Source organism: Yoonia sp. SS1-5 (assembly GCF_038443705.2).
Taxonomy (GTDB): Bacteria; Pseudomonadota; Alphaproteobacteria; order Rhodobacterales; family Rhodobacteraceae; genus Yoonia; species Yoonia rhodophyticola.
Map to the genome: position 1 here is coordinate 3,380,932 of NZ_CP151767.2, position 113,435 is coordinate 3,494,366.

The 113,435-nt window shown below is 58.3% G+C and carries 114 protein-coding genes (1 of these 114 running past the window's edge); 55 read left to right on the top strand and 59 right to left on the bottom strand.

What is annotated here, in order from left to right:
- Positions 1 to 1,007: the 3' portion of a glutathione S-transferase family protein gene (locus AABB31_RS18040; RefSeq protein WP_373635112.1), read on the top strand. The gene continues 28 nt to the left of window position 1, outside the view; 1,007 of the gene's 1,035 nt are visible here — the last part of the coding sequence; its start codon lies off the left edge, out of view; its stop codon occupies positions 1,005 to 1,007.
- Positions 1,008 to 1,911: 904 nt separating this feature from the next.
- Here the strand turns inward: AABB31_RS18040 and AABB31_RS18045 are convergent.
- From AABB31_RS18045 to AABB31_RS18090, 10 genes are all read right to left on the bottom strand, one after another.
- Positions 1,912 to 2,304 carry a hypothetical protein gene (locus tag AABB31_RS18045; RefSeq protein ID WP_342076823.1) on the bottom strand — a complete coding sequence of 131 codons (393 nt, stop codon included), beginning with the start codon at positions 2,302 to 2,304 and terminating at the stop codon, positions 1,912 to 1,914.
- Between the two features lie 51 nt (positions 2,305 to 2,355).
- Complete coding sequence (locus AABB31_RS18050) at positions 2,356 to 3,174, bottom strand: bifunctional allantoicase/(S)-ureidoglycine aminohydrolase (protein ID WP_342076822.1); 819 nt, start codon at positions 3,172 to 3,174, stop codon at positions 2,356 to 2,358.
- Positions 3,175 to 3,237: 63 nt separating this feature from the next.
- Positions 3,238 to 4,374, bottom strand: coding sequence for a DUF1501 domain-containing protein (locus AABB31_RS18055; protein ID WP_342076821.1), 1,137 nt, complete (start codon positions 4,372 to 4,374; stop codon positions 3,238 to 3,240).
- 3 nt (positions 4,375 to 4,377) lie between these two features.
- Positions 4,378 to 6,012 (bottom strand): DUF1800 domain-containing protein, encoded by a 1,635-nt coding sequence (locus tag AABB31_RS18060; RefSeq protein WP_342076820.1) that lies wholly within the window; start codon positions 6,010 to 6,012, stop codon positions 4,378 to 4,380.
- A gap of 79 nt (positions 6,013 to 6,091) precedes the next feature.
- Positions 6,092 to 6,850, bottom strand: coding sequence for a 5-oxoprolinase subunit PxpA (locus tag AABB31_RS18065; RefSeq protein ID WP_342076819.1), 759 nt, complete (start codon positions 6,848 to 6,850; stop codon positions 6,092 to 6,094).
- Positions 6,851 to 6,852: 2 nt separating this feature from the next.
- Positions 6,853 to 7,872, bottom strand: a complete 1,020-nt coding sequence (locus AABB31_RS18070) for a biotin-dependent carboxyltransferase family protein (RefSeq protein WP_342076818.1) — start codon at positions 7,870 to 7,872, stop codon at positions 6,853 to 6,855.
- Complete coding sequence (locus tag AABB31_RS18075) at positions 7,872 to 8,603, bottom strand: carboxyltransferase domain-containing protein (RefSeq protein ID WP_342076817.1); 732 nt, start codon at positions 8,601 to 8,603, stop codon at positions 7,872 to 7,874. The genes AABB31_RS18070 and AABB31_RS18075 overlap by 1 nt, the downstream gene beginning before the upstream one ends.
- A gap of 10 nt (positions 8,604 to 8,613) precedes the next feature.
- Positions 8,614 to 9,018 (bottom strand): rhodanese-like domain-containing protein, encoded by a 405-nt coding sequence (locus AABB31_RS18080; protein WP_342076816.1) that lies wholly within the window; start codon positions 9,016 to 9,018, stop codon positions 8,614 to 8,616.
- An 81-nt stretch (positions 9,019 to 9,099) separates the two neighbouring features.
- Positions 9,100 to 9,906 (bottom strand): N-acyl homoserine lactonase family protein, encoded by an 807-nt coding sequence (locus tag AABB31_RS18085; RefSeq protein ID WP_342076815.1) that lies wholly within the window; start codon positions 9,904 to 9,906, stop codon positions 9,100 to 9,102.
- Positions 9,903 to 10,193, bottom strand: a complete 291-nt coding sequence (locus tag AABB31_RS18090; RefSeq protein ID WP_342076814.1) for a putative quinol monooxygenase — start codon at positions 10,191 to 10,193, stop codon at positions 9,903 to 9,905. The genes AABB31_RS18085 and AABB31_RS18090 overlap by 4 nt, the downstream gene beginning before the upstream one ends.
- Before the next feature lie 344 nt (positions 10,194 to 10,537).
- On the opposite strand from AABB31_RS18090, the gene AABB31_RS18095 reads away from it, so the two are divergent.
- Together AABB31_RS18095 and AABB31_RS18100 are read left to right on the top strand one after the other, a co-directional pair.
- Complete coding sequence (locus tag AABB31_RS18095) at positions 10,538 to 11,584, top strand: Gfo/Idh/MocA family oxidoreductase (RefSeq protein WP_342076813.1); 1,047 nt, start codon at positions 10,538 to 10,540, stop codon at positions 11,582 to 11,584.
- Complete coding sequence (locus AABB31_RS18100) at positions 11,553 to 12,230, top strand: GntR family transcriptional regulator (RefSeq protein ID WP_342076812.1); 678 nt, start codon at positions 11,553 to 11,555, stop codon at positions 12,228 to 12,230. Before AABB31_RS18095 ends, AABB31_RS18100 begins: the two co-directional genes overlap by 32 nt.
- A gap of 2 nt (positions 12,231 to 12,232) precedes the next feature.
- Here AABB31_RS18100 and AABB31_RS18105 read toward each other — a convergent pair whose 3' ends face one another.
- The 3 genes from AABB31_RS18105 to AABB31_RS18115 form a co-directional block, all read right to left on the bottom strand.
- Positions 12,233 to 12,427: a hypothetical protein gene (locus AABB31_RS18105; protein ID WP_342076811.1), complete on the bottom strand. Its 195-nt coding sequence runs from the start codon at positions 12,425 to 12,427 to the stop codon at positions 12,233 to 12,235.
- Between the two features lie 191 nt (positions 12,428 to 12,618).
- Complete coding sequence (ettA, locus tag AABB31_RS18110; RefSeq protein WP_342076810.1) at positions 12,619 to 14,274, bottom strand: energy-dependent translational throttle protein EttA; 1,656 nt, start codon at positions 14,272 to 14,274, stop codon at positions 12,619 to 12,621.
- 14 nt (positions 14,275 to 14,288) lie between these two features.
- Positions 14,289 to 16,181, bottom strand: coding sequence for an EAL domain-containing protein (locus AABB31_RS18115; protein WP_342076809.1), 1,893 nt, complete (start codon positions 16,179 to 16,181; stop codon positions 14,289 to 14,291).
- A 423-nt stretch (positions 16,182 to 16,604) separates the two neighbouring features.
- Here AABB31_RS18115 and AABB31_RS18120 point away from each other — a divergent pair, with 423 nt between their 5' ends.
- Both AABB31_RS18120 and AABB31_RS18125 read left to right on the top strand, forming a co-directional pair.
- Positions 16,605 to 17,045: a universal stress protein gene (locus AABB31_RS18120; protein ID WP_342076808.1), complete on the top strand. Its 441-nt coding sequence runs from the start codon at positions 16,605 to 16,607 to the stop codon at positions 17,043 to 17,045.
- Positions 17,046 to 17,056: 11 nt separating this feature from the next.
- Entirely contained in the window at positions 17,057 to 18,598 is a 1,542-nt protein-coding gene (locus AABB31_RS18125) for an alanine/glycine:cation symporter family protein (RefSeq protein ID WP_342076807.1), read from the top strand.
- Positions 18,599 to 18,673: 75 nt separating this feature from the next.
- Here AABB31_RS18125 and AABB31_RS18130 read toward each other — a convergent pair whose 3' ends face one another.
- Both AABB31_RS18130 and AABB31_RS18135 read right to left on the bottom strand, forming a co-directional pair.
- Positions 18,674 to 19,612, bottom strand: coding sequence for a type IV pili methyl-accepting chemotaxis transducer N-terminal domain-containing protein (locus AABB31_RS18130; RefSeq protein WP_342076806.1), 939 nt, complete (start codon positions 19,610 to 19,612; stop codon positions 18,674 to 18,676).
- A 155-nt stretch (positions 19,613 to 19,767) separates the two neighbouring features.
- The gene (locus AABB31_RS18135; protein ID WP_373635113.1) at positions 19,768 to 21,360 is read right to left on the bottom strand and encodes a substrate-binding domain-containing protein; all 1,593 of its coding nucleotides are present in this window, start codon (positions 21,358 to 21,360) and stop codon (positions 19,768 to 19,770) included.
- 853 nt (positions 21,361 to 22,213) lie between these two features.
- Between AABB31_RS18135 and AABB31_RS18140 the strand changes: the two genes are divergently transcribed.
- Positions 22,214 to 23,143, top strand: a complete 930-nt coding sequence (locus AABB31_RS18140) for an alpha/beta fold hydrolase (protein WP_342076804.1) — start codon at positions 22,214 to 22,216, stop codon at positions 23,141 to 23,143.
- Positions 23,144 to 23,197: 54 nt separating this feature from the next.
- Here the strand turns inward: AABB31_RS18140 and xdhC are convergent, their stop codons facing one another.
- The 5 genes from xdhC to dnaE all read right to left on the bottom strand — a co-directional run bounded on the left by xdhC (position 23,198) and on the right by dnaE (position 32,004).
- On the bottom strand, positions 23,198 to 23,938 hold the full coding sequence (gene xdhC / locus AABB31_RS18145; protein ID WP_342076803.1) for a xanthine dehydrogenase accessory protein XdhC: 741 nt from the start codon (positions 23,936 to 23,938) through the stop codon (positions 23,198 to 23,200).
- Complete coding sequence (xdhB, locus tag AABB31_RS18150; RefSeq protein WP_373635114.1) at positions 23,935 to 26,256, bottom strand: xanthine dehydrogenase molybdopterin binding subunit; 2,322 nt, start codon at positions 26,254 to 26,256, stop codon at positions 23,935 to 23,937. Before xdhB ends, xdhC begins: the two co-directional genes overlap by 4 nt.
- Entirely contained in the window at positions 26,253 to 27,608 is a 1,356-nt protein-coding gene (gene xdhA / locus AABB31_RS18155; protein ID WP_342076802.1) for a xanthine dehydrogenase small subunit, read from the bottom strand. Before xdhA ends, xdhB begins: the two co-directional genes overlap by 4 nt.
- Positions 27,609 to 27,787: 179 nt before the next feature.
- Entirely contained in the window at positions 27,788 to 28,408 is a 621-nt protein-coding gene (locus tag AABB31_RS18160) for a hypothetical protein (RefSeq protein ID WP_342076801.1), read from the bottom strand.
- Between the two features lie 80 nt (positions 28,409 to 28,488).
- On the bottom strand, positions 28,489 to 32,004 hold the full coding sequence (dnaE, locus tag AABB31_RS18165) for a DNA polymerase III subunit alpha (protein WP_342076800.1): 3,516 nt from the start codon (positions 32,002 to 32,004) through the stop codon (positions 28,489 to 28,491).
- Between the two features lie 107 nt (positions 32,005 to 32,111).
- On the opposite strand from dnaE, the gene AABB31_RS18170 reads away from it, so the two are divergent.
- Positions 32,112 to 33,005, top strand: a complete 894-nt coding sequence (locus tag AABB31_RS18170; RefSeq protein WP_373635115.1) for a glycoside hydrolase family 5 protein — start codon at positions 32,112 to 32,114, stop codon at positions 33,003 to 33,005.
- Between the two features lie 36 nt (positions 33,006 to 33,041).
- A complete protein-coding gene (locus AABB31_RS18175) occupies positions 33,042 to 33,335 on the top strand; it encodes a metalloregulator ArsR/SmtB family transcription factor (protein WP_342076799.1) in 294 nt (97 codons plus the stop codon).
- Positions 33,336 to 33,337: 2 nt separating this feature from the next.
- Here AABB31_RS18175 and uxuA read toward each other — a convergent pair whose 3' ends face one another.
- The 8 genes from uxuA to AABB31_RS18215 all read right to left on the bottom strand — a co-directional run bounded on the left by uxuA (position 33,338) and on the right by AABB31_RS18215 (position 42,304).
- Positions 33,338 to 34,519 carry a mannonate dehydratase gene (gene uxuA / locus AABB31_RS18180; RefSeq protein WP_342076798.1) on the bottom strand — a complete coding sequence of 394 codons (1,182 nt, stop codon included), beginning with the start codon at positions 34,517 to 34,519 and terminating at the stop codon, positions 33,338 to 33,340.
- On the bottom strand, positions 34,519 to 35,607 hold the full coding sequence (locus AABB31_RS18185; protein ID WP_342076797.1) for a sn-glycerol-3-phosphate ABC transporter ATP-binding protein UgpC: 1,089 nt from the start codon (positions 35,605 to 35,607) through the stop codon (positions 34,519 to 34,521). The genes uxuA and AABB31_RS18185 overlap by 1 nt, the downstream gene beginning before the upstream one ends.
- Positions 35,608 to 35,616: 9 nt before the next feature.
- On the bottom strand, positions 35,617 to 36,660 hold the full coding sequence (locus AABB31_RS18190) for a carbohydrate ABC transporter permease (protein ID WP_342076796.1): 1,044 nt from the start codon (positions 36,658 to 36,660) through the stop codon (positions 35,617 to 35,619).
- Positions 36,661 to 36,801: 141 nt separating this feature from the next.
- Positions 36,802 to 37,770, bottom strand: coding sequence for a sugar ABC transporter permease (locus tag AABB31_RS18195; protein ID WP_342076795.1), 969 nt, complete (start codon positions 37,768 to 37,770; stop codon positions 36,802 to 36,804).
- Between the two features lie 57 nt (positions 37,771 to 37,827).
- The gene (locus AABB31_RS18200; protein ID WP_342076794.1) at positions 37,828 to 39,102 is read right to left on the bottom strand and encodes an ABC transporter substrate-binding protein; all 1,275 of its coding nucleotides are present in this window, start codon (positions 39,100 to 39,102) and stop codon (positions 37,828 to 37,830) included.
- Positions 39,103 to 39,156: 54 nt separating this feature from the next.
- On the bottom strand, positions 39,157 to 40,242 hold the full coding sequence (locus tag AABB31_RS18205; protein ID WP_342076793.1) for a Gfo/Idh/MocA family oxidoreductase: 1,086 nt from the start codon (positions 40,240 to 40,242) through the stop codon (positions 39,157 to 39,159).
- A complete protein-coding gene (locus AABB31_RS18210) occupies positions 40,239 to 41,240 on the bottom strand; it encodes a Gfo/Idh/MocA family protein (protein WP_373635116.1) in 1,002 nt (333 codons plus the stop codon). The genes AABB31_RS18205 and AABB31_RS18210 overlap by 4 nt, the downstream gene beginning before the upstream one ends.
- 2 nt (positions 41,241 to 41,242) lie before the next feature.
- The gene (locus tag AABB31_RS18215) at positions 41,243 to 42,304 is read right to left on the bottom strand and encodes a Gfo/Idh/MocA family oxidoreductase (RefSeq protein WP_342076790.1); all 1,062 of its coding nucleotides are present in this window, start codon (positions 42,302 to 42,304) and stop codon (positions 41,243 to 41,245) included.
- A 93-nt stretch (positions 42,305 to 42,397) separates the two neighbouring features.
- Here AABB31_RS18215 and AABB31_RS18220 point away from each other — a divergent pair, with 93 nt between their 5' ends.
- The 3 genes from AABB31_RS18220 to AABB31_RS18230 are packed head-to-tail and all read left to right on the top strand — an operon-like array spanning position 42,398 to position 45,741.
- A complete protein-coding gene (locus AABB31_RS18220; protein WP_342076789.1) occupies positions 42,398 to 43,114 on the top strand; it encodes a GntR family transcriptional regulator in 717 nt (238 codons plus the stop codon).
- On the top strand, positions 43,111 to 44,475 hold the full coding sequence (gene uxaC / locus AABB31_RS18225) for a glucuronate isomerase (protein WP_342076788.1): 1,365 nt from the start codon (positions 43,111 to 43,113) through the stop codon (positions 44,473 to 44,475). The genes AABB31_RS18220 and uxaC overlap by 4 nt, the downstream gene beginning before the upstream one ends.
- 3 nt (positions 44,476 to 44,478) lie before the next feature.
- Entirely contained in the window at positions 44,479 to 45,741 is a 1,263-nt protein-coding gene (locus tag AABB31_RS18230; protein ID WP_342076787.1) for a mannitol dehydrogenase family protein, read from the top strand.
- Positions 45,742 to 45,751: 10 nt separating this feature from the next.
- Here AABB31_RS18230 and AABB31_RS18235 read toward each other — a convergent pair whose 3' ends face one another.
- Entirely contained in the window at positions 45,752 to 47,353 is a 1,602-nt protein-coding gene (locus tag AABB31_RS18235) for a choline dehydrogenase (RefSeq protein ID WP_342076786.1), read from the bottom strand.
- Between the two features lie 101 nt (positions 47,354 to 47,454).
- Here AABB31_RS18235 and AABB31_RS18240 point away from each other — a divergent pair, with 101 nt between their 5' ends.
- From AABB31_RS18240 to AABB31_RS18255, 4 genes are all read left to right on the top strand, one after another.
- Positions 47,455 to 48,687 (top strand): TRAP transporter substrate-binding protein, encoded by a 1,233-nt coding sequence (locus AABB31_RS18240; RefSeq protein ID WP_342076785.1) that lies wholly within the window; start codon positions 47,455 to 47,457, stop codon positions 48,685 to 48,687.
- Between the two features lie 101 nt (positions 48,688 to 48,788).
- The gene (locus AABB31_RS18245) at positions 48,789 to 49,457 is read left to right on the top strand and encodes a TRAP transporter small permease (protein ID WP_373635117.1); all 669 of its coding nucleotides are present in this window, start codon (positions 48,789 to 48,791) and stop codon (positions 49,455 to 49,457) included.
- A complete protein-coding gene (locus AABB31_RS18250; protein WP_342076783.1) occupies positions 49,458 to 50,828 on the top strand; it encodes a TRAP transporter large permease in 1,371 nt (456 codons plus the stop codon).
- A gap of 9 nt (positions 50,829 to 50,837) precedes the next feature.
- The gene (locus tag AABB31_RS18255) at positions 50,838 to 51,617 is read left to right on the top strand and encodes an IclR family transcriptional regulator (protein WP_342076782.1); all 780 of its coding nucleotides are present in this window, start codon (positions 50,838 to 50,840) and stop codon (positions 51,615 to 51,617) included.
- 25 nt (positions 51,618 to 51,642) lie between these two features.
- On the opposite strand, the gene AABB31_RS18260 is transcribed toward AABB31_RS18255, so the two are convergent.
- Positions 51,643 to 52,467 carry a universal stress protein gene (locus AABB31_RS18260; protein WP_342076781.1) on the bottom strand — a complete coding sequence of 275 codons (825 nt, stop codon included), beginning with the start codon at positions 52,465 to 52,467 and terminating at the stop codon, positions 51,643 to 51,645.
- 262 nt (positions 52,468 to 52,729) lie between these two features.
- Between AABB31_RS18260 and AABB31_RS18265 the strand changes: the two genes are divergently transcribed.
- From AABB31_RS18265 to AABB31_RS18285, 5 genes are all read left to right on the top strand, one after another.
- Positions 52,730 to 53,014, top strand: a complete 285-nt coding sequence (locus AABB31_RS18265) for a co-chaperone GroES (RefSeq protein WP_342076780.1) — start codon at positions 52,730 to 52,732, stop codon at positions 53,012 to 53,014.
- Between the two features lie 48 nt (positions 53,015 to 53,062).
- Positions 53,063 to 54,709, top strand: coding sequence for a chaperonin GroEL (gene groL / locus AABB31_RS18270; RefSeq protein ID WP_342076779.1), 1,647 nt, complete (start codon positions 53,063 to 53,065; stop codon positions 54,707 to 54,709).
- 199 nt (positions 54,710 to 54,908) lie between these two features.
- Positions 54,909 to 55,391, top strand: a complete 483-nt coding sequence (locus AABB31_RS18275) for an N-acetyltransferase (protein WP_342078945.1) — start codon at positions 54,909 to 54,911, stop codon at positions 55,389 to 55,391.
- Between the two features lie 3 nt (positions 55,392 to 55,394).
- Complete coding sequence (locus tag AABB31_RS18280) at positions 55,395 to 56,243, top strand: DMT family transporter (protein ID WP_342076777.1); 849 nt, start codon at positions 55,395 to 55,397, stop codon at positions 56,241 to 56,243.
- Positions 56,244 to 56,285: 42 nt separating this feature from the next.
- Positions 56,286 to 57,008 (top strand): alpha/beta fold hydrolase, encoded by a 723-nt coding sequence (locus AABB31_RS18285; protein WP_342076776.1) that lies wholly within the window; start codon positions 56,286 to 56,288, stop codon positions 57,006 to 57,008.
- A gap of 6 nt (positions 57,009 to 57,014) precedes the next feature.
- Here AABB31_RS18285 and AABB31_RS18290 read toward each other — a convergent pair whose 3' ends face one another.
- From AABB31_RS18290 to AABB31_RS18300, 3 genes are all read right to left on the bottom strand, one after another.
- Entirely contained in the window at positions 57,015 to 58,085 is a 1,071-nt protein-coding gene (locus tag AABB31_RS18290; protein WP_342076775.1) for a 5-(carboxyamino)imidazole ribonucleotide synthase, read from the bottom strand.
- Entirely contained in the window at positions 58,078 to 58,566 is a 489-nt protein-coding gene (purE, locus tag AABB31_RS18295) for a 5-(carboxyamino)imidazole ribonucleotide mutase (protein WP_342076774.1), read from the bottom strand. The genes AABB31_RS18290 and purE overlap by 8 nt, the downstream gene beginning before the upstream one ends.
- 91 nt (positions 58,567 to 58,657) lie before the next feature.
- Positions 58,658 to 58,876, bottom strand: coding sequence for a DUF465 domain-containing protein (locus AABB31_RS18300; protein WP_342076773.1), 219 nt, complete (start codon positions 58,874 to 58,876; stop codon positions 58,658 to 58,660).
- 168 nt (positions 58,877 to 59,044) lie between these two features.
- Here AABB31_RS18300 and AABB31_RS18305 point away from each other — a divergent pair, with 168 nt between their 5' ends.
- Positions 59,045 to 59,458 carry an Hsp20 family protein gene (locus tag AABB31_RS18305; RefSeq protein WP_342076772.1) on the top strand — a complete coding sequence of 138 codons (414 nt, stop codon included), beginning with the start codon at positions 59,045 to 59,047 and terminating at the stop codon, positions 59,456 to 59,458.
- Between the two features lie 3 nt (positions 59,459 to 59,461).
- On the top strand, positions 59,462 to 59,686 hold the full coding sequence (locus AABB31_RS18310) for a DUF1150 family protein (protein ID WP_342076771.1): 225 nt from the start codon (positions 59,462 to 59,464) through the stop codon (positions 59,684 to 59,686).
- Positions 59,687 to 59,695: 9 nt separating this feature from the next.
- Here the strand turns inward: AABB31_RS18310 and AABB31_RS18315 are convergent, their stop codons facing one another.
- The gene (locus tag AABB31_RS18315) at positions 59,696 to 60,193 is read right to left on the bottom strand and encodes an RES family NAD+ phosphorylase (protein ID WP_342076770.1); all 498 of its coding nucleotides are present in this window, start codon (positions 60,191 to 60,193) and stop codon (positions 59,696 to 59,698) included.
- Between the two features lie 67 nt (positions 60,194 to 60,260).
- Between AABB31_RS18315 and AABB31_RS18320 the strand changes: the two genes are divergently transcribed.
- A complete protein-coding gene (locus AABB31_RS18320; RefSeq protein WP_342076769.1) occupies positions 60,261 to 60,638 on the top strand; it encodes a hypothetical protein in 378 nt (125 codons plus the stop codon).
- Between the two features lie 86 nt (positions 60,639 to 60,724).
- Positions 60,725 to 61,494 (top strand): IS5 family transposase gene (locus tag AABB31_RS18325; RefSeq protein ID WP_373635118.1). Its coding sequence is split into 2 segments (ribosomal slippage): positions 60,725 to 61,036 and positions 61,039 to 61,494, totalling 768 coding nucleotides; the frame shifts between segments, so codons are not numbered across the junction.
- 5 nt (positions 61,495 to 61,499) lie between these two features.
- Here the strand turns inward: AABB31_RS18325 and trxB are convergent.
- Positions 61,500 to 62,444, bottom strand: a complete 945-nt coding sequence (gene trxB / locus AABB31_RS18330) for a thioredoxin-disulfide reductase (protein ID WP_373635120.1) — start codon at positions 62,442 to 62,444, stop codon at positions 61,500 to 61,502.
- A 161-nt stretch (positions 62,445 to 62,605) separates the two neighbouring features.
- Here trxB and AABB31_RS18335 point away from each other — a divergent pair, with 161 nt between their 5' ends.
- Entirely contained in the window at positions 62,606 to 63,106 is a 501-nt protein-coding gene (locus AABB31_RS18335; protein ID WP_342076768.1) for an Lrp/AsnC family transcriptional regulator, read from the top strand.
- Between the two features lie 78 nt (positions 63,107 to 63,184).
- The gene (locus AABB31_RS18340) at positions 63,185 to 64,414 is read left to right on the top strand and encodes an MFS transporter (RefSeq protein ID WP_342076767.1); all 1,230 of its coding nucleotides are present in this window, start codon (positions 63,185 to 63,187) and stop codon (positions 64,412 to 64,414) included.
- A 107-nt stretch (positions 64,415 to 64,521) separates the two neighbouring features.
- Here AABB31_RS18340 and AABB31_RS18345 read toward each other — a convergent pair whose 3' ends face one another.
- A complete protein-coding gene (locus AABB31_RS18345; RefSeq protein WP_342076766.1) occupies positions 64,522 to 64,977 on the bottom strand; it encodes an ABZJ_00895 family protein in 456 nt (151 codons plus the stop codon).
- 92 nt (positions 64,978 to 65,069) lie between these two features.
- Here AABB31_RS18345 and msrA point away from each other — a divergent pair, with 92 nt between their 5' ends.
- From msrA to AABB31_RS18370, 5 genes are all read left to right on the top strand, one after another.
- Positions 65,070 to 65,720 carry a peptide-methionine (S)-S-oxide reductase MsrA gene (gene msrA, locus AABB31_RS18350; RefSeq protein WP_342076765.1) on the top strand — a complete coding sequence of 217 codons (651 nt, stop codon included), beginning with the start codon at positions 65,070 to 65,072 and terminating at the stop codon, positions 65,718 to 65,720.
- Between the two features lie 34 nt (positions 65,721 to 65,754).
- Positions 65,755 to 66,486 carry an SGNH/GDSL hydrolase family protein gene (locus AABB31_RS18355; protein ID WP_342076764.1) on the top strand — a complete coding sequence of 244 codons (732 nt, stop codon included), beginning with the start codon at positions 65,755 to 65,757 and terminating at the stop codon, positions 66,484 to 66,486.
- Between the two features lie 29 nt (positions 66,487 to 66,515).
- Positions 66,516 to 67,385 (top strand): 50S ribosomal protein L11 methyltransferase, encoded by an 870-nt coding sequence (locus AABB31_RS18360; RefSeq protein ID WP_342076763.1) that lies wholly within the window; start codon positions 66,516 to 66,518, stop codon positions 67,383 to 67,385.
- A gap of 107 nt (positions 67,386 to 67,492) precedes the next feature.
- Positions 67,493 to 67,837, top strand: a complete 345-nt coding sequence (locus tag AABB31_RS18365; RefSeq protein ID WP_342076762.1) for a hypothetical protein — start codon at positions 67,493 to 67,495, stop codon at positions 67,835 to 67,837.
- 20 nt (positions 67,838 to 67,857) lie between these two features.
- Entirely contained in the window at positions 67,858 to 68,016 is a 159-nt protein-coding gene (locus AABB31_RS18370) for a hypothetical protein (protein ID WP_342076761.1), read from the top strand.
- On the opposite strand, the gene AABB31_RS18375 is transcribed toward AABB31_RS18370, so the two are convergent.
- Positions 68,013 to 68,222 carry a DUF1127 domain-containing protein gene (locus tag AABB31_RS18375; protein WP_342076760.1) on the bottom strand — a complete coding sequence of 70 codons (210 nt, stop codon included), beginning with the start codon at positions 68,220 to 68,222 and terminating at the stop codon, positions 68,013 to 68,015. The genes AABB31_RS18370 and AABB31_RS18375 overlap by 4 nt on opposite strands.
- A gap of 310 nt (positions 68,223 to 68,532) precedes the next feature.
- Between AABB31_RS18375 and ruvC the strand changes: the two genes are divergently transcribed.
- The 18 genes from ruvC (at position 68,533) to AABB31_RS18465 (ending at position 84,946) form a co-directional block, all read left to right on the top strand.
- Complete coding sequence (ruvC, locus tag AABB31_RS18380) at positions 68,533 to 69,039, top strand: crossover junction endodeoxyribonuclease RuvC (protein ID WP_342076759.1); 507 nt, start codon at positions 68,533 to 68,535, stop codon at positions 69,037 to 69,039.
- On the top strand, positions 69,036 to 69,695 hold the full coding sequence (gene ruvA / locus AABB31_RS18385; protein ID WP_373635121.1) for a Holliday junction branch migration protein RuvA: 660 nt from the start codon (positions 69,036 to 69,038) through the stop codon (positions 69,693 to 69,695). Before ruvC ends, ruvA begins: the two co-directional genes overlap by 4 nt.
- A gap of 9 nt (positions 69,696 to 69,704) precedes the next feature.
- Complete coding sequence (ruvB, locus tag AABB31_RS18390; RefSeq protein WP_373635122.1) at positions 69,705 to 70,724, top strand: Holliday junction branch migration DNA helicase RuvB; 1,020 nt, start codon at positions 69,705 to 69,707, stop codon at positions 70,722 to 70,724.
- A 56-nt stretch (positions 70,725 to 70,780) separates the two neighbouring features.
- Positions 70,781 to 71,407 (top strand): hypothetical protein, encoded by a 627-nt coding sequence (locus AABB31_RS18395; protein ID WP_342076758.1) that lies wholly within the window; start codon positions 70,781 to 70,783, stop codon positions 71,405 to 71,407.
- Positions 71,400 to 71,630 (top strand): hypothetical protein, encoded by a 231-nt coding sequence (locus tag AABB31_RS18400; protein WP_342076757.1) that lies wholly within the window; start codon positions 71,400 to 71,402, stop codon positions 71,628 to 71,630. The genes AABB31_RS18395 and AABB31_RS18400 overlap by 8 nt, the downstream gene beginning before the upstream one ends.
- Positions 71,627 to 72,013, top strand: a complete 387-nt coding sequence (ybgC, locus tag AABB31_RS18405) for a tol-pal system-associated acyl-CoA thioesterase (protein ID WP_342076756.1) — start codon at positions 71,627 to 71,629, stop codon at positions 72,011 to 72,013. The genes AABB31_RS18400 and ybgC overlap by 4 nt, the downstream gene beginning before the upstream one ends.
- A gap of 110 nt (positions 72,014 to 72,123) precedes the next feature.
- Positions 72,124 to 72,801, top strand: a complete 678-nt coding sequence (gene tolQ, locus AABB31_RS18410; protein WP_342076755.1) for a protein TolQ — start codon at positions 72,124 to 72,126, stop codon at positions 72,799 to 72,801.
- 1 nt (position 72,802) lies between these two features.
- On the top strand, positions 72,803 to 73,270 hold the full coding sequence (gene tolR, locus AABB31_RS18415) for a protein TolR (RefSeq protein ID WP_342076754.1): 468 nt from the start codon (positions 72,803 to 72,805) through the stop codon (positions 73,268 to 73,270).
- 3 nt (positions 73,271 to 73,273) lie between these two features.
- Positions 73,274 to 74,392 (top strand): energy transducer TonB, encoded by a 1,119-nt coding sequence (locus AABB31_RS18420; protein ID WP_373635123.1) that lies wholly within the window; start codon positions 73,274 to 73,276, stop codon positions 74,390 to 74,392.
- 105 nt (positions 74,393 to 74,497) lie between these two features.
- Positions 74,498 to 75,823, top strand: coding sequence for a Tol-Pal system beta propeller repeat protein TolB (tolB, locus tag AABB31_RS18425; RefSeq protein ID WP_342076751.1), 1,326 nt, complete (start codon positions 74,498 to 74,500; stop codon positions 75,821 to 75,823).
- A gap of 66 nt (positions 75,824 to 75,889) precedes the next feature.
- Positions 75,890 to 76,423: a peptidoglycan-associated lipoprotein Pal gene (gene pal, locus AABB31_RS18430; protein ID WP_342076750.1), complete on the top strand. Its 534-nt coding sequence runs from the start codon at positions 75,890 to 75,892 to the stop codon at positions 76,421 to 76,423.
- A 19-nt stretch (positions 76,424 to 76,442) separates the two neighbouring features.
- A complete protein-coding gene (ybgF, locus tag AABB31_RS18435; protein ID WP_342076749.1) occupies positions 76,443 to 77,264 on the top strand; it encodes a tol-pal system protein YbgF in 822 nt (273 codons plus the stop codon).
- The gene (gene tilS, locus AABB31_RS18440; protein ID WP_342076748.1) at positions 77,255 to 78,526 is read left to right on the top strand and encodes a tRNA lysidine(34) synthetase TilS; all 1,272 of its coding nucleotides are present in this window, start codon (positions 77,255 to 77,257) and stop codon (positions 78,524 to 78,526) included. Before ybgF ends, tilS begins: the two co-directional genes overlap by 10 nt.
- Before the next feature lie 85 nt (positions 78,527 to 78,611).
- Positions 78,612 to 80,528 (top strand): ATP-dependent zinc metalloprotease FtsH, encoded by a 1,917-nt coding sequence (gene ftsH / locus AABB31_RS18445; RefSeq protein WP_342076747.1) that lies wholly within the window; start codon positions 78,612 to 78,614, stop codon positions 80,526 to 80,528.
- A 230-nt stretch (positions 80,529 to 80,758) separates the two neighbouring features.
- A complete protein-coding gene (locus AABB31_RS18450) occupies positions 80,759 to 81,337 on the top strand; it encodes an MOSC domain-containing protein (RefSeq protein ID WP_342076746.1) in 579 nt (192 codons plus the stop codon).
- 145 nt (positions 81,338 to 81,482) lie between these two features.
- Entirely contained in the window at positions 81,483 to 83,159 is a 1,677-nt protein-coding gene (locus AABB31_RS18455) for a formate--tetrahydrofolate ligase (protein WP_342076745.1), read from the top strand.
- A 79-nt stretch (positions 83,160 to 83,238) separates the two neighbouring features.
- Positions 83,239 to 84,132, top strand: a complete 894-nt coding sequence (gene folD, locus AABB31_RS18460; RefSeq protein ID WP_342076744.1) for a bifunctional methylenetetrahydrofolate dehydrogenase/methenyltetrahydrofolate cyclohydrolase FolD — start codon at positions 83,239 to 83,241, stop codon at positions 84,130 to 84,132.
- A 79-nt stretch (positions 84,133 to 84,211) separates the two neighbouring features.
- Positions 84,212 to 84,946 (top strand): LytTR family DNA-binding domain-containing protein, encoded by a 735-nt coding sequence (locus AABB31_RS18465; protein ID WP_342076743.1) that lies wholly within the window; start codon positions 84,212 to 84,214, stop codon positions 84,944 to 84,946.
- Here AABB31_RS18465 and pdeM read toward each other — a convergent pair.
- Both pdeM and AABB31_RS18475 read right to left on the bottom strand, forming a co-directional pair.
- Entirely contained in the window at positions 84,900 to 85,583 is a 684-nt protein-coding gene (pdeM, locus tag AABB31_RS18470) for a ligase-associated DNA damage response endonuclease PdeM (RefSeq protein ID WP_373635126.1), read from the bottom strand. The two genes, AABB31_RS18465 and pdeM, sit on opposite strands and share 47 nt — an antisense overlap.
- Before the next feature lie 38 nt (positions 85,584 to 85,621).
- Positions 85,622 to 88,027 carry a ligase-associated DNA damage response DEXH box helicase gene (locus tag AABB31_RS18475; protein WP_373635127.1) on the bottom strand — a complete coding sequence of 802 codons (2,406 nt, stop codon included), beginning with the start codon at positions 88,025 to 88,027 and terminating at the stop codon, positions 85,622 to 85,624.
- 96 nt (positions 88,028 to 88,123) lie between these two features.
- Here AABB31_RS18475 and AABB31_RS18480 point away from each other — a divergent pair, with 96 nt between their 5' ends.
- A complete protein-coding gene (locus tag AABB31_RS18480) occupies positions 88,124 to 89,086 on the top strand; it encodes a glycosyltransferase family 2 protein (protein ID WP_342076742.1) in 963 nt (320 codons plus the stop codon).
- A complete protein-coding gene (locus AABB31_RS18485; protein ID WP_342076741.1) occupies positions 89,079 to 89,681 on the top strand; it encodes a hypothetical protein in 603 nt (200 codons plus the stop codon). The genes AABB31_RS18480 and AABB31_RS18485 overlap by 8 nt, the downstream gene beginning before the upstream one ends.
- Before the next feature lie 36 nt (positions 89,682 to 89,717).
- On the opposite strand, the gene AABB31_RS18490 is transcribed toward AABB31_RS18485, so the two are convergent.
- From AABB31_RS18490 to AABB31_RS18550, 13 genes are all read right to left on the bottom strand, one after another.
- Positions 89,718 to 91,028 carry an ATPase gene (locus tag AABB31_RS18490; protein ID WP_342076740.1) on the bottom strand — a complete coding sequence of 437 codons (1,311 nt, stop codon included), beginning with the start codon at positions 91,026 to 91,028 and terminating at the stop codon, positions 89,718 to 89,720.
- 128 nt (positions 91,029 to 91,156) lie between these two features.
- Positions 91,157 to 91,648, bottom strand: a complete 492-nt coding sequence (locus AABB31_RS18495) for a prepilin peptidase (protein WP_342076739.1) — start codon at positions 91,646 to 91,648, stop codon at positions 91,157 to 91,159.
- 3 nt (positions 91,649 to 91,651) lie between these two features.
- Positions 91,652 to 92,506, bottom strand: coding sequence for a tetratricopeptide repeat protein (locus tag AABB31_RS18500; protein WP_373635128.1), 855 nt, complete (start codon positions 92,504 to 92,506; stop codon positions 91,652 to 91,654).
- A gap of 28 nt (positions 92,507 to 92,534) precedes the next feature.
- Positions 92,535 to 93,095: a tetratricopeptide repeat protein gene (locus tag AABB31_RS18505; RefSeq protein WP_373635129.1), complete on the bottom strand. Its 561-nt coding sequence runs from the start codon at positions 93,093 to 93,095 to the stop codon at positions 92,535 to 92,537.
- Positions 93,096 to 93,102: 7 nt separating this feature from the next.
- Entirely contained in the window at positions 93,103 to 94,080 is a 978-nt protein-coding gene (locus AABB31_RS18510; RefSeq protein ID WP_342076738.1) for a type II secretion system F family protein, read from the bottom strand.
- A 4-nt stretch (positions 94,081 to 94,084) separates the two neighbouring features.
- Complete coding sequence (locus AABB31_RS18515) at positions 94,085 to 95,050, bottom strand: type II secretion system F family protein (RefSeq protein ID WP_342076737.1); 966 nt, start codon at positions 95,048 to 95,050, stop codon at positions 94,085 to 94,087.
- A gap of 5 nt (positions 95,051 to 95,055) precedes the next feature.
- Complete coding sequence (locus tag AABB31_RS18520; RefSeq protein ID WP_342076736.1) at positions 95,056 to 96,513, bottom strand: CpaF family protein; 1,458 nt, start codon at positions 96,511 to 96,513, stop codon at positions 95,056 to 95,058.
- Between the two features lie 11 nt (positions 96,514 to 96,524).
- On the bottom strand, positions 96,525 to 97,769 hold the full coding sequence (locus tag AABB31_RS18525) for an AAA family ATPase (protein WP_342076735.1): 1,245 nt from the start codon (positions 97,767 to 97,769) through the stop codon (positions 96,525 to 96,527).
- 243 nt (positions 97,770 to 98,012) lie between these two features.
- Positions 98,013 to 98,669 (bottom strand): OmpA family protein, encoded by a 657-nt coding sequence (locus AABB31_RS18530; RefSeq protein ID WP_342076734.1) that lies wholly within the window; start codon positions 98,667 to 98,669, stop codon positions 98,013 to 98,015.
- Between the two features lie 16 nt (positions 98,670 to 98,685).
- The gene (locus AABB31_RS18535; protein ID WP_342076733.1) at positions 98,686 to 100,116 is read right to left on the bottom strand and encodes a type II and III secretion system protein family protein; all 1,431 of its coding nucleotides are present in this window, start codon (positions 100,114 to 100,116) and stop codon (positions 98,686 to 98,688) included.
- Between the two features lie 233 nt (positions 100,117 to 100,349).
- Entirely contained in the window at positions 100,350 to 101,198 is an 849-nt protein-coding gene (gene cpaB, locus AABB31_RS18540; RefSeq protein WP_342076732.1) for a Flp pilus assembly protein CpaB, read from the bottom strand.
- Positions 101,199 to 101,472: 274 nt separating this feature from the next.
- Entirely contained in the window at positions 101,473 to 101,661 is a 189-nt protein-coding gene (locus AABB31_RS18545; RefSeq protein WP_342076731.1) for a hypothetical protein, read from the bottom strand.
- 181 nt (positions 101,662 to 101,842) lie between these two features.
- On the bottom strand, positions 101,843 to 102,031 hold the full coding sequence (locus AABB31_RS18550) for a hypothetical protein (protein ID WP_342076730.1): 189 nt from the start codon (positions 102,029 to 102,031) through the stop codon (positions 101,843 to 101,845).
- 350 nt (positions 102,032 to 102,381) lie between these two features.
- Between AABB31_RS18550 and AABB31_RS18555 the strand changes: the two genes are divergently transcribed.
- Positions 102,382 to 103,221 carry a lytic transglycosylase domain-containing protein gene (locus AABB31_RS18555; protein WP_373635131.1) on the top strand — a complete coding sequence of 280 codons (840 nt, stop codon included), beginning with the start codon at positions 102,382 to 102,384 and terminating at the stop codon, positions 103,219 to 103,221.
- Between the two features lie 355 nt (positions 103,222 to 103,576).
- Here the strand turns inward: AABB31_RS18555 and AABB31_RS18560 are convergent, their stop codons facing one another.
- The 3 genes from AABB31_RS18560 to AABB31_RS18570 all read right to left on the bottom strand — a co-directional run bounded on the left by AABB31_RS18560 (position 103,577) and on the right by AABB31_RS18570 (position 105,435).
- The gene (locus AABB31_RS18560; protein WP_342076729.1) at positions 103,577 to 104,200 is read right to left on the bottom strand and encodes a 3-oxoacid CoA-transferase subunit B; all 624 of its coding nucleotides are present in this window, start codon (positions 104,198 to 104,200) and stop codon (positions 103,577 to 103,579) included.
- Positions 104,200 to 104,904, bottom strand: a complete 705-nt coding sequence (locus AABB31_RS18565) for a CoA transferase subunit A (RefSeq protein ID WP_342076728.1) — start codon at positions 104,902 to 104,904, stop codon at positions 104,200 to 104,202. The genes AABB31_RS18560 and AABB31_RS18565 overlap by 1 nt, the downstream gene beginning before the upstream one ends.
- A 105-nt stretch (positions 104,905 to 105,009) precedes the next feature.
- A complete protein-coding gene (locus tag AABB31_RS18570) occupies positions 105,010 to 105,435 on the bottom strand; it encodes a VOC family protein (RefSeq protein ID WP_342076727.1) in 426 nt (141 codons plus the stop codon).
- Positions 105,436 to 105,542: 107 nt separating this feature from the next.
- Here AABB31_RS18570 and AABB31_RS18575 point away from each other — a divergent pair, with 107 nt between their 5' ends.
- The gene (locus AABB31_RS18575) at positions 105,543 to 106,070 is read left to right on the top strand and encodes a helix-turn-helix domain-containing protein (RefSeq protein ID WP_342076726.1); all 528 of its coding nucleotides are present in this window, start codon (positions 105,543 to 105,545) and stop codon (positions 106,068 to 106,070) included.
- On the opposite strand, the gene topA is transcribed toward AABB31_RS18575, so the two are convergent.
- Positions 106,067 to 108,676 carry a type I DNA topoisomerase gene (gene topA / locus AABB31_RS18580; RefSeq protein WP_373635132.1) on the bottom strand — a complete coding sequence of 870 codons (2,610 nt, stop codon included), beginning with the start codon at positions 108,674 to 108,676 and terminating at the stop codon, positions 106,067 to 106,069. The genes AABB31_RS18575 and topA overlap by 4 nt on opposite strands.
- Positions 108,677 to 108,853: 177 nt before the next feature.
- Positions 108,854 to 109,987: a DNA-processing protein DprA gene (dprA, locus tag AABB31_RS18585; RefSeq protein ID WP_373635134.1), complete on the bottom strand. Its 1,134-nt coding sequence runs from the start codon at positions 109,985 to 109,987 to the stop codon at positions 108,854 to 108,856.
- 338 nt (positions 109,988 to 110,325) lie between these two features.
- On the opposite strand from dprA, the gene serB reads away from it, so the two are divergent.
- Positions 110,326 to 111,204: a phosphoserine phosphatase SerB gene (gene serB / locus AABB31_RS18590; protein ID WP_342076724.1), complete on the top strand. Its 879-nt coding sequence runs from the start codon at positions 110,326 to 110,328 to the stop codon at positions 111,202 to 111,204.
- A gap of 48 nt (positions 111,205 to 111,252) precedes the next feature.
- The gene (locus tag AABB31_RS18595; RefSeq protein WP_342076723.1) at positions 111,253 to 112,383 is read left to right on the top strand and encodes a PLP-dependent transferase; all 1,131 of its coding nucleotides are present in this window, start codon (positions 111,253 to 111,255) and stop codon (positions 112,381 to 112,383) included.
- 70 nt (positions 112,384 to 112,453) lie between these two features.
- Here the strand turns inward: AABB31_RS18595 and AABB31_RS18600 are convergent, their stop codons facing one another.
- On the bottom strand, positions 112,454 to 112,825 hold the full coding sequence (locus AABB31_RS18600; protein ID WP_342076722.1) for a rhodanese-like domain-containing protein: 372 nt from the start codon (positions 112,823 to 112,825) through the stop codon (positions 112,454 to 112,456).
- Positions 112,826 to 112,923: 98 nt separating this feature from the next.
- Complete coding sequence (locus AABB31_RS18605) at positions 112,924 to 113,211, bottom strand: VOC family protein (RefSeq protein ID WP_342078943.1); 288 nt, start codon at positions 113,209 to 113,211, stop codon at positions 112,924 to 112,926.
- Positions 113,212 to 113,435: the final 224 nt, after the last annotated feature.

Consider the following 113,435-nt stretch of genomic DNA (forward strand, 5'->3'; position numbering starts at 1 on the left):
TCCGCGAACTTACGCAGGCCGCAATTGGTGTGATCGAAGCGCCCGGGCGCGCGACGGTGATCAGCGCCGAAAACCCCCTGCCGGCCGTCGCGCGGGACGCCACTTCGGACGCGCCACCGTTTGAGCTTTTTCATTTCGGGTTCTCAATTTGCTCGCACAAAGTTCGCGCCGTTCTGTCCGAGTTAGGATTGGAGTTCGGCTCAAATCAGTTCGCCGGTCCAACGAAATACGAAAACTACACGCCCGAATATGTGCGGCTACGACTCCAATCCGATGTCGCAAAAACTTCGAAATTCGTCAGTGGCTTTTCCGGCGCGTCCTCGGTTGACGATGATGGGTTCGATCCTTTGGTCGTGCCCACGCTAGTTGACAATCAAGCAGGAAAGGTGCTGGCGGATTCGAAGCTGATCTGCCTGTACCTCGTGAACACTTATGGCGGCGGCCATGATCTGTTGCCCGATGATCTGAAAGACAGAATTCTGCAGGAAATGGACGTCGTTGACCAAACCCCGCACGTCGCACTGCTTTACGGTGCCGACCCAGAGGGCGATACGCGTCCCACCGACATTCAATCTAGAATGCCGGGCATCCATCAAATCAAGTTCGAAAGCATCAAGGGCCATATGTCGTCGGTTCAAGGGGATGCCAACTTGATGGCGGCCTACAAAGCCAAACTGGAAAAAGAAAAGAACGCAGAGGCGTTCGTCGTGGATGGCACGGCCATGCAAGACGCAACCCAACTGGCCGAGCGCCTGATTGCAGACCTGGAAACGACGCTGCAAGCCTCAACAGGTACATGGTTGTTTGACGACCGCTTTACCTTGGCCGATCTGGTTTGGGGCGTCAGTCTGCTGCGTCTTGACTACCTTGGAAAAAGCCAGTTTTGGGACGGCGACACGCCGCGCCCGAACGTCAAGGCCTACTATCAAAGACTCGCAGCGCGCCCCTGCCTGATCAATGCGATTGTCGATTGGCCCGGGTCACGCAAACGGCTCCAAACCTCGTAGCGAACTGTCGCGTGCTGACGAGTGGCGACAGAGGCTCCAAAAGTAGTCCTGGAACCCACGCTGACCTGAGCATCTTGCGCGCCTGTCGAGACCGGCACCATACCTATCGGGGCCTCCGGTAGCTCTATGGTGCAAGTCGGGGCGGACAATCGTGAAGCCGCCCGAAGGTGACTGCTGCGCTTCCTGTTCATACGCAACAGTGCTTTATCCACCCGTGGAAAAATGCAAATCTGTTGCGCATCGCGGCAGTCCGATCACGTTGTAGAAAAAGTGCGGTCTCGGTTCGGGTCAAATCGACATGCACGAATGACCGGCTTGGCGTGTGCTACCCCGCCAATTAACGACCAGGAACCATTCCGATCGGTGGCACATCCGTGTTTTCCTCAGCCTTAAAGACCCGGCCATTTGAAAGCCGTGCCCGAGCAGGTTCGATAATTTTGTCATCAATTGCACCAGGTAATTGACTACAATATATCCACGTTTCCCACGTCTCGTCCGGCTTAAGTCGTTTTGGCAGCGGTCGTTCCGCGGGGAGGGCAGCGACTGGCGGAGTTGTCTCAAACCAGACATGAGTTAGCTCTATCTCTTTGTCTTGGGACAGATTTGTTACATTGAGAAAAAACGCAAGCTTAGTATCACCAGCAAATTGTGCTGTATGAACCGTGAACCGAACGCGACGCCGGTTAAGATATTCAGGAGCAATTAGGTCAATGGTAGTCTTGATAACATTCCACAAGAGAGACATATCAAAATTTCCCCGGATTTGACGCGTCTACTAGACAAAAGCTACTGTGTACCTTCGCGTATTAGCAAGCCAAATTAAGTGATTGGCGACGGAAGCAGACGCTTGGCATAACCGTGCGAGAGGCAGAAAAGTCCCGCAGAGCGGGCCTAGCAACACCCCTCAACCCGCCCGTAACGACCGCAAAAACAACCCGATCCCGCCGACAAGCAGAACGAGGATGACGATCAGCTCAAAGGCGCTCATCCGGGCCAGTTGTAGTTCCATATTGGCGATCACCCCGAAAACCAGGGCAACAAGCGACCCGCAAGCAAGCAGCCAGCCCAGCCAGTTGCGGGAATTATAAAAGACCATCCCAACCCCGAACATGAACGGGATCAGGATGATGCCGCTGGTGATCGGCATGCCGCCAATATTGAACGCCACGCTGCCCAGCCCGAAATTCGGCCGTACGATAATGCCGTTCAGCAGCAGGTAACCGCCGCCAATCATCATGATTAGCCCGATCAGAAAACTGCCGGTTCCACCGTCACTGCCACCTGCGCCACGTGCCATATGGGTCCCTGCCTTTCCTCGTCTCATTGTTTGAAACCGCAATGGGGTTTCCTACAGCGCCATATGGCGGTTCACATCTTTATAAAGCAAGTAGCGAAATGGGCCCGGGCCCCCTGCGTAACAGGCCTGCGGGCAGAACGCGCGCAGCCACATGAAATCGCCGGCCTCGACCTCGACCCAGTCCTGATTAAGGCGGTAGACGGCCTTGCCTTCCAGCACGTAAAGCCCGTGTTCCATCACATGTGTTTCTGCAAAGGGGATCACGCCGCCGGGCTGCAGTGTGACGATATTGACATGCATGTCATGGCGCATATCCGACGGGTCAACAAAACGGGTCGTGGCCCAGGCACCATTGGTATCGGGCATCGCGATTGTCGTGGCACTTGCCTCGTCTGTGACAAAGCTCTCTGGCGCCTCGATCCCTGTAACGGCCTGATACTTCTTGCGGATCCAATGAAAGCTCGCATTGGCGTTGCCATTGTTAAGAAGCTGCCACGCGGCGCCCGGCGCAAGATAGGCGTAGCCGCCCGCATTCATCTGATGGTCTTGGCCATCAAGTGTCAGGGTCACTGTTCCGGACACCACAAACAGCACCGCCTCGGCCCCGGTTTCGGTCTCGGGGCTTGTGCTGCCGCCGCCGGGCGCGACCTCGACCACATATTGGCTGAATGTTTCGGCAAACCCCGATAACGGCCGGGCCAGCACCCATGCCCGTGTCTTTGTCCAGAACGGAAGGTTGCTGGTGACGATGTCGGTCATCACCCGCTTGGGAATGACGGCGTAAGCGGTGGTAAAGACTGCACGATCCGTCAGTAACTGGGTCTGCGGGGGCAGGCCGCCTTTGGGGGTGTAATAGGTCGAATGCGACATCTGCGGCTCCGGCTCTGGTCGGGGTATTAGACCTCAGCCGCAGGGTATTGGAAAGGGTGCAGTTCAGGCAAAAAGCCCAAGCGGGTCGTCCGCGAAATCAGGAAAGATTGGCGACAGGTCAGGTGTTTTCATATGCGTGCGCAGCACTTCTGCCAGAACCTGCCGGTAATCTGTTGTGATCGCCAGATCCGCGCCCTGGGCGAGGGCCTCATTCTGCAGACCTGGCCAGGCGCCCAGCATCTGGCCGCCTTTGACGTTGCCGCCAACGATCATCATCGCATTGCCATAGCCATGATCGGTGCCGCCTGCCGTATTGCTGCGCAATCGTCTGCCGAATTCGCTCATCACGACAACGGTAACATGTTCGCGCCGGTCCCCAAGGTCCCGCCAGAAGGCCATCAACGCCTGCGACAGGTGCCGGGTTCGTTTCGCGAAATCCCCCGCCTGATTGATGTGAGTGTCCCAGCCGCCGTAGTCCGCCGTTGCGATACGCAAGCCCAGATCAAGTTTCAGCGCATGTGCGATGGTCTGCAGGGATTGCGCCAGCGGGCCCTTTGGGTATTTCACATCGGGCCTGTAGTTGGGGCGCTCGCCCGTATCAGGATCCGTCAGACGATCTGACAAAAGCCCGGAAAGGCCGACAAGTTTGCTGATCTGCGGCCCGATCAACGGATGCGCGGCAAAGCCATCCATCATGCTTTGCCCGATCATATGTGACAGCTCGTGCCCCGCCGGCAGGATCAGATCATCCAAGGCGCCGGCAACAGGAACCCCACCGCCACCCCGCAGACTTTCCGGCGCGCTGTCGCCGACCGCAAGGGCGGGCAAGGGGCCATCAGGTTCTTGATTTGCCAGCCAGCGCCCAAGCCAGCCGCCGGTTGTTGATACCGCGCTGGCGCGTTCCATCTTGTCCTCGGCGTCAAAATGGCTGCGGGTGCCGTCGGTCAGCCCCGCTGCATGCACGACCGCAAGCTCGCCAGCGCCGAAGAGTTCCGACAGCCCCTTGGCTTGCGGGTGAAACCGGAAATCGACATCTGCGGCCTGATCCTGCAGCACAAAACCGGCCTTGTCCCCCTTGCGGGCTACCCGCAGATCGGGTGCGCGGGCGGCGATAAGGTCTGTATCCGCACTGGGGCAGATCAAATGCAGCCCGTCCGCACCACCGCGCAGGAAGATCACAACAAGGACAGGTTCTGTCATGGCTTACCTCAACACGAATTGCGGGTGCAGGGCGGCGGCGGCATGGACCACAGATGCAACCCAGACCCGCCCGTCGCGATCATCAGGCAGCGTTTCTACCCCAAGCGTGGCCAAGGCCTGTGATACGGTGCCTTCGGGCACGCCGAACCGGTTTTCGGTGCGCTGCGCGAGGGATTGAAGGGATGTGACCTCGCGCAGTGCGCCGCTACCCGGCATTTGCGCGCCCATCCAACCTTCATGCGCATAAAGTGCCAAACCGATCAGGCCCTGCAGCGTGCGGGTATTTGCCCAATCGGCCGTATGATCAGGATGGCCAGTGGGCGGTTTGACTGCATGCTGTGTCCAGCCCGCCCGGCCAAGGTGCCAGTCGAAATCCAGTGTCGGCGCATGGACATGCGCACCGCTGGCCCGGTAAATCCCTGCCAGATACTCAAACGGACGGCGCAATTTTGAGGGCGGCGTTTGTTGGAATTCATCATGCAACACGATCGTTCGCAGCACATGGGCGATCTGATCGGGGTCATCCACAAGCGCATGAAACCGGGCCGCGACCGCCGCGTGATAGTCGGCAGATGGGCTTTCGATGCCAAGGCGCAACAGCAATTTGCCCGCCACGTGATGTGCCGTTGCCGGATGGGCCGCCAACATGTCCAAAACCTGCTCCCCATCAGCAAGTGGCGCGCGATTGGGCGGAAACTCAACGCTAAGCACCCGCTTTTGGTAGGGGTCATGCCATCGTTCCACATAGTGGAATGCGCCGGTCAGGGGGGCATGGATGCCTTTGCCATTGCCACGACCGTCCCCGATGCTCCACCCTGTGAATGCGCGTGCGACTTCGTAGACGTCCTGATCAATGTAGCCGGTCGCCTTGCCGTCGGTCGCGCCGGGCACCTGACGCCAGTCGTCGTAGATATCGTTGAAGTAATGTTTGACACCCAAAGTATGCAGTTCCAGCAATTCGCGGGCAAAATTCTCGTTTGCGGGGCTGGCCCGACTGGCATCATTGTTCAGATAGCTGAGCATTGCGGGTGCCGTTGCGACGTCGCCTAGCATCATCCGGAAATTGCCAAACGCATGACCCCGTAACATGCGGTCATAGGCCGGGAAGAACACGGCAGTCGGTCCATCCTTGTAGGCGTTTACGCTGAAATGTTCGTGCCAGAAGGCTGTCATCAGTTCGCGCAGTTGTGCGTCGGCATTGACGGCCCGGATCAGTGATGCGGCTTTGACCTCATCTGCGGGACGGATCCGCTCGGCAAATGAAACCGGTTGCTCAAAGTCCAGAAGCGGCATCAGGCTGGCGGTGTCCGCGTTGAGGGTATTGAGGTGGCGCATCTCGTCCAGCCCATCCCACGCAGCGCCGGTGTCGTTGCTGCCCGGTCCGTAAGCGATTTGCAGCTTGGCTTGCGACAGCAGGCGATCAAGTGCGGGGTCTGTGGCGGGCTTTGCCAGTTCCGCATCCAGCCAGTCAGACAAGCCCTGGCGTTCCAGATCGGTCCGGTTTTGTGGTGTTGCCCCGAATGTCAGCCGGTTCAGGATCACAAGGCCAGGACTGACCTGCGCCGCCTCTGCCCGCGCCGCGCCGAGCAACAGAAGCGAGAGCAAACCCTTGTGCAGATCTCGTCGCGAGATGTCCATGCGCATATCGTCGGTGACTGCACCGCAATCGCCAAGCCCTAATTCAGCGCGGGCATCTTGTCGGCAATGGTTTTCCTATTCAGAGCGGGGCAAGTTCCACGCCCGCTGCTGTCAGGTGCTGTCTGATTTCGCGTGCCATCGCCACAGCGTCAGGCGTGTCCCCATGCAAGCAGATCGTATCAATGCGACAGGGGATGTGTTTGCCGCTTTCGGCAATGATGGCCCCCGCATCCAGCATGCCCAAGATACGTTTCGCCGCCGTTTGCGCATCATGCAACACGGCCCCGGGTTTGCGCCTGTCGACCAGTGTCGCGTCGTCCTCATAAGCGCGGTCGGCAAAGATTTCCCCCGCCCAGTTGCAGCCCAGTTCGCGCACGGTGCTTTCCATGGCCGTGGCCGCCAGCACCATGATCACAATGTCAGGATCGACATCAAGTGCCGCCTGATAACAGACCCGTGCCAGTTCCGCATCCTCGGAGGCCATGTTCGCAAGCGCGCCATGCAGTTTCAGATGCCGTACCCGGCCACCGGCGCGGCGCGCCATCGCCTGTGCCGCCCCCAGCTGATAGGCGACGGCGTTGGCCAGTTCCTCATGTGCGATTGGCAGGCGCCGCCGCCCGAACCCCTTCAGGTCTGCAAAGCCGGGATGCGCGCCGATGCCGACGCCCTTTTCATGTGCAATCTGCATTGTACGGGCCATGACGTCAGGGTCGCCCGCATGAAACCCGCAGGCGATATTGGCCGACGTCACGATATCGAGCAATGCGGCGTCATCACCCATTTGCCATGGGCCAAAGCCCTCGCCCATATCGGAATTCAGATCGACACTGCGCGTCATTGTCAGGACCTTTCAATATCGTCGCCGGATGTGACCCCGCTGATCAGTTGATACCCAAGCAGATCGGGAATGTCATGCGGATCACGGTGGACCGGACGGCAGGCCTCGGACATCTGTCGGTAAAGCTGCGGATCAGAGATATATGTTGCCTCGGCCTCCGCCATGCTGAGCCAGGTGAATGTCAGCTGCGTGCCGGGGGCGGCTTGCGCGACCTTGGGCAGATCAGCTGGGATGACCGTGCCGATCCGGGGGTAGCCGCCAATGGTCTGGCATTCGGCAAGCAGTACATATGGCACGCCATCACCGGTCATTTGCACATCACCGGGCAAGATAAGGTCCGACACGATATTCAGCGCCCCGGCCATGGCAAAGCCTGCCCCTTCATGGTCCAGCCGGACCCCTTGCCGGTTCCCGCGCGGACTGCGTTCAAAGGATGTCTCCGCAAAAGTGGCGCGTATGGCTGCGGCAAAGTCGTCCGTCTGCGGGCCGGGCATGATCCGGATCGGCCCGCCGCCCAGCCTGTCACCCGGTTCCAGTGCATGTGGACCTGACAAGGGGGCCGGATCCTTGCCCAACGGGATGACGTCGCCTTGCACCAGCGCGCGCCCGATCCCCGCCGTCAGATGGGTCGCGCGGCTGTCAAGCGCGGGTGGCGTGTCGATCCCGCCTGCAAAGGCAAGGTAGCCATACACCCCGCGCAGCGCCCCGCCGATTGTCAGCATCTCGCCCTTGCGCAGCAATCTGGTCTGATTGGGCGGAACGGGAGAGTCGTCAATCGTGGCCTGCATGCGCGCGCCGGTCAGTGTGATACGGGTATCGGCGGTGACGCTGAACGTCCCGCCAAATCCCATCATCTCAAGCACTGCGGCGCCAAGGCCGGTGTTCAGCAACGCATATGCCTCGATCAATGCGTGCCTGTCGGTGGCGCCGCCGCAGGGCAAACCCTGGGCGGTCCATCCCGGGCGCCCCAGATCCTGGATCGTGACGCCCGGCCCGACCTTATGAACGTGCAGCGCTGTCATCAGGTCACATGCTCGCAGGTCGCGCCACCGTCCGGATCGCCGGTGGCCTGCAGCGACGTCAGCTCCGTATCGGTGATCTGGTGAAAGGAGACCGCGTCGCCGGGCGCAAAGGCAAATGGTTCCGCAGCGTCGGGGCGGTAGACCTGAAACGCCGTTTGACCGATATGGCGCCAGCCGGTTGGGGCATCCGCGGCAAAGATGATCAACTGGCGCACCGCCACGACCAGCGCGCCGGGCGGAACGCGCGCCGTCAATGCGGTCTGGCGCGGAATGTCCCAATGTGATGGCAGCATGCCCAGATAAGGTTGCCCCGGCGCAAATCCGATTGCGATCACCCGGGGCCGTGCGGCAGTAATCTGTGCCGCGGCTTCCGATGTGGTCAGGCCCGCGAGGGCGGCGGCCTCGGCCAGTTGCGGGGCGTGTGCTGGCGCAAAGGACACCGGAATATGCCAGATGCGCCGGGGGCCGGCATCGGTCACTTTCAGCTTTGCCACAATCTTAGCCAGGGCATCGGTCACTGCGTGCCGATTGGTTTTTTCAGGATCAAACCCGACCCGAACGGATGTGAGGGATGATGCGATTTCGGCCGTGCCGGGCAGGTCTGCGGCCATGACCGCATCACGAAATGCAAGCGCCTGCGCATTTGTTTCGGCTGTCAGTTCGCGGGAAAACCGCACCAGAATGCCGTCAATGCCCAAGGGCAGAAATGCGGGACTGGTTTCCTCAGACATCGAGCACGGGTCAGCTATCCTTGGGGGTGGCAGCGGTTATGGGGCCGTCATGCTTGGCCCAACTGGAAAACCCGTCTTTGAGATGTGCAGCCGGAAATCCCATATCGTTCAACGTCGCAACCGTCAGGGCAGATCGCCAACAGGAGGCGCAGTGAAAGATAAAGCGTTTATCCTGCGCAAAGATATCCTTGAAATAGGGGCTGTCCGGATCGACCCAGAATTCGACCATCCCGCGCGGGCAATGAAAACTGCCGGGGATCGCGCCGCTGCGCTGCCGCTCGCGGATATCGCGTAGATCGACAAAGACCACGTCCGGCGCATCCAGCATCGCAATTGCGTCGACAGTGTCGATCTCTTCAATCCGGGCGCGCGCATCCGCCACCATCTGCGCGGCCGATTTCGTAAGCGTCGGCATTTGGCCCCATCCTTTGTCACGTGCACCCCGATGTTGACCACAGCACCAACAAGAATGTCCAGATCAGCATTGCAGTAGGGGCTAGCCCTTTGCGCCGGGTACAGGTTTCTCTGGCCCCAAATCAAGGCGGGTGATGTGGTCCGCAATGCCTGTCGGGTAGATCGCGCGCACCAGCGGATCATGCCCCGGGACAATCAGTTCGGGGGTTGAGGCCAGTTCGCGCAGCACATCAAACCCATCCAGCATGTCTTGCAAATCGACAACGATCGGAAAGGGTTTGCGGGCAAAGACATTCTCGTAATAATGGGCGGCGTCCGAGGCGAGGACCAGCCAGCCGGCCTGCGTGCGCACGCGAACGGCTTGTAACCCGCGCGAATGGCCACCAATGCAGTGGACGGTGATGCCATCTGCGATCTGGCCAACCCCGTCATGAAAAACCAATTTGCCGCTGTAAAGGCGTTTCACCGCCTCGCAGACATGGTCAGCGGTGAACGGCATGCGCAACGTGTCGTGACACATGCACGGGCCTGTTGCAAAAGCCATTTCTGCCGCTTGCATATGAAGCGTGGCGTTGGGGAAAAGATGCAAACCACCTGCGTGGTCATAATGCAGATGTGTGACGATCACCCGGTCGATATCCGCGGGGCCAAGGCCGAACGGGGCAAGGGCCGCGGCAGGATGCAGCCGTATGGGACGACCGCGCGCCTGCGCTTCGGCATCGTCATAGCCCGTATCAACCAGGATCGTCTGATCGCCCGAGCGCAGCAGCCACATGAAATAATCCATCGGGTGCGGGGCATCGTGATTGTCGTCAAAGATAAAACTGTCGCCGCGGTGACGCGCATTGCGGTCGGCGTATTTTATGGCATGCACCTCCCAGATGCTCATGCGTGGACGGTGTCCCAGGTCACAACGGTCTTGTCGGCAACCATGGGTGCGGTCGCTGCGTCGAATGCGAGAAAATGTTGGGTGTTCAAATGCGCATCAAAACCGGCCTGATCCGAATAAAGCTCGTACAGAAAGACGCAATCAGGGTCCTTGCTGTCAGTCGAGACATCAAAACGGTGGCAATTCAACTCTGCCTCGCGCGATGCCTTGGCGTTTTCGGTCATCAGGGGCATGAACGCATCTTTCATCCCCGGTTTCAGACGAAGCACAACACATACTGCGAACATCCATTTCCCCTTGTATTCCTGTCGGTCGACGGCCGCCAGGCCGCCGTCTGGTACATCAATCTTGTGCTGACCAGCATTCGTGCTGGCCCCGAAACCCCGAAATCCTGCATAGTGCCACAGTGGCTGTCTGCCCCCGATTGCTAGCAAGTCACTGCGCAAGGCCGCAACATTTTTCGCCTGTTGCAAGTCATTACGTATTAGATAATGTATGCATTAATTGAAATTGCAAGTGGTGAACGTAACATGGGATGGCATTTCCAGATCGCGGTGTTTGAGGGTAACGCAAACGCCATGGCGCCCCATTGGCTGGGTAAATGGCGCGGGAATAGCGCGGCTGTGGCCCGATGACGTTGCGGGTCGGTTGCGCCGGGGCAGGGTATTTCAGCCAGTTCCACATTGGCAGTTGGCAGCGCATGTCGCGCGCAGAGATCGTCGGGGTCTGTGACTTTGATCGTGACAAGGCGGCTGTGACATCGGCGCCCGCCTTTCGGACCGTTGACGAGATGCTTGCCAAAACGCGTCCTGACATACTTGATATCATCCTGCCGCCGGCCGGACATGCGGGCGCAATTCGGGCAGGGTTGGCTGCCGGTGTCGGGGCGATCATCTGTCAAAAGCCGTTCTGCCGGGACCTGAAAGAAGCCGCCGAAATGGTTGGACTGGCTGCATCTGCAGGTGTCCCGTTGATCATCCATGAGAACTTCAGGTTCCAGCCGTGGTTCCGGGCGATCAAGCAAGAACTGGATAGCGGGTCACTGGGCGATGTGCTTCAGGTCACGTTCCGGCTGCGACCGGGCGACGGGCAGGGGCCGCGAGCCTATCTTGACCGTCAGCCGAGCTTTCAAAAAATGCGGCGTTTTCTGATCCATGAAACCGGTGTGCATTATATTGATGTCTTCCGGTATCTTTTGGGGGATGCATCGCATGTCTATGCCGATCTGCGTCAGATCAATCCGGCTATCGCGGGCGAGGATGCGGGCTATGTAATATTTGACCATCCGCTTGGAACAAAGGCGCTATTGGATGGCAATCGGCTGGCTGATCACAGCGCTGACAACACCAGACGCACGATGGGCGAGGGGTTGATCGAAGGCAGCAAAGGCACCCTGACACTGGCCGGCGATGGCGCGGTCACGCTGCGCCCCTTTGGCACGCAGACGCATAGGCAATTGCTGGGCCCGGACCCGCATGATGGTTTTGGTGGGGACTGCACACATGCCTTGCAATTGCATGTCGTTTCAGGCCTTCTTGACGATACACCGCTGGAAAACCTGGCGTCCGATTATCTTGGCGTCATCCAAACCGAAGAGGCGATCTACAGGTCCAGCGAAACGCAGCGCAAGGTTGAGGTCAAAGCCCATGGTCAGCGGTTCCTCCAAACCCAAAAGTAACTCCGCGATTGCGGTCGAGGAGTTGCGAAAACTGATCTTTACCGGCGAGTTACCGGCAGGCTCGGATCATTTGGAAAGTGAACTTGCGATGCGGCTGGGCATGTCGCGAACCCCGGTGCGCGAGGCTGCGCTGACCCTCGAGGGGCAGGGCCTTCTGGAAGTCAGGGCGCGCAAAGGCGTTCGCATACGGCCCATATCGGTCAAGGATATGGTCGAAATCTATGACGTGCTGACAGAGCTGGAAAGTCTGGCTGCCGCGGATGCAGCCCGGCAAGATCTGCCTGCGTCGGATCTGAAAGAACTATCCCAGACAATTGCCGATATGCAGGCCGCGCTGGCGAATGAAGATCGCGAAGCCTGGGCATTGGCGGATGACAGATTTCATGCAGAGCTGGTGCGGCTTGGCGGGAATTCCAGGGTTATCTCGATTGTCGGGCGCATGGTCGATCAGGTGCGCCGGGCAAAGGCTGTCACCTTGCAAATGCGTCCATTGCCGACCCAATCCAATGCGGATCACGAGGCGGTGCTGCAGGCGATCCGCGTCGGGGACGCGGAAAAGGCGCGCCAAATCCACCGGGCGCACCGCGAGGGCGCAAAACACGTGCTGATCACACTACTGCGCCAGCACAGCCTGCACATGCTTTGATATTATTTGAAGAGGTTTGCGTTGCCGTCCCGGATCGCAGGCACGAATGATGACAGATAGATCATCGCCATGATCGCAAATCCGGTGGATACGTACATCTCAAGGATCATGCGAAACGGCTCGCCCGAGACAATAATGGACAGCATTGCGCCGATCAGCGCAACAAGACTTCCAAATATGATCGCAACGAGTGCCAAGACGGTGTCCCTTCCCAATGTTACCCAGCATCTAACCTGCGAATTGAGGCGGAAATGTGAGCAAATCGCGCAGAATTCTCGCAGATTTGATAAATACCCGTTCATATAACGGGGAAAAAACGGCGCCCGGCATCATTCTTGAGCATCTGGCGCGCGAATGACCGCACGCCAGACAGGTCACGACAATTTTTCTAGCGGACGAATTTCTTGTGCTTCATCCGTTTGGGCTCTAACGCGTCGGCGCCCAGTCTTGCCTTCTTGTCGTCTTCGTAGTCGGTAAAGGCCCCCTGGAACCATTCGACATGGGCGTCACCTTCGAAGGCAAGAATATGGGTACAGATCCGGTCCAGGAAAAAGCGGTCGTGGCTGATGACCACGGCGCAGCCTGCAAAACTGACCAGAGCATCTTCAAGCGCGCGCAGCGTTTCGACGTCCAGATCATTGGTCGGCTCATCCAACAGCAGCACATTGCCACCGGATTTCAGAAGCTTGGCCATATGAACGCGATTGCGCTCACCCCCTGATAGCAGACCAACCTTCTTTTGCTGGTCGCCCCCTTTGAAGTTGAAGGCCGAACAATAGGCGCGCGAATTCATGCTGGCATCGCCAAGTTCGATGATCTCGGCCCCACCGCTGATTTCTTCCCAAACAGTGGTTTCGGGGTTCAGGGCGTCGCGGGACTGATCCACATAGGACAGGTTGACTGTATCGCCAAACGTAACGGTGCCCTCATCGGGGTCATTCTGCCCAGTCAGCATGGAAAACAGCGTTGATTTACCCGCGCCGTTCGGCCCGATCACACCAACAATGCCGCCCGGCGGCAGATCAAAGCTGAGGTTCTCGATCAAAAGCTTGTCGCCCATCGCCTTTTTCAGCCCTTCGACCTCGATCACCTTAGAGCCGAGCCGGGGCCCATTGGGGATGATGATCTGCGCGCGGCCCATCTTTTCGCGCTCGGACTGATTGGCAAGGTCGTTATAGGCGCTGATACGGGCCTTGGATTTGGCCTGCCGGGCCTTTGCGCCCTGCCGCATCCACTCCAATTCGCGGGCGAGTGTGCGCTGCTTGGATTTGTCTTCCTTGGCTTCGCGTTCCAGCCGCTTGGCCTTTGCCTCTAGCCAGCTAGAGTAGTTCCCCTCATGCGGGATGCCCGACCCACGGTCGAGCTCCAAGATCCAGCCGGTGATCGCATCAAGGAAGTAGCGGTCATGGGTGACAATCAGGATTGTCCCTTTGTACTCAATCAGGTGCTGTTGCAGCCATGCGATTGTTTCCGCGTCCAAGTGGTTGGTCGGTTCGTCAAGCAACAGCATGTCGGGGGCATCCAGCAGCAACTGGCACAAGGCAACACGCCGCTTTTCACCGCCAGACAGTGTGGTGACATCCGCGTCGTCAGGGGGGCAGCGCAATGCCTCCATACTGATGTCAATCTGGGCGTCGAGATCCCACAGGTTCTGGCTGTCGATCTGATCCTGAAGCTGGGCCATTTCGTCGGCCGTTTCTTCGGAATAATTCATCGCCACTTCGTTGTAGCGATCAAGGATAGCCTTCTTGTCGGCAACGCCGAGCATGACGTTCTCGCGGACGCTCAGGTTTGGATCAAGCTCTGGCTCTTGGGGCAGATAGCCGACGCGGGCGCCCTCGGCGGCCCAGGCTTCGCCGGCAAAGTCCTTGTCCTGGCCGGCCATGATCCGCATCAGCGTCGATTTACCGGTGCCGTTCACCCCGACAACGCCGATTTTGACCCCTGGCAGGAAGTTCAGGCGAATATTTTCAAAGACTTTTTTCCCGCCCGGATAGGTCTTGGACACGCCGTCCATGAAATAGACGAACTGATTGGCAGCCATGATTGCACGCTCCGCTATGCTATGAGTTGGCCCTTAGATAGCGGGGCGTTCAGGCGGGCGCAATCATGGTTGGCGTCCAGCCATGGGATAACCTGATCCATCTCGACGGGCGGCGAAAGCCAATGACCCTGCACGGCATCAGCGCCCATTGTTTGCAGCTTCAACGCCTGTGCATGTGTTTCGATGCCTTCGATAATAACTTTCAGATGTAGCTCTTGGCACAGATTGACCAACGCGAGCATGATCCGCTCGGTCGCGTGATCGGTCAGCAGGTCTGCTGTCAATGATCGGTCGATTTTGACGCCGTCGATGGACAATTTGGGAATATGTGCAAGACCGGCATGGCCGCTGCCGAAATCGTCCAGGAACGCGGCATATCCGGCGGCATGCAGATCGTGAAGGGCACGCACGAAAGGGGTATCGCCATGCCTGCTCTGGAACACGACCGTTTCCAGCACCTCAATAACGATTTCGCGCGGGGCCACCCCTTGGTCGCGCGCGGTTTTGGTCAGGCGGTCCTGAAATTGCGGATGAGACAAGGCATCGGATGAGGCATTGAACCCGACGCGCATGTCCCTATAGCCGGTTTGGTTAAGGCGTGATTTCATTTTGCACGCCGCATCCATGGCCAGGAAATCGACATCGGCCATCATGCCGACGGATCGGGCGACGGCAAGAAAGTCGGTTGGTCGCAGCAGGCCCCGCACCGGGTGATTCCAGCGCGCCAGCGTTTCCAGCCCGTGAACTTTACCGGAAAGAAGCTCAACAATTGGCTGAAAATGGAATGTCAGTTGCCCGCGCTGAATTGCATGTCTGAAATCGGCGGCAAGTTCGGTTTGATCCGTATGCCGGGCATGTAGTTTCTGGTTATAGGCTGCGACGCGGCCCCGACCGGACCGCTTGACATCATAAAGTGCGAAATCGGCCTGTATCAGCATGTCATCGGCCGATTTGGTCGCTATACTGGACAATGCCGCCCCGACACTGATTGCGATGCTCAACTCCTGATCTTGCCACAGGACGGGCGGGCGCATGACCCGGACCAGCGCATTGCCGATTGCCTTGACATCGTCGAGCGTCTCAAGCCCGGGGCAGACCACCACAAATTCGTCGCCGCCGACGCGGGCCAATAGATCCTCCTTGCGTATCTCTTTTCGGACCCGCGCTGCCACAGCCCTCAGCACGGCGTCACCCGCCGCATGGCCGTGGGTGTCGTTGATTTGCTTGAATTTATCGAGGTCCAGATGCAGAAACCCCACCTGCCTGCCGGTCGCGCGGGCCTGTTCCAGTGCCGCATCCATAAACCGTTTCAGTTCGGCCCGGTTCGCGGCTGATGTGAGATCGTCATAGGCCGCTTTGTAGCGCAGCTTTTCTGCCGCGGCGTTCAGTTCCTCTTCGCGCGCAACCTCCAGCGTGACATCGCGGCAGACCAGTACGGCAAAAGGCACGTTATCGTCGTCATAATAAAAGCTTGTCTTGACATGGACCATGATTTTAGCGCCGTCACCGCGGACATTTTCGCGGATCACATTGGTTTCATGGTCGAAATCCGCCGGATTATAGCGGAAGTTGGCGATTTCCTCGGGGCTGGGGCGCTGATCTTCGGGAAATGCATAAGACAGTGGGCTTTGGCCAATAACTTCGTCACGGGTCCGCTTCATAATCTCCAGATATGCCGGATTGGCCCACACGACGATGCCATCTAACGTTTTGATGAGCAGGCCGACATCCGCGCGATCGGCGCAAATCCGATGAAACAGCGCCTCGCGTGCGGTGTCGTGGGGCGACGGTTGATGCCGCTTGGGCCGCAGCACGGCAAAACCGGCCGGAAAGCGCAGGCGCATAATAGCAAACGCAACCGCGATCACGGCGACACCCAAAGTCAAATATAGAAAATAGTCTGCCACTTTCTCCTTACCCCGAAAGGGTTCATGTCGGTCCTCAGTCTACATTGCTTGGCTTGTCGGAATGTTTAACCGGTGCGGCCATTTGAGACTTATTTCGCTAAAATTCGCAAAGATTTTCCGCACGCATAACGTGTGTGGGTGGAATTTGATTGCGAAATTAACACGAAGCTCAACTTTGGCGCGTGCTTCTACCCTGATACTATGACAGTCCAAATATAGCGTTTTTGCAAAATACATAGACGATTTACCCAAATACTGCGCCCCCCATCAGGCAAAAGAACGGAAATTGTGCCGGTTCCAAGTTTCTTTTTGATGTTGGGAAAGTTGGCGTATGGTGATCGTTAACGCGCCCGCAGAAGTCGCGTCACCATAGGGACGTGCTGTCCCGCTTCAAATATTCGAAACAACAACAGGGACATGACTATGACCAAGACAACCTATGTCGTCGGACTTGACGGCTCTGCGGCGGGGGGCCGTGCGCTTGCCTTCGCCAAGGAGCGGGCAAGTGCCGCGGGCGATTGCAATATCGTTCTGTGTTACGTGATCGAATGGTCGCCGTTCAGTTTCCAGACCGCCGAAGAAAACGAAAAACGCCACAAACGGCGCGAGGAAGAGATATCGACTGCACATGACCGGGTCATCGACCCTGCGGTCGCCGAGACCAAGGCAGCCGGCTTTGAGGTCGAAGGCGTGGTCAAACATGGCGACGTGTCGGAGATTCTGGACGCGCTCGCCAAGGCGCGTGGCGCTGCGCAAATCATCGTCGGGCGTGTTGGCGCGCGGGGCCTGAAAGAGCGTGTCTTTGGCGGTGTCACCGGGCGACTGGTCGCATCGGCGTCCGTTCCAGTGACAATCATTCCGTGAAGGGGAAGACAATGAAAACGTTATTGCCTGCAGCCCTTTTGGCTGTTTTGTCGCCTGTCGCCGCTGCCGCGCAGGAGATGTCATTTGACGACAAGGTCAACGAGGCCTTCGCCAGTTCAACCGGATGGTTTGTCAGCCTGATCTTTGCCCCATTGCCGGGGACCAGTTTCCCGTGGATCGTGATGTGGCTGGTCATTGGCGCGTCAGTTTTCACACTCTATTTCGGCCTGATCCAGTTGCGCGCATTCGGACACGCGATTTCGCTGGTCAAGGGGGACTATTCCGATCCCAACGACGCGGGTGAAGTCAGTCACTTTCAGGCTCTCGCCACCGCATTGTCGGGGACCGTCGGGCTGGGGAATATCGCGGGTGTGGCCGTTGCCGTTGGTATTGGCGGGCCCGGGGCCACATTCTGGATGATCTTTGCGGGCCTCTTGGGGATGGCATCAAAATTCACCGAATGCACATTGGGTGTGAAATACCGGAACGAGTATGATGACGGGACCGTCTCGGGCGGTCCGATGTACTATATGACCAAGGGGTTCAAGGAACGCGGATTGCCCGGTGGCAGTGTGCTTGCGGTCCTCTTTGCGATCTTCTGTATTCTGGGCGCGCTGGGCGGCGGGAACATGTTCCAGGCCAATCAGGCGCATGCGCAGATTTCGGGAATTGTCGGGGACTACCCAGGCTGGATCACCGGTGCGGTCTTTGCGGTCATCGTGTTTCTGGTCATTGTCGGGGGGATCAAATCCATCGCCAATGTCACCGAAAAGGTCGTGCCATTTATGGGCGTGATGTATGTGGTGGTCGCGCTGATCATCCTGCTGGTAAACTATGACAAGATCGGCTGGGCCTTTGGGCAGATCTGGGCTGGCGCATTCACCGGTCTTGGTGTTGCTGGCGGTTTCGTGGGGGCGCTGATCCAGGGCTTCAAGCGGGCGGCGTTTTCGAACGAAGCCGGTGTCGGGTCGGCGGCCATCGCACACTCTGCCGTGCGAACCAAAGAGCCAATCACCGAAGGCGTTGTGTCATTGCTGGAGCCGTTCATTGACACGGTTGTGATCTGCACAATGACGGCGCTGGTCATCACGATTTCCGGCGTGTTGGTCATCAATCCGGAAACCGGTCTGTATGTGCTGAACGAGGCGGGCACATCAATCCAGACCGCGGACGGATCATCAGGTGTGCAATTGACATCGGCGGCCTTTGCCACCGGGTTCAGCTGGTTCCCTTATGTTCTGGCGATTGCGGTGATCCTGTTTGCCTTCTCGACGATGATCAGTTGGTCCTATTACGGCCTGAAGGCCTGGACCTTTCTGGTCGGCGAAGGTTTTGTGAAGGAGCTGATTTTCAAACTGATCTTCTGCTTGTTTATCGTGGTAGGTGCTGCGGCCCAGCTGGGGGCGGTGATCGACTTCTCTGACGCGATGATCTTTGCGATGGCGGTAGTGAACATCACTGCGCTTTATATGCTGATGCCAATCGTCAAGCGCGAGATGAACAGCTATTTTGCGCGGCTGAAGTCAGGCGAAATCGTCAAGCACAAGCACTGATCCGACCAACAAGAAGGGGCGCGCCAATCCGTTGGCGCGCCCCTTTTCTTTGCTGATGTCGCCGCCGGGGCAGTATCAGATATTCAGCTTGGAGGCTTCGGAATACATGACCACAACAGTGTTCATGTCACCTGTCATGGCGTTTGACTTGTTGAACATGTCCGCCCGGGTGCCTTCGTCAAGGGCGTCGCCTGCCAGTACCTTGGCAACGATGGGCTGCAACTCTGCCCAGTCATCAACCACAACCGCAATCGCATCTGCAATTTCGGCTGTCGGCGGGGCCTTGATCCCGGCCGCCGGCATGCCGGTGACAAGCGCGTCGAGTGTGCTGGAAAAGGTGGCTGCAGCCTCGGTCAATTCTGTCGCGGCGGCATCGACGTTGACGCCCGATGAAATCAGGCAGACATTCTTTGATATCCGCTGGGCCAGCATACGCTGCCTGCCGGCAAGGTCGATGGTCAACGCATCAATCTGAAGCAATGCCGTAGGGTCGGCATATTGTCCCGAGATTTCGCTGACCAGCAATTGCGCAATCCGCAGCACCTCGGCGCTTTGCGCGCTCATCGCCGCGATTTGATCATTTGTGCCGCCATCCGTCAGAATGGTCTTTGCGGCCTCGAACATCGGCAGCCACTCTTCATGCAGTTTGCGAATGCCGACCAATGTCTTGCGGCGTTCTTCGGCGCCGATGATGCCCAGGGTTTCGTCACCGAATTCCAGGGCGGTGACGATTTTCTCGAATTCCTCGGCGGCAGACGTCAGCATGGCACTGCTGCTCGCCGGGTCAATGCCCGCAGCCAGATTGCAGGCCGCAGCGGGAACGCGCTGGCTGAGCATGCGCAGTTTGCCGGACAGGTCGATACGCTGACTGGCGCCGACATCTTCGAGGAACTGTACTTGCAGCACCTCGTCCTGGGTCAGATCGTCCGCATGGGCGGGGCCGGTCATTGCGGCACAAAGGCCGGTGATGGCAAGCAGTTTCGCCAGTAAGGCTGTTAGAAAAGGGGTATTCATTACTGTCTCCCTTGATCGGGTAAAAACAAACATAGAACCCAGCGCAGGCTGAACAGAGACATGCAGCCCGCCGTCAAACCGGGTGTCGAGGGTCGTTCAGGGCAAGATGGCCCTTGCATAGTGGGGGCGGGCGCATGCATGCGCCCGCAATCCAATCAGCCTTGGCTTGCCTGGATCCACACCTCGACCCGGCGGTTGATCGCGCGACCATTCTCTGTGCTGTTACAGGCAACGGGGGCGATTTCACCAAATCCGGCAGTGGCCATTTCGACACCGCCAAGGCGGTCGCCTGCAAAATCCTGCAATGTCCGCATGACCTGATCGGCCCGCGATACGGAAAGATCGCGGTTGCTGTCGAATGCGCCCACGTCATCGGTAAAGCCGACGAACATGATTTTCGTACCTTCCGGCTGCTGCTCAAGATAGTTGGCGAGACGTTCCAGGTTCAACAGACCGCGTGGATCAAGACGCTGCGAGCCGGTGCGGAAACGGAAAGTCGATGACAGGCGATCAAAGTCGATCATCTGCGCCATCATTTCGCGCATAAAGCCACCCTCATAGGGGTCAGCGTCCGGGTTCAGCAGCTGCTTGCCGCGCGCGCCTTCCAATGACATTGCGCGACGGTCGATGCCAAGATCAATAAACCCGGCCTTTGCAATCACCTCGTCCGCTTCCGCGGACAGGGCGTAGTCGATGAAATCCTGCGCAGTTTCGCTGGTATTATCCTCGCGGTTATACAGGTACAGGAAACGCTGCAGCGGATACTCTTCCGTCCGGGCCGAGAACGCATCGGGACGGGTGGTCAAACCACATTCGTTCACCAAGGTGACCGGTTGCGCGCCGCGCTGGAAGGCGTAGCCGACAAAACCGATTGCGTTTTCGTCATTGTTGACCATCGCAGCCATGTCGTTGTTGCTGTCCGCGATCTGGATATTGGCCGGTGGCGTTGGTGTTTCATCGCCAAACAGGCGGCTTTCGAACACACCGCGTGTACCGGACCCTTCCGGGCGGCCATAGACGTTGATTGGCGCATCATTCCCGCCAACCTCGGACCAGTTGGTGATTTCACTGTTGTAAATCCCGCGCAACTGTTCGGTTGTCAGGGAATTGACCTCGTTAGCCGGGTTCGTGATGACGACAAGGCTGTCAACGGCGATGATATGTTCCTGCGCAGGATCAATCATGTTGCCGGCGCCGTTGTCGCGCAGCGCGCGTGCTTCGTCAGGGCGGATGCGGCGTGATGCCATGCCGATTTCGGCTGACTTGCTAAGCAGCGTGCGGAACGCATCGCTGGACCCGGTAGATGTCACAAGGTAGCTACCCATCGGGTCGCCAAACCCCTCATCGCCGATCAGTTCGGCAAGGATTTCACCATCATTGTCGGTTGCGGTGACGGTTGCTTCGGCGCCAAGAAAGGCCGCGTAGCCCGACAGCAGCAGCGGCATGACGCCTTCACCCACCGTGTCAGACCCGGCGAATTGCAGATCCGCATCCACGACATTGAATTCGGGGCAGCTTTCGCCCTCGCAGCGGACGCGCGCGGCGGAAATGCGCAGGTCACCAAGGCCGGTTCTGATAACGTAATTATTGTCTACAAATTCGACGAATTCGCCAACAAGGTTGACCGTTCCGTCTTCTGATTTGAGCGTTACTTCCCCAGCGCCAACCGCTGCCGGGGCGATCAGCGCGGCAGCAAGTGCCACAGCCGAAACCAGGTTGCGATGTTTCTCGACGACCTCAAAAGCCATTTATCTCTCCATTACTCTTCATACCGCGGGGTCAGCCCCGTTCGGCTTGGAATTCACCGTTGTGCAATTTGGCAGGTGCAGACCCAACTCATTACTCTTCTCAACCTGCCTCATATTTGTGCAAGAATTGAGGCGTGGGCGCCATTCAAAGGCTGTCACAATTATTTCAGTCATCTGTGGATCCGTGAATCACTCAACCCAACTTGTCATAAATTCGTAACATTGGACCCCAAATCGGCCAACGGCCAATCCGTCAATCAACGTATTCTCCCTAAAACCATGCAGCGCGGCGGAACGGAAGCGCATAGGCATTGAAGCCTTGTGGTCATACCAAAGTCATTGACCTTAACCGCTTTTACGCGCGTAAATTAAGTTGAGGTAAGCGCCGAGATCGCAACAAAAATACAACATTTCATCGGGATTGTTGCCCGAATGTGGCTTTATCTTGGCGATGTGATCGCGTTGTTGCCGCCCCGCCCGGTGCATTTGTCGAATCGTGTTGTATTACAATGCAAAATCGCGTTGCCGTCCTTCGGAACTCTTGGGTTGCTGGTTGGTGCGTCGCGCACCTTTTCCCATATGGCATTCCCTTCTTTCGGCTGTCCACCGACAGCATGCACCTTACCTGACGGTGTAGTTGAGGGGGCTTACAGCTTGGTTAACGGGGATGAGAGCCGTCGAGATTGCCATGGCCCACCGCGCGTTGGTTCGAGGATGCTTCGCCGGCACAAGACCCTGGTTCGGTTCAACAATGGAACCAGCCCCGAAAGATAGCTTATCCCTATAAGTACGTACTATATTGACAAGTGCGGAATTTCTGATCAGCGTGGTGGCATACTGGAGGGGGGATCCAATGGAACGGCGTTCATTTCTTAAACTGGCGGGTGTCGCAACGGCGGCATCGGTGACAACAACGGCTGCAAAAGCGCAAGATCAGGGCAAGACAGCTTTCGTCCTGGTCCATGGCTCGTGGCACGGCGGGTGGTGTTGGGATCTGGTATCGCAGCATCTGAACGCCGCGGGTCACATCACGGTTGCAATAGATTTGCCGGGATCGGGGCTGACGGCCGGGATACCCCAAAGCTTTACAAATCGCCCACTGGATCCGGCGGCTTTCGCGACAGAGGCGTCAACGCAAGCGCCAATTGGTATCGCGGCCTATGCAGATGCAGTTATCGCGGGGGCCGATCGGGCCGTTGCGATGGGGGCCACCAATGTTGTGGCGGTCGGGCATTCGATGGGCGGGGTGCCGATCAGCTTTGCTGCTGCGAAGGCGCCCGAGAAGTTTCAGGCGCTGCACTATCTGGCGGCCCTGACGCCGGTGGGCGAGAAGCCGGCAGGCGCCTATATCGGCCTTCAGGCGCAGCAGGAAAAAAGCAAGATCAACAGTATCGTTTTGGCAGACCCGGCCGTGATCGGTGCGATCCGGGTCGACCCCCGTTCGACCGATCCGGCCTATCTGGCCAATTTCAAAGAAGCATTGGCCGCCGATGTTGATGACATGCTGTTGGCATCCGTGATGCATCTGCTGACGCCGGATGCACCCGCGGCGATGTACGGCGAGGTTGCGGCCTTTCCCGAGGCTTTTGGGAATATTCGCAAGACCTTCATTCGTTGTCTGAACGACAACACCGTGGTGCCCGAGACCTGCAAGGCCATTGCTGACGACATGAACGCAACCTGGCCGGGCTCGCCAACCAAACTGGTTGATCTGGAATCGTCCCATGCCCCGATGTTTTCGCAGCGGCAGAAATTGGCCGAACTGCTGATGGAGAACGCCTGAGCCACGCCATGTGATCGAGCCGATGGATATGTCCGTAGCGGTGCGATCCAGTGGTTAGGCTGTCTGATCTTTGGCCTGCGGGTGATGCCCGGCAATCATCGTCACCGCCACGCCCAGCGCCAGTGCGGCGGGATCCTTGCCCAAGGCGGGGTCACCTATGGGGCAGGCAATGCGCGCGATTTGCGCGGGCGCGTGCCCCAAGGCCGCCAGGCGCGACTGAAATCGTGCCCATTTGGTCGCCGATCCGATTAGTCCCGCACTGCCAAAGGGCCGGGACAAAATGGCGTGGCACAGGGCAAGGTCGATCTCGTGGCTATAGGTCAGGATCAGGTGTTCGGCACAGTCCGGCGCATGCGGCACGACCCGTGCCGGATCGGTCGCGACAAGCGTGGTGACGCTGGTTTGCGGGAACCTGTCGGCATGGGTGTCGACCCATGTGATGTCAAAACCCGGCAGCGGGTCCATGACATGGACCAGCGCCCGGCCCACATGGCCGGCCCCGTAGATCCAGACAGGCCGTTTGGGTTGCGCCTCAATCGCCTGTCCCAGCTCCCAGCGCAGGCTGACGGACCCGCCGCAGCATTGCCCAAGCGCGGGGCCAAGTGGAATTGTCTGTTGGTGTGCGCTGCGTCCCTCGCGCAGCATCGCCCGCGCCTCGCCAATGGCCTGCCATTCCAGTTGGCCGCCGCCAATGGTGCCTGCCGTCCGGTCTGGCCAGACCATCATCTGCGTCCCGGCATCCCGTGGGGCAGAGCCCGCGGTGCGGGTTATGGTGATGCGGATCACTTCGCTCATCCGCGGGCCCGTCCGATGGCGCGCAGAACCTCTTCGGCGGTGGCGGGCGCCTGCAGGTCCGGATAATGCGGCCCGCATGCGCTGACCGCATCTGACAAGGCAAGAAAGGCTGAAATGCCCAGCATGAAGGGCGGCTCGCCCACGGCCTTGGACCGATAGATGGTCTGTGCCGGATTGGGCGTATCCCAGAGGGCCACGTTGAAAATATCTGGCCGGTCAGAGCAGGCGGGGATTTTGTAGGTGGCCGGTGCGTGGGTGCGCAAACGGCCCTGAGCGTCCCAGACCAGCTCCTCGGTCGTCAGCCAGCCCGCGCCTTGCACATACCCCCCCTCAATCTGGCCAATATCGAGTGCGGGGTTCAGTGATGAACCGGCATCGTGCAGAATGTCCGTGCGCAAGATCCGGTTTTCGCCGGTCAGCGTGTCAATCACCACCTCGGTCACGGCGACCCCTTGCGCGAAATAGAAGAATGGCGTGCCCCGGCCCTTGATCCGATCCCAGTTCAGCCCGGGCGTCTTGTAAAATCCTGTGGCCGACAGGCTGACCCGGTTTTGATAGGCCGTCTGGGCCGCTTCGGCAAAGCTGATCGTCTTGGTCCCGATGTGGACCTGCCCATCCGCAAAGCGAATGTTTTCGGTCGCGGTCTGGTGCAATTTGCCCAGACATTCCGCGATCCGGTCCTTGATGATGTCGCATGCATTTGCGACGGCCATGCCGTTCAGATCGGACCCGGACGAGGCCGCAGTCGCGGACGTGTTCGGAACCTTGCCGGTATCGGTGGCCGTGATCTTGATCGCACTGGTGTCGATGCCAAACCGGTGCGCTGCCACCTGTGCGACTTTCTGAAACAGGCCTTGGCCCATTTCGGTCCCGCCATGGTTCATATGGACGGACCCATCCTGATAGACATGCACCAGCGCGCCGGCCTGATTGAGATGGGTGAGGGTGAATGAAATCCCGAACTTGACCGGGCTGAGCGCGATCCCCTTTTTCAGGATGGTCTGGCTGTCATTCCACGCGCGGATTGCAGCGCGCCGATTGTCGTAGTCGCAGGTTTCAAGCAGCGATGCCGTCATCTCGTTCAGAACGAAGTCGGTGACCGCCATTGCGTAGGGGGTTGTCTGTCGCACAGATGGGTCAAGACCCATCTTACGGCCTTGCGCCTGCGCCGTGGGCATTGGCGCATAATAATTGGCTTGCCGCACGGATGCCGGATCGCGCCCCAGTGCGGCCGCGACGTGATCCATCACCCGTTCGATCCCCAGCACCCCTTGCGGTCCCCCAAACCCCCGATAGGCGGTCGCCGATTGCGTATTGGTTTTCAGCCGATGCGATGTAATCCGTGCATGGGGCAGGTGATAGGCATTGTCGGCATGCAGCATGGCCCGGTCCGCCACGGGCAGCGACAAATCCATGGCCCAGCCGCAGCGGGTGAACTGGACAAAGTCAACACCCGCAAGCACGCCCTGATCATCAAAACCCGCCGTGTAAGTGATGCGGAAATCATGCCGCTTGCCCGTGATGATCATGTCATCATCCCGGTCATAGCGCATCTTGCAGGGCTGGTCGGTCGCCGCTGCCGCAATCGCTGCCGCAACGGCCAGCGCATTCCCCTGGCTTTCCTTGCCGCCAAACCCGCCGCCCATGCGCCTGACCTCGCATCGCACCGCGTGCATGGACATCCCAAGTGCCTCTGCCACCTTATGCTGGATCTCGGTCGGGTGCTGGGTGGAGCTATGCACAAGCATATCGCCCCCTTCCTGCGGCAGCGCGAGCGCGGCTTGTCCTTCGAGGTAGAAATGTTCCTGCCCGCCCATGTCGATCTGTCCGCTGATCCGGTGGGGAGCTTGCGCGATCGCATCATCCACGTCGCCCTTGGTCCAGATGCGTGGTCCATCCTCGAACCGGCTATCGGCGGCCAGGGCGGCCTCGATTGTCAGTACGGGCGTTTCCTTGGCATAGGTGATGTTGGCCAGGCGGGCTGCCTTGCGGGCGTTCAGATGGGTGTCGGCCACAACAAGAAAGACCGGCTGGCCCAGGTAATGGACCTGACCCATGGCCAGTAGTGGTTCGTCATGGGCCGAAGGTGACACATCATTGGCAAATGGCAGATCATCGGCAGTCATCACCATGCGGACCCCAGGCGCAGACCGAACGGCTGCCAGATCACAATCGGTGATCGCCCCCCGTGCAACCTCCGAGAGGCCGAACGCCAGATGCAGCGTGCCTTGCGGGGTCGGGATATCATCCACATAGCGGGCCGTGCCCGTGACGTGCAGGGCGGCTGCATCATGAGGCAGGGATTTCGCGACGCTCATGACGACACCGCCAGGACATTTGTTTCAATCCCGTTCAACGCCGCGAAATAACGGCGCAGAAGGTTTTGTGCGATGTCCATGCGGTAGCTGGCAGATGCGCGCATATCCGACAGCGGTGTGAAGTCATCCGCAAAGCTTGCACAGGCCGCATCAATCACGGTTTGGGTCCATGGCTGCCCGATCAGGGCGGCCTCAACCGCGCTGGCCCGTTTGGGGATGCCTGCCATTCCGCCAAATGCAATGCGGGCTGCGGCGATGTCGCCGTCCTTGATCGCTATATTGAAGCAGCCGCAAACGGCCGAGATGTCCTGATCGAAACGCTTCGAGATCTTGTAGCAGCGCAATGCAGGTGCTGCCTTTGGGATTGTCACACCGGTGACCAGCTCGCCTGCGGCACGGTCCTGTTTGCCATAGTCGAGGAAGAAGTCGGCGATGGGCAAATCGCGCGTCTTGCTGCCATGGCGCAGATGCAATGTGGCATCAAGAGCGATCAGTGCCGGTGGATTGTCCCCGATGGGCGAGCCGTTTGCGATATTCCCGCCAATTGTCGCAGCGTTGCGCACTTGTTCAGACCCGTAGCGGCGGATCATCGCAGCGTATGAGGGATGGGCGGTTTGCACAGCCGCCAGTACGTCGGCCATTGTGGCCATGGCGCCGATATGGATATGGTCCGCGGCTACTGTGATCTTGCGCAATTCCTCGCATCGGTTCAGGAAGGCCATATCGGGCAGATCGCGCAACTGCTTGGTCACCCACAGGCCGACATCTGTTGCACCAGCGACCAAGGTTGCATCGGGGTGGGCGGCATACCATTGCGCCAATGCATCCAGGGTCTCGGGCGCAAAGGGCGTGGCCGAAACCTCGGGCAGCGGGTCATGCAGCCAGGCGGGGACGGGTGCAGCTGCGGCGGCGTCGGCGGCTTTGATGATCGGGGCGTAGCCCGTACAGCGGCACAGATTGCCCGCAAGCACATCGTCATGATCCGTGCGGCCTTGCATATGGGCCACGGTCATCGACGCGACGATCCCGGGCGTGCAGAACCCGCATTGGGATCCGTGATGTGTGATCATCGCCTCTTGCACCGGATGCAAGCTGCCATCGGGGCCGCTGATCCCTTCGACTGTCCGGACAGACTTGCCATGCAGCTGGGGCAGAAAGAGGATACAGGCGTTCAGTGCCTTGGGGCCGTCGGCATCGGACACCATGACGGTGCACGCGCCACAGTCACCTTCGTTGCAGCCTTCCTTGGTTGCGCATAGCTTGCGATCTTCGCGCAGCCAGTCCAGCAAGGTATATGTGGATGGGGCCGTCACGGTCACGGCATCTCCGTTCAAAACGAAGCTGACTTCCATCTGTAAAACCTGCCGCTTTACCCGGTTCGCCAAAGATATCAGGCTGCGTCGATGCGGCGTAGACGCAGGCAGACCATGGCCACATGGAACCGGGACCAGCCCCGATTTGCAAGCCTATTATGTAGAGAGCGGGTCAACAAAGCGGCCAGTGGCGCCGAAAGAGGCAACAGGATCGGGCGTTAGCGCCCGTTGACATCCTTGGCGACAACCTCGCCCCGATGCAGCAACACGTCCGACCAGTTGGCGTTATTCCCAAAGCTTTCATAGACGGTCACAAAGGCCGTAGTCTTTGCCAGCCGGTCAATCCGGCGACCGCAGGGCTGCAACCGGGCAACCCGGCAGAAAGAGCCTTTGATCACTTCATAGGCTTCATCGGTGATTGTGTAGGGCTGTTTGAGGCCGACATCTGCATATCGCACCATTTCATGCGTGCCGACATCACCGGTGATGACCAGCGCGCCTGAGAACTGGCGGGCGCATCCGTCCCGGAACCCGGTGATAAAATGGGTGCGCAAACCGGTGCTATTCGGTGCGGTGTCATAGATTGTGTAGCCGGATGCATCTGTCACGGATTTGCCCATGTCACGCCGGCTGACGGTGCAATTGCGGGCGATGCGGCCATAGGGGACAACCTGATCGGCGGTGACCTCAACATCAACTTCGCGGTTTTGCGTCCCGATAAACCCCAGTGACGCCGGGCCGCCCCCCTCGACATCGCCGATAAGGTCCAGATCGGAAAACGGGTCCCCGCATCCGATCAAGAAAACAGAACCCAAAAGAATGAGCGCAGTTCGCACCATGTAAGCGGAGACCCCCGTCAAAGATAAACGGGTCCTTAACTAATTTTGGCCGGCCCGTCCAGATGGGGCCGGTGCGGGGGTCAGGCATCTTCGACTTCGATGACGCCCCCAAGGCTGCGCAATGCCCCTTTGATTTGGGGGTTGACCGGGAACATATCGCCCAGATCCAGTTCAACCTCACCGGGTAGCGAGCTGTCCATCAGGCAGAACAGGATGGGGCCGCGCCCGGCGCGCACGCCGTCGCGATCAGCGTTCTGCAGGATGCTCGCGACCGAGCCGATCACCTGCGGATCATCAATAAATACGCGCAACCCCGCGCTGCCCGCATCTGCAACGGCAAGATCAATCGGGGACACAGATCGCCCGAGCAATTTCAGCTGATCGGCCTCCATCGTGGCCTCGCATTGCAGGACAACCTGCGACCCGCTTTCGAGATACTCGCGCGATTTCTCTAGCGTGTCAGAGAACATCGTCACTTCGTACTGGCCGGTCGGGTCGGATAATTGCACAAAGGCAAACCGGTTCCCGCGCGCGGATTTCCGCTCTTGCCGGCCAGAAACGGTGCCGGCCATTTTCACGATTGCCGCGCCTTTCTCGGCGCGGGCGGTCACCTCATCAAGTGTCAGGATCTGCTTGCGTTTCAGCGCACCCATATAGTCATCCAGCGGATGGCCCGACAGGTAGAACCCGATGGCTTTGAATTCCTCGGCCAATCGCTCGGCCGGTAGCCAATCTTCCCCGCCGGACAGACGGGGTTCGGGCAGATCGTCGCCGGCTTCCCCGAACAGGGATACCTGATTGGATGATTTCTGATCGTGGATGGCGGCGGAATAGGCGGTCAGCGCGTCAAGGCTCAGCATGACGCGTCGCCGGTTGGGGTCCAACACATCAAAGGCACCCGCACGTGCCAGCATCTCGAGCGGGCGTTTACCCACCCGTTTGAGATCAACCCGGCGGGCCACATCAAACAGGTTCACGAATGGCTTGGGGTCGGATGCATCGGTGCCATCGCGGGCCTCGACAATCAGCTTCATCGCCTCGACGCCCACATTCTTCAGCGCGCCCAGCGCATAGACCAGCTTGCCCTCATGGACATCAAAGGTGGCCATGGATCGGTTCACGCAAGGCGGGGTGTAATCCAGCCCGAGGCCTTTCTTGACCTCCTGAAAATACACACCCAGCTTGTCTGTCAGGTGAATATCGCAATTCATCACGCCAGCCATGAACTCGACCGGGTGATTGGCTTTAAGCCATGCAGTTTGGTAGCTGACAACTGCATAGGCCGCCGCGTGGGATTTGTTGAACCCGTAATTGGCAAACTTCTCCAGAAGGTCGAAAACCTCGGTCGCCTTTTTCTTGTCGACGCCGTTCTTCTTGGCGCCCTCTTCGAATTTCGGACGCTCGGCGTCCATCGCCTCTTTGATCTTTTTACCCATCGCCCGGCGCAGCAGGTCCGCACCGCCAAGCGAATATCCGGCCATTACCTGCGCGATCTGCATCACCTGTTCCTGATAGACGATGATGCCTTGGGTTTCCTCGAGGATGTAGTCGATTGACGGGTGGATTGATTCCAGCTCCTTTTGCCCGTTCTTGACCTCGCAATAGGTGGGGATGTTTTCCATCGGGCCGGGCCGATAGAGCGCCACAAGGGCCACGATGTCTTCGATGCAGGTGGGCTTCATGCGCTTGAGCGCATCCATCATGCCAGAGCTTTCCACCTGGAACACAGCCACCGTCCTGGCCGATGAATAAAGCGCATAGGATTTTTCATCATCCAGCGGGATTGCACCGATATCGTGTTCAAATCCCGCCGGGCAATCGTAAAGGATCGTGCCGTCAGCCGCCATGTTCAACGGGCGGCCCGCCTGCCGGATCAGGTTTACCGCATTCTGGATCACGGTCAGGGTTTTCAGTCCGAGGAAGTCGAATTTCACCAGCCCGGCCTGTTCGACCCATTTCATGTTGAACTGGGTGGCCGGCATGTCCGAGCGCGGATCTTGATAGAGCGGGACCAGCGCGTCCAGCGGACGATCCCCGATCACCACACCGGCTGCGTGGGTGGATGCGTTGCGCAACAGGCCTTCAACCTGTTGGGCATAGGTCAACAGACGATCCACGACCTCTTCATTCTTGGCTTCTTCGCGCAGACGCGGCTCGTCCGCCAGCGCCTTTTCGATGCTGACCGGTTTGACCCCTTCGACCGGGATCATCTTGGACAGACGATCCACCTGACCATAGGGCATCTGCAACACGCGGCCCACATCGCGCACGGCAGCCTTCGACAGCAATGCGCCAAAGGTGATGATCTGGCCCACCTTGTCGCGCCCGTATTTTTCCTGAACGTAACGGATCACTTCCTCGCGCCGGTCCATGCAGAAGTCGATATCGAAATCGGGCATGGACACCCGTTCGGGGTTCAGAAACCGTTCAAACAGCAGCGAATACCGCAGCGGATCCAGATCGGTGATCAGCAACGCGTAAGCAACAAGCGACCCCGCCCCTGACCCGCGACCGGGGCCAACCGGGATATCCTGATCCTTGGCCCATTTGATAAAGTCGGCAACGATCAGAAAATAGCCGGGAAAGCCCATGCCCTCGATAATGCCAAGCTCGAATTCCAGTCGTTTTTCATAGTCCTCGACCGGTGCTGCATGGGGGATGATGGCAAGGCGGGCCTTCAGCCCCTCTTGGGCCTGCCGGCGCAGTTCGGCGACCTCGTCATCGGCGAATTTGGGCAGGATCGGATCGCGGGTATATGTCTTGAATGCGCAGCGCTTTGCGATTTCAACCGTATTTTCAATCGCTTCGGGAAGGTCAGCGAAAAGGGTGACCATCTCTTGCGGCGATTTGAGATAGTGTTGTGGCGTCAGGCGCCGCCGCGGTTCCTGCTGATCGACATAGGCGCCCTCGGCGATGCAGATCAGGGCATCATGGGCCTCGTACAGTTCGGATTTCGGAAAGTAGACATCGTTGGTCGCAACCAGCGGCAGGTTCTTTGCATAGGCCATTTCGATATGGCCACGCTCTGACAGGGCCTCGGCCTCGGGCAGGCCATCGCCGGGATGGCGTTGCAGTTCGACATATAACCTGTCGGGATAGATCAGCGCCAACCGGTCCATCAGTAACTCGGCCTTGGGTCGCTGGCCCTGCCGCAAAAGGCGGCCCACCGGCCCATCCGGCCCGCCGGTCAGACAGATCAGCCCGGCGTGATGGCTAGCCAGCTCGTCCAGGTTGACTTGGGGCAACTGCCCCTGCGCGTCGAGATAGGCGCAAGAGTTCAATTTCATCAGGTTTTCGTAGCCGGTCTCGTTCTGGGCCAGCAAAACAATCGGGGCCGGGTCATCGGGTCTGCGCCCGGGTTCGGGATCAATATAGGTGACGTCAATCTGACAGCCGATGATTGGCTGGATCCCGGCCTTTGATGCCCCTTCGGAAAATTCCAGGGCGCAGAACATGTTATTGCTGTCAGTGACGGCGACGGCGGGCATGTCCATGGCCGCCGCCATGCCCGGTAGTTTCTTGACCGGAATGGCCCCCTCAAGCAAAGAGTATTCGGTGTGCACGCGCAGGTGAATGAATCGGGGATCGCTGGTCATCTTTTCAGGGTATCTGAAGTGTGACAGGGTACAAGCCGACATCGGACAGAAAGGGTGTCTTGGTGAGACGATTTGCAGCTTTTCTAACGCTTCTTGGAACCCCGGTTTTGGGCGACGATTTTCCGGTTCAGCGTTGCGTCAATCTTGATCAGGCCCTTGAGGCCCCGCGCGAGGGGGACTGGGGCTATACAATCGCGCGTGGCGATATCGCATGGATTGCGGCACAGGGGTTTGACACGGTCCGGTTGCCGGTCAGATTTCACGCTTATTGGGATGACGGCCTTGATCCGGCGATCCTCGCGCGCGTGGATGAGGTGATCGGGTGGGCCATGGAAGATGGGCTGCAAGTGATCCTTGATCTGCACCATTTTGAGCCCCTGATGGATGATCCATCGACATATGGCCCCACATTTCAGGCGATCTGGACCGTTTTGTCAGATCACTACGCGGGGTACGACGATGCACTGATCTTCGAGCTGCTGAACGAGCCATCCAAAGAGCTGGATACGGCGGGGGCTGTCACCCTGTTCGAGGCCGTTTGGCCGGATATTCGCGCCGACCACCCCGACCGCTGGATCGTGATCGAAGGCGGCTGGTGGTCACATCATAACCAATTGCCCGATCTGCCACTGTTTGACGCGCGGACCGCATTGTCGTTTCACTATTACGGCCCTTGGGAGTTTACCCATCAGCAGGCCACATGGCTGGATAATCCACCGCCGCCCGCATCCTGGGGCAGTCGTGCGGACTGGAACACATTGCGGCGCGATTTTGCGGATGCCGCGGGCCGCGATGCGCCGCTGTTTCTGGGGGAGTTCGGCGTGACCGAGCAAACCGCGCCCGATGAACGGGCCGAATGGATCGGGGCGGTGCGCGAAACTGCGGAAACACATGGAATAGGGTGGTGTCATTGGGGCTTTGCCGGCGGGTTCAAGTTATTCGATCCCGCGACGCAGGATTGGGTGCCCGGTATGTCACCGGCGCTTCTTGGCCAACCCTGATTGACGGGCCTGCCCGGGCCAGAGATATTGCGCGCAATGACATCCAAACTCGATACATTCTTCGGCGCAATGGCCGACCCCACCCGCCGCGCGGTGATCGAAACGCTTGCCCGTGGTCCGGCCAGTGTCAGCACCTTGCATGCGCCGCATGCCATGGCCCTGCCCACATTCATGCGCCATCTGAAAGTGCTGGAAGAAACGGGCATCGTGCGATCTGTCAAAAAGGGCCGGGTGCGGACCTGTCATATTGACCCCGCACCGCTGGTCGAGGTCCAAGGCTGGCTGGCCTGGCAGCGCGAAATCTGGGAACACCGGTCCGACAGGGGCTAGGATCAGGACAGTGCTGCCATGATCCCGCGAAGTTCGGCCAAGCCACGCATCCGCCCGATCAGCGGGTAACCCGGCATGCCGTCTCTGGTCAGATCATCCAGCAATTCATGCCCATGATCAGGCCGCATCGGGATGGTGGCGTCGTGGCGGCCCTGCGCCCAACGTTCAACCTCTTCATCCAGCAGCGCCTTGATGACGCGTACCATGTCGGTATCCCCTTCCAGATGCGCATCTTCGAAAAAACTGTATTTGCCTGCGATGGCGTTGCCCTGCCGGGTGGTGTTGCGCAGGTGAACAAAGTGGATGCGATGCCCCCAATCGCGGATGAACCGCACAAAATCCACGCCTTCTGCGACGCCCATTGACCCGGTGCATAGGGTGATCCCGCTGGCCGGGCTGTCAACAGCGCGCATGACCTGCGCGTAATCGCCGGGTGTGGACATGATCCGGGGCAGCCCCATCAGCGAAAATGGCGGGTCATCAGGATGACAGCACAGGCGCAAACCAAGCGCCTCTGCTGTGGGGGTCACGGCCTGAAGAAAGGCAATCAGGTTCGCGCGCAGCTGGTCGGCATTGATGCCCGCGTAGCGATGCAAAAGCTGCCGGATATCGTCCAGCCCCCAATTGTCATTGGCACCGGGCAGTCCGGCCACGATATTATGTTGCAACTGGCGGCGCGCGTTGTCATCCATGCTGGCAAACCGCTGCGCTGCCTTCTGCGCAAAGTCAGCGGGATAATCTGCATCGGCCCCTTTGCGTTCGAGGATACAGATGTCGAAGACAGCGAAATCCAGCAGGTCAAACCGCATCGCCGTGCCGCCATGCGGCAGCGGCCATCGCAGTGCGGTGCGCGTCCAGTCCAGAACCGGCATGAAATTGTAGCAGATGACCTGCAATCCGGCCGCTGCCAGGTTTTCGAGGCTTTCGATATAGTTGGCGATATGGGTGTCCCAGTCGGGTCCGCGCGTTTTGATGGTTTCTGATACGGGCAGGCTTTCAACCACTTCCCATTCCAGACCCGCCACCCGGATTTCCGATTGCCGTCTGGCGATGTCTTCGACGGGCCAGACAGCCCCCGTCGGCACATGATGCAGCGCCGAGACGACCCCTTCGACCCCAACCTGCGGCAAGGCCGTGATCGGGATCGTATCGGCAGGGCCGAACCAGCGCCACGTCTGTCGCATCAGTTGCCGGTCCGCAGCGTTTTGCCACCGGCAGTGTCAAACACATGCAAATGGTCGCGGTCGATCTTGATCCCGATTTCGGTGTCGTGGGCGATATCAATCTGCCCGCTCAGATGGACAGTGATGGCGGCATCCTTGTGGGTCTTGGCGTAAACAAAGCTTTCGCCGCCAAGCTGTTCTGTGTCGCGGACTTTCACATGGAAATCGGCATCCTCGTCAACTGACAAGTGATTGGGGCGAAATCCGATGGTGATCTGCGCGCCCTCGGTCACGTTGAAATCGGACCGGGCAAAGCTGATCCGCTCATCGGTGTCGGCAATGAAATCGAAGCCACCATCCGTCACAGCAGCGACGCGTCCTTCGACAAAGTTCATCCGGGGCGATCCGATGAACCCGGCCACAAAGATGTTGTTGGGATTGTTATAGATATCCAGCGGGCGGCCAAACTGTTCAACCTCGCCCAGACGCAGCACGGCGATCTTGTCGGCCATGGTCATGGCTTCGACCTGATCGTGGGTCACATAAATCATCGTGTTTTGCAGGCGGCGATGCAGCGCCGCAATCTCGCCCCGCATATCAACGCGCAGTTCAGCGTCGAGGTTGGACAGCGGTTCGTCGAACAGGAATATGGTCGGTTCGCGCACAACAGCGCGGCCAATAGCGACGCGTTGCCGCTGGCCACCGGACAGGGCCTTGGGCTTGCGATCCAGCAGCTGTTCGATCTGCAGCATCTTGGCGACTTCATCGACTTTGGATGCGATGTCCGCCTTGGGCGTGCGCATGTTTTCCAGCCCGAAGGTCAGGTTCTGGCGCACCGACATATGCGGGTAAAGCGCATAGGACTGGAACACCATTGCCAAGCCCCGGTCGGCGGCAGGCACATCGTTGACCACGTGGCCACCGATGGAAATGGTGCCACCCGTGATGCTTTCCAAGCCTGAAATCATCCGCAACAGCGTGGACTTCCCACAGCCTGACGGGCCCACAAAGACGCAGAAATCGCCCTGCTCGATCTCCATGTCGATGCCTTTGATGACCTCCAGATCGCCATAGGCCTTTTTCACTTGGTTCAGCACGAGTTCAGACATGGGGTATTCCTATTTCCCGCCGGTCGAGGCGATGCCGGTGGCGATATATTTCTGCAAAAAGACGAACACACAGGCGATGGGCAACAGCACCAGCATGGTCATGGCCAACAGGTTGGACCATTGGGTGTTCAATTCGCCCTGGAACGAATTCAGCGCCAGTTGCAGGGTGAAGTTATCCGTGCTCGACAGCACGATCAGCGGCCACAGGAAATCATTCCAGCGCCACATGATCGCAAGGATCGCCAGCACCGCAATCGCAGGTGCGGATAGAGGCACGATAATCCGCCAGAAGATCTTCCACTCGGACGCCTTGTCCATACGGGCTGCGTCCAAAATCTCATCCGGGATCGTCAGCATATATTGGCGCAGCAGGAACACACCCGTCGGCGTGGCGGCCCCGGGGATGATCACGCCCCACAGGCTGTCGGCCATGTTCAGTTCCTTGGTGATCAGGAACAGCGGTACCAGTACAACTGTCTGCGGGATCATCAGCGTGCCGATCACCAGCCCCAGCACGACCATCCGCCCCTTGAACTGGTATTTCGACAGGGCAAAGGCGGCCATGGAATTCACCGTCAGCATGATGATCGTGGCGATTGAGGTGATGAAGACGGAGTTCCAGAAGAACTTGAGGAAATTAAACCGCTCAAACAGTTCTTTGTAGTTATCTGTCGCCAGCGCAAAGCGTTCAATCGCCTCGCGGTCGTCGATGTTCACGTTCAGCCGCTCGCCGGGATTGGCGGGGTCCACCATCTGCGCATTTAGACCAATGCGCCGGATCTGGGCAAGCGTTTGCCCGGCATAATCGCCGCCCGTGATGTTATAAAGGGGCAGGGGGTCGTCATAACCGTCGACGACCACTGTTTCTTGCGCCATGGGCAGGATGCGGGGCGGGAAACGTTCCAGCTCTGCATCGGTCTTGAACGATGATAGGCCCAGCCAGATGACGGGCAGGAACATCAGCAACACGCCCAGGAACAGGTAGCCATAGGTCAGCCAATCGGTCCAATGCAGCTTGCTCTTGCCGCGGGTGCGGGTAAGGAACGACATCATGATGTGACCTCGCAATTAAGCGCAGAGGGCAGTGCCCGAACCGAGGGGCAGGAAGCAAAGCGCCCGCCCCGTGGGGGCGGTTCGGGCGCTGCCCGGCCTGTCAGCCGGGCGGACGAGGTGTTCAAGACGCCGTACATCAGATCATCCATCGACATTCTTTCTGTTGATCCACAGTTGGATCACCGTCAGCACGACCAGCACAAACGCCAGCATCAGGGAGGCCGCCGCAGCAGGGCCAAACAGCCGGGGCGCGCCGGCAAACCCGGTCTCGTACACGTACTGAATGATCATCGTGGTCGCAGACCCCGGACCACCGCCGGTAAAGGCGTAGACCTCTTCAAACGTCTGCACGCCCTTGATCGTGGCCAGCACCAGCACCACCAACATCGTGGGCATCAGCAAGGGCAGGGTGATCCGACGGAATGCCCGCCAGGGCGATGCGCGATCCATCTTGGCGGCCTCGTACACATCGCGTGGGATGGCTTGCAGGCCCGCCAGCAGGATCAGCGTGTAGAACCCCATATGGGCCCAGATCGACAGGAATACGGACCAGCCAAAGGCCCAGTTGCGGTCCAGCAGCCAATTGAAAGTCTGCCAGCCCATGCCGTCGATCCACGCATTCAACACGCCTTCGCGCTGTAAGATCCACTTCCAGATCAGGGCAACAACTACGGGGGACAACAGGACGGGGAAAAAGAAAACGGACCGGAAAAAGCCACGTGCGCGGATATCGCGGTTCAGGATCAGGGCGGTGATCAGGGCGAAGGTGACCATCAACCCAACCTGCAGGGTGGTGAACCAGACTGTGTTCCAGACGGCCCGCCAGAACAGATCATCCTTGCAGGAATTAGGGTCCAGATAGCTGTCGCAATCCATCAGATTGGTAAAGTTCTGCGCGCCCACATAGGGACGGTCGGCCAGCAGAATGCCATCGGATCCGGTCAGCGCATAGGCGACATTCACGAGGATCGGCAGAAAGGCGAAAAGGCCAAATAAAACAAGGTTGGGGAAGAGAAACAGCCAGGCGGGGTTCTTGAGCCGCAGCTTGTCTTGCAAGAACTTCATCGGCGCCTCGATCAGGCGCATGACCGGTTCCAGGATCATCAACATCGGCGCGTCCCCCCCACGGAAAGCGGGCCCGCCAGCGTACTGGCAGGCCCGCAGGTCTTAGTTGGCTTCGGCGAGCGCCGTCACCAGATCTTCTTCGGCACGCGCCATTGCATCTTCGACGGACAATTCGCCGACGATGGCCTGGGTCACACGCTCGACCGTGATGTTAAACATCGCGCGGTTGTTCTTGTAACCTTGGTACTGGAAGGCAACCGGGGATACTTTGGCCACCTGACCGGCCCATGCGTTCAGCGCATTGGCGGCACCCTCGGATGCCCCGGCATATTCAACGCCAGCACCTGCCACACCAAGGTGGGCGGGGATGTTTTTGGTCTTGGCTGTCATCTCGGCATAGTTTTCTTCCTGTGCCAGATAGTCGATGGCCTTGGCGACAAGTTCAGGATGCTCTGTGTCGCTGAACCCGACGATGCCAGCACCGCCCGGCATGCCGGAACAACCGCCTGTGCCGCATGGGGATCCCACAACAACCCAGTCAAATGCATCACCGATATTGTCGTCCATCTTGGCGACCTGCCAACTACCGGAATAGTAATACACCAACTGGCCGTTGATGAATTCCTGTGCCGCATCCTGATAGGACGATCCACCAGCACCGGCCCAGACGTCACGCGCCATGGTGCCGTCATTGTGCCAATCAACGAACTTCTGGACGTAAGCGGTAAAGCCGTCATCGACCAGCTTACCTTCGCCATTTTCGTCAAACAGCATCGCGCCATATGAAATCGCAGGGCCCGCGATGCGGTGGCCGGACCGGTCCATCGCCATCGGGAAATCCGTGCCTGTGGCTTCGGCCACGGCGCGGGTCGCTTCGGCCCAATCATCCCATGTGGCATCTTCGCCGGGGACATCGACACCGGCCTGATCAAACAGGGTCTTGTTGATGTAGGCGCCGGTGATGGTCAGCTGCGAATGCAGGCCGTAGATGCCGTTGTCATCAGGGCCCTTGCGATACCAATCAAGTGTGCCGCCAAAGCTGTCTTCCCAATAGGACGCATCCACATAAGGCGACAGATCAAGGTAATATTCGCTTAACCCGCCAAGGTCGGTGACTTTCGCCATGTCAGGGCCGGTGCCTGCAGCAAGCTGCACGGGCAGGCTTTCCAGAATGGCCTTGTAGGGCACTTCGTCGACCACAACGGTCACGCCTTCATTCTCGGCCTCAAACCGGTCAAAGATTTCGCGGGCCGTTGCGCATTCGGTCCCGTCGGACGAGCACATGTAAGTGATTTCTTGCGCCGCAACACCAACAGCAAACAGGCTAAAGCCTGCGGATGCCATCGCCGTTGTCAGCATTTTTGTTGTGAAAGACATTTGTTCCTCCCAGTTGTCTTTTCGGATTCTTAGCCGAATTGTATCATGATTGATCTACTCTAAAAATCCAGTCTTTTCGGGTAGCCAACCATTATAAAGTGCAGCATTTGCACCCAGTGGCAGGTCGATCATGCGTCCGTTGCGGGCGGATTCATAGATCGCACTGACCAATTCCAGTGACCGGCGGCCATCCATTGCCACCACCGCATCTGTGCCGTTGTTTTGTAACGCCTGTGCAAGGGCCGCGAAAAACCCAACAAAACCCAGCGGCGGGGCGGGTTGACCTGCCAGAAATGCGTCAAGCGCGGCCTGATCGCGATTGCGGGTCGTAAAGGTCCATGTGCCAGCCGCAGGCGTATAGGGCAAAAGATCGCTTTCAGCCGTCAGGTTTTCAAAACAGAACCGGAACCGGCTGGTGTCATTGGCCGCACCCAGGGTGATCGAACTGGTGGCCAGCGCACCTGATTCCATCTCGAAACTGATGGCGGCGCAGTCTTCGACCTCAATCTTGTTCACGCGGGTCGCAGTAAAGGCCGACAAGCGTTTGATCGGCCCAAGGATCGCGCAGAGCAGATCATGGTTGTGGATCGCATGGCCCAGCACGGCCCCGCCTTGTTCACCCTGCCACGTGCCGCGCCACGGATTGTCGTAATAATCCGCATCACGCCGCCAATGTGTCTCGATGCTTGCCACCAGTGGCTTGCCCGCAAAACCCGCATCAATCAGCGCGCGCAGCTTTGCGATTTCAGGCCCATAGCGATACTGAAACACCGGCGTCAAAACGCGCCCCGCGGCCTCTGCCGCTGCAATCAGCGCATCAGCATCGCGCAGCGAACTGACCAATGGTTTTTCACAAACGACATGTTTTCCGGCTTGCAACGCCGTCATCGAAATATCGAAATGCAGATGCGGGGGCAGGCAGATGTCGATCAGGTCGATGTCATCGCGCGCAAGCACCGCATCAAAATCCGACGTGACATGGGTCACCGCTGGATCGGCGCGTTCATTGACAATCACCTCAGCCGCGCGGGCCGCATCCAGATCACATAGAACAGGCACCACATAATCATCGGGCAGCTGCAGATAGGCGCGCAAGTGTTCGCGCCCGATCCCGGCACCAATGATGGCAACGCGGATCACGCCTCTGCCATCGCTTGCGCGTGCAAAGCCAGTTCCATGACCTTGAAGCAATGGGCCTGCGACATCGCCGTTTCCGTCCGGTCGCGGATGTCGGCGGCCAGCCGGGCGAAATAGGGATAGCCCGCATAAGACGCATCAATATATTCGCAGCGGGTCCCATTGACGAGGTACAGGTGATCTGTCCCGTCATTCCGGGCCACATCCACATATTTGCGCAACTCGATATACCCGTCTGTCCCCAGAATGGTCAGCCGCCCGTCGCCCCAAGTGGGCAGGGCATCCGGGTTGTACCAATCCACGCGGATATAGCCGTGGCCCTGATCGCTTTTTAGCGACAACTCTCCAAAATCCTGCAGCCCGGGATCGTCCGGGTTGGCGTAATTGGCAACATTGGCCATCGTGACCTTGGCATCACTCGATCCGGTAAAGAACAGGAACTGATCAATCTGGTGCGAGGCGATATCGGTCAAAACCCCCCCATATTTCTCACGCTCAAAGAACCAACCGGGGCGGGTCGGGCGGTTCAACCGATGCGGCCCCATACCCATGGTCTGGATCACGCGACCAATGGCGCCGGCCTGCACCAGTTCGGCGGCCTTTGTCACGCAAGCGACCTCGAACCGTTCAGAGAAATTCACAGACCAGATGCGGCCTGTTTTGGCCACGCAGGCCTTGATCGCATCCAGTTGCGCCATGGTTGTGCAGCCGGGCTTGTCTGTCATGACATCCTTGCCGTGTTCCATCGCCTCAATCGCGAGGGCGGCGCGATCAGCAGGGATCGCTGCGATCAGGATCAGATCAATGCTGTCATCTTCCATCAGTGCCGCACGGTCCGCCATGCGTGGCACACCGGGAAAGCGTTTATCGAACCCATCCAGCGTGCCGGGATCGCCATCGGTCCAGTAGCCCGCGAACTCTGCGCCCACCTCTATCATGCGGCCTGCCATGCCATAGATATGGCGGTGATCAAGGCCGATGGCGGCAAAGCGTAACGTCATAATCAGACCTTCACATCAGGCACAGAAACGGCCCGTTTTTCGTTTGAGGATTGGACGATAGCGCCAATCAGCGCGTGCACCTGCAAGGCCGCGCGACCCGGGACAAGCGGTGGGGTGTCCTGCACCATGCTGTCGGCGAAATCCTCGATCACGTCGCGGTGCCATTCATGGGTGAACGCCATAGGGTCTGCCCCGCCGCCCGTTGCGGCAGTTTCGCCGGTAATATCGGTGCGTCCGTCGCGCCAGATGACCCGCAATTCGCCGGATTGCAGGCGCGCGACGCAATGACTGAAATGCAAGGTGATGCTTTCGGCATCCCCGGGGTAGCTCGCAGTCGAGGCGATCAGTGACCCTGCTGCCCCGTTTTTGAACCGAAAGGCGGCGGTCACATAATCCTCAGCTTCCATTTGGTGCAAATGGGTGGAATGCGCCATCGCCTGCACCGCGTCTACTGGTCCGGCAAGCGACAGCAATAGATCAAGCGAATGGATGGCCTGGCTGATCAGGACGCCACCGCCATCGCGCGCATAGCTCCCCCGGCCCGGCTCATCATAATAGGATTGGTCCCGCCACCAAGGAACAAAAACCTCTGCCATGGCCAGATTACCGGTGGTCCCGCCGCTGATCAGGTCCGCCAATGCCCTGCTGGCCTGCCGGACCCGATGCTGGAAGACAACGCCAAGCGTCACATTTGCCTTTTCACATGTTGTGACAAGCTGTGTGGCTGCGGGCAGGTCCCGTTCGACCGGTTTTTCAAGCAGGATGGATTTTCCGGCCACCGCCAGCGCCTCGACAATGGGCAGACGGGCGTTGGGCGGGGTCAGCACGATGACCCAATGGATATCAGGATCGGCGCAGATCGCCTGCAGGCTGGAATAAGCGGCGACAGAATAGCCGCACCGTTGGGTCGCGTCCCGGGCAAAAGCTTCGGTGGCATCTGGCCGCCTGCTGTATACGGCCCGCAGCCGCAGCTTATGGCCCAGATCGGCCAGCGCCATGACATGCGTGCGTGCAACCATCCCGGCCCCGATAATCGCAACATTGCGCTGGTATCCGTCCGGCATCCTGACGTCCTGTATGACCTGTATACAGGATGACTATTGCAATGTAGAACACGCGGGACAAGCTGAAATTCGCGGCAGGGGCGCATAAGGCAAATGGAGCAAAGGTCCATTGGGCAATTCTTTGACACGGCAACGCCGCGTCCGGTTGAACTGGACCGCAGCGTGGGGGTTCAAATCTTTGAGGCGCTCAAACTCGCGATCCTGCGGATGGAGATCGCGCCCGGCGCGCTGATTTCCGAGACCGAAGTCGGCCGGCTGTTTGCAGCCAGCCGGACACCTGTACGCGAGGCCCTGGCGCAGCTTCGTGCGGCGGGGTTGGTTGTGACGCAGGTCGGGCGCGGCAATTTCGCGACCAAGCTAAGCCAACAGCGGATCAAAGAGGCGCAGTTTATCCGCGAGGCGCTGGAGTTGGGCAATGTTGCGGCCTTGTGCCAGAACGGATTGGACCCGACCCACCGTGCCGCATTGCAACATAACCTCGAGACGCAGAAAAACTGTATGACTGCGGGGGACAAGTTGGGTTTTCAAGCCGTGGATGACCAGTTTCACATGATCCTTGCGCAGGCCACTGGCCATCCTCGGATGGCGCACATCCTTGAGCGTGAAAAGATGGCGCTGGACCGCCTGCGCGTCTTGTCCCTGGATGTTGCCGACCAAATGGGCCAACTGCATGCCGAACATCTTGCGATATTTCAGGCCATTGATGCAGGGGAAGACGCATCCGCCCGACGCAGGATGGAGACGCACTTGCGATCGGTGCTGACAACATTGGCAGATGTCGCAGACCGTCATGAGGAGTATTTTGCGTGAATGACCAATCCCTCAATGGTATTGCAGGCCTCATTTACGACGGCATTCGGCAACTGCCGATTGTGTCCCCGCATGGCCATTGCGACCCGCAATGGTTTGCCGATGACACCCGCTTTCCGGATCCGGCCGCACTGCTGATCCAGCCCGATCATTACGTGTTCCGAATGCTCTACAGCCGTGGCGTCACGCTTGAGGAACTGGGGATCGGCGCGGCCAAAGACCCCCGTGACGTATTCCGCACCTTTGCTGCCCATTGGCATCTCTTTCTGGGGACCCCCAGCCGACGGTGGCTGGAATATTCCTTTCGAGAGGTGTTTGGCTTGGATGTGCCGCTATCCGTTGAAACCAGTGATCTCTATTTCGATGAGATTGCCTTGCGTCTGCGGCAGGACAGTTTTCGCCCGCGCGCCTTGTTTGATCGGTTTGGCATCGCGGTTCTGGCGACGACCGATGGGGCGCTGGATGATCTTGCCGCCCACGGGAAAATTGATGCAGCAGACTGGGGTGGGCGTATCATTCCAACATTTCGCCCCGACAGTATCATCAACCCGCACCATCCGCATTTTGCAGATGACATGACCGCCCTTGCCACACTGACCGGCACAGATTGCGCGCAGTTTCCGGAATATCTGGATGCGATCCGCCAGCGCCGCGCTTTTTTCAAGCAGATGGGCGCCACCGCAACGGATCACGGGGTCACGGATTTGCAAACAGCATGGCTGGACGCGGACACCCTGCAAGACCTTCTGACCCGCGCGCTTGCAGGTGAGTTGAGCGGCTTGGAAGCCGCCCGGTTTGAAGGGCATATGTTGACCGAAATGGCGCAAATGTCGGTTGAGGATGGTCTGGTCATGCAGCTGCATGTTGGATCACGCCGATCGACCAATCGGGCGCTGTTTGCGGCGCACGGGCCTGATATGGGCGCTGATATTCCGCAGCCCGTGAATTGGGTGACGGGGCTTGATGCGTTGTTGAACCGGGTGGGGAATAACCCGGCGCTTGAATTGATCCTGTTTACGCTGGACGAAACGACATATGCGCGCGAACTGGCGCCGATGGCAGGGCATTGGCCAGCACTGCGGCTGGGACCGCCCTGGTGGTTTCATGACAGCGAGAACGGGATTGCCCGCTATCTTGATCAGGTGGTGGAAACCGCAGGCTACTGGAACCTGGCAGGCTTTAACGATGATACGCGGGCGTTCACATCCATCCCGGCCCGGCACGATTTGTGGCGGCGTGGCGTGGCGGTGCATTTGGGTCAGCAGGTCGCGCGCGGCCGGATGGGCCGGTCGGATGCTGCGGATATGGCCAAGCTTCTGGCCCATGATCTGGCGCTGGAAAGCTATCGGCTGGGGGGATAGGGGATGCCAAGGATCCTCCATTTCGGTATCGGGAATTTTCACCGCGCGCATCAGGCGGCCTATATTCAGGTCGCCGATCCGGCATGGCGGATCACAGGCGTGTCGCTGCGCCATGCCACGATCAGGGATGCGCTGGCGTCGCAGGGTTTCGGCTACACATTGGTCATCAGGGATGCCGACGCCGCGCGCTATGAACGGATGGCGGTGCATGATGAGGTCTTGGTGGGGCCAGAGGATGGCGCAGCCATTCTGGATCGGATTGCCGACCCCGATGTGAAAATGATCACCCTGACCGTGACCGAAAAAGGCTATCACCTTGGTGCAGATGGCAGGTTGAACAAGACCGCCCCTTTGATCGCGCATGACCTTGCCGCGCAACTGCCATCAACGGCGATCGGGTTTCTGGCGCGTGGGCTGCGGCGCCGGGCGGACGAATGCGGCCCGCCGGTGAATATCGTGAGTTGCGACAACCTGCCGGACAACGGGCGCAAGCTGGCGCAAGCCATTGTTGCGTTCAGCGAATGGGCCGGGTTGGATCTGGCATCTTATCTGGACGCGCATGTTCGCTTTCCGAACACGATGGTGGATCGGATCGTTCCGGCAACAACCGATGCGCTGCGGGCGGAGGTTGCGGATGCCACCGGGCTGATGGACGCGCATCCGGTGGCAACCGAGGCGTTTTCCGAATGGTATATCGCGGACACAATGCTGTCGCCGATACCTGATCTGGGTGGTGTGGGTGTCCGGATCGTGGCCGATGTCGCGCCGTTTGAATTGCGCAAATTGCGGATGCTGAACGGGGCGCATTCGCTGCTGGCCTATGCGGGGGTGCTGGCCGGCCACGATTATGTGCATCAGGCGATCCGTGATGCGCAATTGCGCGATCAGGTCGCGGCATTCTGGGAAGAGGCCGCAAGCACGTTACCTGCAGCAAGCCGAGATGGTGCGGATGATTATGCGCAGGCGTTGCTTGCCCGCTTTGCCAATCCCGGCCTTCGGCACGAATTGCGACAGATTGCGATGGATGGATCGCTGAAATTGCCCATTCGCATCGCACCGGTTATCGCGGCCAGACAAGCACGCGGTCAGACTGCCCCCGCCGCCGAGGGGGCGAGGCATGCCTGGGCCAGCTTTGTGGCGGCCGCCCTACGCAGCGGGACCGCCATTGATGATCCGCGCGCCGACATCTTTGCCGAGCTCGGCAAAACCCATCGCGGTGATGAACCCGCCCTGATTTCAGCCCTGCTGGACCAGATTTCAGGTTAGGGTCCTGACCCTAGGCCTTGCCCAAGATCAGGTCCGACGCCTTTTCGCCAATCATGATGGCCGGCGCATTGGTGTTACCCGAGACGATCTCGGGCATGATCGAACAATCGGCCACGCGTAACCCGGCAATCCCGTGCACCCGCAACTGATCATCGACCACCGCATCTTTTCCCTGACCCATCTTGCAGGTGCCCGTCGGGTGATAGATCGACGCGGTGTTGCTGCGCGCCCAGTCAAGGGTTGCATCGTAGTCGTCGATGTCCAGATCCTTGTGCGGCCGGAATTCCTCGGAGATTTTTGAGGTCAGCGGGGCGTGCCGGGCGATGCGCCGGGCGATATTGACCCCCTCGACAATTGTCCGACAGTCGGTTTCGGTCGACAGGTAGTTGGGGATGATTTTGGGATAGGTCCGCGGCTCGGCGCTTTGCAACCTGATCTCGCCCCTGCTTTCCGGGCGCAACTGGCAGACGGACATGGTGAATGCCGAAAACTTGTCAGCCCCCTTGCCGGGATTTTCCGCAGAGAGCGGTTGCACATGGAACTGGATATCGGGTGTTTCCAGATCGTCGCGTGTTTTCATGAACCCGGTGGCAAGGCTCGCCGCCATTGTCATGGGTCCTGCACGGAACATCAGGTATTTCAGCCCGATCTTGGCCTGCCCAAGAAGCGAACTGACCTCATCATTCAATGTGGGTTCATTGCATTTGTAAACCAGCCGCGCCTGAAGATGGTCCTGCATATTCCGCCCGACACCTGCAAGGTGCTCGACGACCTCAATGCCATGATCACCAAGATGATCCGCATCACCGATACCCGACAACATCAGGATCTGGGGAGAGTTGATCGCCCCGCCCGACAGCACAATTTCACGCCGTGCGGTCACCGTTTGCTGGTTGCCTGCGCGGTCCGTGTAGGTGACGCCAGTGGCATGTTTGTCCTTGATGATAACCTTTTCGACCTGTGCATGGGTGATGATTTGCAGGTTTTCACGGGATTTCACGGGATTAAGGTAAGCGACAGCCGCGCTGCAACGCCGTCCGTTGCGCGATGTCAGCTGGAAAAATCCCACACCTTCCTGTTCGGCCCCGTTATAGTCGGGGTTGAATTTATAGCCGGCGGCCTGCGCGGCCGCGACCCAGGCATCAGTGATCGGACGTTGAATGCGCATATTCGAGACCGAGAGCGGGCCTTCATTGCCGTGATATTCGTCCGCGCCGCGTTCGTTATTCTCGGCCCTTTTGAACAAGGGCAGCACATCTTCCCAGCCCCAGCCCTGATTGCCCATTTGCCGCCACCGGTTGTAATCCTGCGGCTGTCCACGGACATAAAGCAGCCCGTTCAGCGAGGATGAACCGCCCAGAACCTTGCCGCGGGGCCATTCAATGGACCGGCCATTCAACCCTGGGTCTGATTCTGTTTTGTAGCACCAGTCCACCTTTGGGTTGTGTATGGTTTTGAAATATCCGACCGGAATATGTATCCACGGGTTGATGTCGCGCCCGCCGGCTTCCAGCAAAATGACCTTATTATTTGGGTCTGCGCTCAATCGGTTGGCCAAAACACAACCTGCTGATCCCGCGCCGACAACTATATAGTCAGCTTCCACTTCCATATCCCCCGCTTATGTGAAAAAAATTCTAGGCAGAACGGTTTTACTATACTAGTGTTTTTTGGAACGAAAAGTCTCAATAATTGACAACATGGGAGAGAGTCATGGGAGTTGGAGATAAACTGAAGCACATTTCACGGAGGGACCTGTTCAAAGTTGCAGGGACTTACGGGATGAGCTCCACGCTGATGGCGGCTGGTACTTTTGGCGGGGCGATGAGCCTTGCGAACCTGGCGTCGGCAGCAGAATCCACCTACGAACGCCGCTTTTCGAAGCCGGCAAAATTCAACCTTAAGTTTGGTGCCTCGGGCTTCAACGCGCGGAACCTTCTGATCGAGCGTGCAGGCGCGCTTGAATTCGCACGCGACCTGGAAAGCCGGACTGACGGCGAGATTCGGATCGAATTTATCGGCGACAACCAAATCTGTGGTCAGCTGTCTTGTGTGGAAAAAACGCAGCAGGGTATCGTTGATATCTATGCAGCCTCCACCCAGAACTCTGCCGGTGGTGCGCCATATCTGAACGTGCTGGACTATGCCTACATGTTCCCAAGCCGTGCGGCGCAGTATCACTTCCTGTATTCGCCGGAATCGCAGCGCATCCTGCGTGATCCGCTTGAGGCCCGTCATGGCCTGAAGTTCCTGTTCAGCCACTGCGAATTGCGCGGCATCCAGCTGGGCCTTGGCTGGGAAGATCGTGAAACAGTGACCAGCATCGAACAGCTGTTTGGCACCAAGAACCGCGTGACGGGCACACAGCTGGGCCGTATCGCGATGGAAGCGCTGAACCTGAACCCGGTTCCTGTGGCATGGGAAGAAACACTTGATGGTCTCAAGCAGGGCCTGATTGATGGTGCGGAAACATGGGCATCTGCCGTGGCTTACGCGAACATGTCGCCCGTTGTGTCGCAATCTGTTGATCTGCGCTTCTTCTGCGGAACAGAGCATACGTCGATGTCTGCATCTGTCTTCGACAGCCTGGACGGCTACCTGCAGGATGCGGTCATGGAATCTTCCTATCTTGCGCAGGTGCATGTGCAGGCCGCCAACGAAGCGGCGCTGGTCAAGACCGTGGGTCACTCTGATCCGCAGCTTCCGGGCACGATCTTTGCTGAAAACAATGTGCGCAACGCATTCCTGGCCGATGATCAGATCAAGATGGCCGAAGAAATGTGCTCGCCCGAGTTTCAGCCGCAGCTCTGGGAAGAGTGGCGCGAGCGGATCAACGGCTGGGCCGGTGGCATCGACACATATCAGGACATCTACAATGTTGCGCGGGAAATCCCGGTCGACACATTGCCAGAGAATGTCGAGCCACGCCGCTGGTGGCGTAGCTAAGCCTGCCTGCAGGTCAAGAAAATCAGGTCAGCCCCGGCAAAAGGGGCTGACTTCGAACAAAGAATTAAGCCGGCACAACCGGCCTGATATGGGGGGAGGCCATGTCAATGTTCAGCGACATCGGCGCTATTCTATCTGCATTCGCATCTCAGGACTCTTTTGAAATTCGGAATGCCTTGCGAAGCGAGGCCGCATGGATCGTCGGCGCAATTGCCACGATCCTTGGGGGCCTGTTTTTTCTGTTTCTGTACAGATTTGTTCCATTGCTGGAGCGGCATCTGGAAAAAACCATCATGGTCTGGAGCTATCTGGCCATCGCCTTCATCATCTTTTGGGGGGTGATTGACCGTTTCGTGTTCAACAACCAGCAGCCATGGTCGACGACCATCCCGCCGCTGCTGTTCATGATCATGGCGTGGTATGGCGCATCGTATAATGTCCGCCTGCGCACGCATCTGAGTTTCAGCGAATTCCGGACGGCCTTGCCGCGCACCGGGCAATTGTTTTGCCTTTGCGTTGACGCGGTCCTGTGGTTTGGCCTTGCGGTCATCGTTGTCACGACAACCAGCCGATTGACGGCGCTGTCTGCGTCCAACTTCCAGATCGTGCTGGGGACGGATGACACGATGCAGTGGTGGTTCCTTGCGGCTGCACCGGTTGCCTTTTTGATGCTGACCGGGCGGGTGTTCGAAAACCTCGTGGATGATTTCCGGAACTACCGCAATGGCGACCCGCTTATCGAACAAGCGGTAATCGGGGGGGATACTTAAATGACCGATGGATCCTGGGTCACGATCATCTCGCTTGGGGTGACGTTTCTATTCATGATGGGTGTGCCCGTTCTGCTGATCATTGCCTATTGGGTGATCGGCTGTTCCTTTGTGCTGGGGCTGACGCTCGACAATATGGGGGCGGAACTGTTGAACGTGTTCAACAAGGGTTTCGCGCTGCTGGCCATGCCGCTCTTTATCCTGACCGGCGACCTGATCAACAAGTCCGGTATCGCCCGAAGGCTTTCGGATTTTGCCTATTCCTGTCTAGGCTGGCTTAGGGGCGGGTTGGCGATGGCGTCGCTGGGCGCCTGCGGCCTGTTTGCGGCGATTTCGGGGTCGAACTCGGCGACGACCGCGACAATCGGCTCGATGCTGCATCCGGAGATGGTCAAAGGTGGCTATGACGAACGCTTCTCGGCGGCCACGGCTGCTGCGGGTGGTACAGTCGGGATCATCATTCCGCCGTCGATTATCTTCATCGTCTACGGCTTTTTGATGAACCTGCCGATTTCGGATCTGTTCATTGCGGGGATCATCCCGGGGACGTTGATGGTTGTGGGCATGCAATTGGCCTGCTGGATCATCTGTACCTTGAACGGCTGGGGCTACCTGATCCCGCTGCAACTGAACCGGGTGCTGAAGACTGCGTTTGGTGCATGGCTTGGGTTCCTCGCGATTGGTCTGGTTCTCTGGGGGATTTACACCGGCAAGTTCTCACCAACCGAAGCGGCAGGCGTCACGGTGGGCTTTTGTATCGCTGCGGGTTTGATCAGCTATCCGCTGAACAAGATGATGGGCACCCATAAGGGTGATGATCGCGAAGTGACGGAAAAAGGCTGGGCCGAGATGTTCGTGGTCGAAGGGTTCACCATTCCCGAGATTCCGTCCATCGTTGTCCGCTCTGCACAGATCACCGGTATTCTGGCACCTCTGATTGCGATTTCTGTTGTGATGCAACAGATCCTGTCGCTGCTGGGTGCCCAGCAGGTGATCGGCGATTTCGTGACCTCCATGGGCGGGCCCTATGCGGTTCTGTTCACGGCCATGGCGATTGTCTTTATCGCGGGCATGGTGCTGGAAAGTCTGCCGGTGACGATCATTCTGGCGCCGATCCTGGCCCCGATTGTGACCTCGCCGGCCATTGGGGTTGATCCGGTTCACTTCTCGGTCATCTTCCTGGTGGGGGCATCAATCGGGTTCATCACGCCGCCTTACGGTCTGAACCTGTATGTTGCGTCCGGGGTGACGGGCGTGCCCTATTTCCGGCTGCTGCGTTACACGGTGCCTTATCTCGCGGCATTGTTTGCGGTCTGGATTTTTGTGGCCTTGGTTCCCGACACGGCGTTGCTGTTGCTGCCAAACAGATGATGCGATGCCATGACTGAACTGGGCGCCGGCGAAACACCGGGTCAAATTCCGACGAATATGCGGCTGCTGCTGCTGTTGGAACATGTGGCCCGCGCCGGCGTCCCGGTTACCCCTGCATCGGTCAATGATGCGTTGGGGTTACCTAAACCCACGATACACCGGCTATTTGCAACCGCCGAGGCCGAGGGTTTTCTACAACGCGATATTGATGGCCGCTCATACAGCCCGGGACGGCGGATGCGTATTCTGGCGATCAATACCCTGTCGGCCGAGCGCGTGCGCACCGTCAGGGTTGCGATCCTCAAATCGCTTGCCGAGAAAGTTGGCGAAACCTGCAATATCGCCATCCCCGAACGCGAGGGGATGTACTATCTTGACCGGGTGGAGACCCATTGGCCGCTCCGCATTCAATTGCCCATTGGAACCGAGGTCCCGTTTCATTGCACGGCGAGCGGCAAGATGTATCTGTCCACCCTGCGTCCCGACTATCTGGAACGGTTTCTCAAGAATTACACACTGACCCCGATGACCGACCAGACGGTCACGGATAGTGCCGAACTTACGGCCCTGCTGGATAAGGCCCGTGCCGAAGGGTTTGCGACGGATAACGAGGAATTCATGGACGGTATGATTGCGATTGCTGTTCCCATCCTTGATGACCGGGGGCGGATGCTGTCGACACTGTCCATCCATGCGCCGACCCAGCGACGTAATCTCGACGATATGCTGGGACATCTCGACAACCTGAAAATGGCGGCTGCCGAGCTTGGCGTGATCGTCGGCCGCTAGGGCCGTGGCAGACCCTTCGCGGTGTCTAGCGCGACATGAACATCGGTATGTCTGCACTTTCCAACAGCTTTCGGGTTGCCCCGCCAAATACCGCTTCGCGCAGGCGCGAGTGGCCGTAGGCACCCGCCACCAAAAGATCGGCGCCGCTGTCGTGTGCATGCATCAGCAGGGTTTGCCCTGCCCCCTGATCTGACATTGGCAGCAACGACAAATCGGCCGCGATCTTGTGGCGGCGCAGATAGGTCAGCAGCGGGTCTGGCGTGTCGCCGTCGGCATCGTTTGCGACAACCTTGCAGATATCGACATGGCTTGCCTGTCGGCACAGCGGACTTGCCGCCCGGATGGCTGACAATGCTTCGGCCCCGCCGTTCCAGCCCAGTGCAATCCGGTCCATTTTCACGGTCGTCGCCGCGCCCCTGGGGATCATCAAAACCGGGCGTTCCGCGTCGAACAGCGCTGCCTCTACCAATGCAGCCACGTTGTCAGAGCCCTGATAGGGCCGGGGCAGAAGCACCAGGTCACAGAACCTTAAATTGCGGCCCAGATAATTCTGTATGGCGGAATGCGGCAGCGTCGCCTGATGCAGGTGCCAGCGGAGGTTTTCAGATTTCAAACGCGCGCTGATCTCGGCCTTCTGGGCGGCAGCGCGTTCTTTGCCGTCACCGGCCTGTTCCGCGATCATGACCGCCGATGCGCCCATGTAATAGTGCGGGCTATCAAGATATGTCAGCGTCAGCCCGTATATTTCGAGGTCTGCATCCCATTCCTTTGCGAATGCGATTGCGGCCTCGAATGCCGCGTTCTGGTCGCTGTCTGCGTTCAAGACAGTTGCGATGGTCTGATATCCCATGTGTCACCTTTATGATTGCGGTGGGTCGGCGTGTCGGTGCGCGCCGGACACCCAAAACCTAGCATCCTGCGCGGGCGCGGGCCTTGATCCAGGTCAATGATGGTGGCTGCATCCGGCCGCGCAAACTACTTGGAAATTTTCTGCAAAAAGACCGGGGGCGGGCTGTTGACTCGGCCCGGCGTGATCCCTAACTACGCTGCGTTATCACTCGACACGGTTGAGTGCTAACATTGGGAGAAACATGAACTGGAGAAGTTCTGAAATGGCATTTACACCACTTCACGACCGCGTACTGGTTCGTCGCATCGAAAGCGACGAAAAAACGACTGGCGGCTTGATCATTCCTGACAGCGCCAAGGAAAAGCCTGCTGAGGGCGAGATCGTCAGCGTTGGCGAAGGCGCGCGCAAAGACAGCGGTGAGCTGATCGCGATGTCTGTCAAAGCAGGCGACAAGGTGCTGTTTGGCAAATGGTCCGGCACTGAAGTCAAGATCGACGGCGAAGAGCTGCTGATCATGAAAGAAAGCGACATTCTCGGCATCATGTAAGCCGACCAGTCGTAATCATTCACAAATCTATTCAAGGAGCACATGAAAATGGCTGCTAAGGACGTCAAATTCGACACAGATGCACGCAATCGCATGCTGAAAGGTGTCAACACCCTCGCCAATGCGGTGAAGGTTACGCTGGGCCCAAAGGGTCGCAACGTTGTTCTGGATAAATCCTTCGGCGCACCGCGCATCACGAAGGACGGTGTATCTGTTGCCAAGGAAATCGAACTGGAAGACAAGTTCGAAAACATGGGCGCGCAGATGGTCAAGGAAGTTGCTTCCCGGACCAATGACGAAGCCGGTGACGGGACCACAACCGCCACAGTTCTGGCGCAGGCGATTGTTAAGGAAGGCATGAAATCTGTTGCCGCTGGCATGAACCCAATGGACCTCAAGCGCGGTATTGATCTGGCAACAACCAAAGTTGTCGAAGCGATCAAAGGCGCGGCCCGCCCCGTATCCGACAGCGACGAAGTTGCACAGGTTGGTACAATCTCTGCCAATGGTGAAGCCGAAATCGGCCGTCAGATCGCAGACGCGATGCAGAAGGTTGGCAACGAAGGCGTCATCACTGTTGAAGAAAACAAGGGTCTGGAAACAGAAACCGATGTTGTCGAAGGCATGCAGTTCGACCGCGGTTACCTGTCGCCTTACTTTGTCACTAACCCTGACAAGATGACAACCGAGCTGGAAGACGCGATCATCCTGCTGCACGAAAAGAAGCTGTCTTCTTTGCAGCCCATGGTTCCACTGCTGGAATCAGTGATCCAGTCGGGCAAGCCTCTTTTGATCATCGCGGAAGATGTTGAAGGCGAAGCACTCGCAACGCTGGTTGTCAACAAACTGCGCGGCGGTCTGAAAATCGCGGCTGTGAAGGCACCAGGTTTCGGCGACCGCCGGAAAGCCATGCTGCAGGACATCGCGATCCTGACAGGTGGTCAGGTGATCTCCGAAGACCTCGGCATGAAGCTGGAAAACGTCACCATCGACATGCTGGGCTCTGCCAAGCGTGTTGCGATCACCAAAGACGAAACAACCATCGTTGACGGTGCCGGTGACAAAGCCGAGATCGAGGCACGTGTTGCCCAGATCCGTGGCCAGATCGAAGAAACCACATCCGACTACGACCGCGAAAAACTGCAAGAACGTGTGGCCAAGCTGGCTGGCGGTGTTGCCGTGATCCGCGTCGGCGGTATGTCCGAAGTGGAAGTGAAAGAGCGCAAAGACCGCGTTGACGATGCATTGAACGCGACACGTGCCGCTGTTCAGGAAGGTATCGTTGTTGGCGGTGGTGTCGCGCTCGTTCAGGCTGGCAAGGTACTTGACGGTCTGGAAGGCGCAAACGCTGACCAGAACGTGGGTATCACGATCATCCGCAAGGCGCTGGAAGCACCTTTGCGTCAGATCGCCGAAAACTCTGGTGTTGACGGTTCTGTTGTTGCCGGCAAGATCCGCGAAAGCAGCGACAAGGCCTTCGGGTTTAACGCGCAGACCGAAGAATATGGCGACATGTTCAAGTTTGGCGTCATTGACCCAGCCAAAGTTGTGCGCACAGCACTGCAAGACGCAGCCTCTGTTGCTGGTCTGCTGATCACAACCGAAGCAATGGTTGCTGACAAGCCGGCCAAAGAAGGCGCTGCACCTGCTGGTGGCGGCATGCCCGACATGGGCGGCATGGGCGGCATGATGTAAGATTGCAGATCCAAACGGATTTGCGCTTACAACAGACTGTCTGACACAGACATGATCAAGGCGGTCCCATCCGGGGCCGCCTTTTTCGTTGCCGGTGATCAACCGGTCCTCACAATATTGCGTCATGCCCGATGGCTGCTTGCATCATTGGCCAAGCTTGCACCTTATGTGATCAACAAGATGGGAGAGTGATGTGGTGATGGGTCCTGATTTCGCACGCGACATGCGCGCAGGCGAGGAACCCGCGGTCGAGGCGCTGCTTGGGCAGGCTTTCCCCACCGCGGAAGAGGCCAAACTGGTGGCCAGGCTACGCAAGACCAAATCCATCGCCGGTGAAACCGTGCTGCCATGGGATGGCGCGATTGTCGGCTATTTTGCCCTGTCCCATATGCGCAAGCCAAAGGGCTGGCTTTGCCTCGCGCCGGTTGCCATCAGACCGGATTTGCAAGGGCGCGGCTACGGAAAGCGCATGATCGGGCTGCTGACGGAATGGGCGCGCCTTACGCAGACGCCTGTCGTGGTTTTGGGGGCCCCGGCCTTTTATGAAACCGCCGGTTTTGCCCGGGACAAGGCCGCATCGCTGATCAGCCCCTACCCGATCGCAAACACGATGCTGGCGGGGCTGGATGCACCCGCCAAGTCCCAGGAGTTGATCTATCCGGCTGCGTTTGAGGGGCTTTGACAGATGCACCTGTTCTTACTTGTGGCGCTGACCATGACCGCCTTTGCGGCCAATTCGATCCTGAACCGGGTGGGTGTTGCGATCTTTGGCATGGACCCGATGGATTTTGCCGCAGTCCGTGTGGTGGCAGGTGCGGCGATGTTGTGGCTGCTTGTTGCGCTGCGAAAGGCACCGCGTCCGGCCGTGCTGACGCCGGCGCGATTGGCCGGGGCCTGCGCGCTTGGTGCCTATATGGTCGGATTTTCATGGGCTTACATCACGCTTGATGCGGGGTTGGGCGCGCTGATCCTGTTCGGGGTGCTGCAAGTGGTCGTCTTCGGCTGGGCCGTGTGGGAGGGGCAGGCCATTCCACCCATGCGCTGGATCGGGGCGGGCATCGCGCTGGCTGGGCTATGCGTGTTGCTCTGGCCCGCCGGGCAGGCAACGGTGCCCTTTGTCGGCGCGCTGGCCATGGTGCTCGCGGGCGTCAGCTGGGCGATCTACACGTTGTTGGGGCGGGCATCGCCTGATGCACTGGGCGCGACCGCAAGCAACTTTCTACTATGCGTCCCGCTGGCCGGCCTTGCCATGCTGGTCGCTGGTCAGGGCAATCTGCCTTTGGCAGGGACCCTGACGGCGATCACCGCCGGGGCGATCACGTCGGGTCTGGGGTATGCGTTGTGGTATCGGGTCCTGCCGCAATTGCCCACAACTGTCGCGGGGATCGCGCAACTGAGCGTGCCGGTGATTGCGGTGGCCGCCGGGGTATTGATATTGGGCGAACCGCTCACCTGGCGCCTGATCATCGCGGGGGGGCTGGTTCTTGGGGGGATCGCGCTATCTTTGACGGTACGTTCCGCGGCGCGCCGATGATTAATCGCTTTGTCTGGTGTGCAGCAATGCTAGGATAGGATCATGCGGCAGACCCTCGCCATATTTCTTGCGTTTTTCGGGACCAGCGCCAGCGCGCTGGAATGCGTTGTCTTACTGCATGGCCTGGCCCGGACCGAGATTTCCTTTGCCCCCATGGAGCTGGTGCTGGAAGAGGAAGGCTACAAGGTTATCAACCGTGGCTACCCGTCGACCGAAGCCCCGATAGAGACCCTGATCGAGGAACATGTCTCCGAGGATGTCGCGGCCTGCGGGCATGTGCCTGTACACTTTGTCACCCATTCGATGGGCGGTATTCTGGCGCGGGCCTGGTTGACCAAGTACCGCCCCGCGATCATGGGACGTGTCGTGATGCTTGGGCCGCCTAATGCGGGCTCGGAACTTGTTGATATCTTTGGAGATTACGAGCCGTTCCAATGGGTGAACGGACCCGCAGGCCTGCAATTGGGAACCGAAGACAGCAGCCTGCCCAATCAGCTGGGCCTGCCTGAATACGAGGTTGGGGTCATCGCCGGAAACCGAACGCTGAACCCGGTCTACTCGGCCCTGATCGAGGGGCCGGATGACGGCAAGGTTTCGGTTGAATCGACCATGCTGGAAGGGATGACGGATCATATCGAATTACCGGTGACCCACACTTTCATGATGAACAACCCGCTGGTCATTCAAGAGGTGATCGCCTTTCTGCGTGAGGGCGCATTTGATCAGGATCTCAGCCTGACAGATGTCATCTTTGGCACCGAATAGTGCCACCTAGCCGGCTTTGATGATCCTGTTCACATGGCCCATCTTGCGGCCTGGTTTCACGTCAGTCTTGCCATAAAGATGGATCGCCGCATCAGTGCCCGCCAATTGCGGGACGCGGTCCATATCGGATCCGATCAGGTTTTCCATCACCACATCCGCATGTCTGCTGCCATCCCCAAGCGGCCAACCGGCCACCGCGCGGATATGCTGTTCGAACTGGCATATGGTACAGCCATTTTGGGTCCAGTGACCAGAATTATGGACCCGTGGTGCAATCTCGTTCACGATCAGGGCTTGCGGTGTCACAAACAGTTCGACCCCCATAACACCCACATAATCAAGGGCGTTCAGGATCTTGGCCGCGATCAACACTGCATCGGTGCGCTGACCCGAATTCAGCTTTGCAGGAACCGTCGTGGTCCGCAGAATGCCATCGGCATGCACATTCTCGCCCGGGTCATAGCAGGCAACAGCGCCGTCAGCCCCGCGCGCGCCGATTACGGATACTTCGTGGCTGAAGGGAACAAAACCTTCCAGAATGGCGGGCGCCCCGCCCATTGCGGCAAGGGCGTCGGCTGCCGCATCGCGCCCGTTAATCCGGGCCTGTCCCTTGCCGTCATAGCCCATGCGCCGGGTCTTCAGGATCGCCGGCGTTCCGATTTTATCAAGGGCGCTTGTGAGCGAGCCCATATCGGTAATGTCGGCATAGGGCGCGGTTTGCAGCCCAAGCGACTGCAGAAAGTCCTTTTCGGTCAACCGGTCCTGGCTGGTGGCCAATGCCTGCCTGCCCGGTCTGATCGGGGCCAGTGTTTCCAGAAGATCAAGCGCGCTGGTCGGGATATTCTCGAATTCATAGGTGATGACATCGACGGACTTGCCAAAAGCTGTCAGGGCGTCTGCATCGTCATAGCTGGCCGTTGTCAGCTGGTGCGCCACATCCGCTGCGGGTGGCGCGGCACCGGGTTCGAAAATATGCGTGCGCAGCCCCAAACGGGCGGCTGCAACCGATAACATGCGCCCCAGTTGACCACCGCCCAGAATACCGATGGTTGCGCCTGTCTGCAGCGGATCAGTCATCGGTCGGGGCATCCGCGATTGCGGCTGACAAATCGGCGCGCCATTGGTCAAGTCGGCCGGCCAGTTCTTGATCTTGCAGGGCCAATATTCCGGCCGCCATCAGGCCCGCATTGCTTGCGCCTGCTGATCCGATGGCCATTGTTGCCACGGGAAAACCCTTGGGCATCTGCACAATGGAATAAAGGCTGTCCACGCCTGACAGCGCCTTGGTCTGGACCGGGACACCAATCACCGGGACGCGGGTTTTAGAGGCCATCATGCCGGGCAAATGCGCCGCCCCACCGGCGCCCGCAATAATCACCTGCAAGCCGCGATCAACAGCGGACTTGCCATAATCCCAAAGCCGGTCGGGCGTGCGATGCGCCGAGACGATCTTGGCCTCATAGGGGATGCCAAGCTGATCGAGAATATCTGCGGCCTCGCGCATTGTTGGCCAGTCAGATTGGCTTCCCATGATGATGCCAACCAAAATTCGGGTCATGGCGCGTCGTCCCTGCAGTCAAAATGAGCCGGCACTATAGCCGCGACGCTGCGGGCTGCAACGGCAATAGTCGCCCCGTCAGGTCAACCGCTTAGGCAATGATGTCAGGCAGCAACCGATCTTCGAGCGAGACGATCTGATCTTTCAGCGCCAGTTTCTGTTTTTTGAGACGTTTGAGCGTCAGCATATCCGCATTTGCACGGTCCTGCAGTGCATCAATGGCGTCATCAAGGTCGCGATGTTCGCGCTTGAGGACTTCCAGTTTGACCCGCAGGACGTCATTCTGTTCCATTCTTGTCGATTTATTCATCGGAAAAGAGACCCGTTGGTGCTGTCCATCATCACTAAGATAGGGGTTTAGATCGAAACTTCCTAATACTTCCTCTTGATCGGCGCCCTGAAATTCCCATATTTTCAGCAGCGGTCGCCGAAATCGGGGCCACATCAGACAGTCGCTTGAAGATAAAGGGCATGTCCTATGACAAAACTGGCTTTGGGAACGCATCCGTTCCTGTTGGGTTTCGAACAGCTGGAACGGCTGGTCGAACGGACCGCGAAAAGCGGGAATGACGGCTACCCACCTTACAATATCGAACAGACATCGGAAAATTCCTACCGGATCACGCTGGCCGTGGCCGGCTTCGCCGAGGATGATTTGGCAATTACGGTCGAAGATAACTCTTTGGTCATTCGTGGGCGGCAAAGTGATGATGCGGAGGGACGTGTGTTTCTGCATCGCGGTATTGCCGCGCGGCAGTTTCAGCGATCATTCGTGCTCGCCGACGGGGTCGATGTCGGCGAAGCGGTGATTGAGAACGGATTGTTGCACGTCGATTTGAACCGTGCAGTGCCGGAACGCGTTATACAGACGATCAACATTCGGAAAGGGTAGACCATGAATACGAAGTTTGACCTTAAGACGATCGCTCAGGACATTGTCTATGTGAAACCCGTCGCCGTGGCTGACCTGCCCGATGACATGCAGGCACAGGCTGGCCCGCTGGAAATCCTCTTTGCGGTCCATAATGCACAAGGTGAGCAGTTGGCCCTTGTCGCCAATCGCAGGCTTGCGTTCCACCTTGCCCGCGAAAATGACATGCGGCCTGTGACTGTCCACTAACCGCAAATGTCACGGTTGCGCCGGTTTCCAGCTCACCGGCGCACCATGTTGCCGTACCTGCGCGCCATCCCCCCTGTTCCATCGAAACAAGACAAGATGCCAGCGGCTTGGCACGCTGCGCGATGCGTAAATCATCCCATCTGCCCCGGACCCTCGCACCGCATCGGATACTTTCCAACTTGTCGCGGGTTCGCCGCGCGCCCGCTGATCGGCCCATGGACAGCTTGGCCATGCCGGATCAATCCCCAGACGGCGCGTCGTCGCGTCGTCGCGCAGGTCGATGATCCGATCTGATCTGATATCCAGCGCCACAAGAACACGCGGCGGATCATCCGCGCGCAGGTAGATATCAATCGCCACAGCGGCGCTTTGAGGCGAGGGCGATGCATAGAGCGCAGGCTGGCCGTCATGGTGAAACCGGCCCTCGGGGTGAATGGCCCCGTTCAGCACGCCATCGGCAAGACCAGCAAATGCGATCCGGTAGAACATATCTGATATGCTGATCATCTGGTTGAGCCGGTCCCGAGAAATTGTTAGCTGCGCGCGGCGAAAACCCCAACACGCGGAGACAAAAATGAAAAGGCATCTTGTTACCGCGCTTGCGTTTGCGGGCCTCGCTGCCTGTGCCGTCGATCCGCAGGCGGTCACCGAACGGCGCGCTGATCTGATGGAACGCCTATTCCCTGATCCCACTGACCGCGAGGGCCTGTATCTGGTGTTCCCGATCCGGACCGGTGGCCTGAACCGCACATTGCTGATCACCCATTATGTTGACACGGTCAGCCGCGAGGAGGTTCTACGCCGCGTCGCGCGCTACTGCGCCGGTCTTGGATCTGCAGAACTTACAGGCGAGGCGCGGTTGGTCAAAGACCTTGGCCCGCGCAAGTTTAGTCAGCCGGGGGGCGGGACACGCACCGGCTTTCGTGGCCGCTATACATGCGTGTCTGCCTAGGGTCCTGACCCTAGGTCACATACCCATAAAAGTCTTGCATTGATTTTTGTGCTCTGACTCACTGCATGAAAGAGCAGGAGGCGAGCATGGCGCGTTTTGATTTGACTGATTTCGAGTGGTCGGTGATCGAACCTTTGTTGCCGACGAAGGTACGCGGGGTGAAACGACGCGATGACCGACAGGTGCTAAATGGCATCTTCTGGCGGCTGCGCACTGGCGCGCCCTGGGCTGACATTCCGGCGCGCTACGGCCCCTATACGACCTGCGTGAACCGCTTCAACCGATGGCGGCGTGCAGGCCATTGGGCGCGTATACTTGGAGCTATATCAGAGGCTTATGAAGGCGACGTCCAGATGATAGACTCCTCTTCGATCCGGGTTCACCAGCAGGGCGCCAACGGGGCCAAAAAGGGGGGCGATCCGATTGCATGGGTCGCTCGCGGGGCGGGTTGACCACAAAGATACACGCCTTGGTCGATGCGGTTGGTCGCCCCATCAGACTGATGTTGAGCGCGGGACAAGCCTATGATGGTCATGCTGCGATGGACCTGCTCGACGCGCTGCCGCCAGCCTGTAAGGTCCTGGCCGACCGCGCCTATGACAGCAACGCAATCCGCGCCATGATCGCGGCACAGAAGGCTGCCGCTGTGATCCCATCAATGCCGCATCGTAATCCGGTCATCCCGTATGACGCCGAGTACTACAAAGAGCGCAATTGGGTCGAGCGTTTCTTCAACAAATTGAAGAACTTCAGAGCGGTAGCCACACGTTACGATAAACGCGACGACAATTTCCTCGCCTCCGTACAACTCGCTTCAATCCGCATCTGGTTGCGAAGTTATGAGTCGGTGGCCTAGGCTGATCAGTCCTCGCGCTCGGCCAGAAACTTTTCGGCATCCAGCGCGGCCATGCATCCCATGCCTGCGGATGTCACCGCCTGGCGGTATATGTGGTCGGTCAAATCGCCGGCCGCAAAGACACCCGGGATCGCCGTGCGTGTGCTGCCCGGCGCAACCGTCACATAGCCGCCGCTATGGGTTTCCAGCTGATCCTTGACCAGTTCCGAGGCAGGCGCATGCCCGATTGCCACAAAGACGCCCTTGCACGGAATTTCGGTGATCTCGCCTGTCTTGGTATGCTTGACGCGGACGCCTTCGACGCCCAACGGGGTGTCGGTGCCGATGACCTCTTCGATTTCGTGGAACCAAAGGGGCGTGATCTTGTCGTTCTTCATCAACCGGTTTTGCAGGATCTTTTCGGCGCGCAATTCGTCGCGGCGGTGGATCAGCGTGACTTTCGACGCAAAGTTGGTCAGGAACAATGCCTCCTCGACGGCGGTATTCCCGCCGCCCACAACGACAATTTCCTGCCCGCGGTAAAAGAACCCATCGCAGGTCGCGCAAGCGGACACGCCGAAGCCCTTGAACTTCTCCTCTGTCGGCAGCCCCAGCCACTTGGCCCGCGCGCCGGTACACAAAATGACCGCATCGGCGGTATAAATCGTGCCGCTGTCGGATGTTGCCGTGAAAGGCCGCTTCTGCAGATCGAGGCTGGTGATGATGTCCCCGACGATGTCGCAGCCCATGGCGCGCGCATGTGCTTCCATCCGAACCATCAGGTCCGGGCCCTGTACTTCGGTATCGCCGGGCCAGTTTTCGACCTCTGTCGTGGTGGTCAACTGCCCCCCGGGTTCGATCCCCTGCACAAGGACAGGTTCCAGCATGGCGCGGGCCGCATATACGCCCGCGGTATAGCCAGCCGGGCCGGAGCCGATGATAAGAACTTTGGTGTGGCGTGTATCAGACATTCATGGCCCCTAGGAAAGCGTGTCGTCCCGATATAGCGGCGCAACGCGGCGGTTAAAACCCGACACACAGTCCTTTGAAGAGTTCTTTTATTGCTTATTTACGAAACATTGTTGCGCCGGGCCTTTGAGTTGCGTAGTATTTGCAAAAATCAGGGGGAACAATGCCAGGCACACGACTAGACGAGATTGACCGTATGATTCTTGCGGAATTGCAGGCGGATGGACGCATGACCAATGTTGAGTTGGCCAAGCGCGTTGGAATTTCCGCGCCACCTTGTCTGCGGCGTGTGCGGACCCTTGAGGAGCAGGGATTTATCCAGGGCTACCATGCGGATGTAAACGCCCGCGAATTGGGGTTCGAGGTGCAGGTCTTTGCGATGGTTGGCCTTGTCAGTCAGGCAGAGGTTGATCTGAGCGCTTTTGAAGAGAAGTGCCAGACATGGCCGCTGGTGCGCGAATGTCATATGCTCAATGGCGAGGTCGATTTCATCCTGAAATGTGTGGCCCCGGATTTGCGCAGTTTTCAAAGGTTCCTGACCGAAGAGCTGACCAGCGCTGACAATGTGGCCAGCGTCAAAACCTCGCTTGTCATTCGCGGGGCCAAGGATGAACCGGGTGTCCCTTTTGATGTGCTGGAAGCCCGCTTGGCAATGGACGCCTAGGCGATACTGGCAGGGGCTGACAAACCTGTCAGCGACAAGCTCTCGCCAAGATGCCGAAACAGGCGTAAGTCTGTCGGCATGAGAATTGTCCGCCTTCAGGATGCAATGCATCTGCCATTCTGGCGCCGTCCCGAGGCGCTGTTATTCGTCATGGCAATGGCCATGCCGGTGGCCTTTGCCACCTGGTCTGCCCTGCTGAATAACTTTGTGATCGAAGTTGCCGGATTTGACGGATCCGACATCGGTTGGCTGCATACGGTGCGCGAAATCCCCGGCTTTTTCGCGGTTGGGGTCATCGCGCTGATCATTTTCATCCGTGAACAGGTGCTGGGCCTGGTGTCGCTTGTGATGCTGGGGGCGGCAACGGCGGTCACCGCGCAATTTCCGCAGATGGCGGGCATTCTGACAGTTACGATGCTGTCCTCCATCGGGTTTCACTATTACGAAACGGTCAACCAGTCGCTGCAGTTACAATGGCTCGACAAGGCCCGCGCGCCGCAGATGCTGGGCTGGATCATCTCGGCCGGGGCAGGCGCCACAATTGTTGTCTACCTGCTGATTGTGCTCAGTTGGGAGGCGCTGGGCCTGACCTACACCATTGTTTACTGGCTATCGGGCGGGTTCACCGCACTGGTCGCATTGCTGTGCCTGTTTGCCTATCCGCAATTCGAAAGCCCGCATCCGCAGAACAAGACCATGGTGCTGCGCCGCCGCTATTGGCTGTATTATGCCCTGCAATTCATGTCCGGCGCCCGTCGACAGATTTTCGTGGTCTTTGCGGGCTTTATGATGGTTGAACGGTTTGGCTATCAGGTCAACGAGATCACGCAGCTGTTCCTGCTGACACTGGTTATCAACATGATTGTGGCCCCGATGCTGGGCAAGCTTGTCGCCGTCTTTGGCGAACGCCGGGCGCTGATCTTTGAATATGCGGGGCTCTGTGGCGTCTTTTTTGCCTATGGGGGCATCTACTATTTTGGCTGGGGGGTCGTGCTTGCCGCCACATTATATGTGGTGAACCACATCTTTTTCAGTCTGGCCCTTGCGATCAAAACCTACTTTCAGAAGATCGCCGACCCCGAGGATATCGCGCCCACCGCAGCGGTGGCATTTACCATTAACCATATCGCGGCAGTGTTCCTGCCTGCCGGGCTTGGCTATCTGTGGCTGCAGTCACCAGGTCTTGTGTTTCTCGCGGCGGCGGGCATGGCGATTGTATCACTGCTGTTGTCGATGCTGATCCCCCGTCACCCCGCACCGGGACACGAGACCATCTTTCAGCGACGCCTGCTGGCTGTAGCGGAATAGGCGCCTATAGCGTTTGACGAAATACCTGATACATCGAGCATCACGTAACGCGTTGAAATCTTTGATTTCAGGCAGCGTTAGGTGATCCAGGTTTTTCGCATAACGCTTTAGCCGGCTTTCTTGCCGGCGGCCTTCTTCATGTTGTTCTGCCCGATGCCAATACCAAGGTAGGTCATGGCCGTCCCGGCAGCCCCCACAATCAGCGCCCCAAAGCCAAGCACGAACCACAGATCGGATGCGGGAATGTTCAGCGCGGCTGACAATGTGTTGCCATTCAACGTCCCGCCCAAGGCGGCGATCAGCCCAAAGAACATGGCCATGGACAAACAGATCATGATCAACGTGCCAAGCAGCGCAAAAACAAACCGTTCCTTTGCGGCCATCACGCGATCATTCTGGCTGTAAAAACGCTGCCCCCCAACCATCCCGGCGATCATCATCGTGACTACGCCCATGGCGCTGGGCATCTGAAACAGGTTCATCGACGCCACCGCCCCCAGCAACACCGACAGGCCGACAAAGGTCAGGGCCATCCAGATATAGGCGCTTTTGGTCTTGGTCATCATACTCTCCTGCTTGCGATCACGTATCGCTGAAATGCCATTGGTTCACCGCTTGCGCCACACTATATCTGCACTAACCAAGGAGGTACCGAATGTTTTTCATGAACCGCGCAAAATCCGAGATGGTCAGCAAAGACGCCGCACTTCCCGGTCGGAGCACCCCTATCCCGACTGCGGACACACATTTTGTCTATGGCACGCCGCTGTCAACAGATGTCCCACCGGGTATGGATGTGGCCATGTTCGGCATGGGCTGTTTTTGGGGCGTGGAACGCATGTTCTGGAAACTGGACGGTGTGCAATCGACCATGGTCGGGTACGCGGCGGGCTATACCCCGAACCCCACATATGAAGAGGTCTGTTCCGGCAAGACCGGCCATAACGAGGTGGTCCGGGTTGTCTTCGACCCTGCCATCATCAGCTATGACCAATTGCTGCAGGTTTTCTGGGAAGGGCATGATCCGACCCAGGGCATGCGGCAAGGCAATGATAGTGGCACCCAGTATCGTTCCGGGATTTACACCTATTCAGACGCGCAACAGCAGGCGGCGACGGCGTCAAAACTGGCCTTTGCCCCGCGCCTTTCGCAGGCCGGGTATGGTGCGATCACAACCGAGATCATGGACGCCCCGGCATTCTATCCCGCAGAGGACTATCACCAGCAATACCTTGCCAAAAATCCCAACGGATATTGCGGTATCGGCGGCACTGGCGTGACTTGCCCGATCGGTGTTGCCGTCTGATATGTCGGGCCGTGGTTGAGCAGCGACCGGCACGATGATTGATGTCCCTGTTCGATTTGCGTTGCTGCCCCTGTTGCTTGCGCAGGCAGCCTATCTGCGGGCCACCGTCTTGCAACTGCCTGAACCTGACGGCCCCCGCAGCGGGGTTGTCGGGCAAGGGGCGCCCTTGCGGCTGTTGATCATCGGGGATTCGTCAGCTGCTGGTGTGGGCGTTGCGCATCAGCACGACGCGCTATTGGGGCAACTGACCGCGCGACTGTCGGAAGACGCGGAAATTACCTTTGATCTTGTTGCCCGGACCGGTGCCCGAACCGGCGATGTTCTGGCGTGGTTGGATGACCTGCCGCACCGTCACTATGATGTGGTTGTCACCGCGCTGGGCGTGAACGATGTGACAAAGGCCGTGCCGTTGCGCAAGTGGATCGCACGACAGCGTGCGTTAATCGCGCGCTTGCAAGGGGCGTTTGGGGTCAAGCACGTCATGCTGTCGGGCTTGCCGCCGATGGGCCAGTTTCCTTTGCTGCCGCAGCCCCTACGCTGGATCCTCGGGCGTCAGGCGGCCCGTTTTGACGCCGCATTGTGTGACATTGCGCGCGAGACACAGGGTTGCACAAAGATCGCAATTGATCTGGCGCTGGGCCCGCACAACATGTCCGCAGACGGGTTTCACCCCGGACCGGCTGTCTACGCGGCCTGGGCTGCGGAAATCCAAACGCAGCTGCGGGCGCGGACCACGCTGCTTGACGGGGGGCAGGGCAACACCTAACCGGGTAAAAACGCAGCTCTGGATCCCGAATGACAACTTATTCCGCACTTACCACGCTTACCGGCGAAGATGCCGCATATCGGCTGGCTGATGACCTGGAGGCCGTCACTCCGGAACCCACAGGCATCGGTGTCTTTGAGGTCGAGGATGGATCCGGCCTATGGGAGGTCGGTGCCTACTTTCTGGAGGCGCCGGATGTTGCCGCATTGGCCATTCTCGAAACGCTGCACGGGGCCCAGCCGTTTACCATATCGGAAATTCCAGATCAGGATTGGGTGTCCAAGGTGCAGCGCGGCTTGGCGCCAGTCGCGGCGGGGCGCTTTTTTGTCTACGGCGCACATGACGCGGACAAGGTGCCCCAAGATGCCGTCGCCTTGCTGATCGAGGCGCAAATGGCGTTTGGCACCGGCCATCATGGGACGACGCTGGGCTGTTTGAAGGCGCTGGATGCGCTGCTTGAAGCGGGTCAAAAACCGGCCAATATTGCAGATATCGGCTGTGGCACCGCCGTTTTGGCCATGGCCGCTGCAAAGGTTCTCGACGGGCGGGTTCTGGCCAGCGATATTGACCCGGTTGCGGTTGAGGTCGCAATTGCAAATGTGGCGGCAAATGGGCTGCAGGGCCGGGTTGATTGTTATGTCGCAACCGGCTTTGACAGCCGCGAAATCAACATGCGGGCGCCATTCGATCTGATCTTTGGTAATATTTTAAAGGGCCCTCTGACCGCGCTGGCACCGGATATGGGGCATCATGCCGCATCAGGCGGGCATGTGATTCTTTCGGGAATACTGAATGAACAAGCTGACGATGTTGTGCGTGTTTATCAACAAAATGGCTTCAATCTGGTGGATCGCGCCAGTATTGTTGACTGGACGACGCTGACGATGTGCAAAAATTAACCCTTATTGTGATTTTTCGCACGCTGAATAGAGAAAAGTCTTGTTATAAAGGTGTCAGTTAGTGATCTTGTTAAGACCGGTTACGGTATTTTTATTTGGAGAGTTCCATGGCGCAGGCCAATGTCCCATTTGATAAAAGACTAAAGCGCATTGTGCGTCGGCATGACCGCATGGCGCATGGTGTCGTGAAAACGGTGAATGCCGATGGTTTGATCGTGGCTCGTCCGCGCATCTACAACCCGCGCTTCCCGCTGAAGGGCCTTCTGGTTCTGATCGTCGCAGGTCTCGTTTTCAAGGGGTTCCTGTTCGCTTATCTTGGCGAGACTGCCTATGCTGATCGTGTTGCATCACTGCAGCAAGGGTCGGTCATGGAACAGGCAGGCGCATGGGTCATGCAGGCTGATCCGGTGACGACAGTTATCGCCAACGCGATCAAGCCAATTTTGGGCTAAGATACGCACGATATTCAAGTTTGAAAAAAGCCGCATCATTGCTGATGCGGTTTTTTTATTTCGCCACCAAAACCATGGACCATCACAAAAAAACGGGCCCGCATATGCAGGCCCGTCCGGCTGTGTTTCGTGCAGTTCAAGAAAAGCTTGCGATGCCAAGCCTTCCTGAAAAGCTTTAGTTCACGCGGCGCTTTGCGGTTGCGTTGATGCTGTGTACGGACAGACCGATGTCATCCAGTTCGCGTGCGGTCAATTTGGACAGCGCGTTACGGGTGATGCGTTCGTCGTTCCAGTCGCTGACTGCGCTAAGGATACGCGCGACGAAATGAAAGATACCACCAGCGAAGATGCCAGTTGCGGGGCGGGTTGTGTCAAAAGCGGCCATTGCCTTGTTCCTCGTTCATGCTGCATTGCAGCGTTGCATTAGATGACCCGCATGTAGGAGGCTTTTTGGCCGCTGACCACTGCCATTTCCGCATGGGACATATGCGTTCACAACATGCCTCATTTTTGAGCGATTTTTACCGTAAAGTATTATTTAACAACAGGTTAATGCGAGCCGATTTTCCCGTCAGAATGGGGTCATGTTGCGCCGGTTGCGTGTGGGCCACGCGCTGGGTGCATAGAAAGGCTCTTGGTCTTTGTTCGCCTTTTGTGCTACCAATTTTCAGAGAATAAGAATAAAGGGGCGGCGGATGCGCGTTTTGGGCATTGATCCTGGACTGCGGAATATGGGCTGGGGGATTATCGACGTGGATGGTCCGCGCTTGGCGCATGTCGCAAATGGCGTTTGCAAATCCTCGGGGGAGGATCTGGCGCGACGCCTGATGTCCCTTTTTGATCAACTCACGGACGTGGTGCAGTCGCACACGCCCAATGTCGCCGCGGTCGAACAGACCTTTGTCAATAAGGACGGTGCCGGCACATTGAAACTGGGACAGGCACGCGGCATTGCAATGCTCGTCCCCGCGCTTGCAGGGCTGCCCGTCGGCGAACACGCCCCGAACGCGGTCAAGAAGGCCGTTGTCGGGGTCGGCCATGCCGAAAAACACCAGGTAGAACATATGGTCAAATTGCAGCTGCCGGGGGTGCGCCTTGCCGGGGCCGATGCGACGGATGCACTGGCCATTGCGATCTGTCACGCGCATCATATGCAATCTGGAAATACCTTGCAGAAAGCACTGGCGCGGGTGGGCGCATGATCGGGCGGATTGCGGGCCAACTCGCCTATCGCGCCACGGATCATGTGCTGATCGACGTGCGCGGCGTGGGTTATATCGTCTATGTCTCGGACCGCGTCATGGCTGGTTTGCCAGCGAATGGCACACATGTCGCGCTTTATACCGATTTGCTGGTGCGCGAGGATAACCTGCAGCTTTTTGGCTTTACCACCTTGGTTGAAAAGGAATGGCACCGTTTGCTGATGTCGGTGCAGGGAATAGGGGCCAAGGCATCCATGGCAATTCTGGGCACAATCGGTGCTGATGGTGTCAGTCGCGCAATCGCCTTGGGGGACTGGAATGCCATTGCCAAGGCCAAGGGGGTTGGGCCCAAGACCGCGCAGCGCGTGGCAATCGAGCTGAAGGACAAAGCCCCATCCGTCATGGCGATGGGTGGCACCATGGCCGAAGCGACAGGTGATGCGCTGATCGAGGTTGACGCCCCTGCGCCGGTCCAGCCAACCGTGGCGCCGCGCGCAAACCCGGCCCAGTCCGAGGCCCTTTCCGCATTGGGCAACCTTGGCTATGCCCCCGGTGATGCCGCCAGCGCGGTGGCCGAGGCAACGGGTGCCGACCCTGATCTTGATACGCCCGCACTGATCCGTGCGGCCTTGAAGCTGCTGGCCCCAAAAGGGTAGGGGGAACGGATGACCCAGCCCGACCCAACCTTGCGCCCCGATCCACAGCCCGAGGATGCGGACCGCGCCTTGCGCCCGCAGACCCTGGATGAATTTATCGGGCAGCGTGATGCGCGTGCAAATCTGAAGGTGTTCATCGAGAGTGCCCGCCGCCGTGGTGAGGCGATGGATCATGCCCTGTTTCACGGCCCCCCGGGATTGGGCAAGACGACACTTGCCCAGATCATGGCCCGCGAGCTTGGGGTGAATTTTCGCATGACCTCTGGCCCGGTGCTGGCCAAAGCCGGCGATCTCGCTGCGATCCTGACCAATCTGGAAGCCCGCGACGTGTTGTTCATCGACGAGATTCACAGGCTCAATCCGGCTGTGGAAGAGGTCCTTTACCCAGCCCTTGAGGATTTTGAACTGGATCTGGTGATTGGCGAAGGCCCCGCTGCCCGCACGGTCCGGATCGAATTGCAGCCCTTTACTTTGGTTGGTGCCACAACCCGCATGGGCCTGCTGACAACCCCGTTGCGGGATCGCTTTGGCATTCCCACCCGGTTGGAATTCTACACCGATGCAGAACTGCATCAGATCGTCACACGCGGCGCCCGTCTGATGGGCGCGCCTGCGTCTGATGATGGGGCCGCCGAGATTGCCAAGCGCGCGCGCGGGACCCCACGGATCGCAGGTCGCCTACTGCGCCGGGTTGTGGATTTTGCGATTGTCGAGGGGGACGGGACAGTCACGCAGGCGATTGCCGACCGCGCCCTGACCCGGTTGGGTGTGGACCATCTGGGATTGGATAATGCCGACCGCCGCTATCTGCGTTTGATCGCGGAAAGTTATGGCGGTGGCCCGGTCGGGGTTGAGACGATGTCGGCCGCCTTGTCGGAAAGCCGCGATTCACTCGAAGATGTGATCGAGCCCTATTTGCTGCAAAAGGGATTGATCCAGCGAACCCCCCGTGGCCGGATGCTGGCGCAGGCGGCCTGGGCCCATCTTGGGCTGAACGCCCCGAAATCACAGACGGATTTGTTTGGCTAGGGTGATCAAATTTCACGAAATTTGATCATGCCTCCGGCGGGAGTATTTTTGGCAAGATGATAGATGATGTCGCACCATTATTTACCCGGGCGGATGGGGCATATGTGTTCGCGCGATGGGGGCGCCCGATTGTACCTGTGGTTTTTGGGGTGGATGAGGCCTCGCTTGCTGTTTTCAAAGGCGCGATCGAGGCGGTTGTGACCCTTGCCAACCATCAGATGGCTGAAACTGACCCCGAGTTGGGCGCCAACCTGATGATTTTCTTCTGTCAGGACTGGGACGAATTGCCTGAGGTCCCGCATCTGGATGCGCTTGTCCCTGATCTGATCCCGCTGGTTCGGAAATTGAAGGCTGCTGACGCCAATCAATACCGCATTTTTCGCTTTGATGAGGCTGGTGCCATCCGGGCATGTTTTGTGTTTCTGCGGATGGATGAACATATGGCCGCAGTTGCTGCTGACACGTTGGCGTTGAGCCAGGCAGTGCAGTCGATCCTTTTGTGGTCGGATACCGCATTTGATGCCCAGCCGCCCCTTGCCCTGATTGACGGCAATGCCGTGTTGCGCCCCGAGGTTGCCGACGTTGTCCGCGCTGCCTACGATCCGGTCATGCCGGCAGCCGCACAGGACGCCAGCCATGCGTTGCGCCTGGCTGCGCGGTTGGGGATGATCCGCCATGGATGATCCGGACGCCTTTGTCCCGGCCAGGCGTGGTAGCCGTGTGGCGTTGGCAGGGATGGTTGCGGAGGGGTGGTTTCCGGGTGGGTTTGAAGCATCGCCCGAGAATGACATGCACGCGGATCGTAATGATACCGGGATCAGCCGGTTCACTGGTCTGGAAACAACCCATTCCGCGTCCGTCTTAGCCTGTTGTTCAGGTTATCATGGTGGCATGATCGTGCCATGACACACCGTTTTCCGATCCGCGTTTATTACGAAGACACTGACCTTGCTGGCATTGTCTACTACGCCAACTATCTGAAATTTATTGAACGCGCCCGAAGCGAATGGGTGCGCGAGCTTGGGATTGACCAGGTTGAGATGAAGCGCGATGGCTTTGTCTTTGCGGTCCGCCGGGTTGAGGCGGATTATATCGCCCCGGCGCATTACGATGACGAACTGGTTGTCGAAAGCACCATGTCAGAAAATACCGGTGTCCGCCTGATTTTCCGCCAAGAGGTCAAGCGTGGCGACCTGACATTGTTCACAGCGCTTGTCACCGTCATCTGCATGAATGCTTCGGGTGCTGTGGCCCGGCTGCCGGCGGCGATCCGCCGTTCGATACACTAGCCGGTCACTGTTTCCTGCCGGAATGCGGGATTGATTGGATTTCCGCCTGTACATGCGCTAACCTGCCAACAAATCAGAGCCCAAATGGGCCAACAGGCAGAGCAGGCATAATGGAAGCAGCAACCGACTTCACCATGTGGGCGCTATTTGCGCGCGCGACGATTACCGTAAAACTGGTCATGATCATGCTGATCGCCGCATCCGTTTGGTGCTGGGCGGTGATCATCGACAAGATCATCCAATATCGCAAGGCCCGGGCCGAGGCGGATATATTCGATCGCTCTTTCTGGTCAGGCGAGCCGCTGGACGGGTTGTTTGACAAGATCGGCTCGGATCCCGAGGGGCCATCGCAAAAGATATTCGTGGCGGGCATGCTGGAATGGCGCCGCTCGCACAGGCAGGATGGCGGGTTGATCGCCGGCGCGACCGCCCGCATCGACCGGTCTATGGATGTCGCGATTGCGAAAGAGGCAGCCCGTCTGCAAAAGGGCCTGCCGGTGCTGGCCACGGTTGGGTCGACCGCCCCGTTTGTCGGTCTGTTCGGCACGGTCTGGGGCATCATGAATGCCTTTATCGAAATTGCCGAGGCGCAGAATACGAACCTTGCCGTCGTGGCCCCCGGCATTGCCGAGGCGTTGCTGGCTACCGGTCTTGGCCTGCTTGCCGCTATTCCGGCGGTGATATTCTATAACAAGCTGTCGGCCGATAGTGATCGGATTGTCAGCGGCTATGAGGCCTTTGCAGACGAGTTCGCAACGATCCTGAGCCGCCAACTGGACGATAAATAAGATGGGTGCCAATGTTGTAAAATCTGGCGGAGACGGGGGTCGGCGCCGCAGACGCCGTGCCTCTCGGACCCAGCCGATGTCCGAGATCAATGTCACGCCATTTGTGGATGTAATGCTGGTTTTGTTGATCATCTTCATGGTTGCCGCCCCGTTGCTGACCGTCGGTGTGCCGGTTGAACTGCCGCAGACGGCCGCGACGGCCCTGCCCACCGATGACGAAGAACCCCTGACGGTGACGATCACTGCCGAAGGTGCCGTGTCCATCCAAGAGACGGAAACCCTGCTTGCGGAACTGGTGCCGAAACTGACCGCAATCGCCGCCGAACGAGACAGCGACCGGATCTACCTGCGCGCGGATGGTGCCAACCAGTGGAACCGCGTGGCCCAGATCATGGGCCTGCTGAACGAGGCCGGATTTACCAATATCGGTCTTGTCACTGATATCGCCACGGACGGGTCGGACGGCTAGCCCATGCAGACCCCCGGTACCTATATCTCTGCTGTCGGCCATGTGGGCCTGATTGGCTGGCTTTTGCTGGGCTGGGGGTTAAGTGCTGACCCGCTGGAATTTGAAACCATTTCAGTCACCACGGTCAGCAGCGAAGAATTTGAAAACCTGACATCGGCGGCGCGGACCCCTTTGCCAAGCGATGCACCGCCAGATGCCCCCGTGCAGCCAGAGGTCAACGAAACCCCGCCACCCGCACCTGCGGATGAAACACCCGCACCTGTGCCCCCGCCGCCAACACCGGTCGATCCCCCAAGCGATGAAGCGCCCCCGCCTGCTCCCCCGCCACCGGCACCTGAGACGCAGGTCACTGATGCTGCCCCTACGGATCCGACACCACCGGCGCCCCCCCCATCCGCCCCGGATCTGCAAGTCAGTGATCGCCCGACACCGCGCCCGTCAGATGTGGTGGCGCCCACGCCAGTTGCGCCGCCGCCACCGGACACGCGGGTTGATGACGTCGTCCAGCAGCAGGCTGACCGGTCCGATGAACCCGCCGAGGTTGTTGTTGATGACCCCACCGACGCAACCGCGCCCGAGGCCGCAACAGACCGGATCGTGATTGCGGATGAAGAACCATCTGGTGCGGTGACGACATCCATGCGCCCATCCGCCCGCCCGTCGCGCCCTGCGCCGCCGGTCGAAACCCCGGTCGCGGAACCACCCGAGGCTACGCAAACGGCCAGCGAAACGCCCGCGCCCCCGCCGACCGAGGGCTCGGATGTCGATGAAGCAGTTGCGGCGGCCCTTGCGGCGCAACCCGGCCCGCCAATGACCGGTTCCGAACGCGAGGCATTCCGTATCGCGGTGAACCGCTGCTGGAATGTCGACCCTGGATCGGTTGCAGCCCGGGTGACGGTCGAGGTTGGTTTCAGCCTTGATCCCGCTGGGAATGTCGAGGGCAATCAGGTGCGTCTTCTGGCCTCTGACGGTGATCAGGCCGCAACCAATGTCGCGTTCGAGGCTGCGCGCCGGGCGATCCTGCGCTGCCAGTCGGGCGGCTACCAGTTGCCAGCGGACAAGTACGACCAATGGAAGGACGTGGTGATTACGTTTGACCCAAGCGGGATGCGATTGCGCTAGGCAAACAAGCGCGCAGAACCGTGCGCAAGGTTTCACCTTGTGCTGACAAAGGATAGAAAAGCACCGTTTCGACAGGTTCGGAACGTGCGGAGTGAGGCGAAGGCAATGAAACGATTTTTAACACTCATCACTGCGATTGCTTTGGGCTGGTCCATGGCCATCCCGGCCATGGCGCAAAACGGACCATTGCGGTTGACGATCACCGACGGGGTGATCGAGCCGCTTCCGATTGCCGTCCCCGGTTTTCAGGCTGAAAACGCAGCCGCCGCACAGGTTGCCGCGGATATCTCGCGCCTTGTTGCGCAGGATCTGACCGGCACCGGATTGTTCCGGGAAATCCCTGCAAATGCGTTTATCTCGCAGGTCGCCTCTTTCACCCAGCCGATTGCCTTTCCCGATTGGCGGGCTGTGAATGCGCAAGGTCTGATTACCGGTGCCGTGACGGTCAGTGGCAATCAACTGGTTGTCAAATTCCGCCTCTATGATGTGTTTGCAGGCACCGAATTGGGCGAGGGCCAGCAACTGGTGGGCACCGTTGATGGCTGGCGCCGGATGGCGCACAAGGTCGCGGATGCCGCCTATTCCCGGATTACTGGCGAGGGTGGATATTTTGACAGCCGCGTTGTCTTTGTGTCCGAGGCGGGCCCCAAGGATAACCGGCAGAAACGGCTGGCGATCATGGATTATGATGGCGCCAATGTGCAATTTCTGACCGATAGCAGCACCATTGTGCTAGCCCCCCGTTTTTCACCAAATGGCGATCGGGTCCTGTATACCAGTTTTGAGTCCGGCTTTCCCCGGATCAATGTGTTGAATGTCGCCAATGTGGGGCGCCAGCAATTGGCAACCGCCCCGGGCGAGATGGCCTTTAGCCCGCGCTTTTCCCGCGATGGGCGGCAGGTCATCTACAGCCTGTCCAATGGCGGTAACACTGATATCTATCGCACCGATCTGGCCACCGGTCAGCACGTGCGGCTGACACAGGCCCCATCCATCGAGACGGCGCCCAGCCTGTCACCCGGCGGTGATCAGATCGTTTTCGAAAGCGACCGATCGGGCACCCAGCAACTTTATATCATGTCGGCCAATGGCGGCGAGCCGCGCCGCATTTCCTTTGGTGAGGGCCGCTATGGAACACCTGTCTGGTCGCCACGCGGCGATCTGGTCGCCTTTACCAAACAGAATGCGGGCCGGTTCCATATCGGGGTGATGCGCACAGACGGGTCCGAAGAGCGTCTGCTGACATCGTCGTTCCTTGATGAGGGGCCAACCTGGGCGCCCAACGGGCGGGTGATCATGTTTAGCCGCGAAACCCAAGGGGCAGGCGGGACCAGCGCGATGTATTCCGTCGATATCTCTGGGCGCAACCTCAAGGCTGTTCCGCTGCAAGGTGGTGCCTCGGACCCGTCATGGGGCCCATTGCAACCATAAGATTCCCTTACGCCGCAACCCATGCTATGCTGATAAAAAACGAGCAGTAAAAACAGGATTAATCCGATGAAAATGATGACACGCGCAACGGTGGTTGTTCTGGCGCTTGCGACGGCGGCCTGCACGAACCCTGACAGGTTCGGTGGGGCGGGTGGCGCCGATGGTGCGAATGGGGCAGGGACCGGCACAGGTGTTGGCGCCGGGGTTGCCGGTTCGGCCAGCGATCCGTCCAGCCCGCTTTTCTTTAACCAGACGATTGGTGACCGCGTTCTGTTTGCCGTTGATACGTCAACTTTGACGCCCGAAGGCAAAAGCATTCTTGACGGTCAGGCCCAGTGGCTGCTGACAAATGCCGACTACCGTGCCGTGATCGAAGGCCATGCCGACGAGCAGGGCACACGCGAATACAACCTTGCGCTTGGTTTCCGCCGTGCAAATGCGGTGCGCGAATATCTGGTATCGCGCAGCGTGCCTGCAAGCCGGTTGGAAGTGACCAGCTATGGCAAGGAACGCCCAATCGAGGTCTGCTCGCAAGAAGCATGCTATGCAAAGAACCGCCGCGCGGTTACGGTCCTTTCATTCTCGGCTGTTACAAGCTGATCAAACAGAAGGGACATCCATGCTAAGCCGTATCGCATTTGCTTTTGCCCTCTTTCTGACGCCCGTTTCAGGCTTTGCGCAGCAAGAGGAAACCCTGGCTGACATTCGTCAGCAATTGACGGTGCTTTATGTGGATGTCCAGAAACTCAAACGGGAATTGTCGACAACGGGTGGCTTGAATGCCGGTGTCGCCGGCAATACCCCGCTTGATCGCCTCAACGCGATCGAGGCAGAGTTGCAGCGCCTGACCTCCAAATCCGAAGAGCTGGAGTTCCGGATCAACAGGATCACTGTTGATGGCACCAACCGGATCGGCGATCTTGAATTCCGGCTGTGCGAGTTGGAAGCCAATTGCGATATCGGCCAGCTTGGCGACACGCCCAGCCTTGGCGGTGCAGAAAACAGCGGCGGTGTCGTGGCACCGCAGCCCGCGCCCACAACCGGCGGCCCATCTGTCGCGGTGGGCGAGCAAAACGATATCGAGCGGGCGCAGGAGGCGCTCGCAGCCGGTGACTTTCGCAGCGCCGCTGACCAGCTTGCGGCCTTTGGCACGACCTACCCCGGCAGCCCGCTGACCGCCCAGGCCGAATATCTGCGTGGTGAGGCGCTGGAAGCGCTGGGTGACACAACCGAGGCCGCGCGGGCCTATCTGGCTGCGTTTTCCGCTGATCCGACCGGCCCCAAGGCGCCAGATGCCCTGTTCAAGCTGGGATCATCTTTGGGCGTGATTGGTCAGACACAGGATGCCTGCCTGACCCTGGCCGAGGTCAATGTGCGCTTCCCCGGCAACCCAACCGTGACCGACGCGCAGCAGACGATGCAATCGCTGGGATGCCAATAGACCCGCGCAAGCCTGACATCGCAAAACGTTTTGTTGCGGCAATAGATGCCGCATCCATTGACCTGAAAAGCAAACGCATTGGTTTGGCCGTGTCCGGCGGCGGCGATTCCATTGCGCTGATGCATTTGGCCGCCCGCCTTTTGCGCCCCGAGAATCTGTTTGTGGTAACGGTCAATCACAACCTGCGCCCCAACGCGGCGGCCGAAATTGCCCTTGTCAGCGCGCAGGCCAAGGAATTGGGTCTGCCGCACGCCGTTCTTGATTGGCACTGGGACAAGACCGGCAACCTGCAGGCCGCTGCCCGTGCTGGCCGTTGGGCCACCATCGTCAAATGGAGCCTTGGCGCCAGCATTGACGCGGTTTTTCTGGGGCATACCGAAGATGACCAGCTTGAGACGCTGTTGATGCGCCTCGCCCGAGGGTCCGGCATTGACGGTTTGACCGGCATGGCACGTCACAATGCGCGCGACGGGCTGGATATATACAGGCCGCTGCTGGATGTCAGTCGGGCCGATTTACGCGCGTGGTTGACCACGCAAAAAATCAGCTGGTGTGATGACCCCAGCAATGATGATCCGCGCTTTGACAGGGTCCGTGCACGGCAGATGTTTGCACAGTTGGAGGCGTTGGGCCTGACCCGCAAGCGGCTTTTGCAGACCGCAGATCATATGCAGGCCGCGCATGGCTCGCTGCAACGGGCCGCGGTTGAATTTGCCAGGATGCATGTCCGGCAAGACGCAGGTGATCTTCTGTTTGCGCGGGCGGCGATGGCGCTGGATACCGAAGATGCGCCGCGTCGCGTGATGGCCGCAGCCCTGCGATGGATGAACGGCAAGGACTACAAACCCCGCTTTGATCCCATGTTGCAGGCCGTTATGACGGTTCGGGCAGGGCGGACGGCCACATTTGCCGGATGCATCCTGTCGCCGGAAAGTGGTGGCATGCGTATGACCCGCGAGGTGTCGGCGACACAGGCCGCGCATCGGTACGCCGCTTTGATTGATGACATCAGCGGCGTGACATGGGATGGGCGCTGGTTCCTGCAAGGGCCTGTTGCCCCCGATCTGTCGTATCGGGCGTTGGACAAGGGTATCGGGCAATGCCCCGATTGGCGGCATTCTGGCCATCCACGCCAATCGCTTTTGGCGTCCCCTTCCGTGTGGCGCGGAAAAGAGCTTGTTTCTGCCCCTTTGGCGGGGTTTGGGAACGGCTGGACAGCGCAGATTGTCGCGGATTTTCACGAACACGCGTTTGCGCATTGAAGATTAAGCTTTTGCCACTATTTTAGGGCAAATGCTTTGAGCCCGACTCTGTCTTGCTCAAGTCCCGATTTCAAAGGAGCTTCCCTTGGGCAACGCGCGCAACGTCGTATTCTGGATCGTCCTGTTTTTGATGGTTCTGGCGCTATTCAACCTGTTCAGCAGCCAGCCGGGCACAGCCGGTGGAGAGCCGAAAAGCTACTCCGAATTTGTCGAAGCAGTCGAAGGTGGGCGTGTCACCGAGGTTGTTATTGACGGCGAGAACGTCCGCTATGCCGAAGGTGGCCGTGCCTATTCGACGATCAAGCCTGAAGATGCTGAAATCACTGATCTTTTGATCGCGGCCGATGTCCCGGTCGAGGCCCGCAGCCAAGAGACATCCTTCTTTCAGTCCTTCCTGCTAAGCATTCTTCCCTTCCTGCTTTTGATAGGCGTCTGGATTTACTTCATGAACCGGATGCAAGGTGGCGGCAAAGGCGGTGCGATGGGCTTTGGCAAGTCGCGCGCGAAACTGCTGACCGAAAAACATGGACGTGTCACGTTTGATGATGTGGCCGGCATTGACGAGGCCAAGGAAGAGCTCGAAGAAATCGTTGAATTCCTGCGCAACCCGCAGAAATTCTCGCGTCTCGGCGGCAAAATCCCGAAAGGGGCGCTGCTTGTTGGCCCGCCGGGAACGGGTAAAACGCTTCTGGCGCGTGCGATTGCGGGCGAGGCTGGCGTGCCGTTCTTTACGATTTCCGGTTCTGATTTCGTGGAAATGTTTGTCGGCGTTGGCGCCTCACGTGTGCGCGACATGTTCGAACAGGCCAAGAAAAACGCACCCTGCATCGTGTTTATCGACGAGATTGACGCGGTTGGCCGGTCCCGTGGCGCGGGCTATGGCGGCGGTAATGACGAACGCGAACAGACACTGAACCAGCTTTTGGTGGAGATGGATGGCTTCGAGGCCAATGAAGGCGTGATCATCGTGGCGGCCACCAACCGGCGTGATGTGCTTGACCCGGCCTTGCTGCGCCCGGGTCGTTTTGACCGTCAGGTCACTGTGCCGAACCCCGATATCAAAGGGCGCGAGAAAATTCTGGGCGTGCATGCCCGGAAAATCCCGCTTGGCCCCGATGTTGATCTGCGGATCATCGCACGTGGCTCGCCCGGTTTCTCGGGTGCTGATCTGGCCAATCTTGTAAACGAGGCGGCGCTGATGGCGGCCCGCGTTGGGCGCCGGTTTGTGACCATGATTGATTTTGAAAGCGCCAAGGACAAGGTCATGATGGGCGCGGAACGCCGATCCATGGTGATGACGGCCGAGCAAAAGGAAATGACCGCCTATCACGAGGCCGGCCATGCGATTGTGGGCATCAGCCTGCCGAAATGTGACCCCGTCTACAAAGCGACGATTATTCCGCGCGGCGGCGCGCTTGGCATGGTGATGAGCCTGCCGGAGATGGATCGCCTGAACATGTTCAAGGATGAATGCCATCAGCGACTGGCGATGACGATGGCCGGCAAAGCGGCCGAGATTATCAAATACGGTGAAGATCAGGTCAGCAATGGCCCGGCTGGTGATATCCAGCAGGCCAGTCAACTGGCGCGCGCCATGGTGTTGCGCTGGGGCATGTCCGACAAGGTTGGTAATATTGACTACGCCGAGGCGCATGAAGGCTATCAGGGCAATACGGCCGGGCTGTCAGTATCTGCCAGCACAAAGGAACTGATCGAAGAAGAGGTGCGCAGCTTTATCCAGCGCGGCTATGACAAGGCGCGCGAGATCATTCTGGAGAAGAATGAAGAGTTCGAGCGTCTGGCGCAGGGCCTGTTGGAATATGAGACGCTGACCGGTGACGAGATCAAGCGCGTGATGGCGGGCGAGCCGCCGCATGTGGGCGATGATGCGGATGATACACCACCGTCCGGCGGCACACCGTCGATCACCGCAATTCCCAAGACCAAGCCCAAGAAGCCGCGGGCGTCTGACGGCGGGATGGAACCGGAACCGTCAACCTGAATATAGCAAACGCCGCCCTAGGGGCGGCGTTTTCATTTGGATCAGCCGCGAACGAGGCGATCCATGGCCACCGCTACAATCGGTGCCGGTTAATGCAAACCCCGCAGCATGCTGCTGGATTTTTCATCTCTACAGCCCATAGCCATCACTGAAGCAGATAATCACAATTGATGATTTGTCAGCAGGATGCTGGCGCGATAGCCAGAACGCATAACGAACTGGAGATTGCTATGCCTGCCCTCGCACCGACGGACATCACCGGCACGCTGACCTGGATAGGGTTTGTCCCTGATCGCGACACGTCTTTGCGCTCGGAGCCCTTGGACGCTGTCGATCTGACCTTTGCTGGGATAGATGGCGAGGCGCATGGCGGGCTGACCCGTCCGTCATGTGTCCGCGTGCGCAGCCAATATCCCAAAGGCACCCTGATCCGGAATGTGCGCCAGTTATCCGTCGTCTCGGCCGAGGAACTGGCCGAGGTGGCGGCAGCATGCGGGCTTGATGCATTTGATCCCGGCCATATCGGGGCATCCATGGTTATTTCCGGGATACCGGATTTCACGCATCTGCCGCCATCGTCCCGCCTGCAGTTTCCTGACGGATCGGCCATTGTTGTTGATATGGAAAACCGCCCCTGCCATTTGCCGGCTGCAGTGATTGACGAAGATGCGCCCGGCGCTGGTGCCAAATTCAAGGCGGCTGCCAAAGACAAGCGTGGCGTCACGGCCTGGGTCGAGCGTGAGGGACGCGTGGCACTGGGCGATACGGTCAGGCTGCATGTGCCGGATCAACGTGCATGGCGGCCATAGGTTTCTGATCAGAAACGGCTTTTGCGGCTCACCGACGATTCCGAGGCTGAAAATGTCGCAATTCATGCGCATCTCGTGATAGCCGAGGGCTAGAAGCAAGATGGACGACATGCGGCTTTTTGCAGCCGGGCACAGGGAAAAGATCATGGAATACAAGTCGGATATTGAGATTGCGCGCGCTGCATCAAAGCGCCCCATTCAGGAAATTGGCGCCAAGCTGGGTATTGATAGCGATGACTTGCTGCCCTACGGCCACGACAAGGCCAAGGTCAGCCAAAGGCTGATCGACAGCGTGCAGGACCGGGCCGATGGCAAGCTGATCCTGGTCACCGCGATTAATCCGACACCTGCCGGTGAAGGCAAGACAACAACGACGGTTGGTCTGGGTGACGGTCTGAACGCCATCGGCAAGAAGGCCGCGATCTGTATTCGCGAAGCCTCGCTTGGGCCCTGTTTCGGGATGAAGGGCGGGGCCGCAGGTGGTGGCTATGCCCAGGTCGTCCCGATGGAAGATATGAACCTTCATTTTACCGGGGATTTCCACGCGATCACATCCGCGCATAACCTGCTATCAGCGATGATCGACAACCATATCTATTGGGGCAACGCGTTGGAGATTGATATCCGCCGTGTTGTCTGGCGCCGTGTTCTGGACATGAATGACCGTGCCTTGCGCCAGATCACAACCAGCCTGGGCGGTGTTGCCAATGGTTTCCCCCGAGAGGCCGGGTTTGACATCACCGTTGCCTCCGAGGTCATGGCTATTCTTTGCCTTGCCCGCAATCTTGATGATCTGCAGCGGCGTCTGGGTGATATCATCGTGGCATATCGCCGTGATCGGTCCCCTGTTTATTGCCGTGATATCAAGGCGGATGGGGCCATGACCGTGTTGCTGAAAGACGCGATGCAGCCGAACCTTGTGCAGACCCTCGAGAATAACCCCGCCTTTGTGCATGGCGGTCCGTTTGCCAATATCGCGCATGGTTGCAACTCTGTTACGGCAACCACCACCGCGCTGAAGCTGGCGGATTATGTTGTGACCGAAGCAGGCTTTGGTGCCGATCTTGGTGCCGAGAAATTCATGAATATCAAATGCCGCAAGGCCGGTATTGCTCCGTCTTGCGTGGTTGTGGTGGCCACTGTGCGCGCCATGAAAATGAATGGCGGTGTGGCCAAGGCTGATCTTGGCGCCGAGAACGTGGATGCCGTGAATGCCGGTTGCGCCAATCTTGGCCGTCATATCGAGAATGTAAAAGGCTTCGGCGTACCCGTTGTTGTGGCGATCAACCACTTTGTCACCGACACGGATGCAGAAGTGGCCGCGGTCAAGGCATTCGTCGAGACCCAGGGATCCGAGGCAATTCTATGCAGGCATTGGGCTCTGGGGTCAGAGGGGACAAAGGAACTTGCGACCCGTGTGGCCGAGATCGCAGATGCGGATCAGGCAAATTTCTCGCCGCTCTATGCGGATGATATGGGCTTGTTTGCCAAGATCGAAACGATTGCGAAGCGGATCTACCGTGCGGATGAGGTAATCGCTGACACCAAGATCCGCGATCAATTGCGTGCTTGGGAGGAGCAGGGATATGGCAACCTGCCTGTTTGCATGGCCAAGACCCAATATAGCTTTTCGACGGATCCATCTTTGCGCGGTGCGCCGACAGGGCATGCCGTGCCTGTGCGCGAAGTCCGCTTGAGCGCGGGTGCCGGATTTGTTGTGGCGATCTGCGGTGAGATCATGACGATGCCCGGCTTGCCGCGGGTACCTTCCGCCGAGGCCATCATGTTGAACGCTGAAGGCCAGATCGAAGGCCTGTTCTAATATCGGGTCGGGTGCCGCTGGTCCCGGTGAAAACCGGGACGCCGCCCCACCCACCCTCCCGCAAAGTGAAAGTACAGATATGACAGCGACAGTGATTGATGGGAAAGCCTTTGCCGCCAAGGTGCGTGCGAAGGTCGGCGAACATGTAACCCGGCTGAAGGCCGATCATGGCCTGACGCCGGGCCTTGCGGTTGTTCTTGTCGGTGAGGACCCGGCGAGCCAAGTTTATGTCAGATCGAAGGGCAAGATGACCGTCGAGGTCGGCATGGCATCTTTTGAGCATAAGTTGCCTGCTGATACGTCGGAAGACGCCTTGCTGACGCTGATTGATCAACTCAACAACGCCCCTGAGGTGCATGGTATTCTGGTCCAGCTGCCGCTACCTGCCCATCTGGACAGTGATTTGGTCATCAACAGTATCGCGCCCGCAAAGGACGTTGACGGGTTTCACATCTCAAATGTGGGTTTGCTGGGGACGGGCCAGAAAAGCATGGTCCCCTGTACCCCATTGGGGTCTTTGATGATGCTGCGTGATCATCTGGGCGATCTGTCGGGCAAAAGCGCGGTGGTTATCGGCCGCTCGAACATCGTCGGCAAGCCGATGGCGCAACTGCTGCTTGGCGATAGCTGCACCGTCACAATCGCGCACTCGCGCACGGTTGACCTGCCGGCCGTGACCCGTCAGGCGGATATCGTTGTCGCAGCGGTCGGACGCCCTCAAATGGTGACCGGTGACTGGATCAAGCCCGGCGCGACGGTGATTGATGTGGGCATCAACCGGATTGATAAGCCGGAAGGGGGTACCCGCCTTGTCGGGGATTGCGACTATGACAGCTGTGCCGCTGTCGCCGGCGCGATAACGCCCGTTCCCGGTGGCGTTGGGCCGATGACAATCGCTTGTTTATTAGCAAATACAGTCACTGCCTGTTGCCGGGCGAATGCATTGAGTGAACCTGAGGGGTTGACCGCTTAAGCGCGTTAGGGTGTTTTAACGTCAGGCTTTCGACAATCACGGGTTGATTGTCCGGCAATATGGGTTTGACGTTTTAAATATGAACAAGTTTTTGTCGCGGGCACTGCCGTCACTGGGATCGGAGCCGAAGTGGTGGTTTCTATTTGGGCTTGGTGGGCTTCTCGCTTTTATCGGCCCGTTTGGCACCTTTGAGGCATTGTCGCTGCCCTTGCGCCTGGCCTATTGGGTTCCGATTGTCGTCGGATCAAATGTCTTTGTCCGCCTTGCGAAGATCGTGTCAGACCGTTGGATGACCCGCCATGGCCCGATCTGGTGGCAGAGTTGCAGTACACTGCTATTCTCGGTGACGTTTTCGCCTGCGGTCTGGTTGTTCAGTGGTCTGTTCGACCCGGACTTTCCGACATTTGGCAATCTGGTATTTGTCTTTCTACACGTGTTGGCTGTGGCCGCGACGGTGGGGACGTTGGTCTATTTGTTGGCAGACAACAGGATTGGTGACCGGCCCCGATTGTATTCCCGGTTGCCGGACGCGGTGCGGTCGCCGGTGGTGCGCCTGACGGTTGATGATCATTATGTCGAAGTTCATCTGGCTGATGGCAGCAGTCACCGCCTGTTGATGCGTCTTGCTGACGCGGTGGCAGAGATGGACGAGACAGCCGGATTTTTCACCCATCGTTCGCATTGGGTGGCACTTGCCTTTGTCGCAAGCGGCAAGCGCGAGAAGAACCGCGACTATCTGATGCTGCATACGGGCGCCAAGGTGCCGATCAGTAAGACCTACCGCGAAAAGGTGCGGGCTGAGGGGTTTTTGTAACCGGCGTGGCAATAGCCTTGTTCCCGGTTAGAACGGCGATGAGGCGGTCGCCAAAAAGGCATCTGAGGGCTGGATTATTGCAATCCAACCCGCCCGTATACGCGCCATAGGCCGGAAGGATCAGCCGCGTCGCATCCAGCAGAAATGCGGGCCTGCTGCGCCCCGCCAACCGGTGCTTGGGGTGGTAGTGACCCGAGACCTCCGCGGGGGCGGGGGTGGCGATATGGCGGAAAGCCAGTCCGCCGATATGGTATTCAGCCCGGTGCGTTCCACCAATTGCGAGAGGTCCGGGATCGTGATTGCCCTCGATCCAGATCCAGTCACGCCCCGCCTGCATGCCCGCCAGCCAAAGAGAGGTCTGTTCATCCATGCTGTCGGCTGCCTGCATATCGTCGAAACTGTCGCCGAGGCAAATTACCGTGTCAGGCGTTGTCGCTGCGATATCGGCTTCCAGTTTTTGCAACGTTTGATGCACCTCGTAGGGTGGCAGCATGATTCCGCTGCGGCGGGCGATACGATCTGATTTGCCCAGATGCAGGTCTGACACGCACAAGACGCGATATGCGGGCAGGTATAGTCCGCCCGACGGCAACGCCAGGCAGGCGACGTCACAAAATGTGAAGCGATACCCGTTCATGCTATGTTCTTCGCGGGAAATGGCAAAGCGTGCAAGTCCTAAAGCGACGCGACACCAGCATCCGCCATCAGACGGGTGGCTTCATCCTCCATGATCCGGTCCTGGCCCGCGCCGGCGACGGCGATCCGGCCGCGTTCAAGAAACATCGGCAGGGACAGGGGCGTCACGCGATCAAGGATCAGATGGTCAATCTGACCCGCGGTGCGCGCCAGCATTTCCTCGATCCGGCCAAAGTCGACGAGGCCGCGCATGGCCTCTTCCCGGGTGATCTGCAGCATCAGGTGATCGGGGTCGTATTTGGACAAGGTGTCATAAAGGATGTCGGACGAGAACGTCGCTTGCCTGCCCGATTTGCGGGCTTGCGGCAGGTTCCGCTCGATCAGCCCAGCGATGGTTGCCGCACCCCGGAAGGTGCGTTTCATCACCGCATTTCCCGACAACCAGGTTTCAAACCCGGCGCGCAGGTCCGGCGGGCGGAACAGGGGGGCGGGGTTTGTGACAGGTTCCAGCCCCCAGATCAGCGTGGCATAATCCGTTGCCACAAATCCCAGCGGATCAAGGCCCAGTTCTTCCATGCGCTGGGTCAGCAGCATGCCAAGGGTCTGCATCGCATTGCGCCCGGCAAAGCCGTAGACGCAGATATGATGCCGCCCCTCATGGGGGAAGCTTTCCACCAGAATGCGGTTGGTCTCTGGCAGTTTGGAAACCTGTCGCTGCAAGTCCAGCCATTCGGCGGTGTGAGAGGGCAGTTCAGACCAATCGGCCTGCTGAAACATGCGCAGGATGCGTTGGGACAATTGAGTGGAATTGGCGAATTTTGTTCCCATGAAGGTTGCGATTTTGGGGGTCTTGTCGGCGCGTCGGCTGACCTCGACCGTCATTTCGCGCAGGCCTTCATACCGGACAACCTGACCGCCAATCAAAAACGTATCGCCTGGCGTCAGGGTTGCGGCAAAGGCTTCCTCGATCTCGCCCAACGGTTTGAAATTACCCTTCATGCGCACCTTCAATGTGTCGGTGTCCTGAATGGTGCCAATATTCATGCGGATCCGCTGTGCTGCGCGCGGGTCGCGCAATTGCCATTTTCCGTCCGCTGTCTGAAGCAGGCGCTTCCACTTGTCATAAGCCCGGAGCGCGTACCCACCCGTTGCGCAAAAATCGAGGCAGTCATCAAATGCCGCCCTTGTCAGGCTGCGGTACGCGCCGACAGTCAGGATTTGTTGATAAAGCAGGTCGGCATCAAACGGACCGCTGCATGCGGCGATCAGGATATGCTGGCACAGAACATCGCGTGGCCCCGGCCCTTTGGGGTCGCCATCAAGATCGTGGTCGCGCACGGCGTCTAGTGCTGCGACACATTCGACAACCTCAAAGCGGTTCGCCGGCACGACCAGCGCCTTGGACGGGGCGTTATAGCGGTGATTGGCCCGACCGATGCGCTGCACCAGCCGCTTGACGTTTTTGGGCGCGCCTACCTGCACAACCAGATCGACATCGCCCCAATCAATCCCCAGATCAAGGCTGCCGGTGCACACAATTGCGCGCAGCTGACCTGCGACCATGGCCGCTTCGACCTTTTCGCGCTGTGCACGGTCAAGCGACCCGTGATGGATGCCAATTGGCAGATCATCGGTATTGGCCAGCCACAGATTGTGAAAGAAAATCTCGGCCTGGGCGCGAGTATTGTGGAAGATCAGCGTTGTTTTGTGTTGTTTGACCTGTTCCAGAACCGCCGGGATCGCATATGCGGCACCGCCACCTGTCCAGGGCGGTTTTTCCGTGGTGGTCAGCATAGCGATATCCGGGTCCGGTCCGGGATCAGCGTGAATAATCTGGCATTGTGCCGGATGACAGGCCAGTTCGTCAGCGATGGCTTGTGGTGCTTCAACCGTTGCTGACAGACCGACGCGGCGCAGATCAGGCGCAAGATCCTGAAGACGGCTGAGCGACAGCATCAACTGATCCCCACGCTTGCTTTCGGATAATGCGTGGATCTCGTCGACGATGATCCTTTGCAGGCCTGCAAACATCCGTGGCGCATCCTCGTAGCTTAGCAATAGCGCCAGGGATTCAGGTGTTGTCAGCAGGATATGCGGTGGATCGGCGCGCTGCCTGCGTTTTTGTGTGTAAGAGGTGTCGCCTGTGCGATCCTCGATCCGGATCGGCAAATCCATTTCTGCGACCGGAATACGAAGGTTGCGTTTGATATCCGCCGCAAGCGCCTTGAGCGGGGACACATAGAGCGTGTGCAGACCGTCCCGCGGTGTGTCGGTTAATTCTGCAAGTGTCGGAAGAAACCCGGCCAGTGTTTTCCCACCACCGGTCGGGGCAATCAGCAAAAGTGCGGGCGAATCCGCCTGATCCAGCATCGCTTGCTGATGCGGATGGATCGACCAATGGCGTGCATTGAACCATTGCGCAAAAATGTTAGGCAGTTGACGCATTTTTTCCACAATGAAGCTCTATCGACCGCCGTCAAGGGTCTTGCATCTTTAGTAAAAATAGAGCAGATAAATAAACTTAGGGTTGTGGTATTGGGTATGCGCGTTTCAGTCATTGTGGTAAATTACGGCACCGCCGCGCTGACCCGGGCAGCGGTTGAAAGCGTGCTGTCCCGCGACCATGGTGAAATTTCCGTTGATATCCATGTTGTCGACAATGCCTCCCCCCAAGGGGATGCCGCGCAGTTGGCCGATCTGCAAAGCGATCGCGTAACGATATACCCTGAAAAGGAAAATCACGGTTTTGGTCGCGGCAATAATCTTGTGTTGGACAAGCTTGCTGCGCAAGTTTCCAAGCCCGACTTTGTCTTTTTGCTGAACCCGGATGCCCGGCTTCGGAATAATGCACTTGAACGGATGGCGACCTTTCTGCAAAAGCAACCTAAAGTTGCTGCAGTTGGTGCGCGGATCACAAAGCCCGGAATCGGGGCGCGGGTGGCTGCCTTCCGTTTTCCAAATCTGGTCAATGAGTTTTCGGGGGCGATCTCGTTTGGCCCTGTTGACCGGTTGTTGCGCAACAAGTCGGTCACCATTCCTGCCGATAGTGCCACCCAGGCGGTGGATTGGGTGGCAGGTGCTGCGGTGATGATCCGGTTTGACGTTCTGCAGGCCGTTGGTGGCTTTGATCCGGCCTTTTTCCTTTACTATGAGGAAGTCGATCTGATGCGCCGTATCAAGGATGCCGGGCACGAGATTTGGTTTCTGGCCGAGGCCGAAGTTGAACATGAAGAAGGCGCCGCGACGAAAGTATCCAGCAGCGCGCCCGAACGCCGCCGGAAACCCAGTTACTGGTACTGGTCCTGGCAATACTATTTTCGCAAGACGCATGGTCGCGCCTATGCCCTGGCAACCGCCGGGCTGATGGTTGCGGGTGCCATGTGTAATCACATCATCGCGCGGATAAGAGGGCGGCAACCGTCAGCGCCGCTGCGCTTTTTCGGCGATTTCTGGGCGATGGCAATTCGCCCTTTGTTGGGATTAAAGGCCCGAGGTTATGACTGATACAACGATGACGCAGGCCCATATATTCACACTCAATGACGGGACGTTGAACTGCAACCCGGATGACATCGGATTTTGGGACCTCGTGCGCGAGGATTTCCAGACCAATGATCGCGATTTCTTTGCGCAGGGTTTTTGGGCCCTGTTCTGGCACAGGTTTGGGAACTGGCGCATGGGGATCAAGACCCGGGCCGTCCGGATTCCATTCAGCATCACCTACCGGATGATGGCGAAACTGACCGAATGGATGGGTGGCATCAACCTGCCTTATACTGTCCGTGTGGGCCGCCGGGTGCGGCTGGACCATTTCGGCGGCATGATTCTGGTGGCGACGTCGATAGGCGATGATGTGGTAATCCGGCAGAACACCACCTTCGGGATTGCTAATCTGGATCAGAAAGAGGCGCGACCAGTGATTGGCGACCGCGTCCAGGTCGGCGCAGGGGCTGTGATTATCGGTGCGATCAAGGTTGGCGATGATGCGGTGATCGGGGCGAATGCCGTTGTTGTGCGCGACGTGCCTGCGGGTGCGGTTGTTGGTGGGGTTCCGGCACGCATCGTCAGCATGCCGCACCTCAAGAAAATATCAGCCTGATACGCGGCCACCATTCGGTGGCCGGCAGGCTGTCTATTATCTGACGATCTCTTCTTCCTTGACGAACATGTTTGCCCAGGCGCGATCAATCAGGTCTGGCGACATTTGATAGGGGATACCTTCAAATTCGCAGATAGAGATCATCTGGTCGATCAGGAAGATCGGCTGATAGTTCGCATAGACATTGTCAATCTCGGGATAGCGCACGTTCAGCAAATGGACCAACGTGTCCTCATCCAACGGCATCTGCCGTTTGCGCGCAACCATGGCAAAGATTTTCAGGAAGTCTTCCTGATCAGGTCCGTCGATCTTGATCTTGTAGAAAATACGACGCAGCGCCGCTTTGTCGAAGATCGCGTTTGGGTGGAAGTTGGTCGAGAAGATCACAAGCGTGTCGAAGGGAACTTCGAATTTTTCACCCGATTGCAGCGCCAGAATATCCTTGTTCTCTTCCAGCGGAACAATCCAGCGGTTGACCAGTGTTTGCGGCGGTTCAGCCTGACGGCCAAGGTCGTCCACGATGAAGATCCCGCCGGTTGATTTCAGCTGCAGCGGCGCCTGATAAGTCCGCGCTGTTGGGTTATAAACAAGATCCAGCATCGACAGTGACAATTCACCACCGGTGATGACGGTCGGTCGCTCGCATCGTACATAACGTGTGTCGAAGCGGCCGGATGTCCGGCGCAGACTATTGGGATCGTCAACATCATCCTCTGCGGCGCTGTGTACAATCGGGTCATAGACCGTGATGACCTGACCGGAATATTCAATCGCACGGGGGACATAGATCTTGTCACCCAAGGCGTCGCGGATCCCGTTCGAAATCGACGACTTACCGTTACCCGGTGGGCCATACATCAGGATTGACCGGCCAGCGCCAACCGCAGGGCCAAGATTGGACAGCAGATCTGGCGGCAGAATCAGATGCCCCATCGCTGTGGCCAATTGATCGCGGGTGATCTGGATGTTGCGGATCGACTGGCGTTTGATTTGCTCGCGATAGATATCCAGTGGCACGGGCATGGCGCCGTAATATTCAGACTGGCTTAATGCGTCCAACGCACGGGCGCGCCCGGCATCGGTCAGCTGATAACCCATCTCGTTGCCGTTGTTGGCGTTCAGCGTGCCGGTCGCCTCAAGCAGCAATTGGCTGCGGGCCATATCGACAAGTTCTTGGGTAACCGGGATGGGCAGGCAGACCGCGCGGCTCAACTCTGACACAAGATCAAGGTTCATGCGGAACATCGTCTTGATCAGGATATCACGCATCATCGCCTGCGGCAGCAGCATGCCGTCGATGCCTCGCGGGGCAGGTGGTGCCATTACGCTTGAATTATGCACATTCATGATTGTCCGCCCCGTGTTTCGAAAGACCTGATGATTGCCGCTGCGGCAACCCCTTTCGGTGAAGATCGCAAGTTATTATGGCGAAATAGTGAACAAAGGCGAGCCTGTCCAAGGCATTATTCCCCAGATTACCGGTAGGTCGCGACGATCAGCAGGTAGAATAACAGTGTCATGCTCAGCGGAAAGCCCATCGGAAACCGTTTGCCGGTCTTCCAGCTTTCCCATTCGGGCACCATCCGCCGCAGGGCAGAATGCATGGCCAGCCTGTGGGTCACATAGGCCCCGATTAATGCAGCGGCCAGCAAGACAATGATCAGGCGCAGATCTGCGATCATGATCATGGGCGAGGCCGCGGCAATAAATTTGGCGTCGCCCGCCCCCATCACGCCGCCGGCATTCAGCATGATGCCCACGACCAGCATAACGGCCAGATGGGTCCATTGCCAAAGGTAGGTCTGAAACGGAAACGCAAAAAGCCCAAGGATCGCATAGGCAATGATCAGGGCGATCACGGCCTTGTTGGTGATCTTCATGGCGCTCATGTCGCTCCATGAGACATAGATTGCGATCGGAATGACGGCGGGTAGAAACCACCACGCCGCCTGCGCTGTCAGTCCCATGGCCTAGTTGGACGCGTTGTTTTCAAGCGCCGCAAGTGCGCGCGATGCTTCCTCAAAGAACCGGGGATGCGTTTCAATCGCCTCTGCCAAAAGCGTCTTGCCGATGGTCAGATCATTCTGCTTGATCGCCGTCAGCGCCATCGTATGCAGCAATTGGGCACGCTCGACCTGGGTCATCTGCACGACGGGCAATGTGTATTGCCGCTGCGCGCCACGGGCCAGAACCATGTTGTTCTTGGCTGTGAACATGCTGGGATTAAAGCGCAAGGCGTCCGAGAACAGGCGTTCTGCCCCGCTATAGTCGCCGCGTGTCAGCTTGGAATAGCCCCAGTTGTTGTAAACCGATGCAGGGCGGGTCGTCAGGCCGACGGCTGTTTCATAAAAACTGTCCGACTTTTGCCATTGCTGTTTGCTGTCGGCGACCATCGCCTCGAGACGGTAGCGCTTGAATGTCTCAAAGGTGGGGGGAACGGTGTTCAATGTTGCCGCCGCCTGATCCCACTGGTTTGTGCGAATATAGGCATCAGCCAGTTCAACCCGGTCGACGCTTTCGGATTTTTCGTGTTCGATGACCTGCTGCCAGGCCGGAACGGCCTCGGATGCGCGGCCGGCGCGCACCAGCGATTTGGCCAGACCGCGTTGCAGGTCAATACGCCCCGGGTCGTTGGCATTTGCACCGGCGAAATATTTTACCGCCTCATCGGGGTCACCGACTGTCAGCATCACATCGTTGAGGTTGGTTTCATCAACAACATTGAGGTCTTTGAGGGCCCGTTCAACTTCGGCTTCGCCGGAATCGTCGCATGCGGCCAAGCCAATAGCTGCCGCACAAAGGGTCATTAGGATGGAGTGGCGCATGTTTCTGCGTCCTTCTTCTGCTCTCTGTCTATAAGGCCGACAGGAGGACGAAATCACCGCGGCCCCGTCGGATCAGATTATAGTTCTGATTGTCCTGTAGCACATTATCACCCGGATTTGCCATTTTTGCGAGTGCTAAGCGCAGGTTGTCACGGATTTCGTCGGAATTTCCGTTATCTGCGGCAAATGCGCGGCGAAATACCTCGCTCGCCTCGGAAACTTCGCCCTTTTCCATCAGAATGACCCCAAGATTGTTCCAGGCGGGGGGGAAATTTGGGTCTTCTTCGGTCGCGCGCCGCAATAGTTTTTCGGCCTGTCCCAACCGGCCAAGCCGCAAATTGGCCGAGCCAATGGCAGAGAGCGTGTCGACATTCAGCCCCTGCTGCGCGGCTGCGCGTGTATAAGCCTTGAGCGCCAGTTCGAATTCGTTTGAAGCCATCAACCGATGACCGACGATCAGGCCATCAATATCAGATTGCCCTGCAACACCGGGTGCGAAAACACCGTCACTTGACCGATTAAGACCATCCTGGTCACACGCCGCCAGCAATGGCAGCGCCAATACGGCAATCCCCCCCCAAAGCTTCATCCGGCGCTTAGCCCCCACCGCCGAGGTTTTTGACGATGGCATAGATTGACGGCCCAATCAGGATCGCCATCAAGGGTGGCAATGTCAGCATCATGGTGGCGAGTGTCATTTTTGTCGGCAGCTTGTTGGCAGCTTCTTCGGCGCGCATCACGCGCTTGTCGCGCATTTCTGACGCATAGACCCGCAAAGCATCAGCAATGGACGTACCAAATTGCTGCGACTGGACCAACACGGTCACAAAGCTGGAAATATCCGGGGTTGCAGCCCTGTCTGCCATGTCTTTCAACACGACGTTTTTGTCCTTGCCTGCCTTCATTTCCTGGCTGACGATTTCATATTCATCGGCAAGGTCCGGGAAACCGGTTTTCAGCTCGCGCGCGACGCGGATGATGGACTGGTCCAAAGACTGACCAGCCTCCACGCAGACAAGCATCATATCCAGACTGTCCGGGAAGCCGTTTTGAATGGCGGTCTGGCGGGCTTGCTGGCGGCGGGTTACCCAGTAACGGGGCAGGAAATATCCTGCACCACCCGGAATAAGCACCATGAAGGCGAGCTGCTGTGTATCAACCTCGCCCTGGGTGCTGCTGTAGATCGCATAAATACCGCCCAAAAGCAGCCCGAACAGCCCAAGCGTGAATTGCAGGAAATGGAAGATCCGCACGCTGTTCTTGCCGCGATAACCGGCCTGCATCAGCTTTAGCTTGGCGGCCGAATACTCATCCGCGTTCTGCGGTTCGAGGAAGTTGGAGTATTTTTCCAACTTGTCCTTGCTGCTGGCATCGCGCAGCTTTTCGCTTTTTTCGGTGGTTTTCTGAGCCTGACCCGCCGACGCCTTGAGGCGATCAAGTGGATCCTTCTCGCGCTTTAGGAGGACGGGCAGGGTGATCAGGATCAGAAAGACCCCAAGCAGGCCGACAACCATGAGCGGTCCAAACGGGCCCAGATATTCGATGATCAGTGCTTGAATTTCGTCCAGTGACATATGTCTAAACCTTAATGTTCACGAGCGCGCGCATGACGATCAGGTTGAGGATCAGAAAGGCAGCCACGACAATACATGCGGGGATGAAGTAGGGGCTTTCCATGACCTCATCAAAGTAGTCGGGTTTGACCAGGTTAATGCCGATCAAGGCGATAATCGGAAAACCTGACAGCAGTTTGCCTGACCATTTCGCCTCGGCCGTGATGGCGTTGACCCGGCGAAACAGCCGGAAACGCGCCCGAATAACCTTTGCCAGACCGTCAAGGATCTCTGCAAGGTTACCACCAGAGGTTTGCTGAATGGTCACGGCCACCGCCAGAAAGCGCAGATCCTGAATATCCAGACGTTCCGCCATTGCCTTGAGCGTCTCGCCCATGTCACGGCCATAAGCCGCCTCATCCGAAATCATGCCCATTTCGGTCCCAAGCGGATCGGGGACTTCGCGTGCAACAATCGCCACAGCAGAAGAGAAGGGGTGACCCACACGCAAGGACCGGACCATCAGTTCAACCGCGTCAGGCAGCTGTTCCCCGATCAGGTTCATACGCTTGTTGGCTTTTGAATTCACCCAGGTGAACACGCCGCCAACGCCCATAAGCACGGCCACGATGGCGCGAACGGCCAAGCCAACCTCGGTCGCGAAGGTTAAAAGAACAAATGCGGCGATGCTGACGCCGACCATCACCATGACCAGTTGCGTCGGGGTGAAGGCGATATTTGCCTTTTGCGCCCGATTGGCGAGCATCGAATAGATCGGAATGCTCTGCGACCGCATATGGTGGGTCATCTCCTTGCGGAGCTGATCGAGAACCTGTTCGCGACTACCGCCCTTGTCGAGCATCTCAAGTCGGCGGTTCACTTTGCCATCCATGCTGATGGATTTGCCAAAGATGACGAGATAGACACCCTGCACAAGCGCCAGCACGGCGACAAAAATCAGGATATAAATGAGCGGCTCAGCCGAGATCATTATGCTTACTCCGCTACCATGGGTTCAAAGATCGCTGGCGGCAGATCGTAACCCCACAGCTTGAACCGTTCCGAGAAGTGACTGCGTACGCCGGTTGCAGTGAAGTGACCGATAATCTTGTTGTCGGGGGTAAGCCCGACACGCTGATAACGGAATATTTCCTGCATTGAGATGACGTCACCTTCCATCCCGGTAATTTCGGTGATCGAGACCATGCGGCGCGAACCATCCTGCAGACGTGAGGCCTGCACAATAAGGTTCACAGCCGAAGAAATCTGGCTGCGCATGGCCTTGATCGGCATTTCGATCCCCGCCATCGCGATCATGTTTTCCAGACGGGATACCCCGTCACGGGCGCTGTTGGCGTGAATTGTGGTCATTGATCCGTCGTGGCCGGTGTTCATGGCCTGCAACATGTCGATCACTTCTTCGCCACGGGTCTCACCCACGATGATCCGGTCAGGGCGCATCCGAAGTGCGTTTTTCAGACAGTCGCGCTGCGATACGCCACCTTTGCCTTCGACGTTGGGCGGGCGGCTTTCCATCCGGCCCACATGGGTCTGTTGCAGTTGGAGTTCCGCAGTATCCTCGATCGTCAGGATGCGTTCGGCGTCATCAATAAACCCCGACAAGGCGTTTAGCGTGGTTGTTTTACCGGAACCCGTACCACCGGACACGATCACATTCAGACGCGTCGAGACCGCCGCCTGCAAATATGCAGCCATTTCTTCGGTAAAGGCACCGAATTTAACCAGTTCCTCAATGCCGAGCTTGTCTTTTTTGAACTTACGAATAGAGACGAGCGAGCCGTCAACCGCGATTGGCGGCACCATCGCGTTGAAACGCGACCCGTCCGCAAGGCGGGCGTCAACATATGGGTTGCTTTCGTCAACACGACGTCCCACGGCCGAAACGATCTTGTCGATGATCCGCAACAGGTGGCGTTCGTCTTTGAATGTGATGTCGGTCAGTTCAAGTTTACCGGCGCGCTCTACAAAAATCTGTTGCGGGCCGTTGACGAGAATGTCGTTGACCGTGTCGTCCTTCAAAAGAGTTTCAAGCGGGCCAAGGCCCGTCACCTCAAAAAACAGATCCTGTGTCAGGGTCTGGCGTTCATCCCGGTTCAGGACGATGCCCATATCTTCCAGCGACTCGTTGGCGATCGCATTGATTTCGCTACGCAAATCCTGCTCTGTCGCGGTGTCGAGCGCGGCAAGGTTCAGATTGTCCAGCAAGGCCTTGTGAAGTTCCAGTTTGATTTCGCCCAGCCGCTCCTTGCGGCGTTTTTCCTTGTCCGCAGGGCCTGCCTCTGCCGGGCGTTTGGGCATCGTCTTCATCAGGGATTGGCGCGGGGCCTCGGCCGGGGCCTCAACAGGGGCCACGTTCACTTTTGCAGCGGCGGGGGCGGGCTTTACATTTGCGGCACCGCCGGTGGCTGTTGGCTTCTTGTACTTGGAAAACATTGTCTAACCTCTTACGCTCGTGCTTCGGCGGCATCAGCCTGGTTGACGTCATGGACGGATTTAGCCAGCTTCAAGATCTCTTTGCGGAGGGGGTTTTTGGGGATCCCCTCTGCCATGGGTGCGCCATGATCGGCACTTTGCGCGACCGGTTTCCCGCCATCGGGCATCAACACATCAATTGCGATCCCCAGGCTTTCGGACAGACGTTTGACCCGGCTTTTGCCATTGAGATCGGTAAAGCCCGGCGCGCGGTTGAGGATAAAGCGGATCTTGTCGAATGGCAGATCTTCGGATTGCAGGGCGCGTTTCAGGCGCAGGGTATTCTGCGCAGACCGCATATCCAGTTCAATCATGGCGAAATAGACATGCGCCATTTCAAGAACAGTCTGCGACCACTCGACCATGGTTGATGGCATATCGACGATCACATAGTCGAAATTGACGCGGGCCATTTCAATCACGCGCTCGATATCTTCGGGCGTAATCATGTCCAGTGGGATCATATCGGTGGGTGAGGTCAGCACGTGAAGCTTTTCACCATATGTCAGCAAGGCCTGCATAAAGACTTCGCTATCCATCGCCTCGGTATCGGTGAGCATTTCCAACACTGACTCGCGGCGGGGCAGGTCAAGATAGGTGGACGCGGTGCCGAACTGAAAGTCCAAATCAATCAGGCAGACCTTTGGTGGGGCCTTCTTGTCAATATTGGCCAGTTCCCATGCCATGTTGACGGCCATCAGCGTGGCGCCGGTTCCGCCGGCGAGGCCGTGGATTGGAATGACAACACCCGAATGATCGCCGGTTGCCTTGAATTTCGTCTCGCCCTCGATCACCGGTGCGGGATCTTCTGCGGTCAGCACACGCTCGATGGCGCGCGCAAGTTCATTTTCGGGCAGGGGGTAGGGGACAAATTCGTCCCCGCCCTGGCGCAATAGTTGGTGCAGGACGGTCGGACTGACATCTTCGGCGATCAGGATCACCTTGATCCGCGCGGCCTTGGCTGTTGTGATGACTTCCGAAATCGTTTCGATATCGTCTTCATCCTGCGAATCCATGGCGATGGTCACAAATTGCAGGCCTGCCGCATCCGGCTGCGCCAGGAATGAGGCGGCATCTTCAAAGCTGAGATCACCCCAGGAATCGCCAAGCGCGGCTTCCATGTCCTCGATCAAAAGATCAAAGATCTGCACATCACGGCTGATCGTGCATGCCACGATAGGAGGTGTGTCACTTTGAACAGCCGGCGTGGTACTCATGTTGTCTTCGTCCTCAAAACATCCCCATGCCCCACCTATCGCACAAAAAGCTTTTCAACCAGTTGCGGAGGACCTGACATGACCACGAGTCGTGGTTCTGGATCTATTATGCAGATTATTGGGGACAATAATGTCCAGATTTGGACCAAAAGATCGTAATTGTGCGAAAATTTGCTACGATCAGTGGAAAAATCAGGGAGTGTTCACGCCCGGACGATGCCGGGCATGAACAAATCGTGAAGATTAACCGCCAGCGCCGGTTTCGATCTGGGTGCCGGCAAGGCTGGATGGTGGCACCGCGCTTGCGACATATTCGCGGAAGATCACTTGCGCGTATTTGCCGTTCAGCAGGATCGGATCGTTATCAACAAAGCCCGAAACCTCGGTCACGGTACGCCGGTTGCGACGCTCGCGGCTTTCGGTCACGACCACCGGACGGGTCTCACCAAAGGATGCGACGGCTTCCAGACGGCTGCGGCTGATGCCCTGACTGCTGAGGAACGCAACAACAGCCTGCGCCCGGCGTAGGCCAAGATTGCGGTTATAGGCATTCGATCCGACAAGATCAGTGTGGCCGTAGACCCGGAAGCGAACCTCTGGGAACTGACGGATCCAATCCGCCTGACGCATCAGTGTTGCGCGGGCGCTGGCATCCAGAACGGTTGAGTTGAAGGCAAAATTGACTGTCGAGTTCACCTCTGACGCAAAGCGGCGCGCCAGATTGATCGTGTAGTCTTGCTGACCTGTCTGGACCATCATGTTGTTCATCGAGGCGTTGCCAAAATCGCCCTGATCAGTTTGCGACCCAGCCTCGGAGAAGAAAGAGGAGAAGGTCGGATCATTTGGTGTACAGCCTGCTACAAGCGCAGCTGCCACCGTTGCTGTCATTAGTTTTTTCATTGACCTCAAGCTCCTATCATTCATCGAGGACATAGCCGTAGGACCCGCTAAAGTCCTGGCGTGCCACTTCACCTGCACCACCCCGTGTTGGGGCGTTGCCTGCCGCTACCCGGCCAAACAAGAACAGTTCCTGCTCGGTCGGTGGCTTCACACGGTCAGTTGGCAGTGCCAAGGCCTGACCACGGGTTGGTGTGACAAGATGTGGTGTCACGATGATGACAAGCTCGGTTTGCCGACGCTCATACTCGGCGCTGCGGAACAGCGCACCCAGTACAGGGACGTCGCCGATCCATGGCACCTGGCCACTGAGATCCTGGAAGTCATCTGACAGCAGACCAGCAATCGCAAAGCTTTCGCCATCACGCATCTCAACGGTTGTTGATGTTTCACGGCGGCTGAACGCGTTGACGGTAAAGCCGCTGGACGTAAAGCTGTTGGATGGGTCAATCGCCGAAACCGCGGCAACGAGTTCCAGGTTGATGACATCTGTGTCAACAACACGTGGCACAAAGTTCAATTCAACACCAAACGGTTTGAATTCGATTGTGATCGCGCCGTCTTCCTGGCTGACCGGGATCGGATATTCACCACCGGCGAGGAACTTGGCTTCCTGTCCGCTGAGGGCGGTCAGGTTCGGCTCGGCCAATGTGCGCACGACGCCGCGGCTTTCCAGGGCCTCAAGCAGAATGCCAACTTCAACACCACCGGCGTTGAACCCAAAGAGGAACGCACCGTTATTGTCGTTGCTGCTGGGGATCTGACCATTAAAGCTGTTGGCGACGCGGCCAGCGGTGTTTGTGGAGTTTGTACCAGCCGACAATCCCAGGTCGCCTGACAGTGCAGTGCCCTGAATACCAATTGACGATGACAGTGATTTGCTGACCGAGCGCTGCATCTCTGCAAAGCGGACTTTCAGCATGACCTGCTGGGTGCCGCCGACGCTCATCAGGTTCGAGACCCGCTCTGGCGCGTAGCGCTGTGCCAGTTCAAGGGCGCGATCAAGCTTTGCGATCGAGCTGACAACGCCGGACAGGACAATACCGTCATTGGCGGTGCGTACTTCGATCTGCTCGTTTGGCAGGATCTGTGTCAGGCGCTCTTTGAACTCGGCCATGTCTGGTGTGACATGTACCTCGACATTTGTGATCAGACGCCCATCTGTCCCCAAGAGCGTCAAAGTTGTGCGACCCGGTTCTTTGCCCAGAACGTAGATCGTCCGATCTGACAGGGATGAGATGTCGGCGATGCCTGGATTGGCAATCGACAGCTCGGTAAATGGAACATCGCTTTCCACCACCACGGCCCGGTTCATCGGGACGTTAAGGGCGCTGGACGCTTCGCCGCGCAGAACGCGCAACGTCTCGGCCGGAGCCATTGTCGGTGCTGCCGCAGAAAGCGACAACGCCAAGCCAGCAACTGCGGCTTTGATAAATCTATTGTACTTCATAAGTGACCTGCCTCTCCGATCACGCTTCATTGATTGGGTCTTCCGTGCCCATGATGCCGTGGACCATGCGGCAGTTCCCCATTTATTGCAATAATCAATAGGTTGGCCATCAAAGCGCATGTGGGTATCTCGCAACACTTAGCATCTTGGGAAACAAAAAAGCGCCGCGTTTTGACACGCAGCGCTGTTTGAATTTGTGAGTATCGGGTGCATCCGGTCACACCATCTTGGGGTCAGTTCCCGGTTGGACACTGAATCTCGACCTGAACCTTCTCGGTCCCGTTCCGCTCGGTGATGAAGCATTTTTGCTCCTGCTGCTGGACAGGCGCGGGGGCTACAACCACCTCTTCGATGCCCAGCACGTCCTCGATATTGGTCTGGATCGCCGTTTCGATGACGGTGTCATCATTCGTGCCAACCGGTGTCAGTGATAGGCGGCCAGCGTTTCGTGCTGTCTCCAATGCGGCAAAGTCCGAGGGGGTCACTTGCACAACCACACCGCGTCCGCCGCCATTGCCGTCGGCATCAGGTTCTTCGACAGCGATCACCTCGAGGTTGGTCATGATGAGCCTTGTCGTCGATGAACCGTTGCTCAGATTGCCGGTCCAGAAGATGTCCAGTCGGTCGGTCGGGCGCAGTTCTTCGGCAAAGGCGTCTGTCACACTGTCGGGGATCGGAAAGGCGCGCATGCCACGATCCAGCAATGCGGTAATCCCGCGGGGCTGACCCGGTTCGGTCACTTTCACGGCCAGGATCGGTTCGTTGACTTCCATTGGGCGGGTGACAACACGTGGTGTGCCAACGCCTTGCGGGAACAGCTCTTCTTCCGTCTGGAATGCGCCTTCGGGCAAAAACTCTTCGGCGTATTTTATAAGTTGCACATCTTCTGCGGTGACGAGGTCACCATATGTCAGCGCGCGGGTGGGCGCATAAACGTCGACAGTTTTGACCGCCTGTGCGGCGCGGGCGCGTTCTTGTTCGATCACCGCATTCTGCGTCTCAAAGTAACCGTTCACGGTGTAGACGGCAAAACCAGCCAGTCCCATCCCGATCAACAATACCAATCCAAAAAGTGCACGCATGTTTCAAACCTTGCTTTCTAGCCTGTCTCGTTCGGAAAGTCCGACGCCATCACGCTGACATCATAAGCGACGCGAACATATCGTGTTGTCACGGCGCGATCCAGTCTTGGACAGTATTATGCATTGTGTCGCGATCAAACGAAATAGTCGTTAACGTCGCTATGGGGCGGTATTTAGTTAACAAATGTGGTAATGGCGCACAGGAAATTCCGCAAAGCACGGTGACGACCCTTGTCGTTACAAGGTCTTTGCCGCGCGAGGGTCGCTGATGCCTTTAGAAATCTGTTCCGAGAGGACGATCAGCGAGTGACTGGCCTTCTCTTTCGGCCAGATTAACCGCGCCTGATGCGATAGACGCACCAACGGCCAAGGCCAGTACAGTGATACCCGCAGTCAGCACCACAAAGTCAATGGTGACAGCGCCGTCTTCGTCTCGAAGGAAACTGCTAAAAAGAGACATCATCTGATTTCCTTCCCGTCGGGTCGTGACATGCAGCATTTGCATGGTGGCATGTAAGGCGAGCGGGCGCGTTACATCGTGTTAGGTGTGGTTCGCAACAGTGTGTTTCCAATTTGGAACCAACATGTAGGCATTAAAAAACTGCGCCACTTGCGTGGCGCAGTTTCTCAAGCCTCAGCCGAGATTACTCGCCGGATGGGATTGTTGTGTCTGTCAGGTTGGACTCGATGTCGCCGGCCAGGTTCTGTGCGCCAGAAGACAAAGCAGAAGCAATTGCCAGGCCCAGAACAACCAGAGCAGCAGTCAGAACAACGAAGTCAACTGTTACGGCGCCGTCTTCGTCGTTGCGGAAGTTTTTGATAAAGTTAAGCATTGTGGTCCCTCCTCAGGGTATCGCTAGATTTTCAAGTTTACCTCGCCGGGTCTCGCTTGCCGCCTCATGTTGGCTCGCTCCCCGTCTTGGATGAACATATATAGCCAGTGGAATGGGGCGGGAGTTTGACGGGTTTGGCGCTTTTTTCGCGAAGCGCTATTTTTTTCCGATAAATCAAGCAACGCATTGATAGTAATGCATATTTTATCGTAAATAATTTTATCGACCAGAAGGGGCCGTTGCCGAAAAACCTGTAATCGCCCCAAAATTTTGCAATTGTTCGCGTCTCTGTGGCGTTCTGACGGTTTTGTGCCATGATTGATTCAACAAAAAGAACAGGCCGTGCGGAAATGAATCGTCATATATTGAAAATGGTCCTTTGCGGACTTGTTTGTGCTGGTCTTCCAGCGGCAGCAGAGGTGGAACGGCTACAGCCGGATTTCACATTCAAGCGGGTTGGTGTGCCATCGGGCAGCAATGGCGGGCGCATTACAGTGCAGATTGACCCCAACGCGCCGCGCCTGGGACCTGTATATAGTGACGAACCCGAAGAAGAGGTCGTACCGGCGGCAGTGGGTGCCGCCGTGCCGCGTGCATCGGGGATGGAATGGTTCTGGGCGAATGTCTCGCCCTCGCTTGTGGGCGTCGATCCCGGACGGCTGGGAAAGGCGATGGAGCAGATCAACAATCCGCCATCCGGTCATGGTGTTGCTGCCCCGCGTTTGCAAAGCCTGCAGAATATCGCAACGACCCATGGCCGGGATATCCTGCGTCAGACGGTGGGAACAAATGTGTCGCCCGCACTGGTCCTTGCGGTGATCGCGGTGGAAAGTGCAGGGCGCACGGATGTCACCAGTCATGCAGGGGCCGAAGGACTGATGCAGCTGATGCCTGCAACAGCGGCCCGGTTTGGGGTGTCTGACAGCATGAATGCGGGACAGAATATCCAGGGTGGCGTGGCCTACCTTGCGTGGCTGCTGGATCACTTCGATGGCGATCCGGTCATGGCGCTGGCGGGCTACAACGCGGGCGAGGGCAATGTCCGCAAGTATAGTGGCGTGCCACCCTTTGCCGAAACGCGCGCCTATGTGCCCAAAGTGCTTGCCGCATGGCAGGTGGCAAAGGGTCTATGTCAGACCCCGCCGCAGCTGATCACTGATGCATGCGTCTTTAATGTGAACGGTATCTAGGGTCAGGACCCATTCATTCCATGCCGCCAGCGCAGATTTCACGAAATATCAGTGGTTTGGGACGCGCAGGCCATAGTTGTTCTACGGACAAGCGGCCCGCGCCGCTGAGATGAAGTGAAATCCGCGCCCGAAGGGTTTGACTGATTTTGGCCGTGATCAGCGTTGCATCCCCTTGAAATAGAAACACTATTACGGCGGGGCTGCGCCTTGTCACGACCAAAATCAGTCAAACTGGCGGCGTGGAATGAATGGGTCCTGGCCCTAAGGCGCCACTGCGTAACCGAAAGGCTATTGCGCGAGACAAGCGCCGCAGTTTTGCGGCGGGACAGTCGCCCGCCGCGCAGTATGGCAGTGCTCAGACGATTGTCGCCTCGGTTGCGGCGCGCAATTCGTCTTCGGTGACCCCGTCGGCGGTTTCAACGATACGCAGACCACCTTCGACAACGTCCAGAACACCCAGATTGGTGATGATCCTGTCCACCACACCCTTGCCGGTCAGGGGCAGGGTGCATTCCTTCAGCAATTTGCTGTCGCCATGCTTGTTGGTGTGATCCATGACAACAACAACGCGGCCAACCCCTGCAACAAGATCCATCGCGCCGCCCATGCCCTTGACCAGCTTGCCAGGAATCATCCAGTTCGCCAGATCGCCATTTTCGGCAACCTCCATCGCGCCAAGGATTGCCGCCGCGATCTTGCCGCCACGGATCATGCCGAATGATGTGGCACTGTCAAAATAGGCCGTGCGGTTGAGTTCGGTAATGGTTTGCTTGCCGGCATTGATCAGGTCGGGGTCTTCCTCTCCCTCGTAGGGAAAAGGGCCCATCCCCAGCATGCCGTTTTCGGATTGCAGGGTGATGTCCTTGTCGCCGACATAGTTCGCCACAAGGGTCGGAATGCCGATACCAAGGTTGACATACCAGCCATCTTCAAGCTCGGCGGCGGCGCGGGCCGCCATCTGATTGCGATCCCAGGGCATTATGCGTCCTCCCGGCTGCGTGTGGTACGTTGTTCGATCCGCTTCTCATGTTCGCCTTGAATGATGCGATGCACATAGATGCCGGGCAGATGGATATGATCGGGATCAAGACTGCCCTTGGGGACAATCTCTTCTACCTCGACCACGCAGGTCTTGCCGCACATGGCCGCGGGCGGGTTGAAGTTGCGCGCGGTCTTTCGGAAGATCAGGTTGCCCGTCTCGTCTGCTTTCCAGGCTTTGACGATGGCAAGGTCGGCAAAGATGCCTTCCTCAAGAATGTAGGTCTGTCCGCCAAAGTCCTTATGTTCCTTGCCGTCGGCAATCACGGTGCCGACGCCTGTCTTGGTGTAAAAGCCCGGGATGCCGCAGCCACCCGCGCGCATGCGCTCAGCCAGGGTGCCTTGGGGGTTGAATTCCAGCTCCAACTCGCCCGAAAGATATTGGCGCATAAATTCGGCATTTTCGCCGACATAGGAACTGATCATCTTTTTGACTTGGCGGGTTTGCAAAAGGATCCCGATCCCGAAGTCGTCAACACCGGCATTGTTGGAGGCAAATGTCAGATCCTTGGTGCCAGCATCCTTGATCGCGGCCAGCAGTAATTCAGGAATGCCGCACAGGCCAAAACCGCCCGCAGCGATAAACATGCCGTCATGTAGCAAGCCATCCAATGCCGCCGCCGCGTTGGGGTATATTTTCTGCATCTCCGCCCTCTCCCGCTTGTGTTGCTGCAGTGATGCCGCTGCGGAAGGGGAGAGTCAATAAATTGCCGCACTGCAGAAGAATTTTTGCAACCGGTTGCAAGAAAGTTACTGCGGCAAAACACTTTCATCATATCCCGCCACAAATTCTGCTGATGGTGGAATGGGCGTGATGATGTCGATCAGCAGACCATTTGGATCCCGGGTCACAAAGTGGCGTTGTCCATGGGGTTCATCGCGCAGGGGTTGCAGGATTTCAGCCCCCGTTTCCGTCAGGCGGGTGTGAACCGCATCCACATCTTCGACTTCAAATGTCAGGATGACCCCGCGCGACGGGCCCCGCGCAGTTTCATGGATGGTCTCATGTTGGGCGTCAATGACAGCCAAATTTACGCCTTCATCGTCGCGGGACTGCAAATGAACGTACCAATCGCTTTCAAACAAGGGCTGAAACCCCAAGTGGCGTTGATAGAAAGCGACTGTTCCGGCAACATCGTCGGTCTGGATCAATGGATAATATTGCGTCGATTTCATCTTGTTTCTCCATTTAGATACATGCAGTGTGTATGTATGTGGGAATAAACATACAGGCTGTATGTATGCAAGAAGAAAAGCAAACAAACGCGGCGCGCAGCGAGGCCATGCGAAAAAAATTGCTGGCGGCTGGGCGGAAATTATTTGCTGAACAAGGGTTTGCGGACACAGGCACCCCGCAAATCGTCAAAGAGGCAGCCGTGACGCGCGGTGCGCTCTATCACCATTTCGCTGACAAGACGGCCTTGTTCCGGGCCGTGGCCGAGGCGGAGGCGGCACAAGTTGCAGCAGAGATTCGCAAAGGCGACCTGATTGCAAGCAACAGTTTGGAGGCTGGCGGACGTGCGTATTTCAAAGCAATGTCAGTACCTGGCCGTGCGCGCATTCTCTTGCGGGACGGGCCGGGCGTGCTCGGGCAAGTCGACATGGACAGGATCGACGCAGGGGCAGGTCGCGCCACATTGGTCGAAGGTCTGCGGCACTGGCAACCAGATATGGAACAGGCCGAACACTTGCGGCTGGCTGTGTTGATATCCGCCGCCTTTGATCGCGCCGCATTGGCTGTTGGAGATGGCGACAACGCGGATGACTGGTTGGCCAGCCTGACAACACTCACCAAATCAATTGTGGGCTAGCTTTTCTTCGCAGCGGCCTTCTTTGGTGCGGCTTTCTTCTTGGCTGCAGCCTTTTTCTTTGCCGGTGCTTTCTTCTTTGTGACTTTCTTGCCGGACTTTGCAGCCCGTTCATCAATCAGATCCACGGCTTGGGCCATGGTCAGATCGGCGGGCTCAATCGTGTCGGGGATTGTCGCGTTGATCTTTTCCCACTTCACATAAGGCCCGTATTTGCCATCAAAGATATTGACCGGCCCGCCTGCTTCGGGGTGTTCGCCCAACTCACGGATCGGGACCGCCGCCTTGCCGCGACTACCGCGTGACGCGACCTTTTCTGCTAAAAGCTGCGCGGCGTGGTTCATGCCCACGGTCCAGACATCTTCGATGCTTGGCAGGTTTGCGTTTGTTCCGCCCTTGAACGAGGTGTTTTCCGCATGCTTCAGATAGGGGCCATACCGCCCCAGATTAGCCCACACATTCACGCCATCTTCGGGATGGGTCCCGATCAGGCGGGGAAGTTCCAATAGTTTCAGCGCCTCGGCCAGGCCGATCTCTTCGGGGTTCCAACCTTCGGGCACACCGGTGCGTGGCGGTTTCTTGTTGTCTTCGGTCACGGCACCGCGCTGGACATAAGGGCCAAAGCGCCCTTTGAAAACGCGGATTTCATCGCCCTGATCCTCGCCCAGCAACTTGCCATCGGGTGGAATGGCTGATGCTTCCGCCTCGGGGTCTGGGGGGCCAAAGGGTCGGGTGTAGCGGCATTCGGGGTAGTTCGAACAGCCGATGAATGCGCCACCCGACCGGGCGGTACGCATCGACAGGCGACCTGCACCACAATTGGGGCATAGACGCGGATCACCCCCATCCTCAAGCGGTGGGAACAGATGCGGTTCCAGCACCTCGTTGATCTTTTCCAACACCTCTGTGATGCGCAGATCGGCGGTCTCGGCGATGGCCGCTGAAAAATCGCGCCAGAACCGGCCAAGAACCTGTTTGTAGTCGGCGTCACCTGCGCTGACCTCGTCCAACTGGTTTTCCAGATCGGCGGTAAAGTCATAGCCGATATATTTGCGGAAATAGTTGGTCAGGAAGGCCGTCACCAAACGGCCCTTGTCCTGCGGGATCAGGCGGTTCTTGTCTTTCTCGACATAGCCGCGGTCCTGAATCGTTGTCACAATCGAGGCATAGGTCGAGGGGCGACCGATCCCCAGTTCTTCCATGCGTTTGACCAGCGTGGCCTCGGTATAGCGGGGCGGGGGCTGGGTGAAATGCTGTTCGGGGTCGACGGATTTCTTCTCGGCCTTCTCGCCCTCGGCCAGTTGCGGCAGACGCTTGTCGTCATCATCAACGACGCTGTCATCCTTGCCTTCCTCGTAAACGGCAATGAAGCCGTCAAAGACCATGACCTGCCCATTGGCGCGCAGCACGACCTGCTCGTCCGCGCTGGCCACATCAACAACAGTGCGTTCCAGACGCGCGGCGGCCATCTGGCTGGCCATCGTGCGTTTGTAGATCAGGTCATACAGCTTGCGTTGATCAGCATCCGCGATCTTGGCGCCATTCGTGTCCACCATCATATCCGTGGGGCGGATACATTCGTGGGCTTCTTGGGCGTTTTTGGCCTTGTTCTTGTACATGCGGGGTTGGTCCGGCACGTATTTATCGCCAAACTTGGCCTTGATCGCCTCGCGGGCGCCGGTCACGGCCTCGGGCGCCATATCAATGCCGTCTGTCCGCATATAGGTGATCAGCCCGGCCTCATACAGGCGCTGGGCAACACCCATCGTCTGTTTGGCGCCCATGCCAAATTTGCGGCTCGCCTCTTGTTGCAGGGTCGAGGTCATGAACGGCGGGGACGGATTGCGGGTGGCGGGTTTCGCCTCCACCGATTGGACAACCAGATCGCGAGAATTGATCGCCTGGACCGCCATTTCGGCCTGTGTTTCGTTGCCCAGATCGAATTTATCAAGCTTCTTGCCGGCCAGCGTCGTCAGTCTTGCCTCATATGTTTGGCCGCGGGCGGATTGCAGTTGGGCTTTGACCGTCCAGTATTCCTGATTGCGGAAGGCCTCGATCTCCATCTCGCGCTCGACGATGATGCGCAGGGACACCGATTGCACGCGGCCGGCTGATTTTGCGCCGGGCAGCTTGCGCCACAGTACGGGGGACAGGTTGAAGCCAACCAGATAATCAAGAGCGCGGCGGGCGAGATAAGCCTCGACCAGCGGGGCATCGACCTGCCGGGGGTTTTTCATCGCCTCGGTGACCGCCGATTTGGTGATCGCGTTAAAGACAACGCGGCTGACGGGCGTGTCTTTCTTGATGGCCTTGCGCGAGGTCAGGGCCTCGGTCAGGTGCCAGCTGATGGCTTCGCCTTCGCGGTCGGGGTCGGTGGCGAGAATTAACGCATTGTCGGTTTTCAGCGCATCGACGATAGCCTTGATATGCTTTTTGCTGTCGCTGGCGATCTCCCATTTCATGTCAAAATCGTCGTCCGGCAGGACCGATCCATCCTTTGGGGGCAGGTCACGGACGTGACCATATGATGCAAGCACAGTGTAATCGCTGCCAAGATAGCCGTTTATTTTCTTGGCCTTGGCGGGCGACTCGACAACGACAACTGGCATGAGAATCCTTCAATAAGGCGGCATGGGCTTAAGTCGCGCAAGATGTGGGTCCTGTGAGGGGAATGTCAATGCGGCTTGCAATCTTTGCGTTCGCAATGTCGTCAGGTGGTGTGGGGCGTGGGTGCTGGCCGATGGCAGAGCATTCGCCGTTATTTGTCGGCGCCCTGCCGCGTGCCGCTAGACCGTGCGGGACAGCAGACCACCCGCCTGCCTGCTGATCTTGCCGTCAAGCTCCAGATCAACCAGGACGTCGCTGAGTGCGGTGGCAGGGGCTGTAACGTCGCGCAGCAACTGGTCTTCGGCCATCGGCGTTGGGCCAAGACGGCGCAAGACCTCGTCATGCAGCTGGGCGTTGGTTTTCAACGGTTGCGGCGATGCTTTGGGTTGCATGAGGGGAAGTTCCGGGGCCGCATCCGGGATCGGTTGAAGCGCCTCAAGGATATCTTCTGCACTGCGGACCAGTGTTGCCCCATCACGGATCAATTGATTGCAGCCTGCGGCGCGCGCATCAAACGGATGCCCGGGAACCGCCAGAACATCGCGCGATTGATCCAGCGCATTGCGGGCAGTGATCAGGCTGCCCGACTTTGCAGCGGCTTCGACGACAACAACGGCCTGTGCAAGGCCCGACACAATGCGGTTGCGGGCGGGGAAATGGCGCGCCTGGGGCTGCTGGCCCATCGGTTTTTCCGAAAGGCGCAGCCCTTTCTTGCCGATATCGTGGGTGAGTTGGGCGTTTTCCGCCGGGTAGACAACATCAACCCCGCCAGCCTGGACGGCAATGGTGCCACTGTCCAACGACCCGATATGTGCGGCGGTATCAATCCCGCGCGCAAGACCGGATACAACAACATAGCCCGCGCGCGTCAGTTCGTCGGCCAGGCGTTTGGCCATGCGGGTCCCAAGCGATGAGGCATTGCGCGCGCCCACAAGGGCGACGATAGGCTGGCGCAAAAGCTCTATCCGGCCGATGGCCCAAAGCAATGGCGGCGCATCGGGGATATTTCCAAGCTGCGCGGGGTATTGCGGCGTCCCTTCGATGATCAATCTGGCACCAGCGGATCGGGCCGCCCTGATTTCGGCCTCAACAACGCCGGTCGGGCATACGGTATAGTTGGAAACACCCGCCTCGCGGGCAATCTTGGGTAGGGCGCGCAGCGCGTTCGCCGGACTGCCGCATTCTGCCAGCAGCCGACGATACGTCACCACGCCAACCCGGCGAGAGCGCAATAGGCGGAGCCGGTTGACGGTATCCTCTTCCGTGGTGGGTAGGAGTGGGGGGTGAGTGGAAGATTGATGTTTTCCTGTCATCCCGTTCGCTCCGCCGTATTGCCCAATCAGGATGTAAGAACGGGGTTAATGAGGTATGAATCTCTGTGATCAGCTTTACCGAAAAAATCGGGAAAATTGATAAAGCCCTGATTTGATGATCTATTCGCGCTGTCCTTTTTGGGTTGTGAAAAGACGCTGTGCGACCGGCCCTGACAGGCTGGCCCCCCATAAATAGCGGGGTAAGTGACCACTTGGCCCGCCATTTTCGAATCGGCGCCCTCCGCGTTTTGGTTTTGAACCGGCCTTCGCCGTGGACCACCTGCAAAAATGCCGCTAGACCGCCCTGAAACCACGCAAGCACCGTCTTTAGGAAACGCATGTTCACAGTTACGCTTTTGACCGCACCTACTGCGCCACGTCTTGATATGGCGCTTGTCGATAGTCTGCGGAATGCATGGGGTGGTGGCGATGCAATTTGGCTTGCACCCGATGAAGCGGCCGAATTTGATATTCCGGAACTGCCGGACAACCGGTGGGGCGTCTGGTCAGAACTGCAAAAGACGGCGACAGATCTGATCGTGCAGCCGCACCAGAACCGCCGCAAGAAGATGCTGTTGGCCGATATGGACAGCACGATGATCCAGCAGGAATGCATTGACGAACTGGCCGCAGAGGCCGGCGTTGGTGAACGGGTCGCCACAATCACCGCAAGGGCAATGAACGGCGAGTTGGATTTCGAGGCAGCGTTGACCGAACGGGTTGGGCTGCTGGCGGGTTTGCCGGAAAAGGTCATCGACAAAGTGCTGGCCGAGCGCATCACCCTGATGCCCGGCGGCCCCGTGCTCTTGGCCACGATGAAGGCAAGCGGGGCGTATGCGGCGCTTGTCTCGGGCGGGTTCACGGCGTTTACGGGCCATGTGGCGGCCATGCTGGGCTTTGATGAAAACCGGGCCAATACGCTGCTTGTTGCTGGGGGCAAACTGACCGGCGTGCCGGGGCAGCCGATCCTGGGGCAGGCCGCCAAGGTGCATGCGCTCGAAGAAATCACAACCCGCCTTGGGATTGCCGAGCACGACGTTCTGGCCGTTGGCGATGGCGCCAATGATCTGGCGATGCTGAAACGAGCGGGGACGGGGGTGGCCCTGCACGCCAAACCGGCGGTCCAGGCCCAATGCGATATCCGCATCAATCACGGGGATCTGACCGCGCTGCTTTATCTGCAGGGGTATAGCAAGGCCGAATTTCGGACACCCTAGACGCATCTGCGCTTGCATCCGGGCGCCGGGCCGCGCGACAACACGGTCATGAAGAAGCCCCTTGATCCCGCTACCTTGGCGGCACATGCCGCCGGCGCCCTCGATCACGCATCGGGTGGTGTTGTCCCGGCCTTGCAACCATCCACCACCTTCACGCGCGACGAGAATTACGATCTGCACCGTCCTGACAATATCTATGCCCGCGACAATGCGGACAACCTGCGTCAGGCCGAGGCGGTCATCCGAGCACTGGAAAACGCAACCGACACGTTGTTGTTCCCATCCGGGATGGCCGCGATTGCTGCTGTTTTCCGAACGCTGCCCAACCGGGCCCGCGTTGTGGTGCAAACGGGGATTTATTGGGGAACGACCCAGTGGGTTCGCGACTTTTGCGCGCGCCGCGAAGTGACCTTGATCGAGGCGGATGCCGCCGAACTGGCCGGATGCTGCGCGACGGAAAACCCGGATCTGGTCTTTGTGGAAACCCCGTCCAATCCGTGGCTGCAAACCGTCGATATCCGGCAAGTTGCGGATGCATCCGACGGCGTGTTGGTCGTTGATTGCACGGCTGCCACCCCCATTCTGACCCGGGCGCTGGATCACGGGGCCGACATTGTGATGCATTCGGCGACCAAGGCGATGAATGGCCATTCTGATGTGCTTGCCGGGGTTTTGTCGACGCGCAACGCGGATAGTAGTATCTGGGGCGCGATCCAGCTTGATCGCAAGACCGCAGGGGCCATGCTCGGGCCGTTCGAGGCATGGCTTTTGACAAGGGCCATGCGCACCCTGCCTTTGCGGGTCGAACGGATGAGCCAGAACGCCCAACGCCTTGCAGAATATCTTTTGGCACATGACCGGATCACCGACGTGCTCTACCCCGGGCTGCCACACCATCCGGGACATGCGGTGGCGCAAAAACAGATGCACGGTGGCTTTGGGTCGCTGATGTCGGTCCTTGTCGACGGAAGGCGCGAGGATACCCTTGCAGTTGTGGGGAAATTGCAGCTTTTCCTGCGTGCAACGTCGCTGGGTGGCGTGGAAAGCCTGGTCGAGCATCGCCACACGATTGAGCCAGATACCGGCATTCCGGAAAACCTGATCAGGGTGTCTGTCGGTATTGAGGGGATAGAGGATTTGATCGCCGATTGGGCGCAGGCCCTGGACGTCTCGGGTTAGAACCCATTAATTCCACGTCGCCGAGGTGAAGTACGGCAGTGATGACTGCCGTACCTGGGTAAGCAGCCGTCTACTCTTCTGTTGGGCCGCCTGCTTCTTTCCAGTCGCCAAAGCCACCGATATTGGTGACATTCTGGTAACCCATATCTTTCAGCGTCTTACCGGCCAGCGCGGCTTGACCGCCTGCACCACAGACAAGGTAGATATCGGCGTCCTTCTGCAGGGCGGCATTGTGGAACTGGGTCTCGGCATCGGCGACAAACTCGATCATCCCGCGTGCAATACGATGGGCGCCCGCAATTGTGCCGGTCTGTGCAATGGCACCGCTATCGCGCACGTCAACGAAAACGGCATCGGTATTGTGTTTCGCGATAGCCTCGGCGGCCGGAATACGCGGCACCGCTGCGTTGGCTTCGTTCATAAAATCGGCAGAGCTTTTCATCTGATATCCCTCTTGATGATTGCGGATGGAGATTAACAAGACCATCGGTGATTGCCACGCGATAGATTGGCCTTGATGCATAAACTCGGCGTGAGAGGTTAAGTTGCGTCCACATCCGCAGGTTGCCACAACTCAATCGGGTTGCCTTCGGGGTCGGTCAGCTGCGCAAATCGGCCACTCGGATGTATTTCCGGATCCACAGTGACGGCAATATCGCTCGCGGTCAGTTCAGCAATCGCTTGATCAAGGTTTTCGACCCGAAAGTTCAGCATCCAGCTTTGCTCTGGCCGGCCGAAATAGGTGGTATCATGATTAAATGGGGCGAAAACCGTTGGACCGGCCTGCTGATCCCAGCCAGGGTCACCATATCCGCCGACTTTCGTGATTCCAAAATGGCGTTCATACCAATCGGCGAGTTCCTTTGGGTTTTGCGCGCGAAAGAAAAGCCCCCTATTCCCAAGACGCGCACCATCGCAGTTCTCCTATCTGGCCATCCTATTCGGTTTGGCCCAACACGTTACCTGCACGGATGATGGTGAAACATGCAATGAAAACAATGGGTGGCGCACCCACGTGACGCTGATGTGCTGGCTGCCAGCATAATTATCGG

Bases quoted from the DNA above. Each gene is read 5' to 3' on its own strand.
- AABB31_RS18045 (WP_342076823.1), bottom strand. From the start codon at position 2,304: ATGGCACGTGGCGCAGGTGGCAGTGACGGTGGAACCGGCAGTTTTCTG.
- AABB31_RS18050 (WP_342076822.1), bottom strand. From the start codon at position 3,174: ATGTCGCATTCGACCTATTACACCCCCAAAGGCGGCCTGCCCCCGCAG.
- AABB31_RS18055 (WP_342076821.1), bottom strand. From the start codon at position 4,374: ATGACAGAACCTGTCCTTGTTGTGATCTTCCTGCGCGGTGGTGCGGAC.
- AABB31_RS18060 (WP_342076820.1), bottom strand. From the start codon at position 6,012: ATGGACATCTCGCGACGAGATCTGCACAAGGGTTTGCTCTCGCTTCTG.
- AABB31_RS18065 (WP_342076819.1), bottom strand. From the start codon at position 6,850: ATGACGCGCAGTGTCGATCTGAATTCCGATATGGGCGAGGGCTTTGGC.
- AABB31_RS18070 (WP_342076818.1), bottom strand. From the start codon at position 7,872: ATGACAGCGCTGCACGTTCATAAGGTCGGGCCGGGCGTCACGATCCAG.
- AABB31_RS18075 (WP_342076817.1), bottom strand. From the start codon at position 8,603: ATGTCTGAGGAAACCAGTCCCGCATTTCTGCCCTTGGGCATTGACGGC.
- AABB31_RS18080 (WP_342076816.1), bottom strand. From the start codon at position 9,018: ATGCCGACGCTTACGAAATCGGCCGCGCAGATGGTGGCGGATGCGCGC.
- AABB31_RS18085 (WP_342076815.1), bottom strand. From the start codon at position 9,906: ATGAGCATCTGGGAGGTGCATGCCATAAAATACGCCGACCGCAATGCG.
- AABB31_RS18090 (WP_342076814.1), bottom strand. From the start codon at position 10,193: ATGTTCGCAGTATGTGTTGTGCTTCGTCTGAAACCGGGGATGAAAGAT.
- AABB31_RS18095 (WP_342076813.1), top strand. From the start codon at position 10,538: ATGACGTTGCGGGTCGGTTGCGCCGGGGCAGGGTATTTCAGCCAGTTC.
- AABB31_RS18100 (WP_342076812.1), top strand. From the start codon at position 11,553: ATGGTCAGCGGTTCCTCCAAACCCAAAAGTAACTCCGCGATTGCGGTC.
- ettA (WP_342076810.1), bottom strand. From the start codon at position 14,274: ATGGCTGCCAATCAGTTCGTCTATTTCATGGACGGCGTGTCCAAGACC.
- AABB31_RS18120 (WP_342076808.1), top strand. From the start codon at position 16,605: ATGACCAAGACAACCTATGTCGTCGGACTTGACGGCTCTGCGGCGGGG.
- AABB31_RS18125 (WP_342076807.1), top strand. From the start codon at position 17,057: ATGAAAACGTTATTGCCTGCAGCCCTTTTGGCTGTTTTGTCGCCTGTC.
- AABB31_RS18130 (WP_342076806.1), bottom strand. From the start codon at position 19,612: ATGAATACCCCTTTTCTAACAGCCTTACTGGCGAAACTGCTTGCCATC.
- AABB31_RS18135 (WP_373635113.1), bottom strand. From the start codon at position 21,360: ATGGCTTTTGAGGTCGTCGAGAAACATCGCAACCTGGTTTCGGCTGTG.
- AABB31_RS18140 (WP_342076804.1), top strand. From the start codon at position 22,214: ATGGAACGGCGTTCATTTCTTAAACTGGCGGGTGTCGCAACGGCGGCA.
- xdhC (WP_342076803.1), bottom strand. From the start codon at position 23,938: ATGAGCGAAGTGATCCGCATCACCATAACCCGCACCGCGGGCTCTGCC.
- xdhB (WP_373635114.1), bottom strand. From the start codon at position 26,256: ATGAGCGTCGCGAAATCCCTGCCTCATGATGCAGCCGCCCTGCACGTC.
- xdhA (WP_342076802.1), bottom strand. From the start codon at position 27,608: ATGGAAGTCAGCTTCGTTTTGAACGGAGATGCCGTGACCGTGACGGCC.
- AABB31_RS18160 (WP_342076801.1), bottom strand. From the start codon at position 28,408: ATGGTGCGAACTGCGCTCATTCTTTTGGGTTCTGTTTTCTTGATCGGA.
- dnaE (WP_342076800.1), bottom strand. From the start codon at position 32,004: ATGACCAGCGATCCCCGATTCATTCACCTGCGCGTGCACACCGAATAC.
- AABB31_RS18175 (WP_342076799.1), top strand. From the start codon at position 33,042: ATGACATCCAAACTCGATACATTCTTCGGCGCAATGGCCGACCCCACC.
- uxuA (WP_342076798.1), bottom strand. From the start codon at position 34,519: ATGCGACAGACGTGGCGCTGGTTCGGCCCTGCCGATACGATCCCGATC.
- AABB31_RS18185 (WP_342076797.1), bottom strand. From the start codon at position 35,607: ATGTCTGAACTCGTGCTGAACCAAGTGAAAAAGGCCTATGGCGATCTG.
- AABB31_RS18190 (WP_342076796.1), bottom strand. From the start codon at position 36,660: ATGATGTCGTTCCTTACCCGCACCCGCGGCAAGAGCAAGCTGCATTGG.
- AABB31_RS18195 (WP_342076795.1), bottom strand. From the start codon at position 37,770: ATGTTGATGATCCTGGAACCGGTCATGCGCCTGATCGAGGCGCCGATG.
- AABB31_RS18200 (WP_342076794.1), bottom strand. From the start codon at position 39,102: ATGTCTTTCACAACAAAAATGCTGACAACGGCGATGGCATCCGCAGGC.
- AABB31_RS18210 (WP_373635116.1), bottom strand. From the start codon at position 41,240: ATGACGTTACGCTTTGCCGCCATCGGCCTTGATCACCGCCATATCTAT.
- AABB31_RS18215 (WP_342076790.1), bottom strand. From the start codon at position 42,304: ATGCCGGACGGATACCAGCGCAATGTTGCGATTATCGGGGCCGGGATG.
- AABB31_RS18220 (WP_342076789.1), top strand. From the start codon at position 42,398: ATGGAGCAAAGGTCCATTGGGCAATTCTTTGACACGGCAACGCCGCGT.
- AABB31_RS18230 (WP_342076787.1), top strand. From the start codon at position 44,479: ATGCCAAGGATCCTCCATTTCGGTATCGGGAATTTTCACCGCGCGCAT.
- AABB31_RS18235 (WP_342076786.1), bottom strand. From the start codon at position 47,353: ATGGAAGTGGAAGCTGACTATATAGTTGTCGGCGCGGGATCAGCAGGT.
- AABB31_RS18240 (WP_342076785.1), top strand. From the start codon at position 47,455: ATGGGAGTTGGAGATAAACTGAAGCACATTTCACGGAGGGACCTGTTC.
- AABB31_RS18245 (WP_373635117.1), top strand. From the start codon at position 48,789: ATGTCAATGTTCAGCGACATCGGCGCTATTCTATCTGCATTCGCATCT.
- AABB31_RS18250 (WP_342076783.1), top strand. From the start codon at position 49,458: ATGACCGATGGATCCTGGGTCACGATCATCTCGCTTGGGGTGACGTTT.
- AABB31_RS18255 (WP_342076782.1), top strand. From the start codon at position 50,838: ATGACTGAACTGGGCGCCGGCGAAACACCGGGTCAAATTCCGACGAAT.
- AABB31_RS18260 (WP_342076781.1), bottom strand. From the start codon at position 52,467: ATGGGATATCAGACCATCGCAACTGTCTTGAACGCAGACAGCGACCAG.
- AABB31_RS18265 (WP_342076780.1), top strand. From the start codon at position 52,730: ATGGCATTTACACCACTTCACGACCGCGTACTGGTTCGTCGCATCGAA.
- groL (WP_342076779.1), top strand. From the start codon at position 53,063: ATGGCTGCTAAGGACGTCAAATTCGACACAGATGCACGCAATCGCATG.
- AABB31_RS18275 (WP_342078945.1), top strand. From the start codon at position 54,909: ATGGGTCCTGATTTCGCACGCGACATGCGCGCAGGCGAGGAACCCGCG.
- AABB31_RS18280 (WP_342076777.1), top strand. From the start codon at position 55,395: ATGCACCTGTTCTTACTTGTGGCGCTGACCATGACCGCCTTTGCGGCC.
- AABB31_RS18285 (WP_342076776.1), top strand. From the start codon at position 56,286: ATGCGGCAGACCCTCGCCATATTTCTTGCGTTTTTCGGGACCAGCGCC.
- AABB31_RS18290 (WP_342076775.1), bottom strand. From the start codon at position 58,085: ATGACTGATCCGCTGCAGACAGGCGCAACCATCGGTATTCTGGGCGGT.
- purE (WP_342076774.1), bottom strand. From the start codon at position 58,566: ATGACCCGAATTTTGGTTGGCATCATCATGGGAAGCCAATCTGACTGG.
- AABB31_RS18300 (WP_342076773.1), bottom strand. From the start codon at position 58,876: ATGAATAAATCGACAAGAATGGAACAGAATGACGTCCTGCGGGTCAAA.
- AABB31_RS18305 (WP_342076772.1), top strand. From the start codon at position 59,045: ATGACAAAACTGGCTTTGGGAACGCATCCGTTCCTGTTGGGTTTCGAA.
- AABB31_RS18310 (WP_342076771.1), top strand. From the start codon at position 59,462: ATGAATACGAAGTTTGACCTTAAGACGATCGCTCAGGACATTGTCTAT.
- AABB31_RS18315 (WP_342076770.1), bottom strand. From the start codon at position 60,193: ATGATCAGCATATCAGATATGTTCTACCGGATCGCATTTGCTGGTCTT.
- AABB31_RS18320 (WP_342076769.1), top strand. From the start codon at position 60,261: ATGAAAAGGCATCTTGTTACCGCGCTTGCGTTTGCGGGCCTCGCTGCC.
- trxB (WP_373635120.1), bottom strand. From the start codon at position 62,444: ATGTCTGATACACGCCACACCAAAGTTCTTATCATCGGCTCCGGCCCG.
- AABB31_RS18335 (WP_342076768.1), top strand. From the start codon at position 62,606: ATGCCAGGCACACGACTAGACGAGATTGACCGTATGATTCTTGCGGAA.
- AABB31_RS18340 (WP_342076767.1), top strand. From the start codon at position 63,185: ATGAGAATTGTCCGCCTTCAGGATGCAATGCATCTGCCATTCTGGCGC.
- AABB31_RS18345 (WP_342076766.1), bottom strand. From the start codon at position 64,977: ATGACCAAGACCAAAAGCGCCTATATCTGGATGGCCCTGACCTTTGTC.
- msrA (WP_342076765.1), top strand. From the start codon at position 65,070: ATGTTTTTCATGAACCGCGCAAAATCCGAGATGGTCAGCAAAGACGCC.
- AABB31_RS18355 (WP_342076764.1), top strand. From the start codon at position 65,755: ATGATTGATGTCCCTGTTCGATTTGCGTTGCTGCCCCTGTTGCTTGCG.
- AABB31_RS18360 (WP_342076763.1), top strand. From the start codon at position 66,516: ATGACAACTTATTCCGCACTTACCACGCTTACCGGCGAAGATGCCGCA.
- AABB31_RS18365 (WP_342076762.1), top strand. From the start codon at position 67,493: ATGGCGCAGGCCAATGTCCCATTTGATAAAAGACTAAAGCGCATTGTG.
- AABB31_RS18375 (WP_342076760.1), bottom strand. From the start codon at position 68,222: ATGGCCGCTTTTGACACAACCCGCCCCGCAACTGGCATCTTCGCTGGT.
- ruvC (WP_342076759.1), top strand. From the start codon at position 68,533: ATGCGCGTTTTGGGCATTGATCCTGGACTGCGGAATATGGGCTGGGGG.
- ruvA (WP_373635121.1), top strand. From the start codon at position 69,036: ATGATCGGGCGGATTGCGGGCCAACTCGCCTATCGCGCCACGGATCAT.
- ruvB (WP_373635122.1), top strand. From the start codon at position 69,705: ATGACCCAGCCCGACCCAACCTTGCGCCCCGATCCACAGCCCGAGGAT.
- AABB31_RS18395 (WP_342076758.1), top strand. From the start codon at position 70,781: ATGATAGATGATGTCGCACCATTATTTACCCGGGCGGATGGGGCATAT.
- AABB31_RS18400 (WP_342076757.1), top strand. From the start codon at position 71,400: ATGGATGATCCGGACGCCTTTGTCCCGGCCAGGCGTGGTAGCCGTGTG.
- ybgC (WP_342076756.1), top strand. From the start codon at position 71,627: ATGACACACCGTTTTCCGATCCGCGTTTATTACGAAGACACTGACCTT.
- tolQ (WP_342076755.1), top strand. From the start codon at position 72,124: ATGGAAGCAGCAACCGACTTCACCATGTGGGCGCTATTTGCGCGCGCG.
- tolR (WP_342076754.1), top strand. From the start codon at position 72,803: ATGGGTGCCAATGTTGTAAAATCTGGCGGAGACGGGGGTCGGCGCCGC.
- AABB31_RS18420 (WP_373635123.1), top strand. From the start codon at position 73,274: ATGCAGACCCCCGGTACCTATATCTCTGCTGTCGGCCATGTGGGCCTG.
- tolB (WP_342076751.1), top strand. From the start codon at position 74,498: ATGAAACGATTTTTAACACTCATCACTGCGATTGCTTTGGGCTGGTCC.
- pal (WP_342076750.1), top strand. From the start codon at position 75,890: ATGAAAATGATGACACGCGCAACGGTGGTTGTTCTGGCGCTTGCGACG.
- ybgF (WP_342076749.1), top strand. From the start codon at position 76,443: ATGCTAAGCCGTATCGCATTTGCTTTTGCCCTCTTTCTGACGCCCGTT.
- tilS (WP_342076748.1), top strand. From the start codon at position 77,255: ATGCCAATAGACCCGCGCAAGCCTGACATCGCAAAACGTTTTGTTGCG.
- AABB31_RS18450 (WP_342076746.1), top strand. From the start codon at position 80,759: ATGCCTGCCCTCGCACCGACGGACATCACCGGCACGCTGACCTGGATA.
- AABB31_RS18455 (WP_342076745.1), top strand. From the start codon at position 81,483: ATGGAATACAAGTCGGATATTGAGATTGCGCGCGCTGCATCAAAGCGC.
- folD (WP_342076744.1), top strand. From the start codon at position 83,239: ATGACAGCGACAGTGATTGATGGGAAAGCCTTTGCCGCCAAGGTGCGT.
- AABB31_RS18465 (WP_342076743.1), top strand. From the start codon at position 84,212: ATGAACAAGTTTTTGTCGCGGGCACTGCCGTCACTGGGATCGGAGCCG.
- pdeM (WP_373635126.1), bottom strand. From the start codon at position 85,583: ATGAACGGGTATCGCTTCACATTTTGTGACGTCGCCTGCCTGGCGTTG.
- AABB31_RS18475 (WP_373635127.1), bottom strand. From the start codon at position 88,027: ATGCGTCAACTGCCTAACATTTTTGCGCAATGGTTCAATGCACGCCAT.
- AABB31_RS18480 (WP_342076742.1), top strand. From the start codon at position 88,124: ATGCGCGTTTCAGTCATTGTGGTAAATTACGGCACCGCCGCGCTGACC.
- AABB31_RS18485 (WP_342076741.1), top strand. From the start codon at position 89,079: ATGACTGATACAACGATGACGCAGGCCCATATATTCACACTCAATGAC.
- AABB31_RS18490 (WP_342076740.1), bottom strand. From the start codon at position 91,028: ATGAATGTGCATAATTCAAGCGTAATGGCACCACCTGCCCCGCGAGGC.
- AABB31_RS18495 (WP_342076739.1), bottom strand. From the start codon at position 91,648: ATGGGACTGACAGCGCAGGCGGCGTGGTGGTTTCTACCCGCCGTCATT.
- AABB31_RS18500 (WP_373635128.1), bottom strand. From the start codon at position 92,506: ATGCGCCACTCCATCCTAATGACCCTTTGTGCGGCAGCTATTGGCTTG.
- AABB31_RS18505 (WP_373635129.1), bottom strand. From the start codon at position 93,095: ATGAAGCTTTGGGGGGGGATTGCCGTATTGGCGCTGCCATTGCTGGCG.
- AABB31_RS18510 (WP_342076738.1), bottom strand. From the start codon at position 94,080: ATGTCACTGGACGAAATTCAAGCACTGATCATCGAATATCTGGGCCCG.
- AABB31_RS18515 (WP_342076737.1), bottom strand. From the start codon at position 95,050: ATGATCTCGGCTGAGCCGCTCATTTATATCCTGATTTTTGTCGCCGTG.
- AABB31_RS18520 (WP_342076736.1), bottom strand. From the start codon at position 96,513: ATGTTTTCCAAGTACAAGAAGCCAACAGCCACCGGCGGTGCCGCAAAT.
- AABB31_RS18525 (WP_342076735.1), bottom strand. From the start codon at position 97,769: ATGAGTACCACGCCGGCTGTTCAAAGTGACACACCTCCTATCGTGGCA.
- AABB31_RS18530 (WP_342076734.1), bottom strand. From the start codon at position 98,669: ATGAAAAAACTAATGACAGCAACGGTGGCAGCTGCGCTTGTAGCAGGC.
- AABB31_RS18535 (WP_342076733.1), bottom strand. From the start codon at position 100,116: ATGAAGTACAATAGATTTATCAAAGCCGCAGTTGCTGGCTTGGCGTTG.
- cpaB (WP_342076732.1), bottom strand. From the start codon at position 101,198: ATGCGTGCACTTTTTGGATTGGTATTGTTGATCGGGATGGGACTGGCT.
- AABB31_RS18545 (WP_342076731.1), bottom strand. From the start codon at position 101,661: ATGATGTCTCTTTTTAGCAGTTTCCTTCGAGACGAAGACGGCGCTGTC.
- AABB31_RS18550 (WP_342076730.1), bottom strand. From the start codon at position 102,031: ATGCTTAACTTTATCAAAAACTTCCGCAACGACGAAGACGGCGCCGTA.
- AABB31_RS18555 (WP_373635131.1), top strand. From the start codon at position 102,382: ATGAATCGTCATATATTGAAAATGGTCCTTTGCGGACTTGTTTGTGCT.
- AABB31_RS18560 (WP_342076729.1), bottom strand. From the start codon at position 104,200: ATGCCCTGGGATCGCAATCAGATGGCGGCCCGCGCCGCCGCCGAGCTT.
- AABB31_RS18565 (WP_342076728.1), bottom strand. From the start codon at position 104,904: ATGCAGAAAATATACCCCAACGCGGCGGCGGCATTGGATGGCTTGCTA.
- AABB31_RS18570 (WP_342076727.1), bottom strand. From the start codon at position 105,435: ATGAAATCGACGCAATATTATCCATTGATCCAGACCGACGATGTTGCC.
- AABB31_RS18575 (WP_342076726.1), top strand. From the start codon at position 105,543: ATGCGAAAAAAATTGCTGGCGGCTGGGCGGAAATTATTTGCTGAACAA.
- topA (WP_373635132.1), bottom strand. From the start codon at position 108,676: ATGCCAGTTGTCGTTGTCGAGTCGCCCGCCAAGGCCAAGAAAATAAAC.
- dprA (WP_373635134.1), bottom strand. From the start codon at position 109,987: ATGACAGGAAAACATCAATCTTCCACTCACCCCCCACTCCTACCCACC.
- serB (WP_342076724.1), top strand. From the start codon at position 110,326: ATGTTCACAGTTACGCTTTTGACCGCACCTACTGCGCCACGTCTTGAT.
- AABB31_RS18595 (WP_342076723.1), top strand. From the start codon at position 111,253: ATGAAGAAGCCCCTTGATCCCGCTACCTTGGCGGCACATGCCGCCGGC.
- AABB31_RS18600 (WP_342076722.1), bottom strand. From the start codon at position 112,825: ATGAAAAGCTCTGCCGATTTTATGAACGAAGCCAACGCAGCGGTGCCG.